Below are 113,519 nucleotides of genomic sequence, written 5' to 3'. Positions count from 1 at the left end.
TTCTCCGCACATCGGCTTTGCACAACGGAGGCAGGCCGCGCATCCTGCCACGCTTCCTCCCAGAGGCGAAACCCGCCGAGAAAAGCATGGGCATTGTCGCCCAAGCGGACGCGTTCAGGCAGGCCCTTCAGTTTTTCGGCATTGCCTCCGCCGAGCACGACGTAGTCGGCTTGTAGCGCATGTCTGAGCGCCGTCACCACACCCTTGACGTCTTGGCGCCATCTCTTCTTGCCGTAGCGCTTGAGCCCGCGCAACCCGACATAGTCCTCATAGGTTCGACCTTTCCGGTATCGCAGATGCGCCAACTCCATCGGTACCAGCACGCCATCGGTGATGAGGGCTGAGCCCAGGCCCGTGCCCAGGCCCAAGAACAGCATACGCCCGCCTTCATAGCTGCCGAGGGCCTGCATGGCTGCGTCATTGATCACCTTGACGGGGCAGCCGAACGCCTTCTCGAAATCGAATGCCACCCATCCCTCCCCCAAGTTCTTGGGTTCGGCAGCCGGCCGGCCTCGCAACACCGCGCCCGGATAGCCCAGCGCGATGACATCATAGGACCAATCGGCGGCGATCTGCCGTACCGCTTCGACCATGGCTGGCGCGGTCATAGTGGGACCGGATGGAATTTTTCGCGGCGTGCGTTTGCCGGTGGCAAGCACTTTCACGTGAGTCCCGCCCACATCAATCACTAGTACCGTGTTGAGTCGGCTGGACCTCTTCTCGTTCTTCATTCGACGCATGATCATTCCTTTCTCTCTCCAGGTGATCCTCGCAACCAGGCGTACCGGCCTGCATCACTATTCACACAGCACATCGAAGAGAGCCGTGACCATCTCGATCCCTGATTGCTCTGACTTCGATTTCATAGGATAGACGTGCCGCAGAGATCCTAAGCGGTTCACTCCACATCCCAGCTTTCCCAGACCTCCACGTTGACGAAGGTGAATTGACTGTCCGGCTTGATGCCCTGATGCAACGTTCCGCCGATGAATCACCGTTGTGCGGCAAGATCGATGTTCACCTCCTGCCATCCCCTCACAAACCCGTCGTCCTGACCTTGTGGAGCGCGGAAAAAACCTTGAGGCAAGCCACCGCCATGGTACATCACTGAGGGTGTCACATCTTCACGCTTACCAGGTCACACAACCTCGAACACCGTCTCAGCACTGTGAGACGAATGACGCCGGTGGCCACGCGAGATCAATCGCTACCCAAGCCGGACACCACATTCGTCTACATGGCGCAGCAAGTCTGCCGGATCGTGATACGTACGATAGGCGCCGGCCCGTTCCAGTTCTTCCCGGCCATATCCCCCTGACAGCAAACCCACGCCCAGCGCGGATGCCCGGCGAGCGGCCAGCAGATCCCACACGCTGTCGCCGACGACAATGCACCTGGCAATCGGGACGTGGAGTTGCTCGGCAGCCGCCAGAAACACATCAGGGTCAGGCTTCGCCCGCTTTACTTGATCACGAGTCACCACGGGAGTACCGGAAGGAAGCTTGAGCAGCTTCAAGGTATGTTGCGCGCTTTGCAGTCGGCCACTCGTAGCAATGGCATAGGGCACCCGGGCTGCCGTCAGAGCATCCACGAGCTCTTGTGCCCCGGGCAGCACCCGGAGTGAAGAAGCTTGTCTGGCAAAGGCTTCAGCATGCACCCGTTGAATATCTTCCGCTTCGTCCTTGGTCACCGGTCGGCCGGTTTCCCGCCAGAGCGCATGAAGCATGAGGCCGCCGCTCATCCCGATTTGCCGGTGAATCCGCCACACCGGCAATTCAATCCCTGCCGCCTGAGTCGCCTCGCGCCAGGCCAGCACATGCTGGTACACACTGTCGACCAACGTGCCGTCCAAGTCGAATAAAAAGGCGAGCGAATCGCCATCAGGCACAACGGTCATGCGTGTCAGTTCTCCAACCTGGCGTCCATCGTGATGGTGGCATTCAGCAAACGGGAAATCGGGCAGCCGGTTTTCGCCGCCGTGGTCGCTTTGTCCCAAGCGGCGGCATCGGCCTTAGGCACTCTTCCCTTCACGGCCAAATGGATGCCGGTGACTGTCCAGCCTGCCTCCAGTTTTTCCATCGTGACGGTTGCGGTGGTCGCCAGGTGCTCAGCGACCAGATTCGCCGCGCCCAACTGACCCGAAAGGGCCATGGTAAAGCAACCGGCATGGGCGGCTGCGATCAATTCTTCCGGGTTCGTGCCCTTTCCATTCTCGAATCTGGTGCTGAATGAATATGGCGTCTCGGCTAACACGCCGCTGTCCGTCGACACCGTCCCTTTACCTGTCTTGAGATCGCCCTGCCATTTTGCCGATGCATTCCGTTTCATGCTACCTCCAAATTTACGAGTTCATCGTCAGTACGGCGCGGAAGCGCGCTTTGCCACCCATCATGTGCTGATAGGCTTCCTGCGCATGGGCCGGGGGAAACCGCTCGATCATCGGCCGCACGCCCGTCAGAGCGGCCATGGCTTCCCCGCCGCCACTACATACTCTGCCCACCCGCCGTCGCATCTGGATCGAACGTGTGTGACAGGAGAGCGGCGCGGCCCATCCTTTTCGGAAAGACCGCCCACGTCCGGTGCTATCGACCTATCATGTCATGCAAGCGCTGGTGACTCGGTCGAAGACCTGCTCACTTCTCCACGTCGAACCCATCGTCCTTCCACCAACGCCAGCCGCCATCCAATTCCATAATGGAATAGCCCTGTGCGGCGAATTGCACGGCAGCGGTCGCGGCAAGATGGCAGACCTGTGAATAGCAGTAGAGCACGTTCAGCTTGTCCTTGCGCAGACCTTTGAGAGAGGCCCACTGATCCTTCGGTAAATTCACCGCACCGGGAATATGCCCCTGGGCGTAATCGTCCGCCGCCCGGACATCAACAACATTCACTTCCTTATTCTTCATCATCCGTTCCAGTTCCACCGGACCGGTGGTAAACGCCATTTTTGCCTCGAAGAACTCTTTCGCTTTTGCCGGGTCATTGATCGCCACTGGTGTCGCCATGGTCTTGCTCCTTATGAATATGTAAACAACGCTCGTTCTTCCTGCTAGGCCGGCCTAGCCCACGCGGGATGCCGATTCCCGTGTTGTGTTCTAACTTGTCACGGTAGAGTGTCTCTCTGGTCTATGCAAGCGCTGATCTACTGCACCTCGACCGTAATAGTATCGGTTGCGGACAAATGGTCGTGATCGTGGGTCGCCGCTTGAACTTTGATCTCATGCTTGCCCTTGCTGAGCCCTTTGAATGTGCCGGGAAACTTCTTCTGCGGTTCGCCGTCGAGATACACATGCCCATGAGCCGCTTTGGAACCCTTCGTGAGTTCGTAGGCCAGCTCGAAGGTGTCTCCCACCTTGGCCCCATCCTTCGGCGAGGTAATTTTGATGTGAGATCCATCATCAACTTCGGCGAACAGAGAACCGGCCGAAAACACCAGCCCCGCCGTGAACAACATGGCACAGAATCCTTTTATGTATCGCATCACACCCTCCTTAGTTAGGTTCTGAGAGTCGTTCATCGACCGCTCAGCGTTCATGGTCAGCACACTTCATTCTTCGGTGGTACCCGACTGCTTGACAGTTCTGTTTCCCATCGGCCGTATCCATGCACATTGAACCGGGTATGAATAGCGCGGGCTAGTGGTCTCCATAGCGATCCATCCATTTCCGGATATGCTCCACGGCTTCAGCCTTCTGTTCCGGCCGAAGCGTCGCATGCCAATCCGTCACTTTTGGCAAAACGCGCTGCATCACGCGCCGTTGTTCGGCTTGATGCCGGTCCATCAGCTGAGTCAGCTTGGCCTGGTCCAGCCGGTCGCTTTGCACCTGGACGATCAGGTCCTCCATAATCGCCTTATGCTCCTGCTGAGACTCCGCGCGAGCCGCCACCATTTCGTCCCTCACGGCCATCAGCTTCGCCTTCTGCTGGTCGTCCAAATCCAAATGTTTGGCGATCTTGTTCGTCATCCAATCCGCGCGCTCCGCCGGCGTGTGGTGACGATGACAACCGGCCCCGACCAGCGCCCCGGCCAGAACCAGCGTCCCGATCGCGACCCGAACCGTCTTGTGCATCTTCATGCTGCCCTCCCTGGTGAAATTGGTGAATGACCTGGTGCGTGTGAGCTCAGTACTCGAAGGCCACGCGATAGAGCGCAGGCGTCATCTCAACACCTAGCTCTCCAAGCTTGATTTTCATGGGCGAAACGCTCTTTTCATAGGCTTTCCAATACAGATCGTCGTTCTGCCAGATTGCCACGTTGATATAGTTGAATTTACGGTCCGACTGGATGCTCTTATGGAATTTTCCACTGATGAATCCCGGTTCCTTGGTGATATGGTCTTTGATATCGGCCCACCATTTTACGAATTCCTCCTCCCTGGCGATCGGGACTGAGAACACAGTAATCAACGTAACCGGCATGGTGCACCTCCTTCAATCTGTTCGGCGCCGCCCGATTTACACATCCGCCGGGCTCTTTCCCCCGCCTTCTGCGGCGTGTCCATAGGGCGCCGCCATCGACAAGCTGAGAACCATTGACCCGAGGAGAACCATTACGCGTCTCATCGCATGACTCCTTAGTTGTGATTGTGAACACCTGTCGTGTTTAAACTCTGCACGATGGCCCTCGTCAGACAGCCTGACGCGTGAATGGTGACCCCTCCGCGATACATCTGAGACAGGAGCGTGGTTCCCGCCTCATCGATGAAGGTCACTTCCCGGAGATCGACATGGCATGGGGCCGGTTCGCCGACGCCGGCCATCAGCCAACATCGCCGGAGCTCCTGAACCCAGGGACCGACCAGGCGCCCGGAGAGGTCGAAGGTGGTTCCCCGGCTTGTATTCGACACCGTAATCTTTAACATGGTCGTGGACCTTTTCGTCCTCGAGTGGGACCGGGCCAGTGCCCGGCCTCACCATGGCCTTCAGAACATGCGCAACGCGAAGCTCGCCTCCCGCGCCTTCGTCACCGGGACGGCCGCCCGCTCGCCGAACCAGCGGGCAATCACCCCATCGAGCGACCACTTGCCCCCGCCGACGACCAGTAACGCCAGGCTCATTCCAATCACGAGCAGGTGATATTCGAACCCTTCACCGGTCTGCTGTCCGAACCAGTTCATGAAGAACCCTTGTGGCAAATGCACGGTCATAATCGCGCCCAACATGATCACGATGAAACTCGCCGCCGTGAACCTGGTGAACAAGCCTGCCAGCAACCCCAAACTGCCGATGGATTCCCCGATGATGACGAGAAACGCCACCAGCCAGGGGAGGCCCATTTTTTGAGTAAAGAATCCCATGGTGCCCTCAAACCCGCCCCCTCCATACCAGCCCAATAATTTCTGGGCTCCATGCGCGAAGATCACGCCCCCCAGCACCACCCGCAGAATCAAACCCGCCCAGGAATCATCTGTTTTGAAAAAGCTGTACATGCCGCACCTCCTTACAATGAATTATCGCCGGTGGCTCCGCACCCGCTGCGGAACCGCAGCCGCCATTCGATCCTTCAACAACAGCCCCATGGTCACGAGAGGAACGCCCGCCAACAGTCCGTACCACCAGAGCCACATCGTCGCCTTCTTCATAGATCACCTTCCATTCTTCAATGCGTTGCTGTTCACCAGTATCAGCAAAGGCTGTTCCTCGCGGCATTCCCCTGGAATAGACTCGTCCAACGCATTCATATTTCAAGAGAATATCCTGCTCATCTCGCACGGCGGCGACATTGCGGATTCCGAGTGACGAACTGCTCGCGACGAAGCCTCGTCAGGTGACGAAACGCATCGTCACCTCGTGGAGCAGGCAGTCGTGAGAGCGAGCTGCTGCTGCGTTAATTGCAGACGCCGCTTGAGTCCCCCGCAGCAACGGCCGGATATCGGGAGGAGGTTTCTTGAAGGTGCAGCGGTGGCGAACGACTCGCGATGAGCAATCGTTACACGAGGCAGGGGTCCAGCGGGGGCAGTCCACTCATTGGAACTGCCGTCGGAATCGCCACATTCCACTCCCGAACAGTATGCCGCCCAACAGGAGCATGGCGCCGACAGGTCTCCACAACAACTCCAAGCCCGCCCCCTTCAACATCACCCCGTAGGTGATGTCGATATAGTAGCGCAATGGAGAGAACGTCATGATGGCCTGTACCCATGCGGGCATCGATTCGTACGGCGACGTGATGCCTGACAACAACAGCATCGGACCCACGACGAAGAGCGTCATCATGGCGACTTGGGCCTGGTTCTTCGCGAGGGTCGCGGCCACCAATCCGAATCCGGCCGTGGTGAAGACATGCAACGCGGTCAGCAGAAAAAAGAGTCCCGCCGACCCCTTCATCGGCACGTGAAACACCGGGTGCAAGACGCCATACAGAGCCAGAGCGGTCGCGAGGAGGATGACTCCAGACATCGCGAGAACCTTTGAAAACATGATCTGGAAGGGAGACAACGGCGACACGAGTAACTGCTCGACCGTGCCCCGTTCCTTTTCACGAACCAATGCGGCAGCCGGCAGCAATACCGCAAAGAGCGTGATCATGCGCAATATGTGCGAAATGGACTGGAACCATCGTTCGTCCTGGGTGGGGTTGAACCAGACACGATGGGCGCTGGACACGACGGGCACGGTCGCCGTCACTCCGGAAAGACCCGCGGAGGCCAGGCCCGTCTCGGCCCCAAACAGGCTGGCAATTCGCACGCTGTACGCGGCGGCCGAGAGCCCCTGAGGAGCATTGGTGGTATCGACAAGCAGTTGGACTGCCGTCCGTGCTCCGCTCATGAGGGCCTCATGAAAACGCGGGGGAATCTCCAATAAGAGCATCGCACGGCCCTGGTCCAGTTGCCGGAGGCCTTGGCGAGGATCGCTGATCGCGCCGGTGAGGGCAAAATACGGAGGCTGGAACCGGTGAATCAGCTCGCGGGACGAAGGACTCTGATCCGCATCATGCACCAGCAACTCCGCGTTGGTGAGCTGCATGGTGATCCCGGCCCCGCTCACTAGCACCGAGAGCGAAAACGAATACACCAAAAATAACAACAGCGGCACATCGCGCGACAGTTGCAAGATTTCCTTCCATGTCAGCGCCGCGAGACGTTGCCCCCACGTGGCTGTCCGCTGCCGAGCCGTCATGCCATGCCCCCTCATGTCTCCGGTCGCTTGGTAAAAAGACGATACGTGACCGCGCTCAGCGCGGCGGCAAAAATCGCCAACGCCAGCAGGTCGATCCACAGCACATCGGCGCCGACCCCTTTCAGAAAGCTGCCGCGCATAATGTCGGTGTAGTACATGGCGGGGAAGAGATGCGCCTGGACCTTCGCGCCGCGCGTTAACGAGGCGACGGGAACGAGAAGGCCGGAAAACAAGATGGTCGGGACCATCGCCACGACCATCGTAATGATCAGGGCTGCCATCTGCGTCTGCACCAGCAGCGAAATCAGCAGCCCGATCCCCGTGGTGCAGAACACGAACAGCACCGACGCGGAAAAAAACAGCAGAAAGTTTCCCTTGAACGGCACCTGAAAAAGCCCGACGGCCATCAGCCATAACACGCAGACGTTCACGAGGGAGATGACGATATAGGGCAACAGCTTCCCGGTGAGGAACTCGGCGCGGCTCACGGTGGAGCTGTAGATGTTGTAGATCGACCCCGTTTCCTTTTCCCGCACGACCCCGAGCGCCGTCAGCAGGGGAGACGCCAGCATCAACGTGAACATGACCAACGCCGGCACCGTGGACCAGGTACTGCGCACTTCCTCGTTGTAGAGATAGCGGACCTCTACGCTCAGCGGACGCACGAGGACGCCGGCTTGCTCCTGGGTCACACCACGGGAGCGGCGGAGGAAGTCGATCAGGCGGTCCTCAGTGAACGCCTGGTTGATGGCGATCACGTAGCCCTTGGCGATATCCGTATGGAGCGGAAACGTTCCGTCGAGCAACGTCTGCACGGAGACCGGCTCGCCTGCGGCCAATTGTTCCTGAAACCGTTCGGGAATGATGATGGCCGCCCGGATCTTCGTTTCGGTCAGCAGCCGATCCAAGGTACGCTCATCGTCGGCATAGCCCCGAAACGAAAAATAGCGCGACTGGATGAACCGCTGGAGGTATTCCCGGCTGAACTCACTCTGATCTCGATCCACGACCGCAAACGGAATGTCCTCCACGTCCAGATTCAACCCATAGCCGAAGACCACAAGCCAGAGAGCCGGCAGAAGGAAGGACAACAGCAGGAACAGACGGTCCCTGGTGGTTTCTTTCCATTCCTTGAGCGCCACGGCACTGATGCGCTGGAGATTCAGGCTTACCCCTCCTTGCGCGCTGCCTGTTCGAGCGCCATGACTCGCGACACAAACACGTCCTCCAAGCTCAGCAGCCGCGGACGCACCGCTGCAACGGCAATGCCGACGCGGGCCAATCCCTCCCGGAGGCGCGTTTCGTCCCGGGAGAAATCACGCGAGAGCACATGGATCTTGGTGCCGAAGAGCGCTGCGCCGGTGAACCCGGCCGCCGTCACATGCGCGAGGGCGGCCCCCGGCTTGTCCACGGTAATTTCCAGCAATTGCCCGACTTCTCGCTCTACCTCTGTCTTGAGATCCGCCGGCGTCCCTCCGGCCACGATTCGTCCGGCATACATGAGGGCCAGCCGGTCGCAATGCTCCGCTTCGCTGAGATAGTGCGTTGTGATGAGGATCGCGACGCCCTCCTCGCGAGCCAACCGCGACAACAACTCCCAGAATCGCCGGCGGCCGATGGGGTCCACGCCGGACGTCGGTTCATCGAGAAATAACACGCGCGGACCGTGGACCAATGCGCAACCCAACGCCAGACGTTGCCGCACCCCCATGGGAAGACGCCCGGTCCGATCATGCTCATAGCCGTTGAGGCCGGCCATCTCGACGATCCACTCCATCCGTTGCTGCGCCTGGCGACGAGCCAACCCATAAATTCCGGCAAAGAGCCGGATATTCTCGATCACGGTCAGGTCCAGATAGAGGGAGAAGGCCTGGGACATGTACCCGATGCGCTCCTTGATCGCGCCGCTCGCCGTCCGCATGTCGGCGCCGGCCACACGTCCTTCTCCGCCCGTCGGCGGCACGATCCCCGTCAGCATCTTGATGACGGTCGTCTTGCCCGCGCCGTTCGCCCCCAAGAGTCCGAAGATTTCGCCTTGCTTCATGTCGAAACTGACTTGGTCCACGGCGCGAAAGGAACCAAAGTCCCGCACGAGCGCCTTGGCCTCAACGGCCGGTCCGTCACACTGCGACAGGCTCCCCGGGCGGATTGCCTGAGTCGATCGTCCCGACAGTCCCGGCTGTCCATCCTGTTCTTTCAGGAGAAGCGCGACGACGACATCTTCCAGCTCCGGCTCGTTCGCATGGAGATTGGTCACCGGGAGATTCCCCAGCGCATCCCGAATCCCCTCGGCCGCAGCATCCGCCTCCCGTTCCGGCGTGAACACGTGCAGTGACGGACCCAACGATTCCACCTGAGCGTACCGGCGTTTCAGGCGAGCAACTGCTTCCAATTGCGGAGTCGATTCGAAGGTGACGACCAGACCAGGGACCAGAGATTGAACGTCTGCCGGCGTGCCGGATGCCAGTACGCGTCCGTGGGAGAAAAATGAGAGCCGGTGAAAGCGGGCCGCCTCATCCATATAAGCGGTCGAGACGAGCGCGGTCATGCCCTTGACCGCCTGCCATTCCGCGAGAATGGCCCAGAAGTCGCGCCGCGAGACCGGATCGACACCGGTCGTCGGCTCGTCGAGAATGGCCAGCTCCGGCTCATGAATCAGCGTGCAGATCAAACCGAGCTTCTGCTTCATGCCGCCCGAGAGCTGTTTCACCAACCGGGCACGGAAGCGATCCAGGCGGGTGATCGCCAGCAACCGCGATTTACGTTCACGAAGGTTGGCCTCGGACACCAACCTGAGCTTGGCGAAAAAGTCGATGTTCTCCTCGACGGAGAGCTCTGGGTAGAGGTTGAGCCCCAAGCCTTGGGGGAGAAACCCGATCCGTCGTTTCACCTGTTCGGCCGCCCGTTCCGAATTCACAACGGTCCCGAACACTTCGACAGACCCGCCTTCGTACTGCAACACTCCGGCAATCGCCTTCATCGCGCTGCTCTTGCCCGCACCATCCGGACCGATGAGGCCGTAAATTTCCCCCCGGTTCACAGTGAAATCCAGGCCGTTGACCGCGAGATGTTTCTGGTACCGCTTGACGAAGCCGGACAGGCGGATGACCGCATCCGGTGCCGATGCAGCCAGGCTCATCATCGAGGGTTCGACCAGGCGACGTCGTCCTTCCAGCGGATCACCGCGTCGGCAGGAAGACCCGGCGTCAACCGATGATTCGGATTGGCCGTGAGATAGAGCCGGACGGCGTAGATCAGCTTGACCCGTTCATCCGGGGTTTGAACTTCTTTTGGGGTGAATTCCGCTTTCGAGGCGATATACCGGACAGTCGCCTCAAAGGGGTCGTCGGGAAAGGCGTCCGTGTAAATGCGGGCCGGCAAATCCAGACGGACTTTGCCGATTTGGAGTTCCGGGACATAGACCTGCAGGTACAGGCGGTCAAGGTCCACCAGTTCGAGCAGGGGCGCGCCGGTCGCCACGACTTCGCCGACGTCCACCATGCGTGTGGTCACCGTGCCGTTCGTGGGAGCCACGATCGTCAGATCGTCGAGCACGCTGCGGGCTTCCGCAAGCGTTGCATCCCCTTGGTCGCGCTGCCGTTCGAGCGCCGCCACCTCCGCTTCTTTTGACCGGATGCGCTCCCGCCCTAATTCGGCCTGTGCGTGTTCCTTGCCGGCTTGGTCGGAGGCGGCCTGCGCCACCGCAATCTCCGTGACAGCGACTTTCCAGCGCGCATCGGCCTGGTCCACATGCTGCTGTGACACGGCCTGCTCGGGAAGCAGGGAGCGCACGCGCTCGGCGTCCCGGCGGGCTTCGAATTCGACAGCTTTCGCCTTCCGGATGAGGGCGCGCGCGCTGTCGACTTTGGCGGCGGCGGCCTCAATGCTCAGGGGCACCTCGAGGTTCAGAACCGCGAGTCCCGTATGGGCCGCCTCCACCTGCGCCATCAAGCTGTCCACCAACCGCGCAGCTTGATCGACTTTCGCCCTCGCTTGAGCATCGTCCAGCCGGATCAGGACGCTGCCTTTGACCACCTCCGCCCCTTCGCGTGCCGTCAGGTCCACGACGCGTCCGGGAAACTTGCTGGACACCGTGACATGGTCGCCTTCGATCCGTCCATTGGCCTGAATCAGCCCATCCGGCAATCCGTTGTGCCACACGAGCCGATCGAGGGTGACGTAGCCGCCTATCAACACCAAGGCGAGAATGACAGCCGTCACTATGGAAGTACGGGTCGGCATGCAATCAGTCGGTCGCGACGCGTGGTGCCATCAGGATCGAAACGCCCGGTCGCGCACGCGCCGACACTGTAGTCGATGGTGAGCCTTTTTGCCAGAGACGACCCTCATCACACATCGGCCCGCCTTCACCTTACGACCTGGCGATCTCCATGCCGGTTCATCCCCTTGCGGATGTGTTCCACGGCGTCAGCCTTCTGTTCCGGCCGGATGGGGGCAGGCCACCACGTCACCTTGGGTACTCGTCATGCGATCGACTACTCCCGAGGACGGGAAAGACCAAGCTTCTTGATTTTCGAGGTGAGGGTGGTGCGCTTAAGGCCCAGCCGTGCCGCTGCACCGTCAGCGCCGCCGATGACCCATCGCGTGTCACGCAAGGTGCGCAGGATCTGGTCGCGCTCGGCATCGTGAAGTGTCCCTGCGGGAGCGGGAGCCGGCTGCGCCTGAAGTTTGAGTTCCGGCAGCGGCACCTGCAAGTGAGAGCCTTGAGTCAGAATCACGGCGCGCTCAACGAGGTTCTCCAACTCGCGGATGTTGCCCGGCCAGTGATAGCCGGACAGGGCGTCCAACGTCGCCGACGGAATCGATTCGATGGGCTTGTTCATGCGAGCGGCATAGTGTTGCGTGAAATAGCGCACCAGCACCGGAATATCTTCTCTCCGCTCGCGCAGTGGCGGCAGGGTGATCGGAAACACATTCAGCCGGTAGTACAGATCGCTTCGGAACTCCTGCTGCTCAACCAGCTTCCCCAGATCTCGATTCGTCGCGGCAACCAGCCGGATATCCACGCGCACGGTCCGAGTACTCCCGAGCCGCTCAAACTCCTGCTCCTGCAGAACACGGAGCAGTTTGGACTGGAGCTCCAGTGGAATTTCCCCCACCTCGTCCAGAAAGATCGTGCCGCCATGAGCCAATTCGAACCGGCCGACTTTCTGCGCGATCGCCCCGGTAAACGCGCCCCGCTCATGGCCGAATAATTCGCTCTCCAACAGGCCGGTAGGGATCGCCGCGCAGTTCAGTTTCACAAAGGTTCGCTGATTCCGGTCACTGAGCCGGTGAATTGCCCTGGCGATGAGTTCCTTGCCCGTGCCGGTTTCGCCCTGGATCAGAACCGTTGCCTGGGTCGGCGCCACGATTTCGACTTGCGCCAGCACCTGCTTCAGCGTCCGGCTGTCACCGATGATGTCGTCGAAGCCATGTTCGAGGCGAATCTCCTCCTCGAGATACTGCTTCTCCTCGGTCAGCCGGTCCTTGAGGTCGGTGATTTCCTGATACGCCAGCGCATTGTCCACGGCGAGCGTAATCTGTCCGGCTACCTGGCTCAAAAACTCGACGTCCTGTTCGCTGAACGCATGCTCCTGACGGCTGGCCAGATTGAGACAGCCGATCACACGATCGCGCGACAACAGCGGCAGTGAGCACATGGAGCGGAAGCCTTTTCGAATGAGAAGCTGCGGTACGGGATGAGAAAACGCACTCAGGCTCAGGAGGTTGTTGGCTACCGCGGGGCGCTTTCGCTCGAACGCGAGGCTGGCCAGAGAACCAGCGACATCCGACATCGTCCCCTCGATCAACGCGCCTTCGTTGTCAGGAAAATCCAGGGCCTCCAGGCGGACACGGTTGGTTGTGCTTTGGTAGAGGATCAGGCTGGCGTATTCCTGCGGGACCATCTCGCGGAGGCACAGACTCACCGCCTTAAACACTTCTCGCAGATCCAGCGTGGAGGCCATCGTGTTCGTCATGCGCAACAACAGACTGAAGCGATCCCGCTGCCGTTCGACGTCCCTCCGGGAGGCTTCCACCGCCTCGCGGTTGAGCACGTTCTCCACCGCCACCGCCACTTGACGCCCAACCTGCTGCATGAATTCCCTATCTGCGACGCCGTACGCCTGCTGTTCCAGGCTCGAAAATTCCAAAGACCCCAGTCGCTGAGCCGCGGAGGTGAGGGGAACCAGACAGCAGGACTGCACGCCGTCTTCCCGCATCAAGCCGATCACCTTCGGCCAGCGATGCTCGGCGGCCAGATCGTTGAGCAACAGCGGCTGCTGGGTCTCCCACACCAGGCCGGCCGGCGTGTCAGCCGGATCGCTTTCGTGACCGCCGACGATTTCCGCCGGGACATTCGCGCGGAGCACATGGAGACGCATGACCTTGCGCTGATGATCGTGCAGCGAAAGCCCGACGAAATTGACCGGCACGACTGACGGCAACAAGCGCGCAAGATCCTGCACCAGAGCGGACAAGTCGGAGTGACTAGCGATCGCCTCCGCCACGCGCAACAACGCACGATAGCGGTCACTGTCTCCTTGAGTCGCCCCCAATTGTGAGTGGATAGTCATGGCCGTGAGTATGCCGGCTGTTAAATCGGTACACAATGACCGCATGGCCAGCCTAACGCGATCTCTCTGCGAAATCACCGGGATAGTTGAGCATCCCCACCGTCATCCCCTTCGACTCGCGCGTGTATCGAATTAGTAGCCGGCGAACTGTTCAGTTCGAATATCGCTGTCGTTGATGCGGGCATCCTTGAGCATGGTCCGTAACGCCACGACCATGCCCGGAGGACCGACCACATAATAGATCGGCTTCTCAATGTTCAGAAGATACTTCGAGAGCAGGGCTGCGTCGAGGTGCCCCGTTTCCTCTGCCCAGGGACGGGATGATTTCGCTGGCTCCGTCATGATGCCCACGAAACGATAGTGTGGATTCTTGTTTTGTAAGGCCTGCAGTTCTTCCAGGAAAGGCGCATCCTCAGGCCTTCGATTCGAAGAGAACAGCACCATGCGTTGCGGCGACTGCTGCATCGCCGCCTGCACCACCATGCTGCGAACGGGTGTGATGCCGATCCCGCCCGCCAGAAAAACAGCCGGGCGGGTCTGGTCGGCATGCAGCACCAATTTCCCAAACGGCCCTTCCATGCGGACAGTTGAGCCGATCGGCATACGTTGCAGTTCGCGCTTGAACGCCGTGTCACGCAGCCGGGTGGCCACCATCAAGGTTGACTCCTGTGGCGCACTCGCAATGGAAAAGGCTCTGGTGTTGCCGGCTGCATCAGTCTCGAAGGGCTCGGGCAGCGTTAAGTCCACAAACTGACCGGGCGTGAACACAAACCCCGCCGGCTTGTCGAAGTGAAACGCCATCGTGCCCTCTGCAACCAGCTGGCGCCCGGTCAGTTTCACGGTACAGGCCTTCGACGCCTCACTCATGTCGTCTCTCGTTCCGCCCTGACGGGTCAGCCAACCACTTGCGCTTCGCCCAGGAGTTAGAGCGACTTATGCGTGCCGTCGCAGAACGGCGGATTCTTCGTGTGCTTACACTGGCACAACGCCACGGTTTTCTTTTCGGTCGTGGTGAATGCCATGGGCGTGAACCCCGTTCCCTTGTGAGACCCGTCACAAAACGGCTGCTTCTTCGAGCGCCCGCACCGACACCAATAGTGGGTGCCCGCTTCCAACTCCAGGACGGCCGGCTGCTTCGCTGCAATGACTGGTTCTTCCATGAATACTCTCCCTCCCTGTTTACAATGATAACGGTTTGATCGGCGAAACGACCGCGTCCGGATTGTTCTTCCAGATCGCCTCGTCCGCATCGACGTAAAGCTCCACCTCAATGCCGTCCGGATCGCGAAGGTAGAGGCTCTGGCTGACGGTATGGTCGCTCATGCCGTCGATCGCGATCCCGGCCTGCTCCAACTCGCGCTTGGCTGTCCGAAGTTCGTCCAGGCTGTCACCGACTTTGATGCCGATGTGATACAGCCCTCGCCTGCGGCCCGGCGGCGGTCCAGGCGCATCACCGACCTGGATCAGCAACAACTCGTGATGCGTGCGGCCGGAGGTCAGCGCGGCAGCGGCGCCGTTGAAGATCCGCCCGACTTCGTGGAAACCCAATAGGTCCCGGTAGAACGCCAACGAACGCTGCAGCTCCTTCACATAAAACACGACGTGCCCCAAATATTGCGCGTTCATGGTCGTGACTCCTTCCTCGGCGTAGCCGTTATTGAAGTAGCCCCCGGACCGCCGCGTGGGCCAGCACCACATCAGGCTCTCGTTGCAAGGCCTCGTAATAGTGCCGACCGAAGCCATTGCCGTCTTCAGAAGGCATCAACAGGGTCCGGACCGAGCCGATCACCGCGGTGATCTCGTTGCGATCCGACGCTTCGTTTTCTTCGGACAACTCATCCAACCGCGCCATCAGTTGGGACAGGGGACGCAACCACGCAAACCAGGCATCCCCGAGAACTAATTGAAAAAATGCGCCATTGGTCGGGATGCGCCCATGCACCCGTTCATAGGACACTCGTTCGCCGTCCAGCAACGCCTTGTGCAGGCGCAACAACGCCCGGGACAGGTTATCCAGATGTGCCGCGGCATGATCCTGACCCGACATGCGTCCGCCTCCTTGCGAATGTCTCTTCATTATCCCGTCGGTTCACTATCGAGTTGATGAGCCTTGCGGCCGCCCCGTGCGAGCGGAGCGGTGGTCACGCGCGCCTCAAGCATGAGCCGCGCCAGGTCCGCCGCGCGGGTGACAAGCGCTTCCGCCCCTTCACGCAACTCCCGGCTGGCCTGCACTTCGCGATTGTTCCGCTCCATGTCTTCCGCACTCCAACCGCGCGAATGAGCGATAAAGGGAAATTGCGGAAACTGACACCCAACCTCGGCGAAGAAGGTCATCAACTGTCCGGCAACTCCCTGCACATTATCCTGCCCGCCCATGATGATGAAGGCGGCAACTTTGTCCCTCAGGAGATGCCGGTTGGCGATCGTCTCCTGATTCTGAATGCAGTTCAGCCGTTCGACCATTTTGTAGTACAGGCTGCTCGCCCCGCCCCATCTGATCGGCGTGGACAGGAGAATCACATCCGCCCAATGTACGATGCCCTCATACACTCGGTCCATTTGATCCGCCGCGTCCATTTGGGTAATCGAACAGGGCCAGGTGCAGGCTTCCGCCGCTTTCGAATAGAACCCTTCACAGGAGCGGAACGAGAGGTCCCGCAACCGGATGAGTTGAGTATCGAGCCGAAGTTGCTCGCGCGCATGCTCCAAGGCGGCTTCCAGCAATGCGTCGGACGCGCTATATCGCGGCTGATCCGCCGTCATCACCGTAGTGGCAATGCCCAGTACGCGGATGGGGCCCTCGGCGCGCACAATCGGACGGGCCAGGGGATGCGGGGCCTTCGCCTGCTTCCGGCGTTTCGTGGCCGAGGTCAGATCCACATAGAGACGGCCGTTCTCGATGATCAGGGGATAGGAGGGGACCTGATCGTCTTCGTACCCCGGCTCTCCGAGACCAGTACGGCGATGAAACTTCCAGTAGTGCCAGGGGCAGACGACATAGTCGCCCTCGAGCCGCCCCTCGCCCAAGGGCCCCCCGATGTGATTACAGATTCCTGAAATCGCCGCGAACTGGCCGTCCTTGTAGCTGAGGGCGAGCGTCGTGCCACCGGATACGACTTCCTGCAGTGGCGTGAGCTTTAGGTCTTCAACTGACCCTACGTCAGTCCACGTTGTATCCGGCACGACAGACCCTTCCTCTATCCGACCAGACTCTCCGCACCTCGGTCACAGCCGCTTCCTGCTCCATGTCTACCGTCCCCGCCGAGCTCTTCCGGGAGAAACCAGCTCGCGCACGAGGCTTGCGAGGATAGGCCTTGACCGGATCTTTCGCAAGCCTGGCCTTCTCGGCATGAGGCGTCCTATCTCGTTGTTCGTCGCCGGGCAGGCGAGGGCTTCCTGAAGGTGACGCCCGCCTTCTGGACTTCCTGATAGGGGAGAAGCCAGACCAACGATTCATCCGACAGATCCCCTACTTGAATGCGGTTTCCCCAGGGGTCGCGGAAATCGCAACGGAAATGCGGCTCCATTTTCAGCTTGTACTGTTTGGTGAGCTTGCGTCGGACTTCTTTGATCTGATCGGCATCACGAACCATCAATCCGAAATGCTTTACGCGATCCGGCTGCAACCTCTCGACTTCGAAAATCGCCATAAACTGATGCTCACCCAGTTTGCACCAGGCGGCGCCTTCCCCTCCGCGCAACATCTGCAAGCCGAACACATCCGAATAGAACTTCACGGCCTTCTTGGCATCGGTGACCTCGATCACGATATGGTTGCATCCGTAGACCTGAACCGCCATGTCCATTTCTCCTCACCCGGTTGACTGCTCGATCGCCGCGAGAAATGTCTCGACCGGCTGCGCACCCGACACCACCGTCTTTCCGTTCAACAGAAAGTAGGGGACGCCTCTGATGCCCAACTGGCGACCGCGTGCTTCTTCCTGTCGAACCGCCTCAATCCCGTCATGGCTCTCCAGGAAACGACCGGCCGCTGCCCCGTCCAAGCCGGCCCGATCGGCAAGGGACACCAACACCCCGGGCTCTCCGATATTCAGCCCCTCGGAAAAGTATCCGTGAAAGAGTGCTTCAGCAGCGGCATCCTGACGGTCCTGCTGCTGGGCGAACCAGATCAACCGATGGGCCTCAAACGTGTTTGGCGTGCGGGCAATACGCTCGAACGCGAACTCAATGCCCGCACTCACGCCAGCCCCCGAAATTCGATTCTGAATCGCCTGCAGTTCCCCGGGCCCGCCAAACTTCGCTTCGAGGTACACGCGCCGATCCATCCCGGCCTTCGGCATGGTCGGATTCAGCTGAAACGGGCGCCAGAACACCAGGGCGGACTCCTGTCTGCCCGTCGACTCCAGCGCCTGCTCCAGCCGTCGCTTCCCGACATAACACCAGGGACAGACCACGTCGGAATAGATGTCGATGGTCAGCACCGGCCCGGTCATGACAAATGTCCCATCTTTCCCGCTTGGTAATCCTGCACGGCCTGAATGATCTCCTCGCGCGTGTTCATCACAAACGGACCGTAGCGGGCAATCGGCTCCGCAATGGGCTCTCCGCTCAGCACAAGCATGGTGGCCTCTTGCTTTGCCTCCAGCACCACCCGCTCACCCTGTTGTCCGAACAGCCCAATTTCCACCTCCTCCACCGCCTGAGACCCGTTCACCACCACCTGCCCGTGGAGCACGAACAGGGATGAATTGAATCCCTCGGGCAAATCGAGTTCCACCCGGTGACCTGCCGCCAGGCGCAAGTCATACAGGTGGACCGGGCTGAAGGTCTTCGCCGGCCCTGTCACTCCGCGAAATTCTCCGGCAATCACGCGCAGCCGGCCAGCTCCTCCGCCGAGTTCCACCGTCGGAATATCGCTGCTATGCAAGGTCTGATACCGCGGCGGCGTCATCTTGAACGCCTTCGGGAGGTTCACCCACAGTTGAACCCCTTCCAAAAGGCCGCCTGTTTTCGCAAACTCTTTCTCATGCAGCTCCTCGTGCACGAGGCCGGATGCGGCCGTCATCCACTGCACATCGCCGGGGCCGATGACGCCTCCGCTGCCCGTCGAGTCACGATGCGCCACTGTTCCGTGATACATGATCGTCACTGTTTCGAACCCCCGATGTGGATGTTCACCCACGCCGAGCCGGCGAGAGGTCGGCGGAAATTCCTCCGGCCCCATATAATCGAGCATCAAAAAGGGAGACAATTGTTCCTCAACCCCGGCGCCCGGAATCATGTTCCGCACCGGAAACCCGTCCCCGACCATATGCTGAGACCCTGCCTGATAGACTCCCACGAGCTCTTTGGTGGTGATGGTCTCGGTTCGCATCTCGGCCTCCTTTCTTACACCATCTCCCGCAAGGCCTCTGCGAGAGAGATCGTTCCCCGCACGAGGGACTCGGGACGCTCATACCCAACGGCGCCCTTGGAAAAAGATGCGTACATCTCTTCAAACAATCCAGCCGCTTCGGTGGAGAACCCGAATGACGTGAATGTCGGGACCACCGCGCTCAGCGGCGCGTCCTGGACGACGACCGCTCGCCCGAGAATCCTGCTCAACGCGCTGGCCGCCTGCTCAGGACTGTACTCTTCCGGACCCGCGAGTTCTACAATCGTATGGCCCCTGCCTGCGGCCATCAAGCGATCCGCCGCCACACGACCGATGTCCTCCGTGGATATCATCGGCATCTTCAGCCGGGACGGAATGAAGGAGGGCAGCAGGCCCTGTTCCTTTGCCAACCCGATGCCAGACGCCCAGTTATCCATAAAGTAACCGGGCCGCAGAATCGTTACATGACGCGCCACCGCGGTCAGTGCTTGCTCGCCATACCGAGCAGCGCGAATCGGCCCCGTTCCTTCCGGAAGCTGTCCGCCGATCGACGATAACAACACCACCTGGGCAATCCCGCTCGCCTTCACGGCTTCCGCGATCCGGTCTATCCGCCGCCGCTGTTCGGCAAGCCACGACGTCGCGCCATAGTTCGGCGGGATCAGCAGATACACGCTCGATGCTCCTTGCAACGCCTTCGTCAGAGCAGCCTGGTCATCCAGCGAGGCAACGGCCACTTCCACTCCCCTGGCTGCCCAGCTCGTCCCTCTCTCAGCCGAGCGCACCACGATCCGCAATGGCTGTTTTCGTTCCAGCACCCTCTCCGCAACGACCGATCCCGTATGTCCTGTGGCGCCCAGTACAACCAACATCGCTGTAGTACCCTTTCTGCCTTAGGCGAGCCGTTCCGCGATGAGCTTATCCGCTGACCCTCGACCGGCTCCCGTCACCAGCAAGGCTGCGGCCAATCCGATCACCAGCAGGTGATACTCGTATCCTTCGCCCTGCTGCTGTCCGGACCAATTCATAAAAAAGCCGACCGGCAGGTGCACCGTCACAATAGCCCCAAGCATGCTCACGATGAAGCTGGCAGCCGTGAATCTCGTCAATAGACCGGCCAATAACCCCAAGCTGCCGAAAAACTCCCCCATGATGACGAGAAACCCGATGATCCAGGGTAGTCCCATTTTTTGAGTAAAATATCCCATGGTGCCATCGAATCCGACCCCGCCGAACATTCCCAGCAACTTTTGAGCGCCATGGGGAAGCATCACCAGCCCCAGGGTCAGCCGCAAAATCGCACCGGCCCAGCTATCATCAGTCGAAAAAAGCGCCTTCATGGAACCCCTCCTGGTTGAAGTCACCAAACGTCCTCGATTTCAACTCGGGGACGCGGCGGCCCCCAGGCTGCCTGCACCCCACTATAATAGTTCTAGTTAGGACAAAGTCAAGAGCAAATATCTCCCTCGCGCATACCTCTCCGGGGTTTGTCCATGGACCAACCTTTACGTTACGCGAGCGCAAGAGAAGCCTCCCCGAAGGAACACCCTGCCAGCAAGAAGGGGCATCTGGCCGAACCAGGGGGCAAGGCCTCTCACGAGATTCAACTCGGCAGGAAGAGACGGCGCACCGGCCAATCAGGAAGTGGGAATCCGCTATTTCCGGCTCTTGATCGCCCGTTCGACTTCGCGGCCAGCCTCACGAGCCTTGATGGACTCGCGGCGATCGTACTGCTTTTTCCCTTTGGCGAGGGCCAGCTCCACCTTCGCGTGGCCGCGTTTGGAAAAGTAGATGCGCAGAGGGACGAGGGTCAGACCCTTGAGCTGGGTTTTCCCGATCAGTTTGTTGATTTCCTTGCGATGCAGCAGGAGCTTCCGCTTTCGGAGCGGATCATGGTTCATCAGGTTGCCGTGCGAGTAGGGGCTAATGTGGCAGTGATTCAGGTACACCTCACCGTCATCGACCGACGCATAACTGTCCTGGAGGTTCACACGGCCCTCGCGCAGCGACTTCACCTCGGTTCCACGGAGGATGACGCCGGCCTCGAACTTCTCCTCGATAAAGTAGTCATGGTAGGCCTTCCGGTTGGTGGCCACCACTTGGTACTGATCGTCTTTATCCTGCGTCTTGGTCATGTTGAAGCGGCGACTGCTGTTTCACCCACCCGCATTTTGATATGATGCCGCCATGCGAGGACACAGCCGGCTTGATTCCTTCGGCACCATTCTAGCAGGTGTCGCCCATCGGTTGGGCCTGGAGAGCAAACTCTTTGAGGCACGCCTGCGACGCCATTGGCCCGACATCGTGGGCGAACCGATCGCGACCCACACGCGCCCCGACCAAATCCGATTCAAAAAACTCCACGTCTATGTCCAGAACTCCGTGTGGCTGCAGCAACTGACTTTTCTTAAGCCGGTGCTGCTGGACAAGGTGAACGGGATGGCCGGGGACACGCTGGTGACTGACATCGTGCTGCGCATTGGGGAGTTTTCTGCGGAGCGGGTAACAAGCCCGCCGGCCGGAGCCCTCGAAGCCACTCCATCCCAGCCGAGCGCCGAATTGGTGCGGGAAGCCACGCTCCACACGCAGGCCATTCAGGATCCGGCCCTCCGGGAACAACTCGCGGCCGTCATGGTGCAGGCGTTGTCTGTGACGCCTGACGCTTCGCGACGGATCCCTTGAACAACTGCCGCGAATACGCTGCGGTGGCCGCGCTGTCTTTGCCTTTCGGAACCGGCCCGATACGGCCTTCCTCCTCCTGCTCGTCCAGCCGGTAGGAGCCACGTACCGATCCCTCAAATCCGTCCCGCACCGCCGGGTCCTCGCCCGTCACATACCTGTGCAGGATTTCCGGTTCCGTCCACCCCTCGTCGGTGAAGATATAAATCGCAATGTGCTGGTAGCGGCCTTTGGGATCGTCCGGAGTCGTCGGCTGGATTTTCATGCTGCCGAAATTCCGGGTTTCCGCCGCAACCTTCCGGAATCGCTCGATCAACGTTTCGATCTCAGTATCGCTGGTCCAGGAGGGTACGTGCACCGCGACGATCGCGCGCTCCTGAGACCCGATGCTGTAAGGAGGAATGGACCGATCCGGCCGGCTGAGAAACATGCCGCCCCAGATCAGGGCAAAAGAGCTGAACAGGACGCCCAGCGCCAATTTCACAACCGTATCCAGCGGACGCTTACCGGAAGGCCTCGCGGGAACCCCGCCCGGCGGCGGATTCTGGTGGTTCATAACCATGGTGAGGGCCGCCTGATTCCCCCGCCGGTCACGGAATCACGACTCGCCCTCTTCGGGCACCCCTTCTTCGCGTTCGACCAACCGCACCACGGCGACCACGCGATCCTCATCACCATCCATATCCAGCAGACGCACCCCTTGCGTGTTGCGCCCGATTTCACGGATGTCGTCCACCTTGCAGCGCAGCACTTTGCCCTGCGCCGCCATCAGCATGATTTCATCTTCGTCCCGAACCTGGAGGAATCCGACGGCCGCGCCGTTCCGCTCCGTGGTCTTGACGCTGATGATGCCTTTGCCACCGCGGCCCTGCACGCGATACTCGTTCACCGGCGTGCGCTTCCCGTAACCGCCTTCGGTGACGGTGAGAATCGCCGTGGTGGAATCGGGTGTGATGGTTTCCATGCCGATGACTTCATCGCCTGGCTCGAGGGTAATCCCGCGCACGCCGTGAGCCGTGCGCCCCATGGCACGCACATCTTCCTCCTTGAAGCGGATGGTGATGCCCTGCTTCGTGCCTAACAGAATCTCGCGCTGGCCGTCGGTGAGATCCACGCCGATCAATTTATCACCCGCATCGAGCGACAGTGCGATGATGCCGCCCTGGCGCGGATTGCTGTAGGCCGATAGTTCCGTCTTCTTGATGACGCCCTGCTTCGTGCCCATGATGACAAACCGATCGGCGCGATACTCTTTCACCGGCAGGGTTGCCGTGACCTTTTCGTCTTTGGAGAGGGCCAACAGATTGACCAGCGCCTTGCCTTTGGCGGCCCGGCTTGCTTCGGGAATTTCGTGCACCTTGAGCCAATAGACCTTGCCCGCGTCGGTAAAGAACAGCAGGGCGTCGTGCGTGGAGGCCGTGAAGAGGGTTTCGACAAAATCCTCTTCCTTGATCCCCATGGCAATCTTGCCTTTGCCGCCCCGCCGTTGCGCGCGATAGAGCGTGACCGCGTTCCGCTTGATGTACCCGGCATGGGAGATCGTCACGACGACTTCCTCTTCGGCAATCAGGTCTTCGAGCGTCAACTCCGCTTCTTCTTTGACAATCTTCGTGCGGCGTTCGTCCTGATACTTCTCTTTGATCTCCGTCAGTTCATCGCGGATGATCTTGCGCACCAACGCTTCACTGCCGAGGACTGAGCGCAGGTATTCAATCGTCTTCAGCACTTCACGATACTCTTCCACCAACTTGTCGCGCTCCAGTTGCGTGAGCCGCTGGAGACGCATGTCGAGAATGGCATTGGCCTGGATTTCAGACAATCGGAACTGCTGCATCAGGCCCGCGCGCGCCACGTCTGGCGATTGCGAACGCCGGATGAGGGCAATGACGGCATCCAGATTGTCCAGGGCGATCTTGAGCCCTTCGAGGATATGGGCGCGTTCCTCTGCCTTGCGCAAATCGTACGCCGTGCGCCGCACGACCACTTCGCGCCGGTGCTCGACAAAAGCCTCCAGAATCCGCTTGAGGTTCAGCACCTCGGGCCGGTTGTTGACGAGCGCCAGCATGTTGACGCCAAAGGTCGTCTGCAGCTGACTGTGTTTATACAAATTGTTCAACACCACGAGCGGAATCTCATTGCGCTTCAGCTCGATGACCACCCGGACTCCTTCGCGATCGGACTCGTCCCGGATATCGGAAATGCCCGTCACGCGGTCTTCCTGCGCCAGGTCGGCAATTTTCTCGATCAGCTTCGACTTGTTCACCTGGTACGGAATTTCGGTAATGATCAACCGCTCGCGATCGGTGCGTTCGTCCGTCTCGATGGCGACCTTGGCCCGGACCGTGAGCAGCCCGCGCCCCGTTTCATAGGCATCCTTAATGCCGGACGTGCCGTAGATGAATCCGGCGGTGGGAAAATCCGGCCCGGGGATTTTTTTCATCAGCTGCGCAATCGTCACGTCGGGATTCTCCAACAGCAAGAGCAATCCTTCGATGACTTCGCCCAGATTATGCGTCGGAATGTTCGTCGCATAGCCGACGGCAATGCCGCCCGCTCCGTTGACCAGCAGATTCGGCACCCGGGAGGGCAAGACCAGCGGCTCGACACGCGACTCGTCGTAGTTGGGACCGAAATCGACCGTTTCCTTTTCAATATCCGCCAGCAACTCTTCGGCCAGCTTGGTCAATCGGGCTTCGGTGTACCGCATGGCCGCCGCCGCGTCGCCGTCCATCGACCCGTAGTTGCCCTGGCCGTCCACCAGCATGTAGCGCATGTTGAAGTTCTGCGCCATGCGCACCAGGGTGTCGTAAATCGCCGAGTCGCCATGGGGATGGTAATTACCCATGATCTCGCCCACGATTTTCGCCGACTTGCGGTAGGGCCGATTGGCGGCCAGCCCCATCTCGTTCATACCGTGCAAAATGCGACGGTGGACCGGCTTCAAGCCGTCCCGCACGTCGGGCAGCGCGCGTCCGACGATCACGCTCATCGCGTAGTCGAGATACGACGAACGCATCTCGTCTTCGATCGCAATTTGACCTAAGCGTTCATCTGGCGGCATCTACCCTCCATGGATGCTGAAAATGTCCCTCGGCTTCGTTCTCGGCTCGAGAAGGTCCTCAACGTACCCCTGAGGGTACGCCTCCGGTCCTCTCTCGCCTGCGGCCTTGCCGAAGCGCCATTTTAAGCATCCTACGAATTCACAGAACCAAGTTGTCGTCTTCGCGATCAGGACCGGCTATACGTCCAGGTTCCTGACTTCCAACGCATGTTGCTGAATGAAATTGCGCCGAGGTTCCACTTCGTCGCCCATCAGAATCGTGAAAATCTCATCCACTCCAGTCATGTCTTCCAGGTTGACTCGCAGCAAGGTCCGCTTCTCGGGGTCCATGGTGGTTTCCCAGAGCTGGCCCGGATTCATTTCGCCGAGACCTTTATACCGTTGAATGTTCAAGCCCTGTTTGCCTTCCTCCAGGATGGCCTGTACCAGCTCGGCTGAACCATTCTTGAGGACCTCGGCCTCCTTGATCCTGATCTTGTACGGAGGTTTACCCAGCCCAATGGCCGACGGGGCCTGTTTTTGCAACTCGCGGAAGTCCGCCGATCCGACCAGCTCGTGCGTCACCTGCAACTCATAGGCGATGCCGCCCGTGGCGACTTTGCACACCAGTTTGCTCGATTGATGTTCTTCGTCCTCAAGAATATCGATCGTCGGCTCCGCCTTCGGGTAGACCAATGCCAGTGTGGCCTTCACCCGATCAACGACCGTCCGCAGCGACGCCGGATCCTTCAAGACTTCTCGCGTCAACGCCGGTTCATCAACAAACGCCCGCAGCATGTTGGCTTCATGGTGCTTCTTGTTGACCTTATGCAAAAGACTTTCGAAGGCGATCAGCTTTTTGAGGATCGGCAGCAATCGGCGACCTGTGACGAATTCCCGGCCATTCTCGAGAGCGACTTCCACCCCCTCGACGGCGAGATCCGCGAGATATTCGTTCATCGCCGGCTCATCCTTGAGATACCGTTCGGTCTTGCCTTTCTTTACTTTAAAGAGGGGAGGCTGCGCGATGTAGATGTAGCCCCGCTCCAACAGCTCCGGCATTTGACGGAAGAAGAAGGTGAGCAGCAGCGTGCGGATGTGACTGCCGTCCACGTCGGCGTCGGTCATGAGCACGATCTTGTGATACCGCGTCCGCGCAATGTCGAACGCGTCCTTGTCCGGTTTGTCGGAGTCTTCTTTCTTTCGGCCGATACCTGTGCCAAGCGCCAGAATCAGGGTGCGGATTTCGTCGCTGCTGAGCATCTTGTCGAAGCGAGCTTTTTCGACATTGAGAATTTTTCCCTTGAGCGGAAGGATGGCCTGGAACTTCCGGTCACGGCCCTGCTTGGCCGAGCCGCCGGCGGAATCTCCCTCGACGATGAATAACTCGCTTAAGGCCGGATCTTTTTCAGAGCAATCGGCCAGCTTGCCTGGCAGGGATCCGCCATCCAGCGCGCTTTTTCGCCGTATGAGGTCTTTCGCTTTCCGCGCGGCTTCGCGGGCGCGCGCGGCATCAATGGCTTTGCCGATGATCTTGCGGGCAACGGGGGGATTCTCTTCGAAGTAGGTGCCGAGCGCATCGTTCACCGCGGCTTCGACGATGCCCTTCACTTCGCTATTGCCGAGTTTCGCCTTGGTCTGTCCCTCGAATTGCGGGTTCCGCACCTTCACGCTGACGACCGCGGTCAATCCTTCCCGCACATCGTCGCCGCTCAGCGATTCCGTATCCTTCTTCAAGAGATCATTGGTGTTGGCGTAACTATTGATCGTGCGCGTCAACGCCGCTTTGAATCCCACCAGATGGGTACCGCCCTCTTTGGTGTTGATGTTGTTCGCGAAGGAAAAGAGGTTCTCGGCGTACCCGTCGTTGTATTGCAACGCAATTTCTAGAATGAGGTCCGCCCGTTCCGTCTGCACGTAAATCGGCTTATGCAGCGGAGTCTTGGCTTCGTTGAGGTGATCGACGAAGGAGACAATGCCGCCCTTGTAATGGAAGACCTGTTCCTTTTCCTTGCGATCGTCCTTGAGGGTGATCGCCAATCCTTTGTTGAGGAAAGCCAGCTCCCGGAGCCGCTGCGCCAGGACATCGAAGCTGAATTCCAGGGTTTCGAATATCTGGCCGTCAGGCTTGAAGCGCACCTTCGTGCCGCGGCGTTTGGTTTTACCCGTGACAGCCAGCGGCGCCTGGGGTTTCCCACGCTCGTAGCGTTGCTCGAACACCTGGCCGTCCTGCCAGATTTCCAGCTCCAGCCATTCCGATAGAGCGTTGACGACCGAGATGCCGACACCATGCAAGCCACCGGACACCGTATAGGCGCCCTGCTCGAATTTCCCGCCCGCATGCAGGACGGTGAGGGCCACTTCCGCAGCGGATTTTTTTTGCGTGGAGTGCATCCCGGTGGGAATACCGCGTCCGTTATCCACGACCGTCACGCTGCCGTCGATGTGGATCGTGACGTCGATCGCTTCCCCGAAGCCGGCCATGTGTTCGTCGACGCTGTTGTCCACGACTTCGTAGACGAGATGGTGCAACCCGTCGACGCCCGTGCTGCCGATGTACATCGCAGGTCGTTTACGGACGGCGTCGAGGCCTTCGAGCACTTTGATTTGGTCCGCGCTGTAACTGTCTGATTTCGGCTTGGCAGAATTGTCCTGCTGGTCGTCCTTGGCCATTCAGCTCCTTGGTCGATGCGTTCAGTCTTCAGCCATCAGCTCACAGCATGGGACGATCTGCCGATCGCGGCACGCTGACTGCTGATCGCTCGTTTCAGATCTTGATCGGCATCACGACGCATTTGAATCCCGGGCTCTCGGCCTCCTGAATCAGGCAGGGGCTCAAGGCCGTGTCCATCTGCAACGAGACCGATTCTCCGTCCATGACGCTGAGGGCGTCCAACAGGTATCGGGCGTTAAAGCCGGTATGAAGCGCCTCACCCTCGTAACGAGCCGCCAATTCCTCCGTGGCTTCCCCATAATCCGGGTTACTGGAGAACAGCGTCATGCCGCCCGGGGCGAATGACACCTTGACCGCGTTGGCCTTGTCCTTGGACAACACCGACACGCGCCGCAAGGCGCTCTCCAACAGGCCTCGATTGACCGCAATGCGCTTGCCGCTTTCCTTCGGCACCACCTGCTGGTAATTGGGATAATTCCCCTCCATGAGGCGGGACGTCAGAAGCAGGCCGCTCTTGCGGAAAATCATAAGATTCTTGGTGAACCCGATCAGCGGCTCTTCGTCGCCGCCTTCTTCGAGGAGGCGCCGCATTTCCTGAGCCGCTTTCTTGGGGATGATCGCCTTGATGTCCTGCGCCAGCGGCTTCGCATTCGGGCTCCCGACTTCCCGCTCCGCCACGGCCAGACGATGACCGTCGGTGCCGACGAGGCGCAACAGCGTCGTCTTCTTTTCGGTGGTCGTCAAACTGACGAGCAGGCCGTTCAGGATATAGCGGGCGTCGTTGTCGCCGGCGGCAAACAGGGTTTTGCGAATCAACTCCAGCAGGCCTGCCCCGGCCAGCGGCGTCAGTCCCTCCCGTTCGATCGAGGGCAGCGCGGGATAATCGCCGCTCGGAAGACCGACCACCTTGAATTGGCTTTTACCGAATTGGATTGTCGTCCAATTGTTGTCTCCTGAAGTGAGCTCAATCTCGCCGCTCGGCAGTTCCTTGATGATCTCGTACAACTTGCGCGCCGAAATGGTCACGCCTCCGGCCTCCAGCACCGTGGCTTTGTACAACCCGCGCATGCCGATCTCGAGATCGGTCGCGACGATCTCGGCCCCGTCGTGCTTCGCTTCCAGCAGAATGTTCGAGAGGATCGGCATGGTGTTCCGTTTTTCCACGACACCCTGCACGCGCTGCAGTCCCGTCAACAATTCCTCTCGTGCGATGCGTACCTTCATGGTCGGTCTCCTCAGAGGGCGCTCACGCCCTCAAGATCTTTTCTTTCAAGCCTTCCAGCGTCGTGTGCAAGGCGCCGTCGGCCTCTCTGGCTTTCGTGATCTGCCGGCAGGCGTGAATGATCGTCGTGTGATCCTTCCCTCCGAACTGGCGGCCGATCTCCGGAAATGAGGCATCGGTGAGTTCCCGGCAGAGATACATGGCGATCTGGCGGGGATGCACCAGCGTTTTACTCCGCCGGCGCGATTTCAAGTCGGCAATTTTCACATGATATTTCGATCCCACTGCCTCCTGGATATCCTCGATGGAGACGATCTTCTTCTTGTCGCCGATGAGATCGCGCAAGACGTTCTTCGCCATCTCCAGCGTGATCGCCTGCCCTGTGAGCGAGGAATAGGCGCCGACTCGCACCAGAGAGCCCTCCAACTCACGGATGTTGTTCTTCATCGTGGTCGCCAGAAAATGGATCACGTCTTCAGGCAGGGTAATCCGCTCATCCTCGGATTTTTTGCGCAAGATGGCGATCCGCGTCTCGACGTCCGGCGGCTGCAGATCGGCGATGAGCCCCCATTCAAACCGCGAACGAAGCCGCTCTTCAATATCCGGCATGTCCTTCGGAAAACGATCACTGGAGAGGACGATCTGTTTATGAGCTTCATAGAGCGTGTTGAAGGTGTGAAAAAATTCTTCCTGCGTCCGTTCCTTGCCCGCCAAAAACTGAATGTCGTCGATCATTAACATATCGACGTTGCGGTACCGCTTCCGCAGGTCGACCATCTTGTCGTACCGGATGGAATTGATGACCTCATTGGTAAACTGTTCCGTCGTCAGGTAGGCGATCCGCAAATCACTGCGTTCGGCCAAATAGTTCCCGATGGCATTCAGGAGGTGGGTTTTCCCCAATCCCACGCCGCCGTACAGAAATAACGGGTTGTAGGCTTTCGCCGGTTGCTCGGCCACGGCCATACAAGCTGCATGGGCAAACTGGTTTCCGGCGCCGACGACAAAACTCTTGAACGTATATTTCGGATTCAGCTGAATGCCGCGCTTCGATCGCGAGGCTACGAACCCGCGCCCGGCTGTATCCGGCGCAGACTGATCGGGCTGTGCCTGGGCGGGGACTTGCTTATGGTTGACCACGAACGAGACATCCATCCGTCCGCCGCCCTGGGCGGCCGACACCGCTTCCGCCAGCAGATCGTGATAATGCTCTCCCAACCAGTCGCCAAAAAACTTGTTTGGAACGGCGAGATAGGCCGTCGTTTCTTCAATCCGATCAAGCACGACCGGAGTGAACCAGGTTTCATACACCTGTTTCGGCACCTTCTCTTGAATATACACCAACGCGTCATTCCACATCTGATTCATCTTAGTAATTCAATCACTTACGAATGTTCACAGGCTTATGCACAGGTGTGGACAAATACATAGTCCCGCGCGATTTTATTGATGCTGCGCTGAGAATGTTTCCGGCATTCCTGTGGACATCCACCCATCGCCACTTTCATCGCGCCGCCTCATGCACAGGTCCCCTCACGTTATCCCTGAAAGCCCCCTGCCTTATACACCATCTCATCAACATGGGCCAGGATCTTCCATCGTCACTACCCGCGCCCCTCCCCACGTTCATCCACAGAACCCACATCTCCTACTCCGACTCCGACGCCTCCTGATCTTCTCTTTACTTGAAAGATATATAAGAGAAGAGCTTCCGGATTACAGCACAATGGTCGAGTGATGCTCGGCAATCAACGCAACAAGTTCCCGATAGGAAATATTTTTTCCGGAACCCTCTTGAATCGGCGCACCGGATTGCTGATGGAGAATATAGACAGGACCGGGAAATGGCGGTGGCGTCGATACAGCAGCTTCCAACAGAACGAGAGAAACCCGATCGGAAAGCTGAGTCTCGGCGGCTGAGGGTAACAGTGACTCGGCCGGGTCCGAAATCGGCCGACGAAGGAGATACAGTGTCTTATGCTCAGGCATACAAACTCACTATTGTTAAAACACTAAGACCCGGTCCGCAGACGCCATGGCCTGTCGGGCGGATTCCAATGTTCCAACGGTAACGGCAAATCCCTTCTGAATGTCAGGCCGCGGTCCTGAAGAGTAGACCAGCATAAATGGAATCTGGAGATGCTCAAACGAGGGGAGATATTTTTCGAGGATTTCCAGATCCACAATCTCATCTGACTCTTCAGCTAAGAGATGAACCGCAGATCCCATCAGAATGACCGTGATCGGATTTTCACCCGCAGCCAATCCCAAGGCAATGCGAAGGGCCTCGACCGGAACAGCGGATGTCAGGGGATCCTCACGAATCATCAGCACGATGGAAGCAGTCGCGGCCACAATTGAATCCTTTGAGGAACTATCAGGTGAAGGCCAGGAATCGGTCGCAGCCGTTGACGATGTTCGAGAGTACGACTAACCCGCAGAGGGAGATCCGTGGATCGAGCTGATCCGTCGACACTCCATGTTGCTGACACCCGTAGGCGCAGACGAACAGCTTCATGCCGCGACCGACGAGTTCGGCATAGCGGGGGTCGCGAAGATTTTTCACCCCGTGATCGATGCAATACAGATAGACATCGGCACCCTGGCTGATCGCTTCGGACGATAACGCGGCCACCGTCACGACGCTGGGATGTGATGGGGGTGTGGATAAGAGGAAACCGACCTTCAAGGCGCCCATAAAGACTTGCCTGTGGAAAAACTTTAGTAGTGCTTAATAATCAATAGTTTATATATTTAAACTTGCAAGCGGAGCGTACGAATTTTGGGAAGGAAAGTCAACTGGAAAAAGGAGTGGAATGACCGTTGAGAAGCCGCTCTCGAAACACGGCAACAAGGTCTGGGATGGAGACATCTTCCTGGGCTTTCGTCTGCATATTGCGCACAGTAGCCGTGCCTTTTGCCACCTCGTCATCGCCGAGGAGAATGGTGTAGCGAGCTCCCAGGCGATCAGCTTGCCTGAGATGAGCCTTGAGTGAAGCGGAGCGAAAATCCATGTCTGCCGACAGACCCGCCCGGCGCAGCTCATCCAGAAGTACGAAGCCGGCATCTGCAGCCTGGGTGCCGAAGGCCGCGACATAGACTCGCGGGATGGCGGGTACGACGAACGTCTCGGGCAACATCAATGCAATCCGTTCAAGGCCGACGGCAAACCCGACCGCCGGCACCGCGGCACCCCCGAGCTGTTCGACAAGACCATCATATCGACCGCCAGCACCAACCGCGTTTTGCGCCCCTAAATGCGAACAGGTGACCTCGAACGCCGTGAGGCAATAATAATCGAGGCCACGGACGAGGCGAGCGTTTACATGAAAGGGAATACCCACGGCCTGGAGGCCAGCCGTCACCCGTTCAAAATGATCGCGCGCCTCCGGTGACAGGGAATCGGCCAGCTGTGGCGCTTCCTCCGTGGCAGCGCGGCATTCGGGTACCTTGCAGTCCAACACCCGCAACGGATTCGCCTCGATCCGGCGTTGGCAGTTCCCGCAGAGACGGCTTTCCACACCCTTCAGAAACGCCACGAGCAACGGTTTATAGCGGGTCCGGTCCTCGGCATACCCGAGGTTATTGATTTCCAGGGTCAACCCCGGCAGCGTGAGGTCTGAAAGAAATCTCCACAGAAGCGACAGGACTTCGACATCGGCCCGCGGATCGGACACCCCGAAGGATTCCACCCCGAACTGATGGAACTGCCGCAGCCGCCCGGCCTGTGGCCGCTCGTGGCGGAACATGGGACCGGCATAACAATATTTTTGCGGCCTGGGATCGGCCGCCCGGTTATGTTCGATGAATGCGCGAACCGTCCCGGCCGTTCCTTCCGGCCGTAAGGTCAGGGAGGAACCGTCCCGATCCGCGAAGGTGTACATTTCTTTTTCGACGATGTCCGTCGTTGCCCCGATGCTGCGCGCAAACAACGTCGTGGTCTCGAAGATCGGGACGCGAATTTCCTGAAATCCGTAATTGAACGCCCAGCGCCGCGCGGTATCCTCAATGAATCGCCAACGAGGGGACTCTTCCGGAAGGAGATCTTTAACGCCTTTGATGGCCTTAATCATGGCTCTGGTAGTGGGCTCGCGGTTATTCGAGCGGGACTATAACGGCGGGCTCGCGGGCAAGTCAACGCGGCCGGCGGCTCAATCGCGTGATGCGTGATGAGTATCGGGCTCAGAAATGGGTCGTCACAGCAATCGGTCATCGATGGCGGAGGCCATTGGTGAATAACCGCTCCTCGTCCGAAAACAGGAACCGTTGTGATGAGAGACGACGCGGTTGCACCGTTTCCGCCGCGGGCGTATAGTGCCCTCCTTGTTTAAAACGGCGGTGCGCCGCCGAGATTTCGCGCGTTCGATTCAGAAGCCGCTCAGTCCGATAGTTCAAGCCTATGACGACTCCAGCCCGCCGCGTCATCGCCCTGGCTCCGATGCCACCGGAGAAGTCCGCCTATGCCCTGGCCCGGTATAGCCGGTCTCCGGACTCAATCGAAGACAGCATCAAGTGGGTGCACGGCCATTCCTCCGAGAAATTCTGGGAACAGTTTTATTTCGATTACGGGCATGGTTCGATTGCGGACCTGGGCCATGTCATTATTTGCTTCGAACAGATTTCCGAACTCGCCGCCATTCGTCTGGAAGACGAACCGGTGTGGGACGGGCAGGCCAAGTCGAGCCGGTATCAGAATTTCGCCTCGACCAGTTGGTATGTCCCTGGCACGATCAGCGGACAGGAGACGGAGGGAAGCTATCTAGGCATTTTGCGAGGGCTTCAGACGGTCTATCGCGCCCTGCACGACCCCTTGAGGCAATTCCTCACCGAACGTGAGCCTCGACCGGAGAGCATGACCCCCGCCGCCTATCAACGGGCCATCACCGCGCGAGCCTTCGATGTCACCCGTTACCTCCTGCCGCTGGCGGCGCAGACGAATGTGGGGCAGGTTGTCAGCATTCGGACGCTCGAAAAGCAGATCACGCGCCTCTTGTCCTCGCAGATACCGGAATTGCGCCAAGTGGGAGAAGAGTTGCAGGACGCCTGTCGAAAGCCGCCGGTGAATCTGTGGGGTGAACTGTGCGGTCAGGCGGCCGGGTTAGGCGAGCCGATGGCTCCCACTCTGGCGCGGTATGCGAAACCGAATGTCTATCAAGCCGAAGTGTACAGTGACCTGGCCCGCTACGCGAAGGAGGTGCTGAAGGGCACAGGGTTGGATCAACCCGCCGCGTATGGAGCCGCGGAGCCAGTGGATTTGATTGAGCCTCACGACCCGCTGGATGAAGTGGTGACGACGCTGCTCTATCGAGCATCCCAGGCCCCGTATCGAAACATTCTCGCCGTCGTCCGGGACTGGACCGAAAAACAAAAGCAGGACACGCTGGAAGTCGCATTTCAGAAACGCGGACCGTACGATGAATTGATCAAGGAATTCCGCAGCGGATATGCCTTTATCTTTGACGTTATGATGGATATCGGCGGGTGGCGCGACATGCACCGGCACCGCCGCTGCCAGCAGGTGCAACAGAATTTCACCACGGTGCATGGATTCGACACGCCGCCTATCCTGGCTGAAGCCGGGCTCGAACAGGAATATCGAGAGGCGATGGGGCATGTGAAATCGGACATCGAAAGGTTGAAGAAGGCCAGCCAGGAAGCCGCGCTCTACGCCATTCCGTTCGGATTCTCCGTACGCTGCCTGTTCAAGATGGACTATGCCGAAGCGGAATACATCGCGAAATTACGATCCGGGGTGAAGGGGCACTGGTCCTATCGCACCATCGCCTGGCTGATGAAAGAAAAAATCGCCGCCCGGTATCCAATCCTCGGCGCACGCATGCAGGCGACTCCGCCGGATGTGCAGGATGCGTTGACGCGCTGACCGGTATCGAGCCATCCCATGAATCAGCCTATCAATCAGATCGAAACGGCCCTCCTTGCGGGCGACTGGGACCGGTTGGGGTATGAAGCCGGGGCCTGGATCCGTGCGATCGAAGCGGCCGACGAAAAAGACCCTCGGCCCTATTTCGCGTTGAATGTGACACACCTGATTCGCGGTGAATTTGCCGACGCCTGGCGGGTCCATGCCCATGCCATGCAGGAAGCGGATGACATCGAACGGGTGGGGGAATGGGTGCACACCCTCCTGAAGCAGCATCCTGACAATGCGTACCTGAACCTGGTGCAGGGGATGTTTCTAGCGCAGTCCGGCCAGTCGGAACAATCAGTCGTGTTCTACAAAGAAGCTGTCCGGCTTGCCCCGCAATCCGCCTATCCCCATTATTTTCTGGCCCAGATCCACGAGCGGGCGGAGCATCTGGAAATGGCGATCAAGGAATATCGGGAGGCGGTGAAACTCGATCCGACCTTCGCCGCGGCCCGGACAAACCTCGGCGTCGCCTATCAGGAACAGGGCCGGCTCGAAATGGCCATCCCTCAATATCGCGAAGTGATTAAGCTGAATCCGAACGATGGCGTGGCCCATGCCAATCTCGGCTGCGCGCTGGCGGAGCAGGGAAAGTTCGAACCGGCGCTCCAGGCCTACAAGGAAGCGCTGCGTCTCAATCCGAACGATGCGGAAATTCACTTCGCGTTGGGAGGGGTCTACGAAACCAAAGGCCGCATGGATCTCGCCGTCAAAGAGTATCGCGCGGCCACGGAAGCGAACCCGGAACTCGCTCCGGCTCACACCGCGCTTGGCTGGTTGTTGATGGAGCAATCCCGCCCCACCGAGGCGATGGATGCCTTCAACCGCGCCGTGAAAGCCAATCCCGAGGAAGCGCAGGCGCTCTACGGCATCGGCAGAATCTATGCTGCCAAGGGGAAACGGGAAAGTGCCGCCGAAAACTTCTCCAAAGCCATCCGCTTCGAAAAAGATCCTGCCAAGAAGAACGCCATCATGAACGCCCTCTTCGCCAGCGGTCAGACGGGGGATTGAGGACCCAGTGGAGAAGTTCCCAGAGAGTTAGCGGTACGCATTGACAAAGACGTCTAGACGTCATATCGTATGCACCTCCCTATGACAATGCTAACCAGGCGACGACCAGGTGAAGTGCGAGACGCGATCTTTTCTGTCCTTTCTGCCTCGCCAGGTGGCGCTTCTGTTCAGACTATCGAGCGCCAGGTCATGGAGCTGATAGGGTCTGCAGCCGGTTCTAGCGTGCGGTCGTATTTGCGTTTGAATACGCCGACCGTTTTCGTTCGCACAGCGCGTGCACATTATGCTCTCAGATCGACTCACGGACATCAAATCTCTCGTGAAGCGCCAGCCCTATACCAAACACATCGCAGTTATACATTCGGTCGATCAAGCGTCGTTCATGCTGACTGTCTAGATTGGCTCAAGCAGCAGCAGCCGAACTCGGTCCATGCCGTGGTTACTGATCCCCCGTATGGCCTGTTCGAATACAGCATTGACCAGCAGAATAAACTAAGGGCTAGAAAGGGGGGGGTGTGGCGTATCCCTCCGTCCTTTGACGGAACTCAGCGTTCCCCTCTCCCCCGTTTTACGGTTCTCTCGACTCACGACCTGCGTAATCTCGAGTCATTTTTCTTTGACTGGGCCAAGGTACTAATACCGGTCCTTGTACCAGGGGCAAATGTGATTGTTGCTTCGAATCCTCTACTATCCTACTTGGTATCGGGGGCTCTGGCGCGGGCTGGTTTGGAACGCCGAGGTGAGATCGTTCGATTAGTGATGACAATGCGCGGAGGGGACAGACCAAAAGCTGCTCACGAGGAGTTTTCAGATATCAGTGTCATGCCGCGATCCATGTGGGAGCCCTGGCTTCTGTTTCGAAAGCCGCTGGAAGGGCGAGTTCAGGATAACCTCAGAAAATGGGGAACAGGAGGATTCCGTCGTCCCTCCCAAGACAAGCCATTTGGAGATGTCATCCCTTCATCGCCTACGAACAAATTAGAGCGAGTGCTGGCTCCCCACCCAAGCTTAAAACCTCAGCAGTTCCTTCGCACCTTGGTTAGAGGAGTCCTGCCTTTGGGTAAAGGCGTCATACTCGACCCTTTCTGTGGTGCGGCGTCCACCATCGCGGCGGCTGAAACGGTGGGATATGAAAGTGTGGGGATCGAGAAGGATCTGCTCTATTTTGAAATGGCCCGCAAGTCTCTACCCAAACTGGTTGCGTTCAAAAATGACGCCAACTATTCCTTGAGTTTGTAGATCCAGTTTTGTCTCAACTTTTCGATTCCGTTTTTATGGAGGGTGGCGGTCCGAGTTCCCAGCTCCCCACGCGAGTTTTTTCTGAAATCGTTTAGAGTAACCTTTCCCAAATATAATTCAGTAAAGGTCATCGGTCTCCTATCCCTCGCAGGCTCGGTCTCACAATCGACCGCATAGACGAACACACACATCCATTGATTGCGCGCACCGTGGGTGTCCACGGCGCCGCCCGATTTGCGGGTGGTCTTTATCTCCACTCCCTCTGTCCCGGCCTTTACCTTGTTCCCCGCATATACCCCATTCACCACCAGATCAGGATGGCCGTTATGAAAGAGATTCACGGTGAGAGTGCGAGAATGTTTCGCGAGAGTGGCGGTCAACATATCCGAGAGAAGACCGGACATAATGGCTGGCCGCAGCATATCGTCCAACCGTAGGAGCCCCCGCTCCACCAAGCCTTGATTAATATCGTAGAAGAAATCATAGATATCCTGCATCGCCAAATCAAAGTCCTTGAGGCGAAGCTCAAATGGAAGCGTTGCGTTACGGTTAAAGAACTCGGGATTGATCTGATTGCGACGTAAAGGCATGGGGGAAGATCTGACGGTGTCGAAAGTCTAACGACAATCCTCTCTAGCGTCAAACTTTACCAGCATGGATATTTTCTGGACTCCCCGATTGCTCAAACAGGTGCCCAGCGAGGCCGCAGGCGAGGAAAACACCGGAGGTGTACCCTCTTGGTACGGTGAGGATTTTTCGAGCCGAGAACGAAGGTGGTCGCCTGTTTCAGCAACCGGTTTAGAGCTCTCGAATCGCGCCCTGCAGGACGGTCATCTGAGTCATGGGGTCGCCGGAGGCTTGGAGTTCCGTGCGGATCTGTTCTTTAAGGTAGTTGGTATAGCCGATCTTGTCGATGAGCAAGTCGAGAAAACGTTCGGAGGACAACAGGCTTTGCGCCTTGAGCTCGTCGAGGGTCTCGTCGCTCACCGGCACATAGCTGGTGCCGATATGGAAAATGATGTTGTAGTGGCGATCGCGCCCGAGCCGTTCAAACCGTAATCCCTTCACGCGCCGTCCTTCCTCTTACAAGCCAACGGGGGCATATTGTAGACAATCACCGGTGAGAAGACAAGGTCGGTCTCGGCCTTTGCGGGCTCACCAGTCGCGGGTTCCCGGTGATCCGGTCAGGGTTTGGCGCTCTTCTTTCCGAAATAGTCACGCCGGCTGACGGACACATCAGACACGAACATGACCCCTGAGTGGCGGTCGAACAACGGGCGTAATCCGGCCAATACCGGTTCCACCTTTTCTTCCGGCACCACCGCCATGATCATCACCAGGCTTTCCTGCTCGCTGAACATGAAGTGCGCTTCGCGGACGCCATGGTGCCCTTTCCCGGAGATGTTGCCGATGATCGTGTACCCGGTCGCCTCGACCTTGTCCAACAATTCCGTCACGAACGGCCGGTGTTCTCCGGACACGATGACGCGGATTTCTTTCATGGGATGCAACGTGAGTGCGGCCATGTCTCGACTCCTTTGATAGTGATCGTCGCTTGCGACATCGAGCGTTTACCCAGCCTGTGAGGTCTCGCTGGGATGCTGGACCCTTCGCCATACGCCGGACGGCATGTAGCGGTACCAGGTGCCGTCCTCAGGGTCCAACGCGGCCAGATGGACCCACTCGTTGTGATAGAAATGTTGCAGGATTTCATGCCGCGCGATAAGTTTTTCGATCCGCGAGCGCGAGGCTTCCACCAGCGTCATCAAGCGCATCGGCTCATGGTAGGGCAGCTCACCGTTCATGACGGTTTGCCAGGCCAGGCCGAGGCGAAGATCGCTCCAGGGGCCGGACATGATCCCGACGCGGCCGACGACGTTGTGATAGATCTTGCTCCCGCTTCCGTACACATCATTATCCACCGCTGAGAAATAATGCTCCATGTTGATCCATTGCGCCACCACTTGCGGGGCGGTGAGGAGCACTTCGAGCCAGCGATCCGTCGGGTCTTCCCGATGGTCGTAGGATTGCAGAAAAATGCGCCCGGAAAGATTCAGCCCCTTCGTCAACTCCCGCCGGCCGATGATGAAGGCGGTGTTGCCGGACAGGCCCCATTCGGGCCGCACCTGACTCCAGTCCGCGCTTCGCGCAGCCACGTGCCCCGACGCCTTGTCGAAGGGCAGGACGGCGCCGACCTCGGGAAATCTTGCACAGCGCTCCTGGCTGGTGAGCTGGGCCGCTTCCCGCAAATCATCATAGAGGCGGGCCACATCTTTACGGTGGGTCGGGGGCGCGTCTTCGAGATCGAACAGCTGCACCTCATCGGTTGTGGTATCGACCTGTCCGGCAAGGAAGTGCGTATCCGGCGGAATGATAATGCCGCGTTTCGCCAGCCGTTCGCGCACCGGGGCGCGATTGGCCATGGCCGCCAGGACCCGCGCATTCGGTTTGCCTTCGTTTCCGCCGCAGGCGCCGCAGTCCAACGCCGACTCGAACGGATTGTTTTCCGTCGTGCTGCCGTGCGCGCAGAAGAGCACGAGCCGGGCAAAATTGCGCACCAAGCCCATCATGCGCAAGGCCGTTTCGAGGGTCAGGACCTGCTCCTCGAGGGTAAACCCGGTGCGGGTGATGCGTTCTTTCTGGCGCGACGCCGCGCGCCGGTTGATCCGGTAGTGCCGACGCAGTTCGTCCAAAAAGGTGGTCAATTGTTCGCTCGACACATCGACCGCCCGGGCGGCTTCGCTGAGGAACGGTTCGACGGGCGCATCCTCGTCGAGGGCCCGCCGCCGCAGCGCTTCGACAAATTCGGCCTCCACTCGCGAGCCATGCAGGCCGAGCCGATCGCGCAGGGCTTTCCAGATCAGCGCGCGTTGTTCGGAGACCACCATTTCTTCGGTTTCAGCCGGCGCCAGCTTGTCGACGGTTAAAATAGTGGCGATCGGCGGGACAAACAGCCGGCGGATCCAGCCGGTCAGGCGTTTGTACAGAGCCGGCAGGAAGGTCTTGCCCATCATGGGAAGGACGTAAAACCAGCCGAGCGATTCGACCATCACATACGGTGTGACGACGTTTTCTTTCAAGTCGTGCAGCAGCGTGTGACCGGCGTGGACCAGTTTGGCCCGGGACTGGTGTTTGGACACGTAATGGTCCAGGTAGCTGCGGGGGATTTCGCGGACTTCGTTCTTGGCGCGCATGATCACCGGAAACTGTTCGGTTTCATGCTCCTTGCCCCATGCGCGATATCGAATGAGGGCGGCGAAAAATCCCGCGAAGCCGTAGGTCTCGTTGGCGCCCGTCGATTCCAAATGACGGCGGAACGGCTCGGATCGCACATCGATGCAAAAGACCGATTGCGAATGGGGGCGGACTGGCGGTTGACCGTCGGGCGCCGCGGGTTGCGGTTTGGTCGGCGCGCGCCGCAGCATGCCGAACAGATGCTCCTGATAGCCCGCCTCAAACGCTTTCAGCCAGACCGGGCCATGCGCCGATTCGGGAAACGCGGCCATCCAGTCCAGAAGCTGGCGAAGGGGGGCCGGTGGCGCGTCCATCAGCAGGGTCGGCACGATCTCAAGCGCTTGGGCGAGCGCGAGCAGGCGTCGGGCCATCGCCCGCTGCGCGGCCCGTTCCCGGCGCGGGCCGAAGTCTATCTGATAGTGGTGGGTCAGTCGCTCCCATGCGCGGGACTGAGTGGCCCTGTTCTGTTGATCAGCCAATTGCGCATGCAGGCGCGCGACCCGGTCGGCATAGGGAGCCGGCAGGCGGCCGGCGACCCATTCCTTCCGCATGAAATACGCGGAAGGCTGCTGGTCCATAAATCGCAACACCGCGCGATAGTTTCCCTCGATGCCCAATTCCTCCCGGCACACTTTCTCGACGAGTTCGCGCACATACCAGAGACGCACGGCGAGAAATTTCACCAGGCCGACGGGGTACGCCTGCTGCCAGGCATAGTCGTTTTCTTCGGCCCTCCATTTGATGAAGCCCGTCCAACCGGGAAGCGCTGCCAGCTGAAGGCCGAGATAGTCCTGCCGGAACTCTGCGGGAATTGCCAAGGCCTCGAGACAATCCAGGACCACGTCTTCCGGATGTTCGGGCAGCGCCGCAATTTTGCGGCGGCTGTCGGCAATGCCGCAGGTCGTCCATTCATTGGCGGCCACCTGCTTCCAGGCTGCATACAACCCCTGGCGTCGTCCCGGCATCGACCAGGTGGCGTGGCCTTCGTCCAGAAAGGCTTCGCACCATTTGATCAGTTCGCTGTTGATCTGATCACCGATCCTGGCGCCCACTGTCCGGTCGCACCAGGTCGATAAGGTGAGGTCCCGTCCTAACGCGGCTACATCGTCGCGAACCGTCGCGGCCATCTGTTCCTGCACGGTTGGCATGGCAAAGGCGACCAGGCGTTCGGCCAGGACGTCCACCTGTTCCTCGTTCGGTTCACGTTCCATGAGCCGGTCAATCGGTTCCTCGGCCGTCCGGGACAGGCCATGGGTCAGGCAGGCACGCATGACCTCACGCCGTGAAATGCGGCAGGAGCCCAGGTCGACTTCTTCATCCTTCGCGAGCAACGCCAACGCGTCATCGATGTGGCGGACCAGAATCCGACCGGTCTTGACGTATCGCCGATACAGGTCGCCGGGAAGATATCCATTCCCTCCCAAGAACTGCTGGCCGCGGCGGACCGTCTCGGTAAACGGCAGATACTCGAGGCTGTGCAGGGGATTGTGGTGCACGAAGGTTCGCATGGGCCAATACTGCGCGATGACTTCGCTGGCGAGCCGAATCATGCCCCGCAATTCCATGCGGCGGGTTTCGAGATCGGTCGAGTCGCCGGGGCGCATCATCGGGTCCATGACGCACCTTTCATGGCGACGGCAGCCGGAGGACTGGCCGCAGGAGACTCGAACAGCCGGGACGGGGCCGTCCCCAGGATCAGGAGCAACAGCAACAGCAGGAGCAGGGAGACAAATTCCGTGTGCCGCAAATCCTCGTGCCGCACGTCCAGGCGCGGCTGGCCGAACACGACCTGTTGAATGAGATCGGTGTAGTACCAGGACGCGGTGAGCCAGACGAGCATGATAACGGCGAACGGTCCGGACGGCGTAAATGCGGGCGTGAGGAACATTCCCAAGAAGCCGGAAAACACGCCGAACGGCGGCATGCCCAGAGCGGCAAGCGCCAGCAGCGCCAGCAAGGTGCTGAAACGGGGCATGGGATAGGCGAGGCCGCCGAGTGCCCGGAAATCGATGTCCCCATACCGCGCGCGGATGGCGTACCAGGCCATCAGGAGTCCGCTGGTGGTGAGTCCCACGGCGCTGAGATAGACCATGGCTTGGACCGGCGCGGTTCCCGTGTCGGCAATGTACCACCAGAGCATACAAAAGAAGGCCAACGCGGCATAGCCGAGTCGAGGCAGCGGATGCGGCTGAATCAAGGCCCGCAGCGAACCATACAGGGCGCCCGCCAGCGCCAGAATGGCCACCGTGTGGAGCGCCGTCGTCGAGAGAGATGGGAGCAGCAGATACAGAGTATGGAATCCGACCGTTGGCAGTAACAGGGCCAGGAATGCGGGAAGATTGCCCGGCAATCCGCTCAGTGCCGCCACGAATCCGCTGTGCAGGGGCAACAGAGGCAGAAGCGTCGCGCAGGTGACCAGCGACGCGATCGTCGAAGCCGGGGTCGGCAGCACGAACGCCATCAGGGTGGAGATGATGCCCAGACCGAACGAGGACAGGCCTCGCCACGTCGCCGGGGCGGAGGCCGGTTGATGACGATAGAGTAAGCCGCAGAGGATACCGAGGAACAGGACAAGCAAGAGGTCGTGCGGGGCCGCGTGACTCGTGAGCATGCCCAGCGCCACACCGAGCAGGATCAGGGTCATGAGCCAGGCTGAACTGTGATCCCGGTGCAGCGGCTGCCCGAGCAGCGTGAGGAACGCTGTGGCCGGAAGCAGACACAGCCAGGACATCGCCGCCGCCGGTTCACTCTGCACGAGAGATGTGCCCATGACGGAGAGCAGGCTCGCTCCCGTCGTCATCAGGGCTGCCGTTTTCATCCGCTGGAGGGAGGCCCTCATCAGCAGGCCGAGGCTCGCGCCCAACACAGGAATGGCCAGAAGGAGCCAGGGTGTCATCCAGGCTGCTGTCACAACCGGACTCCGATGACGGCCGCAGAAACGCGGCGAGAGATGGACTGCCTGAGTTTCGTCACGAGAGCCGTTTCTCCAGGTGATGCGCGACCTGTGTCACGACGCGGCCGATGTTGAGATAGAGCTGATCCAGGTAGAGCCGGTTCATGAACAAGACATACAGGCGCACGAGGAAGGCCTCGATCCACCCGGGAATGGTGATGGTGCGTCCGTGGGCATGGGCATACAAATAGACCCAACTCAGAATCGTCAACAACGTCGTGCCGATGACCAGACTGTCGAACAGCCGTCCCGGCAGCGCGGCGGCCTTGAAGTATGAGGCCACCTCTTCAGGATGCGGGTACAGAAAATGGGTGAAGCTTTCGACTGCGAAGAGATAGGTGAAGACGACGATGACCAGCGTCACCAGCATGGCGGCGGACACCTTCCAGGAGGCCACCGCGCGAATGCGCGTCAACGAGAGGATGGCCTGCGAAGAGGTGACCCAGATGAAGAACAGGAAGATCACCGTGCCTTGTGATTCGAGCAACGGAATGCGCAGCACGCCGTGTGTGACCAATAGAATGACCAAGGGCAGCAGCAAGGTCGTCAAAAACCCGGTGGACCAGGTCAGGTTGGAGAATTCGCGTTCTTCCGTCTCGCGGTCGACCGGCGGGAACGAAGGTTCCTGGCGGGCCTTATGGATCACGTTGCCGCAGTTCAGGAACACCGTCCCCTTGAACAGGCCGTGCGCGATGAGATGGAAGACGGCGAGGGAAAACGCGCCGAGCCCGCACTCCATGATCATGTAGCCCATCTGCCCGATAGTGGAAAACCCCAGGGTCTTCTTGATGTCGTTCTGCGTCAGCATCATGGTGGCGCCGAGGATCGCCGTGAGCATGCCGATGACGAAGACGACATGCAGTGTCGTCGGGCTCAGGCCGTATAACGGGGCGAGCCGGTTCAGCAGGAACCCTCCGGCGTTGATGATCCCGGCATGCAGCAGCGCATGGATCGGGGTCGGCGCGTACAGCGATCGCGGAAGCCAGGTGTGGATCGGGAATTGTGCCGATTTTCCCATTGCGCCGCCGAAAATGAGCAGGGTCACCGCGGTGACGCCGTTCATGTCCCAACCGAGCGCCGGCCAGATCGACAAGGTCACCGGCGTCTCCGCGGCGCGTGTGAACAGCGTCTGAAACTCGAACGTCCCGTACAGCGAATAGGCCAGGACAATGCCCGCGAGGAAGGCGGCATCGCTGAGCCGTAAGGTCGTAAACGTATTGGACGCGCCGGACAGCGTTGCCGCGTGCCCGTGATTGTGCGCCAAGAGAAACAACAGCCAAGAGAGAATCTGCCAGAAAATGAACAGCATCACCAGATTGGCGCTGGAGACCATGCAGAGCAGGATGGTCGTCGTGATGCCAAGCATGCCCAGATACCGGCGATACCCGCGGTCCTGATATAGGTAGCCCATCGAATACCGGTAGATGAGGGTGGTCACACCCGTGATCAGGACCATCATGACGGCGCTGAGCCGGTCGATGTAGACGCCGATCGGGAAGGCGAGATTGGCAATGGCGGCCGGATCATACAATTGGAACATGATCGGGCCTTCCGAAGTCACCATGACCAGAATGATGAGGGAGCCGAGGAAGGACGCCGCGATCGGGAAGAGGCCGGATCGGGCGTTCTGTTCCTGGTCCGCTCGATCGCCGGTCATCACGATGAAGGCCGTGAGTAACGGCAACAGCGGGACGATGGCTAAAAAGGACATGCGAACCCCATGCTGGCCATGAAAAGAAAAAGGCCAGCCGACGGTCCTTGAAACAAGGAACCAACGACTGGCCTGCACTGTCCCCGGCTTTTCCCTGGAAGGAAACACCGGCAAGACCCTACTGCCTGTCTGATGACATCAATGGAGTGGGTCCGGGCCGCGCACGATCACGGCCTGTCGTCGGCACCACCGAAAAACTGGGTAAGATGTATCTGTGGAACCCACGAAATTGCAAGCGAAAAGTCCGGGCGTTCGGGCTGACGAACAAGCGCGCGAAGCTCACTCGCGAACCGGGGTTGCCGGGTTTCGGCACCGGCGTCCTTGGGGGTGGAGTCCTGAGGCGGCCGTGACTATAATCCGGTCGTCCATGTCTGTATCATCAGGGAGCAAGATGACCGTGCCTGTGCCCAGCAAAGGAGAAAAGGAAGCCGCCGTTCGCACGGCGATCATCAAATTCGAACAGGAATTTCTGGGCCGCGGCCCGGACGAGGTCCGCGTGTTCATTGTGCGCGACATGCTGGTGGTGCGACTGAAAGGGGTGCTCACGCCGGCGGAGCGGCAACTGGCCAAAACGGCCGAAGGCATCGATATGGTGAAGCGGCTGCGTCAAAACCTCATCGCCCAGGGCCGCGAACGCCTCTGTGAACAGGTGGCAGATCTGATCGGCGCGAGGATCACGGCGCTGTTCACCGACATTGATACCGTGGTCGGCGAGCGCATTTTCGTCTTCACCCTGGAATCCGATCTGGAAGCCAATTTCCGGTAAGGTGAGGAGAGGCCGGTTGAGCAATCTATGACGCGTCACACGTTGGAAACCCTCACATTTGATAACAGCTACGCGCGCCTGCCGGAGGTGTTCTACGCCAAGGTGAATCCCACGCCGTTTGGCGCCGCGCCGTTTCTGATCAGTGCGAATGACGCGGCGATGGAGCTGCTCGACCTCGACCCTCAAGAGGCGGCGCGACCAGAGTTTGCCGGGGTCTTCGGCGGCAGTCTGCTGGTGCCGGGGATGGAGCCGCTGGCCATGTTGTATTCGGGCCATCAGTTCGGCGTGTACGTCCCCCAGCTCGGAGATGGACGGACGATCCTTCTGGGAGAAATTGTCAACGGGCGCGGAGAGCGTTGGGACCTGCATTTGAAAGGCGCGGGCATGACCCCGTTTTCCCGCGACGGGGACGGACGTTCCGTCCTTCGCTCCGCCATCCGTGAATATCTGTGCTGCGAAGCCATGCACGGACTCGGCATCCCGACGACCCGCGCTCTCTGCCTGGTCGGCAGCGACGACAAGGTCTATCGCGAACAGGTGGAAACCGGCGCCACCATCGTCCGCATGGCGCCCTCGCACGTGCGGTTCGGCAGCTTCGAGATTTTTTACTACCGGAAGCAGCATGAGCACCTGCAGCGACTGGCCGATTACGTGATCGAGTCGCATTTCCCCCACCTGGCGACGGCCGCCGACAGGTATCTCCGGTTCTTTGCCGAGGTGGTCGAGCGCACAGCGGCACTCATTGCGCAGTGGCAAGCGGTGGGGTGGTCCCACGGCGTGTTGAACACCGACAACATGTCGATTCTCGGGTTGACGCTGGACTATGGTCCTTATGGGTTCATGGACGACTACGACCCGGGATTCATCTGCAACCATTCCGACTACAACGGACGCTATGCGTTCAATCAACAGCCCTACATCGGCCTGTGGAACCTGAGTTGTTTAGCGCAAACCCTGTTGCCCCTCGCGCCCAAAGAGGAGCTCAAGGCCGTCTTGGATAGCTATCAAGGCACGATCGATCGATATTACCGGGATCACCTGCGAAGGAAGCTCGGCCTGCGAGAAGATGGCGGCGAGGATGAGGCGCTGCTCCAAGAACTGAAGTCGCTCATGGTCGGCAGCCGGGTCGACTACACGATGTTCTGGCGCAAACTCAGCACCTTTTCATCAGACCCTGCCGCAAAGAACGAAGCATTGCGGGAGCATTTCCTGAATCCTGACCGCTTCGATGTCTGGGCCGGGCAGTATCGCGACCGGCTGCGGAGCGAACAGAGTCGGGATGACGAGCGACGCGCAGGAATGGATCGCATCAATCCCAAATACGTCCTCCGTAACTATCTCGCTCAATCGGCCATCGAGAAAGCGCAGCAGAAAGATTATTCCGAGATCGACCGCCTGCTGAACCTGCTGCGCGATCCCTACACAGACCACCCCGGCATGAATTCCTACGCGGCCGCGCCGCCGAACTGGGGCAAACATCTCAGTGTGAGCTGCTCGTCCTAGCGGTTCACGCTCGCCCGCCGTTATTCGCACCAATCGGTTCTACGTATCCAATCGGATACGGTCTCTGTATCCTCGGCGATACGACAAGGCCCGTATCGGTCTCAGTTCGCGCGTAGAATCCACAAATTTGTCCCGCCGTTCCCCGTGCTACGTAGTTGGCACAGGAGATGCTGCCTTACGTAGAGTCAACGAGACACCTTCAGCCTTGAGCCACTGGAAGCAAAGGATTGCACATGGCTTTCAAGGGAGACGATTCCACCTTATCTTTGGCCACGACGGTCACCCTGGCTCTCGCCGTGGCTGCCATGGTGTTCGTGAAGGAGCCGCTCAAGAGTTCAAGGCCCTCGGGAAGTGGGATCGATCGGAATCGGGCGGCCAGCGAACTGAATGCCCATGCCAGGCTGTGGGAGGATCCATTTGCCGCGGTTCAAAAGGATCTAGCATCCAGAAAACGGGACGGCCTGGTGCTTATTGGGAAGGGTGATGTGACACTTTCCGATGCGGGGTCTTCTACGGCCAGGCAAGTCATGGGGGAGGTCAAGATTCAATCTCGGACGACTGAGGACGAGGGCAACGGGTCGGAGGTCCTGGAGGACACAATCAGCAATTCCGCCAAACGAGGCGAGCAGGTTACGGCGCTGATAGTCATGACCAGGGGAGGCGCCTATGTGGAAGATAGCGAGTCGCGCATCCGCGATCGGTATGCCGTCGAGGCAGCACTGGAAGTCGGGTGTTTCAAAGCGGTGAAGACGCAATATTTGTCGTATTTCATAGGCCATTTCCAATCGGGCCCCGGCGCCCGTGTTGTCGCCATTCCCTATGAATGGTATCGACGTAGCAAGATTGCCGCATGTCGGACGCCGGGCGATGCCGCGGGCGAGGCAAAGGATCAGCAGGTGCTTGTGCTGTGGGTGGCCGCGGATGAGTTGGGGCCATCGATTCTGCAACGGCTAAACGAGCTGTTTTCAAAGTTCAAGAATCACCAGAACGTTACAACAAAAATCATCGGACCTCGCAGCTCATCCGAGTTTCGAGACATGCTCAAGGAAATCCACGAACGAGGCCACACACAAGAGGAAAGAGCCGACACTCACGCGGCATCCTTCTTTTGGCAAAATGAGCAGGGTGGTCATATGGAGATCTATTCGCCCTGGGCTACAGCCATGCCAGGGCTGCTCTCTTACCGGTTAAAGAGTCCTAGGCTGAAGGGAGGGGCTGAATGTCACTCCTACGCGGAGTGCAGCGGCATGTTTTACCAACTGCTCTCTGATGTGGGCCTGGATCTTCGATATCAGATCGACAGCGATCGAGTGCTGTTCGAATCATTGTTTCACGAACTGAACCGCAGGCAGGTGACGGTTGGGGAGGACCCGATCGTACTGATCGGAGAATGGGATTCCTTCTATGCTCGGGCTCTCCCCCTCACGTTTAGCGCGGTGGCCTGTACGTATATTGCTGATACTACCATTCCGAAGGCCCATGTGCCATCAGATGCCGTCAGGAAGCAATTGGAGGGAAAGTGTGCAACGACGGAAGACGGCATCGATCAAATTAAGGCGGGAGTGGTCTCGCCGCGTGCCTTGCGAATCAGGCAATACAGCTATTTGAGCGGGCTGGACGGAGAGGTGTTGGAGAATCGAGCGAGCAAGCCCATGTCTCAGAACGAGAACAAAGAGACGGAGGAGGGCGGTAAGGCAAAGCTTCGCGACATTACGTCCTATGAAAAGCCTGAAGGGCCGTCGCAGCTTGATTATATTCGGAGACTCGTCACCCGCATTAAATCCGAGGACCACGAGAAAAGAGTCAGAGCAATCGGAATTCTAGGGTCAGACACGTATGATGCGCTGCTTATTCTTCAGGCGGTGCGGGAGCAATTTCCGACGGTCTTATTCTTCACGACCGATATGGACGCGCGCTATTTCCATGAAAGCGAGCAGAAGTGGGCTCGCAATGTCCTTGTCGTCTCTCATTTCGGTTTGCAGTTGGCGCCTGAACTCCAACAGAGTATTTCTCCCTTCCGAACGAGTTATCAATCCTCTGTGTTCCTCGCTGTCTTGAGCGCGATCGGCCATATCACCGCCCCTGACGTCCGGGGTATGAAGGAAGGAAAGAAACCTTCCTATACGTTGCGGCTCGGTAATGAAAAAGAAATTGAATACAGTATGGCAATACCGCCTCGCCTGTTCGAGATTGGACGACGTGGAGCCGTTGATCTAAGCGTGGATACGTTTGCCGAGGGCCTAAACAATATCCATCCGGCGCGAATCGATGCGGATGCTCGCACCGGAAGAGTCAGCCTGCCGCCGAGAATCGGATCACTCTGGATCGTCGGCTTGGTCCTAGGTTTCTTGGCTCTGTGGGGGTACGGACGTTACTGGAATTGGCTGACTGCGCGGAATGAACAGGACAGTGACTTGCAAACTTTCCAGCGCGTAGTGCGTTCGGCCTGGGTGCCCCTGGTAATTGTTGGGGCGGTGCTTCTGTGGTACCAGATCCGATATTTCAACTATGCTGAAGATGAGCCCTTTTCCTGGTTTGATGGGGTCAGCATCTGGCCCACCGAGGTGGTACGGCTGTTCACCACCCTCTTATCCATGTTCTTTCTCATCAAAGCTTGGGCGGACTTGGCGGCGAACACCGCAGCGCTCACCTTAAAATTCTTTGCGCCGGGAGATTCCATCCAGATAGAAACCGGGTGGCGGAGAAGTCTGAAAAGTTTCTGGGCCGACCTGGACTGGATGTTTCACGGTTCCACGCGAGACTATCCAGGCGAGGCGAGAACGCTGTGGACCCGCTACTGCCGCGCCCACACGTGCCCCCAACGAGTGGCAAGGATTGTGCTGTGGCTGATCCTGTATCTGCTGATGATCCTTCCCGTGTGGGGATTGATGAACGACGGTGAATGGCGGTTGTATGTTCCCTGTCGGGGAAGGTTCAGTTGCCGCGCCGATGCGATCCTTACCTCTCTGAGCGCGTTTTCGCTGATCATCCTGAATCTCGCCGTCTTGGACGCGGTGATTCTGTGCACCAAGTGGATACAAGAAATGCCCTTAACAGCCGGGCTCAATCCCATGAAGCGGGTTCGCCTCATCATGGAGCGGACGAGAATCGTCAATCGCCGGATCCTCTACCCCTTTTTTTCGCTATTTCTTCTCATCGCCGCGCGCAGTCACTACTTTGACAACTGGGACTTCCCGCCCGCGCTGATTCTGGTCCTTACGGTCAACAGCCTGGTGGCTATTGCCAGTGCCAGCATATTATATCTAGCGGCGGTGCAAGCCAAACGGCGGATTCTTGCGCCGCTTGAAGAACGTCTCGACCGGACCGCTCTATCTTCTACCCGACTGGGTTCCATCGACCGTACCGGGTCGTCGAATGAAGGGCTTCGCCAGATCATCGCCGACATCGAGGCCGTGCAGCAGGGAGCCTTCGTGCCCCTCTACCAACAGCCGGTGGTTCAGGCCACTCTTGTCGCTGCATTGGCCTTCCTGCAATACTGGTATCTTGGCCAATAATCCCATTACACTGGGCGCCATACCTGTCATGTGAAAGGACTTCGTGGGCATTGCCCCCGCGACCAGTGTGACGGAGGAGCTGTAAGCACATGCGTTTTGAAAAACTCGGCGGCCTCACGGTTCGCCTGACCGGCGGGACCGACGGCAAGGGCGGCGGCAATGGTCCGTGGGTGTTGCTGCTCCATGGATTCGGCGCGCCGGGGGACGACCTTGTGCCGCTCAGCGAATATCTGGACGCGCCTGCAGGCACACGGTATCTGTTTCCTGAAGCGCCGATTCAGATCCCCATGGGCTTCGGGGATTCCCGCGCCTGGTGGATGATTGACATGGCCCGCATCCAGGCCGATCGGGCGGCGGGGAAGGCCCGGGATCTGTCCGGCGAAATCCCGCGAGGATTGCTGGAAGCGCGTGAGCGTGTGAAGGCCTTGTTGGGGGATGTGCACAAGATACTCGGGGCTGATCCAGCCCGGACCGTGCTGGGAGGCTTTTCGCAAGGCGCGATGTTGTCCTGTGATGCGTTGCTGCATAGTACGCAGCCGTACGCCGGGCTTGTCCAGCTGTCGAGCACGCTGGTTGCCAGGCAAGAATGGGCGCCGCTGCTGACGAAGCGGAAGGGGTTGCCGCTTTTTCAAAGCCATGGTACGCACGATCCGATCCTGCCGTTCAGCATGGCCGAGCGGTTGCGCGATGAATGTGTTCAAGCCGGCGTGATGGTCGAGTGGCAGCCGTTTCGGGGCGGCCATGAGATTCCGGAACCGGTCTTGCGCAAGCTGGGCAGCTTTCTCGTAAGGACAATACGGTAGACGCATGATAAAGCCCGTTACTCTGACCGGTGCCGACGGCGCAGTCCTTCGAGGCGATCGCCTTGAAGGCAAGGATCGGCAGATGCTGTTCGTCACCGGGTTTCTCTCCAAGCGCTGGGGCAACAAAAGCAAGGCGCTCGTGCAATGGTGCCAGGAGCGAGGATGGGGATTCTGCTGTTTCGATTTTCGGGGGTGGGGCGATTCGGAAGGACAGTGGGGAGACTATCGCCTGCTTCACTGGTTGGAGGACGCGGAAGCCGTCACGAATCTGCTGGCCGATGGTCCGCCGATCACGATCGTGGGCAATTCGTTGGGTGGGTGGCTGGCCTGGCTGGTCGCGCAGGAGCAACCGGCCGTCGAGGAACTGATTCTGATTGCCCCGGCTTTTAATATGATGGATCTGCGCGCGGCGCAAATTTCCGCAGAGCGGCGTGAACAGTGGCAGTCGGCTGGCTCCATGCCCTGGGATGACGAGCCCTTGCATCGGGAGGCGCCGATTCCCTGGCATTGGGTCGAGGACAGCCAGGCGCTTTGGAGACGTCGCCTCACCATGCCGCGTCGCGTGAAGACGACCATTCTACACGGACTGCAAGATACCGTGATCAAACCGGAAGGCAGTTGGGCCTTCGTGCAACATGTGCTGTCGCAGGATCCTGAATTTCCCATCGAACTGCTGCTGAAAACAGGCGACCATCGACTGAGCAGTCCGGAGCATGTGGACACGTTCCGGCGGCTGGTTGTAAAGGAATAACCATGTTGGTCCTCGTCCATAAAGAATGTGGTGGCCCGGCGCTGGAGGAATCTCCGGTCGGGGAAGTGTGCGCGGTTCCGGTCGATCGGTTTCCGTTTCCCTGTTTCACCTGTCTGGAAGAAATTGTGGACGAATCAGAATTACGGCTCACCCAGGACTTGGGTATTTGATGTGGCCGAGAAAGAAGGGGGTTTCGTGTCGTCATCATTAGGAGCACATAACAGCGGCCCGGACTCGGAAGGCCCTGACGTTCCCGAACCGTCTCATGCCGAAAAAGCCAGGACGTTGGTGCATCTGCAGCAGACGGGCGGCCTCTCGACTCTCTCGCGCAAGCAACCAGGCTGGCCCTTCGGGTCGGTGATGCCCTACGGGTTGGACGAGCAGGGACAGCCGAGTTTTCTGATCAGTTCCATGGCGATGCACACGCAGAACCTCCTCGGAGATTCTCGCGCAAGCCTGCTCGTCACGCCGCCGGAGAGTCAGCGTGATCCGCTGGGCGCAGCCAGAGTGACCCTAATGGGGTCGGTGACGAAGGTGCCGAAGGGCGAGGTCGCACCGGTGCGCGAACGGTACCTCGCCCGTCATGCGAACGCGGCCTATTGGGTCGACTTCGACGACTTCGCTTTTTTCCGTATGGCCTTGGCGGATATTTATTTTGTCGGCGGGTTCGGATCAATGGGATGGGTGGCCTCTGCTGACTATATGGCGGCTAGCGTGGATCCATTGGCGGACAGCGCCTCGGAACTTATCCGCGAGATCAATACCGCACAGCAGGAGACGCTGTTGCTGCTCGCCCGTGTCTGCGGCAATCTCGATGCGCAGCAAGCGGGTATCACGACAATGGACCGACTGGGATTTCACCTGCGCGTCAAAACGCCGGACCGCATGCAGGGAGGACGATTCGCCTTTACGGACCCGGTGCACAATGTACAGGAAGCTCGCGCCGGTCTTGCCGATCTGGCAACGAAGGCGAAGGCTGGGGCGCAAGTGCTGCACTCTCTCTAATTGCCGATGGAAATCTCGGGGCTTCGCTTGGTGGGTCGCAATGGGGTCTGCCGGGATTACTTCCCCTCGATTGCCTTCCTAATCTCCGCGCGTAGCACGTCCGAGTGGGGATTCTTCACCTCGCGGCGAATCACGATGTCAGTCGGAGTGACGGCCTTCCCATAGTAGGCGCGGCTCCATTCGTCTCGCGAGATCAGCGCCGCTCCTTCCAGCGACACCCCCGCGAACAGGCCCTTGGCCCGCACGAACGACAAGAGATCCGCGCTGAGGTTGGGTGTGGTCGCGCCGGAAACACCGGCTCCGACTGGCCCGACGGCGACCGAACCATCCGCGCCCAGTTTGAAATTGCCCAGCAGCAGCGAATCGACGCCGCGTTGCGTCAGAACCAGCAATACGACTTCCGACATCTGGGCGCCGAACTGAAAGCCGAAACTGGCGGCACCCATGGTGAAGAACGCCGGTTCGCTCCATTCACCGGCCTTCTCGTCCCTGGCCACAAACACGCCGCTGCCGCCGGCTGCGCCATAGATCAATGCGCCCTTCATGTATTGCGGCACGATGAACAGGCCCTTGGCGTCCTTGAGGTGGTCGCGAAACCAGGACATGTTGGAATCGGCCACAAAGTTGGTCAGGGTCATGCGCGCTTGATCGACCAGATCGCGCTGCTCGCGGTCGTCTGCAAGGGCGGAGGCGGCTCCCGTCCAGGCGAGTAGTGGCAGGAGCAGCGCCAGGATGATGCGGCAGGACGTTCTGTTAATCCATGCGTTTGGAATCATGAGCCGGCCACCCCGCGCGGTTGTGAATCCCACCGCGCTTTGTTATGGTCATCGATTGCACGAACGAACAGACGACTCACACTCTACCGAGGATGGCTATGGCGACGAACGATAAACAAGTTATTTTTTCACTGGTCGGGGTAGGCAAGGTCTATCCACCGAAGAAGCAGGTGCTGCGCGATATCTACCTGGGGTTTTATTACGGCGCCAAGATCGGTGTCTTAGGGTTGAACGGGTCCGGGAAAAGCTCGTTGCTGAAAATCATCGCCGGCGTGGATCCGAACTATGTGGGAGAGATCACACGCTCCAAGGGTTACAGCGTCGGCCTGCTGGAGCAGGAACCGCAGCTTGATCCGAACAAGACCGTGAAGGAGGTCGTGGAGGAAGGCAAAAAGGAACTGGTGGCTTTGCTGCACGAATATGAAGCGGTCAGCAACAGCATGGGCGACGCAAGCCCTGATGAGATGGAAAAACTCATCGACAAGCAGGCGCAGTTGCAGGAGAAGATCGAAGCGGCGAACGGGTGGGAGTTGGAAAGCGAGTTGGAGATCGCCATGGACGCGCTGCGTTGTCCGCCCGCCGATCAGAAGGTGAGCGTGTTGTCAGGAGGCGAAAAACGCCGCGTGGCGCTGTGCCGACTGATGATCCAAGAGCCCGACATTTTGCTGCTCGATGAGCCGACCAACCACCTTGATGCTGAATCCGTGCAATGGTTGGAGCAGCATCTGCAACAGTACAAGGGGACGGTCATTGCTGTCACCCACGACCGGTACTTCCTCGACAACGTGGCGGGCTGGATTCTGGAACTGGATCGCGGGCACGGCATTCCGTTTCAAGGCAACTACACGTCCTGGTTGGAGCAGAAACAGGAGCGGCTGGAGAAGGAAGAGAAGGCCGAATCCAAACGCAAGAAGACGCTGGAACATGAGCTGGAGTGGATCAGGATGTCGCCGAAGGCTCGCCAATCGAAGGGCAAGGCGCGCCTCAATCGCTACGAAGAACTGGTCAATCAGAAGCAGGATCAGCTGGCCGCCGAGCTGGAAATTTATATCCCACCGGGGCCTCGCCTGGGCGACGTCGTTGTGGAGGCCAAAGGGATCAGCAAGGCCTTCGGCGACAATGTGTTGTATGAGAATGTGGAATTCAGCTTGCCGAAAGGCGGAATTGTCGGCGTGATCGGCCCGAACGGCGCGGGGAAGACAACCATGTTCCGGATGATCATCGGCAAGGAAAAGCCGGACAGCGGCACGATCCGGATCGGCGAGACGGTGAAACTCGGCTACGTCGATCAGGACCGTAGCCTCGATCCGAACAAAACCGTCTACGAAATTATTTCAGACGGGCAGGACACGGTGATGCTGGGCAAGGCCGAGGTCAATGCCCGCGGCTACTGTGCCCGCTTCAACTTCGCCGGGACCGATCAGCAGAAAAAGGTGAAGGATCTCTCAGGCGGGGAACGCAATCGCGTGCATCTGGCCCGGATGCTGAAAGAAGGCGCCAACCTCATCATCCTCGACGAGCCGACCAACGACCTCGACGTCAATACGCTTCGTGCTCTGGAGGAGGGATTGGAAGGCTTTGCCGGCTGCGCCGTCATCAGCAGCCACGACCGCTGGTTCCTGGACCGCATTGCGACGCACATCATGGCCTTCGAAGGCGACAGCAAAGTGGTCTGGTACGAAGGCAATTACAGCGAATACGAAGCCGATCGGAAGCGCCGGCTCGGGAAAGAAGCTGATCAGCCGCACCGGATACGGTATCGCAAGCTGACCAGGAATTAGCAGGCTGTTGAAAAAGGGCTGCCGACGGCGTTCTCGCGGCGCGAAAAGGCTCCACGTACCGCAGAGGGTACGCCTCGCCTCTCCGCTGGCTGCGGCCTTGCCGGACAGCCTTTTTGAACAGCCTGCCACGGCCACTGTGTGAGTCTATGAATCTTTGAGAGTCACCTGGTTGAGGTATGCTCGTACATGTCAGCATCCTATTAGCGTCCGCCCCCAAGCCGGAATTCCTTACTAGAGAAACATCCGTTTTTCCGACTCAGCCGTAGATTCACACATGAGCCTATTATGGAGACGTTCCCTCGGCTGTTGGCTCGCGACGCTGCTGCTGACCACCGCTTCATGTGCGACTAGTGATTCTCCCCGGGCCCTCCCTTCTGATCCTCGCCCCGCGCCTACCAGAGCGACCCTGCAATTGGGACAGAAGGAACTCGCGGATGGCCGGTTCGTCGGGCTCGCGTTCTCCGGCGGCGGGAGTCGCGCGGCCGTCTTCGGGGCCGCCGTCATGACGGAGCTGGACCGGGTCGGCCTGCTCTCGCAGGTGGATGTGCTCTCGGCCGTCTCGGGTGGCGCGCTGCCGGCCGCATCCTATGCGCTGGACGGCTACGGAGACATCAATTTTGATCAGGGTTTTGCGGAGCTCATCGGGCGTGATGTGCAGGGCGCGATGGCCGGGCCCTGGTATGCCGTTCCGCATAACCTGCTCCGATATGCGTTCACAAAGACGATACCCGCCGAACCGGTGATCCGCGCCCTGGACGACACCTTGTTTCAAGGTGCGACCTTCGCCGACCTCAACCCCTCGCGACCAATCTTATTGTTGAACTCCACTGATGCGCTCACCGGTGATCCCCTGGTCATTACCGATGAACGCTTCGCGTCGCTGGGCCTTTCATTAGCGCCGTTCAGCATCGCCCGAGCTGTCTATATGTCCGCGGCCTACCCCGGTGTACTGGAGCCTCTAAAGTTGACGGATGGACGCGTCGGCATGAACGGCGCATCTTCCCATCCGATTCTTGCCTATGATGGAGGCGCAGCCGACAACCTGGGCATTCGCACACTGGTGCAGGTGCTGGAGGATACGTCGGCTAACCGTCCGCTGAGCGATCTCTTCCCGCAGGGTTGTCTGGTGATCTCCATCGATGCGACAGGTCGCCAGAAGAATGAGACCCACACCCCGCTGTCTGCTGCAGCGGCCCTGCTGCGGGGCCATCGCCGCAACGTGTTAGAGCTGGCCGGAATACCTGCATCCCAGCAGGATATGGCCCAGTTCGGCACGTTCCGGATCGGCCAGGATGGTGTCGGGGGACTCTGTCAATTCTGGCACGTCGCGCTGCGCCAGTTGCCGGACAGCGATCCGCTGGGCGATCACGTCACGCACATCAGAACGAACCTGGGCTTGTCGAATGAGGATCAGACTGCGTTGATCGCTGCGGCCGCCCGCCTCGTGGCAAAGGGTCGCGAGGAGATGAACGGAACGGCAGGCCGGGCCGCTTTCACGGGGTCCAAGCCGGCGCTACTCTCGCATCCATGACGCGCTCCATCAATAGACAGCGAATCTTTGTGACTGGCGCGACCGGGTACCTGGGAACCCGTCTCATTCCGATGTTGCGTGAACGGGGTCATGACGTGACGGCGTTAGTTCGAGAGTCTTCCGTCAAGAAGGTTCCGGTTGGTTGCCGGGTCGTTATCGGAGATCCGCTGAATGCGGAGACGTTCACGGAATCGGTGCAGGGAAACGATACACTCGTGCAGCTGGTCGGCGTGCCGAAACCATCGCCCTGGAAGGGGGCGCAGTTTCGCGCGATCGACGGGCCCAGCGCGCGGGCGTCGATTGCTGCCGCCAGCACAGCCGCCGTTCGGCATGTCGTGTATGTCAGCGTCGCCCATCCCGCGCCCATCATGCGGGAGTATATCGCCGTGCGCCGTGACTGTGAGGCTGCGATTGCCGCGGCGGGGTTGCTCGCGACGGTCCTCCGGCCCTGGTACATTCTCGGCCCCGGACATTGGTGGCCCTTGGCGTTGCTGCCGGTCTATCGTGTGTTGGAACAGGTACCTGCTACGAAGGAAGCAGCCATGCGCTTGGGATTGGTCACGATTCGAGAGATGCTCACGGCCCTGCTGTGGTCCATCGAACAGCCTCCGGTGAAGACGAGAGTCATCGACGTGCCGCAGATCCGGCGTCTGGGCCGGAGCGAGACATGAAACCGGTCGCACTCATCACCGGCGCCGCCGGCCTGATCGGTGGATATCTCGTCAGGAACGCGTCGCGCTGGGTGCCTGATTGGGATGTGCGTGGCGTGACCAGGGCCGAGGTCGATCTCACCGATCGGGCGCAAGTGCGGCGGGTCTGGGATCGTCACCGACCGGACCTCGTCATCCACTGTGCGGCGTTGAGCCGGACCGGTCACTGTGAACAGGATCCCGCGCTGGCTCGGCTGATCAACGTTGAGGCGACGCGGCTCCTGGCCGACCTCGCGCGGGACGTGCCCTTCGTCTTCCTGTCCAGCGATCAAGTCTTTGATGGCGCGAAGGGGCAGTATGTCGAAACCGATGCCGTTCATCCGCTCAATGTCTATGGGCAGACGAAGGCTGAGGCGGAACAGGTCGTGCTGGGGAATCCGGCCCATGCGGTCGTGCGCATCGCGCTGACGGCGGGAACGTCACCGACGCGGGACCGGAGTTTCGTCGAAGATATGGTGCGGGCGGCGGTGAAGGGCACGAGGCTCACGCTCTTTACCGACGAATTTCGCTGCCCGTTGCCGGCCGGTGCGTTGGTGCGGGCGCTTTGGGAATTCGGTCTGCAGCGCCGGCCGGGTCTGTATCACCTGGGTGGCCATGAACGGCTGTCCCGCTGGGAAATCGGCGAGTTGTTGGCGGCGCGGTTTCCCGAATTGCGATCTTCGATTCAACCGGGATCAGTCGTGGCATATCAAGGTCCGCCCCGGCCGCCGGATCTGTCGATGCGCAGTGACAAGATCCAAGCGCTCCTCTCGTTCCGTCCGCCGGGACTTCGCCAGTGGCTGGGGAAGCATCCGCCGGGTGGTGGTGATCCCTGGGACTATCCTGCTGCTCGCTAGGTCAATGCGGCAGTGTACGAATGTAGGCCAGCACGTGCTGGATGTCGCGGTCGGAGAGAAGTCCTTTCCAGGAGGGCATGTTCGGCTTTCCCTCGTGAATGGTGGCGAGCAGCGCGCCGTCTGATTTCTTTTTGGTCGCAGGCGACGTCAGATTCGCCGGGTCCGGGCCGAGCAACTTGTAGCCGTCTCCTTTTCCCTCAGGACCATGGCATCCGGCGCAATGTCTGGCGAACAGCCGTTTCCCTTTTGCAAGGGGATCGGTCGTTCCTGTCGCGTCACCCCTCGCGTCCGACTGAATCAAGAATACAGCGGCGATCGTCATGATGATCGCCACCGTACCGACATCTCCCCTGTTCATAACGCGTCCTCCGGTGAGTCCTGTCACGCCAACTCGTGATGTGGGCGATCATACGCCTGCTGAGAGGGCAATGCCATGCGATCTGCTCCTCCGTGTGTTGCGGTGGCCGTCGTAGTACAATCAGCCGGCTACGTACCGTGAGTCCTGCGCCATCACGTTTCACGTTCGATCACTGATCGCATGACGGAGACAGATCCACTGTCCCTCCTCCTGACCGCCTGGGCCGCTTCGGCGCTCCTGATGGTGGCGCTCTGGCTGCTGGAGCGCCGCCTGCAGAATCTTTCCCTCGCCGATGTGGGCTGGTGTTACGGGCTGGCCTTGGTCGTGTCGTGGTACGCCACGTCGGCTCCGGGCGAACCGGCCAGGCGCCTGTTGGTGTGTGTGATGGTGGTTCTCTATGCCGTGCGTCTCGGCACGCATGTGTTCGTCGATCGGCTATGGCGAAAACCGGAAGATGGTCGGTATCGCGCCTTGCGTCGGCAATGGGGCGAGCAGGGTCCCCTGCGCCGGTTCTGGTATTTTCAACTGCAGGCTGCGGCCATCGTTTGCTTCTCTCTTCCTCCTCTCGTCGTCATGCAGAATCCCCATCCACCCTTTCATCTCGTGGAATTGTTCGGCTTCTTCCTATGGGGGGTCGCAGTGACAGGGGAGGCGGTGGCCGATTGGCAGTTGGCGGCCTTCCGGCGTCAGCCTTGGACCAAGGATCGCGTGTGCCGAAATGGACTGTGGTACTACTCACGCCATCCCAATTACTTCTTCGAATGGCTGCACTGGTGGAGTTACGTGGTGATGGGGTTGGCGAGTCCACTGGGTAATTGGGGCCTGACGCTGATCGGGCCGCTGACAATGGGATGGGCGCTCCTGAAAGTCACCGGTATTCCCTGGACGGAGTCGCAGACCATGACGAGCCGGGGTGAAGAATACGCCGCCTATCGCCGCACCACGAACGCGTTCTTTCCCTGGTTCCCGCGGCGATCCTAAGGAATCTCTCGTCGAAGTTATGGTGTGGTGGTCAGTGCCGCTAGCCGTTCGCGGGCTGTCTTGGCGGCGGGACTGTCCGGATAATGACGGATGATCTCTTCGTAGAGTTCCTTCGCGTGGGCCTTGTTGGTTTGTCGTTCTTCGAACTGGGCGGTCTCGAGCATGTGCGACGCCTGATCCGGGCCGCAGGCGGAGCCGCTTAGCAACAAGACGAGAATGGCCCACGTCAGCAATCTGTTCATGCGGCGGTCCTTTCGTTGATCGTTCGTGCGGCGCTCTCATAGCAGCGTGTGCCATGCCTGCCTCTGTTTCAAGCGGGTTGACGGACACCAAGCCGCATCATGAGGACGCGGAATCTTCCCGGATGCCATACCGTGGAGAGGTAATGGCTTCACTCCTGCAGCGGGGGCAGCGGCTCGGGCGCGTCAGCCTGGTGCGATCCCGGAAGGTGTACGCGCAATCCTGGCAGTGTGAGGGCTCCAGGAGAAATGTTCGTGACGCATCGCGAGCCAGGGTTTTTACAATGTGGGTCAAATGATCTTCCACCTGGCGCTCAGGCATGCCGAGGAGCTGGGCCAACTGGTGAGATGATAACAGGGTGCCGGTCAGCAGCATCATGATTCGCTGCCTGGGTGTTTGCTGTGGAGTGATCATTCCGGAATGATTGTAGGTGAACCGCCTGCCGATGAAAAGGCAGGAATCAGCGGACGCGATCTTGTTATACTACGCGAAAGTGCCTGTGCATTCGGCGCAGGGAAAGATGCCGCTATGAGTGGATCCCAGTGGGACGAGTTGGCCGGTGTGGCATTGTCTCGTGTGCGTGCGGCCGGGGTTGAGTATGCGGATATCCGTCTGCTCGATACGACCACGCGAACGGTCGCTGGTGAAGACCGGCGCATCGCGCACATCCGCGAGTCCGCCGATCGCGGGTTCGGCATTCGCGTGCTCCATCGCGGCGCCTGGGGCTTTGCCGCCAGTTCCATCATTTCTCCCGAAGAAATCCCTCGTGTTGCCGATCTTGCCGTAGAAATTGCAAAGGGTTCGGCGTCTCTTGCCATCACCAAAGTGCATCTGGCGCCGGAACCGGTCCATCAGGACCGCATCGTCACTCCTTGTCGACTGGATCCCTTCGCCGTGGCGCTGGAAGAACAGACGGAGCTGCTGCTGAACACGATGGATGTGATCCAGCGGCACCCCGGAGTGGTCAGAAGTCACGCCAGCCTGTGGGCACAACGTGATCGCAAACTGTTCGTCTCTACGGAAGGCTCACACCTTGAATTCAATCTGCTGGCGATGCAGGGCGACTGCACAGCGACGGCGGTTCATAACGGGCGATTTGCCAGCCGGTCCTTCAACACGCCGCATCTTCGCATGGGCTACGAACTGGTGCGCGATGCGGATTGGGCCCGCGAAGGGGCGCGCATCGCGGAACAGGCGGTGGAAAAGGTGCGGGCTCCGGCGATCGATGCGGGACGGTATGACCTGGTGCTCGATCCCGAGCATCTCTCGTTGACGATGCATGAGTCCTGCGGGCATCCGAGCGAACTGGATCGCGCACTCGGCTACGAAGCTAACTACGCGGGAACCAGTTTTCTCACACCCGACAAACGCGGCACCTACCGGTATGGGTCGTCACACGTCAATCTGGTGGCCGACAACACCGAACCCGACACGCTGGCGGCGACCGGTTATGACGATGACGGTGTCAGTTGTCAGAAGTGGGACATCGTGCGAGAAGGCATCTTTGTCGGATATTGCACGAATCGCGAAGTAGCGCCAAAAATCAAGGAAGAGCGCTCACGCGGGTCGAACCGTGCCGACAGCTGGGGGTCGGTTCCCATGGTGCGGATTGCCAACATCGGTCTGGAGCCGGGCCGGGCCACGCTGGATGAGTTGCTAAGCGATGTGAAGCGGGGGATTTATATCGAGGGTCACGGGTCCTATAGTATCGACCAGCGGCGGTACAATTTTCAGTTCGGCGGCGATGCTTTTTGGCTGATCGAAAACGGCCGGCGGACGCAGATGGTGCGGGATGTCATCTATCACGGGATCACCCCGGAATTCTGGGGCCGCTGCGACGGCGTCGCCGATGCCAGCCACCGTCGTCGGTACGGGTTCATTACTTGCGGAAAAGGTCAACCTGGCCAATCGGGCTGGATGACCCACGCCGCGTCCCACGCCCGCTTCCGGCGCGTGGATGTCATCAGCGGACAGACGAAGGCCGACGCATGACGTCATCGATCACGTCCTCATGGCCCAAACTGACGAGCCGCCAGGAATTCGAGTTCCTGGCCGATCTCGTGATGAGTCATTCCACCGGCGATCACACTTTTTTTTCGTTACGCGATAGTCACGGCGGCACCACGCGGTTTGCCAACAACCACATCATTCAAAACGTGAATCTGCGTCGAGGCAGTCTGTCGATCACTGTCGCCTTCGGGCGTCGGCACGGCACTGCCAGCACGACGGATTTCACCGCCGGGGCGGTACGGGAAACCCTCAAACAGGCCGAAGCGCTCGCCCGTCTCTCCCCCGACGATCCGGAGTACCTTCCGCCGGTGGGAGCGCAAACCTATCTGTCGTTGCCGACCTCCCGGCCGGAAACGAGCGCCGCAGGCCCGGCACGACGGCTCGACTATGCGCGTGAAGCGATCGGGCAGTGCAAGATGGAAAATCTGAACGCCGCCGGCACGGTGTCGTCCGGTGCGACGACTGTGGGATTGGCTGCAGAGACAGGGTTGCGGGCCTTCGAGGAGCGCACCGAGGCGCGATTCAGTCTGACCGTGCAGGCTGGCGACGCCACCGGGTGGTCGGCTGCCGCCCATCGATCCATCGACCGCCTGCATGTGCAGGAGCGCACCCTGGCTGCCATTATCAAGGCCAAGCGGGGGGCGGATGAGCCGCAAGAGTTACCGCCTGGCCGGTACACGGTCATCCTGGAACCGGCTGCCGTCGCCGGACTCCTCAGTTGGATGATCTGGATGTTGGACGCAAAATCCTTTTATAAAGGGACCAGCCCCTTCAGCGGAAAGCTAGGATCGCGGATCATCGATCGCCGGCTCTCCCTGTTGAATCAACCGGCCCATGCGGATCTTCTGGGAACCGGCTTTACGCATGAGGGGTTGCCCGTGATCGAGTCCGGCTGGATCGAGTCGGGCGTGCTGACTCAGCTCCTGCATGACCGGTTTACCGCCCGTGAACATCAGATCGAGGCACTCGCGACTTTGGAATCGCCCCACTTATCAGGCGAACGTCCCGTCGGTACGCGGGTGGACGACCTGATTCGTACGACGCAACGGGGTATCCTCGTGACGAATTTCTGGTACATCCGCCCCGTCAATCCGTCCGATCTGACGTTGACCGGGATGACGCGGGACGGAACATTTCTGATAGAAAACGGGGAGATCACGTCGGCCGTCCGGAACTTTCGCTTTCACGAGAGTCCGTTGCGCGCGTTTAATCAGGTGGAGGCCTATACCGCGCCGGTGGAGGCGGTGACGTCAGAAACCGGAAAGGCGCTGGTGCCAGCCATGCGGATCCACGATTTTCATTTCTCGAGCGTCACCAGGTTTTAGGCGGGTTTATCGCTCAGACCCTCCCGCAGCCGGGAGCGTTTCAAAAGGTTAGGGGGACAAAAAACCCGCGCCGCCCATTGACTCGGACTATCGGAAAGAGTAATGAAAAGGGTAAGGAATTGAGAGAAGTTCACCGATAAGACGTTAATCCTGCTATGACGCGGAAACAACAGCGTTTGGCTGAAAAGCCTATTCATCTTCTGACGCTCGCCCCTGACAAGGGTGAGAAAGGAGCGGTGAATCCGTTTGCGCCCTCGCCATTACGCGCGGCGATCGGAAAGGTCTTCGTCAAGCTGGAAGATATGACCGAGCGGTTCGAGGATTGGTGCCAGTACGGCAGCTCTGAGGACCCGACGGAGCAGCCTTTGGGACAACGGGTCTCGAAATGGCTGGGCGCTCCTGTCGCGCGTCATATCGAGCATCAGGTGCAGGCGGAACACGGACTGGTTCCCGCTCGTCGGTGGGATGGCGCCGTCGGCGATCTTATTTTCCGATTGCGCGACCGTGCGGGCTTTGTGCAGCGTGCCTTGGCGGCGCAAGCGCGTGAACTGAAAGACTGGGTCATCCAGCATACCCAATCCACTCAGGCGGAACTCCATGATCTGCGCGAGCAGGTGGCCACTCAACAGATGCAGATGGAGGAGCTCTCGACCCAACTTCAAGATCTGCGCGCCCTGGTGACGTCGCAGCAGCAGGTCTTGATGTACATGGGGAAGGACATGGAGCTGGCCCCGCCCGCAGAGCTGGAACTTTCCCTCGTTCCCCCCCGCTCGCTCCCCTATCGCGAACGGGAGAAGAAGTCGTCGAGAGATCGACGGGACGGGTCAACCGAAGCGTCCCAGATTCCCTACCTCAACGCCTGATTCCTGCGGATCGAGCAGGACGCTGAAAACGACCGTCAGCCTTGTTCTCGCATCGTTCAGAGCCTCAACGCACCCCATTTGGGAAAAGCGCCTGTCCCGGCAGGCGCGGGGCGGGGGGTAAGAACGTGACGCCTCGGCCGGGGACACGGCCGGCTCACCGTCTCGCCGGCGTCCACAAGCGTGGCGCTCATGAGGCTTCGCGCCGTGGACCTCGCTGGACGGCCGTTTTGATCGTCCTGCATTCAAGCTCTTCCAACCCAACTTCCTGCTCAACCTGCTTCGACTAGCAACTTCTCGATAAGGCTGCTAATTTGTGCCGGTTCAGTGGGGCGGTGCACGCATTGCCTGTCTCACATCGCATACGAAGAAACGAGCGGGAGCAGGGTGATGATAAAAGGGCCAGGCGTGAGCGTGATGGTGTATGGCTTGATGGTGGCAGGTCTGGCGCTGCCTGGGCCGGCCAGAGTTGCGCGGGCGGACGTGCCGCTGTTCGAGAATCTCGGTGTGCTGCATCATGAGATCACGACCAATTCGGGCCTGGCGCAGAAATATTTCGACCAGGGTCTGAGGCTGGTCTATGCCTTCAATCACGAGGAAGCCATCGCGGCCTTCACTGAAGCGTCCCGTCTCGATCCCGATGCCCCCATGCCCTATTGGGGCGTGGCGCTGAGCCTGGGACCGAATATCAATGCCGCGATGGATCCCAAATCGGAGTCGCGGGCGGTAGAGGCCGTGCAGAAAGCCACGGTACGGCTGGCGCATGCCACTCCCAGGGAGCAGGCCTATGTAGAGGCCCTTGCCGCGCGATATTCGGTCAAGAAATCTGCAAACCGGAAAGCCAAGGATGAGGCCTATGCCAAGGCGATGCGACGGCTGGCCCGCGAGTATCCCGAGGACGCGGATGCGATGACCTTATTCGCCGAGGCCTTGATGGTGCTCCGTCCCTGGGACTACTGGCGGGCCGACGGCCGACCGCAGCCGGGAACCGAGGACATCGTGACGACGTTGGAGGCGGCGCTGCAGCACCATCCCGATCATCCCGGCGCCTGTCATTACTACATTCACGCCGTCGAAGCGTCGCAGGACCCTCAACGAGGACTGCCGTGCGCCAAGCGCTTGCCGTCGCTGATGCCCGGAGCGGGTCATCTCGTGCATATGCCGGCGCACATCTACATGCGGGTGGGACTCTATCGGGAGGCGTCGGAGCGTAATGCGACCGCCGCGACAGTGGATCATGAGTATTTGCTCCGCCACCCCCTTGAGGGCAACTACGCATCGGGATACTATGCGCACAACCTGCACTTTCTGAATGCCTCCTTGACGATGGAGGGGCGAAGCGCGGAAGCGCTGCAGGCGGCGCGAGATCTCTTGAGCAAGATTTCGGTGGACGAGATCGTCAAGGAACCTTCACTGGAATGGTATGCGCCGACGCTGCTGCTCACGATGGCTCGGTTTGGTCAGTGGGGCGAGCTGATCAGGCAGCCTCCGCCTCCCAAGGCGCTGCGGTACACCACCGGCATCTGGCATTATGTGCGCGGGCTGGCTTTTGCGGCGACGACCCGGTTCGGTAGCGCGGAGGGTGAGCTCTCGAATCTCAGAAAGTCATTGAAGGTGATGGCGAGGGCGAAGACGGCCGAGGCCAAGATCAACCACACCCTCCTGAAGATCGCCGAGCGGGTGTTAGCGGGAGAAATAGCCGCGCGCAAGGGTCATTTCGAAGCCGGAATTCAGGCATTGCGTGACGCGCTTCACCTGGAGGCCACCGTGCCTTACAGCGAACCGCCATTCTGGTTTCAACCGGTTCGCCACAACCTGGGAGCGGTGCTGTTGCTGGCCGGGCACGCGAGTGAAGCGGAGTCCGTCTACCGCGAGGATTTGCGGCTCAATCCCGAAAACGGATGGGCCTTACACGGATTAGTCCACAGCCTGGAGGCCCAGCAAAAGAATTGGGCTCAAGAGGCTGCGCGGTTGCATACCGCCTGGGCACAGGCCGACGTCGCACTGACCGGGTCTCGCTTTTAGGATCGCTCCATCTGTCGGCTACGGAGTAGCATCATGTTGTCGAACAAAGGACAAGAGATATTGAAGACGGATTATGTGTTTCAGGCCACCGAGGAGTCTCGCGAATTACAGCGCTTGCAAATGCTGGAACGCATTTTCGATGCCGGCACCCAACGCCGGATGTTGGCAGCCGGCCTCACCACCGGCTGGCATTGCCTAGAGGTAGGGGCGGGGGCCGGCTCCATTGTACGATGGCTGGAGCAGCGCGTCGGGCCATCGGGCAAAGTGGTCTCGCTCGATACCAATCCGCGGTTCCTGCGAGGGAGCGGCAGTTCGACTATTGAAATCGTTCAAGGGGACATTTGCGACACGGATCTTCCGTTGGCCATGTTCGATCTGGTGCATGCGCGGTACGTCATGATCCATATCGCCGACTATCGGAAGGCGTTTGAGCGGATGTTGCGCTGCGTCAAGCCGGGCGGGTGGGTTGTGATCGAAGAGCCGGATTTCGAGGCGGCTCGCGCCGTTACCGTGCCCGATGAGGCCAGGGCCTCCTTCGTGCGCGTCACCGATGCGATCGAACGGATGTTCACGTCGCTTGGAATGGACCATGCGTTGGGCGCGAAGTTGCCCGACCTGTTTCGGCGGCAGGATCTGAGTCAGTTGACGGTGGAGCATGAGGGACATTTGTCGGCGGGCGGCGACACGATCGCGCAGTTGATGAAACTTTCCGCCGAACAATTGCGGGAGAAGTATGTGGCCACCGGCCTGGTGACGGAGGCGGATATCGAGCAGTATTGCCGGCTCGCCGATGATCCGGACGCCTGGGCCATTTATTATGCGACGGTGGCCGTCACTGGTTGGTGGCAGCCGCAGTGTGGCGGGAGAACGCAAGGATAGGGCATGCGATACATTGTCGGGGTCATGGGGCCGGCCAAGGCCAGGAAAAAGGATGTCGATAATGCCCGGGTATTGGGTGAATTGATTGCGAGACGGGAATGGGTGGTCCTCACCGGAGGGCGCGATGTCGGGGTTATGGATGCCGCCTGTCAGGGTGCCAAGAAAGTTCCCGGCAGTTTGACGATCGGTGTGTTGCCGTCGGCGCGCGAGCGCGTGTCAAAATATGTCGATCTGGCGATCATTACGGAGATGGGCAACGCGCGCAACAATGTCAACGTCATGTCCAGCAACGTGGTCGTGGTCTGTGGGCTGATGGGCGCGGGGACGGTATCGGAAGTTGCCTTGGCCTTAAAGGCAGGAAAGCCGGTCATTCTGGTCGGGGCCACACCGGCCGAAGAGAAATTTTTCAAAAAGCTGGGCAGACGCCTGATCGCCTCCGTGGACAGTCCGGAAGAGGCCATCACCCTGATGATGAAACAGTTCGAACAGCAGCAGCCTGATTTGGTCCAGGGCGCGCGCTCCTGGGGCGTCTAGCAGGCGGCTGAAACAGCCTCCCAGCTTCGTTCTCGCATCGCTCTCAGACTCAACGTACCGCAAGGGTACGCCTCGCCTGTTTGCATTGCTGCGGCCTTGCTGGATAGGCAGTTTGAGCCACCTGCATACGCTAGTCGATTAAGAGCGGTTGTAGACCGTCGGCCTCATTTGCGAGCAGCCCCGGCGGGCTTCGGTCTCGAACGCCTCGCGACGGCTTCCATGAAGAATCCGGGCTAACAAGCGGCTGAAACAACCTCCCAGCTTCGTTCTCGCGGGACACTGCCGCCTCACTACCTCGGCGGCGTTCACAAACGTGACGCGCTTTATTCAGCGCGTCGTGAACCTCCCAGGCTCAACGTACCGCACATGGGAAAAGAGCTTGTCTCGGCAAGCTCGGGGCGGGCGGGTCAGAACAATGTGGCCTCGCCTCCTCGCATTGCTGCGGCCTTGCTGAGGAACGCCTTGGACAGCTTGTGAACGTCGGCGATCCTGGAGCCGATTGTCGAGCCTATTGCGCGGTAGGTGATCCGGACAGCGCGCCCTTGTCCAGCAGCACGCCGGAGTTGTCGAAGGGGAGCCGGCCGTTCTTCGTATGCAGCACACCCGTGACATGGTAGGTCAGCGACTGATCGCCGGAAAAAGACAAGAGCTGTCTGACGACCTGCAGGGTGGACGTGCTGGTTTCGACGGATGTCACCGCATCGCTCAAACGCGGCACGACCAGTTCTTTGTTCCCCAACCCGCGTGCGAGCCGGTTTCCGTTCAGATCCAGACGGAAGTCGATGCCTGTCACGGCGAGGTCGAAGTCGTTGGGATTCCGGATACGGAGATCGACCTGAAGCCGCTGTTCGAAGGCGCTGGCTTCCAGCGGGGTGACATTCGTCACCAGCACTTCCGGTGGCTCGCCTTTCAGCATCCAGGAGGCGCAACCGGAAAAGATCAGCGCGGTCAATATTCCAACCAGTATACGTGTTCGTTTCATTCCGCCTATCATACACACACATCCAATCATTTGCGATGCGCGTAGATAATGAAAGAGGGTTGAGGCGGCCCTGATCGCAGCGGTCCGTTTGCTCTGGTAAGATGAGTGGAAGTCGGTTCAAGTGTGAGAGGAGGCATCCAATGAAGTGCATCACTCGCCGGAGGCTTGGTGCTTTGTGGGCGCTGCCGGTGGTGCTGGCAGGATTTATCCTGTCGCACAGTCAGGCGGCTGATCCGGCTGGTGGTGCCAAAGCCTACTTTGCCGGAGGCTGTTTCTGGTGCATGGAGGAAGTGTTCGAGAAGGTTCCCGGGGTCATCGCCGTCGCCAGTGGATACATGGGCGGACGGGTTGAGAATCCCAGCTACGAGCAGGTGTCGGCGGGGGGGACGGGTCATGCCGAATCGGTTGAAGTGGTATATGACCCGGGCAAGGTGAGTTACACCGCGTTGCTTGATGCCTTTTGGCGCAATGTGGACCCGGTGACGCCCAACGCGCAGTTCTGCGACCATGGCAGCCAGTACCGGGCGGTAATTTTCTACCAAGGTGAGGAACAGAAACGTCTGGCCGAAGAGTCGAAGCGGGCGATCGAACAATCCCAGCGGCTCACGCAACCGATCGTCACCGAACTGACCAAGGCCTCGCAATTTTACCCGGCCGAAGAATACCACCAGGATTTTTATAAGAAGAATCCGATCCGGTACAAGTTCTATAAATTCAACTGCGGGCGCGCGCAGCGGCTCGAAGAAGTCTGGGGCGCCCCGTGACGGATCACGCGTCTTCGCAGGAGGGGCTCGCGCGTCTCCTGAACGATTGCCGGACGATTGCCGTGGTGGGATTGTCGTCGAATCCGGCCCGACCGTCATACCGCGTGGCCGCCTACATGCAGCAGCAGGGCAAGGTGGTGATTCCGGTCAATCCGCGAGAGTCGGACGTGTTGGGGGAGCGGGCTTATCCGGCCCTCTCTGCTGTGCCCGGTCCGGTCGATATGGTGAATATTTTTCGACGATCTGAAGAGGCGGGTGCGGTCGTCGATGAAGCCATCCGGATCAAGGTCAAGGCGGTCTGGCTCCAGGAGGGTGTGATCGACGAGGCGGCGGCTGAGCGTGCGCGCAGGGCCGGGGTGCAGGTGGTAATGGATCGTTGCTGGCTGAAGGAGCATATGTGTTGCGTCAGTGGGGACGGCCCGGGTGTCGGGCCGGCGAATGTATGACTGTGGATCGTTCCCTGCTCCGCCTGATCCTGGTCATTGCCTGGCTGAATGGGGTGCATACGCTCGACCATATGATTCGGGGAGACTTCCACTGGCCGCTTGACGGGCAATCGGTTGGTTTTGTGCTCGTCGTTGCCGCCATCTACCTCGTGATTGGAATGGGAGTACGGCTGTCCCGCAGAGGGGTTGTCGGGCCCCTGTTCTGGGCCATCGTTGGATGCGGAGGGTTGATCTTTGGATGGTTGTCCCACTTCAGTCCCTTCACCGACCAGCCGGTGCACGTGATTTACGGGACCTACCACAATGCCACGGGTGGTGCCCTCGCGGTGTTGTGTCTCATGCTGCTGATGGGCGTTGTGCTGACGGCGACGCTCTATTCGTTCTACCTGTGGCATCACCAACGTCACACCGCCGTGTCGCGCCCCGTTTCCCGGTAACCAAGCTCCCAGACCTTCCATCGATTTCCCTCCGAGCCAATTTCCCTCATTTTCTTGAGCATTCCGCCTCTCCATGGAATAGTGACGTGACGGCGCGTCTCAGCCCGTCCTGCGCCGCTCACCACGCCATTCATTTTTGGAGGTTTCAGCCATGATGCGTTTGCTCGCAGATTGTCGCCGTATGATGCTTGTCCTTGCCTTGGTGACCGGTGCGACCGGCTGCGCACAGTCCGCGCTGCAGGGACATTCCCCGCAGGAAGATCTCGGGATGGGGATCGTGTCGGGGACATTGGGCGCGCAAAGCCGGTCCGCCCTTTCCCCCGGTGAGCAGTCCGCCGCATCGCTGGTTGGCCAGGTGCAGGCCGTCGAGGGAGGCGCCTACCTGGTCCGGGATATCCGTGGACAGGAATACCGCATTCCTCATGACGAGAACACCAGAATCGATCGACCGGCCCATGTGGGTGATCGTATTCAATCCTGGTTCGATCGGCATGGCCGCGCCGTGCTCATCCGGAGCCTCGACGAGGATGGCCGCTAGGAGCAGCCGTTCTCGTCCCGGCTATGCAACAGCCTGACTGGAATTCCCGCTGGAATCGAGTGGCCCGTGCGCTCTTCCCGTTAGCGGTCGCGGGGTGCCTGATTGTCCTCATGCCTCCGGCCAGCAGAGTCGCATTGGACCCCGTGGTGAGCGACATCGCGCATCGGCCGTCCTCCGAACCCATTGCCTCGCTCATTGCGACCTACGCGGAGCAATACGCCCTTGACCCTGCTCTCCTGCAGGCGATCATCAAGGTCGAGTCGAATTTCAATTCAGATGCCGTGTCCCCGAAAGGCGCGATTGGCCTCATGCAACTGATGCCGCTGACGGCGGCGGCATTCCATGTGCTGGACCCGTTCGATCCGAAGGATAACATTCGCGCGGGCGCAGCGCTGCTTCGAGGACTACTGGACCGCTTCGGCGGCGACCTGTCGCTGGCTCTGGCGGCCTATCATCTCGGCGAAGCGCGCGTCCGGCAGGCCATCGGCGCGCCGGCTCTTCCCGCGACCCAACTCTACGTCAATCGCGTGCTTGGCCATTATGACCGCTTTCGTGCCGGAACCAACCGGCTTCCTTCGCGGGTGACGGCGCGTCGACAAGAAAGCCCTATGCTCTGGTCGCTGCCGCCGGTCCCGGAATGAACCGAAGTGTTCCGGATCGCGAGGCCCGACGTTTTCCGCCTGATTCAATGACGGGGCCTTCGCCAGTTGCATTTTCCGCCGGAACGGGGTAGGGACATCTGCTTTGCGCCAGGACCCGCGAGGGTGATGAATCAACAGGTGGCATGGACATTGAGGGTGTGATGAAGAAGAGTGATCGTACCGTCCGGTTGGCCCAATCCGATATCCGTGCGATGACCCTCGCGTGCGCGAAGGTCAACGGGATCAATATGTCGCAAGGGGTCTGCGACACTCCTGTCCCTCCGGTGGTGGTGCACGGCGCGCAGCAAGCGATGGCGCAGGGACACAACATCTACGCCCGTTTTGACGGAATTGCGGAACTGCGGCGGGCGATCGCCGGCAAGCTGGCCGCCTTCAATCAAATCACCGCGGATCCGGAGACCAATATTACCGTGAGTGCCGGCGCAACCGGATCGTTCCAAGCCACCTGCATGGCGCTGCTCAATCCCGGCGATGAAGTGATTCTGTTTGAGCCGTTTTATGCCTACCATGTCCAGGCGATCCTCGCGATGGAAGGCGTTCCCCGCTATGTGACACTGCGGCTTCCTGATTGGACCATGGATGTGAAAAGCCTGGACGAGGCCATCACCTCAAAGACCAAGGCGATCGTGGTCAACACTCCGGGCAATCCCTCCGGCAAGGTCTTTACGCGACGTGAATTGGAGCAGATCGCCGAGCTGGCTTGCCGCCACGATCTGCTGGTGATCACCGACGAGATCTATGAATATTTTGTGTTCGACGGGCGGGAACATGTCAGCATGGCGTCGTTACCCGGCATGGCCGACCGGACCATTACCATCGGCGGCTATTCAAAAACCTTCAGCATCACCGGATGGCGCATCGGCTACAGTGTGGCGGAGGCCTCATGGGCGAAGGCCATCGGCGCCATGAGCGATGTGTTATATGTCTGCGCCCCCACGCCGTTGCAGTATGGGGTGGCCGCCGGTATTCATGAACTCGGTCCATCCTTTTACCAGGAGCTTGCCCGCGAGCATCAACAGAAGCGGGATCGCTTCTGCGGGGCCCTGGCGAAAGCAGGGTTGCCCCCGGCCGTGCCGCAGGGCGCCTATTACGTGTTGGCGGATGTATCCCGCCTCCCGGGAAAGACCAGTCGGGAGCGCGCAATGTATTTGCTGGACAAGACCGGCGTAGCGGGAGTACCGGGCGAGGCGTTTTTCGAAGGAACGGACGGAAGTCGCTTTATGCGGTTTTGTATGGCGAAAACGGAGGCAGACCTGGAGCGGGCGAGTCAGGCGATCGAACGATTCACGTCATGAGCGTGGTGAACCAGTCCTCATCCTTATCGTGCCTGCCAGGAGGCGGTTCTCGTCATCGTTCCCCACGTCGCTTTTTTCCCGCATATCCACCGGTACAAGCCGATCAATTTCCACAGTGAGTTCAGCTGGCGGAATCCGAAATTTTCGAGGATGGCGGCCAGCAACAGTTTCAGCACGTCACGCTGATCGGGGTAGACGTGGAACGACATTTCTTCCAGTAAGAGCGCGCTCACCGACAACAACACACCGAGTCCGATCGCTGCGATCAATAGGATTAGCCATGCCTGCATCGAGACGAATCCCATGACCACACTGAAGATCAGGAAGCAGTAGCCGAACACTTCAATCGCCGGTCCGACCCACTCGAAGATGGCCATGAAGGGGAACGCCAGCCAGCCGATCGTGCCGCCTTTCGGGTGGAACAGGAGGTCGAGGTTTTTTGTGAGGCTCTCGCACAACCCGCGCTGCCAGCGAATGCGCTGATTCTTCAGCGTGCGCAGATCTTCCGGCGCCTCGGTCCAGCAGACGGAATCGGGGACGAACGTAATGCGATACGGTTTGTCGCCCAGCCGAAGATGGCGATGCAGGCGCACGACCAGTTCCATGTCTTCCCCGATCGTATCCGATCGATAGCCCCCCACGGTGACGACCGCTTCCTTCCGGAAAATGCCGAATGCGCCGGAAATGATCAGCATGGCGTTCATCGGCGACCAACCCAGGCGTCCGAAAAGAAAGGCGCGGAGATATTCCACGATTTGGAACAGCGCCAGCAGATTTGAGGGCAATCCAATCTTGGTCAGGAAGCCCTCTTCGACGCGGCAGCCGTTCGCGATGCGCACGGTCCCTCCGCTGGCCACCGTGCGATGGTCATCCAGAAACGGTTGCACGGCCCGCCGCAGGCTGTCCGGCTGCAGAATGGAATCCGCATCGATGCAGCAGAACAGGGGATAGAGCGACAGATTGATGCCGGCGTTCAGGGAGTCAGCCTTGCCGCCGTTCTCTTTGTCGATGACGCGTAGGTTGGCGTGGAGGGCAGAGTGATAAATCGCCCTGATTTCCGCCGTCGGTAGTTGCGTATGGCAGGCTTCGGGGAACGGAAACAGATCAAATTCTTTGCGGAGGACATCGATCGTGGCATCCTTTGAGCCATCGTTGATCACGACGATTTCATATTCCGAATAGCTGAGTTGCAGCAGCGACCGAATGGATCCGGCGATGGTGGCGGCCTCGTTATAGGCAGGGACCAGGATGCTGATCTGTGGTTCGAAGCCCGTGTAACTGTGCGGCAGGCTTTCGAGCACACGCTCCTGCAGGTATTGCCGCAAGTGCACGATGGCGATGAGGTCCAGCATCAAGTATCCGGCGGTGAGGCCGAGAAAGTAGAGCAGGAATAGCCACTCGGAAGTTGAAATGAGCGTCTCTACCCACATCGATCAATGCGTCTCCGCCGGCAGGGGGCTTGCCCGAAACAGAATTCCCGGAAAGTCCGTCGGTTCTGTCTGGAAACAGGGCGCAGGCCGGTTTTTCGTCGCGACAGTGTTGCTCGGTGCTGCAGCCGGTTCCATCGTGTGGCTGTCTCTTGCGCAGGCGGACGACATTTCCTTGTCCTCGCCCATCCCCTCCACGGTCCATGAGATCGAGCTCACGTATGTCGGGAAGAGTACCGATCCAACCGTGGCGTTCAGCGGGCCTGCGCCGACTGCTGCTCCTCTTCCTTATCGACCGTTTGTGCCTATTCTTGAACTGGGTCCGGGGTTAGGAGGCGCTCAGGTCTTCGGGTCTTGTCGCGGGGAGGCGGTACGAACCGACTCTCGTCTCGAGTTCAAATGGACTGCCGGGGAAGCAACGCGTTGTGGCCAGCGTATCGAACTGCGTCCGAACGGAAGGCCGGTGGATCTCATGTCCTACCAGATGCTGCGGCTTCGTGGACGAGCAACCGGCCAGGTGGTGGTTGGCGTTGAAGATCTGGCCGGTCATCACCGTGAGCACAATCACCCGCTGGCCACGGTCACCGGGACATTCGACCTGGCTATTCCACTGAAAGAAATCGGTCGCGGGGTGGATCTTCGATATGTGACGGCTCTTGTGGTGTCTACTGAGGGGCAAGGCGGACAGATTCAATTTGACCGGATGGCGGTGACGCACAGTGGACCAGTGAAGAAGCAATCTGTCGGCACAGGGTTCTGGGTGTGGAACTACCGCGCGGCGATACAGGATTCACAGACGCTGTTGGCCGTCTGTCGTGAGCAAGGCTGTTCCAGGCTGCTGATCCAAATGCCGTCGCTGAACGATGAAGAGGCCTTGTGGCAAGAGTATGCGCGGCTGTTGACTCTGGTGCAGGAGGCCGGAATTGATGCGCTGGCCTTGGACGGCTACCCCGAAGCCATTCAGGAACCGTACCTCTTGGCCGATAAGGTAGGGAGACTGCTTCAGCTCGTGCGGCCTGGTGCGTTGTCCGGCATACAGCTCGATATTGAGCCGTATCTTCTGCCCGGGTTTCTTGAGGATGACGCGCAGCTTCGTCGATATCTCCGCGCGATCGAGATCGTGAAGGATGCCATCCAAGGCCGTACCACATTGTCGATGGTGATTCCCTTCTGGCTCGCCACGCCGACCGTTGGCGGCCGGCCCTTGGCCTATGCCGTGATGGATCGGGCCGATGAGGTGGCGGTGATGAGTTACCGCACCGATCTCGATGAGGTGCAGGACATTGCCGAAGACATCCTGAGGTATGGGGATGTGATCGAGAAGCCGGTGTGGTTGGCCGTTGAGACGACCGTGTTACCGCTCGAGCAACATATCGTGTTGCGGCGGGATCCGCGGCCCGACCGCGCCGATGCCTTTCTGGATCGCCGGCACGGACTTCTGCGATGGAAGCCGATCTCTGAGGAGGACAGGGCCACACTCCCCGGAGAATGGTTCCGTATCCATCATCGATTTACGGTCAAGCCTGAAGGGGTGACGTTTGCCGGACGTTCCCGTGTCGAGGTGTCCAAGGCGATCAGGCAGATATTGGACACCACGTCGCATCCCAGTTTTGCCGGGGTGATGATTCACGATCTGGATGGATTCCGAGCCCTCTCCGAATAGGGTCGTACATGTCGGGAGAACAGGGTCGGTCACGGATGAACGATCCCCTCAGATGGATCAATCGACGAACGTCGGCAGCCTGTTTGCTGGCGGGGATTGCACTCGCCGCGGGCTGGTTCTCTGCTCCCGCCACGATGATTGCCGCCATGGCGCCGGATGCCTCCCCGCGTCAGATTCTGCAACAAGCCAAGGCCTTGGAGGAGGAGAAGCGGTATGAGGAGGCTCTCGCGGCCTACCGGCAATACCTCCTGGCCAAACCTGATCATGACGAGGTGCGCGCGTCGGTGGCCAAGCTGCTTTCCTGGCAAGGCGACTGGGACGCCGCGGCTGCCGGCTATCGTGATCTCCTGACCCGTCACCCTCTCGATCACGATATCCGAGTGGGTCTCGCTCAAGTCCTCTCGTGGCAGAAACAGTATGATCAAGCGCGCGAAGAGTACGAGCTGGTTCTCCGGGACGAACCGGAGCATGTCGAGGCCCTCACCGGGCTGGGCAATGTGCTGGTGTGGAGCGGCCACCCGGAACAGGCCATTCCGTACTATGAGCGAGTTGTGGCGGCGACCGGTGATGCGGAAGTTGCGGCGCGCCTGCATGCGTTGAAAGCAGTTTCCAGCTCACCGGCTGTTCCCTTCCTCCCGTCCGGAACATCTTCGCCTCATGGCGACGATCAGGAGACATCTCACGCCGCACAGGCGTTGGAGCGGGGAGGCCGATTGGAAACGATGCGTCAGTATGCCGATGCGGTGGCCGTCTACCGCGAGGCACTGCAGCGCTCACCCGGGAATGACGAGGTTCGCGCCGCGTTAGCGAGAGTTCTCTCCTGGCAAGGCGTCCATGCAGAAGCCGCGACGTTGTATCGAGAGATTCTGGCGCGCCATCCCCAGGATCAGGATATGCGCGTGGCGCTGGGACAGGTGCTCTCCTGGCAGCAGCAGTTCGAGGAGGCCGGCCGCCTGTACCGGGAAGCGCTTCAATCCGATCCGACACAGGTCGAGGCGCGACGGGGCCTCGCGGATCTTGCGTATTGGCAGGGAAATCTCGCAGAGGCGGTCCAGCGCTATGAGGCGTTGCTTGCCGAGACGCATGATCCCGAAATCGAAGCGCAGTTGAAGACCATCCGGTCGGAAGGGCGTGCGACCGCGCCTCTGGTTGCCGAGCAACCTGCTGCTCCAGCTCCCGTCTTACATGAAACGGATGTGCGAGCCATCGGGGCCGCCGTGGAGCAAGCCACGAGATTCGAAGTGGCGAAACAATATCCTGAAGCCGAAGCCGTCTATCGCGACGTTTTGCGCCAGCATCCCGACAACGATGAGATCCGCGCGGCGCTGGCACGTATCGTCTCATGGCAGGGGTCTCATGCGGAAGCGACGAGCCTCTATCGTGAGGTGCTGGCACGCCACCCGGACGATCAGGACATTCGCATCGCGCTGGCGCAAGTCCTGTCGTGGCAGAAACAGTTCGATGAAGCGGGACGATTGTACGCTGAGGTCTTGCAGGCTGAGCCGGCGCAGATCGAGGCCCGGCGCGGTCTCGCCGAGGTTGCGCATTGGCGCGGCGATCGGTCCGAAGCGTTGCAGCGGTACGAGGCCCTGCTGGCCGACACGCACGATCCGGCCATTGAGCAGCAGATTCACGCCGTGAAATCAGAACTCCTTGTGTCGCCGCGGGCCGCGGTCGGGCAAGGGCTGACCGGGCTGCGTCTTCCTTACCGGGACTATGCCAAGATCGGCTACGGCCACTATTCCTATACGAAGAATCAACCGGATGAGCGCGACCTGCTGTTTGAACTCGCCAAACCGTTGGGCAATCAAACCCTGGTGCTGCGGGTTGAACCGATCAATCGTTTCGGATTTCACGACACGCCGATGTCAGCCGAACTCTATAGCCCCTTGTGGTCGCGAGCCTGGGGGTATATCGCGGGGCAAGCTACGGTCAATCCGCATTTTTCGCCGAACTACTCCTTTGTCGGGGAAGTGGCGCAAGGCCTGGGCGGGTTGCACCCCTCACTGGCGCCCTTTGAAGTCTCGTTTGGTTACCGGCGGTTGAATTACAAACAAGACGACATCGATCTGCTGATGCCGGGGCTCACGATTTTTCTACCCTTCAATCTGTGGCTGACGGAGAAGATCTATCTGATCCCGAACACGGGGGCGGTCACACTGGCCTCTCAGCTCACGTGGCGGCCGGCCGATCGGCTGCAGTTCTTCGCCTCCGGCTCGTTCGGCACCTCGGGTGAACGCATCGTGGCCGAACAAGACTTTACTCGCGTCGGGAGTCGCACGATTCAAGGCGGCGTCACGTTCCCGATCAACGAACGATTCTCCGCCGAAGCCGCCGGATACTACGAAGACCGGGGATTTCTCTATGTCCGGCGGGGCGGAAACTTCAACCTCATCTATCATTGGTAGACCTATGCAACGGTCCGCACTCGTGCGCCTATCAGGTATTGCCCTGCTGTTTGTGTCTCTCGTCATCGGCGTCCGGATTCTCGTCAGTACTCCCCCCGTCCAGCAGGTCGAGATTCCGGAAAAGGATTTTCACCGCTTCCCAGGAGTGTCGGGTCCGGACGAAGCGACGATGATGCCTGACCGCGTGCCGGCTGCGTGGACGACTTACGGGCAGGGCTCGGCAAGCCGGTTGGCGATTCTTTTGACCGATCCGGACTCATCATGGCTGGGGTTGGCTCATGGCTTGAAATCCATTGGCGTCCCCTTTCGCATCACTCGTGATGTCAGCGAAGCCCTGTCGCACAAAGTGGTGCTGGTCTACCCCATGATATCGGGGAAGGTGTTGAACCCGGAGGCGCTGCACGCGCTGGCGGAATTTCCGAAGACAGGCGGCACATTGATTGGAGTGCAGGTCCTCGGCGGCGGACTGAATCAGGTCTTCGGGTTTCGTGACGTCGTTGCTTCCCGCCAGCGCTACGACGTGACCTTGGCCCAGGCCGATCCGTTGCTGGCGAACCTGACCGATCCCCGGGAGCAACAGGTGCGGGTCGGCATCCGGGACAAGGGCATCGAAGTGATGGGAACCTACGGCTACACCGAAGTGTCGGCCCCTCTCGCGCGTTTCGATGACGGGACCGCCGCCATCACGCAGGTTGCGCATGGGCGCGGCCGCGCCTATGCCATTGGACTCGATCTCGGGTTCTTGCTGCTGAAGGGATACAACAATCGCGGCGAGGAACTGGTGAAGACATTCGATAATGAGTTCGACCCGACCCTTGATGTCTGGCTGCGGCTCATCAAGTCGATGTATCGCACGGCGCAAGAAGAGTCAGTGACTCTGGGGACCGTGCCCTTCGGGAAGTCGTTGTCCGTCATGATGACGCATGATGTCGATTTTACGCAGTCCATTAGAAACGCGGTGGACTATGCGGAGTATGAGAAAAGTCAGGGAGTGGTCGGGACCTATTTCATCCAGGTGAAATACATTCGCGACTATAACGACGATATCTTTTTTAACGGCGAGGGCGTGCGATATGTGAAGCGGCTGGCCGACCTGGGCATGGAGTTGGGCAGCCACACGATCGCCCATTCCCGCGTGTTCAATCAGTTTCCCATGGGAACCGGACGGGAAGCATATCCATCGTATGCCCCGTTCGTGAAAGATCGGACAACGGCCTATAATGCGAGCATCCTGGGCGAGTTACGCGTGAGTAAGTTTCTGATCGATCACTTTTCAGGGCAGACGATCGTCTCCTTCAGGCCCGGCGAATTGTCCAATCCCTTCGGGCTTCCGCAAGCGTTGCTGGCGACCGGCTATCGGTACAGTTCAACGGCGACGGCAAATAACTCGTTGACCCATTTGCCGTACCAGCTGAATTACGATCGTCTGACTGACAGCGAGGTCGAAATCTTTGAGTTTCCCGTGACCATCGAAGATGAAGCGTTGCCGAAGATGGGGGACCGTCTCCCGCAGGCCCTGGAGGTGGCGAAACGTATCAGCCGGTACGGGGGCTCCGTCGTGGTGCTCATTCATCCGAACATTCTGGATCATAAACTCGCCTTCGAGAAAGGGTTCGTCGAAGGCGTGCGTCCCTACGCATGGTTCGGTTCGGTGGGGGAGTTCGGCCGATGGTGGGCGGCGCGCAATCGGGTGGAGGTCGATGTCGCGCGCGATCCGACTGCCATGCGGGTGACGTTGGAGGTTCCGGCTTCTGTGGCCGGTTTGACGCTCGAGATTCCAGAGGGATGGGAAATTGCCCGGTCCGGCTCCGCGGTGCGGGGAATGGAACAACATGGAGCGGTTGTAACGTTCCCCGAATTGCAGGGCACTCACACCATCCTCTTTACGCCGCGGTCCCCTGTTTCATCGGCCGCTCGCCGGTCGTAACCCTGTCCTCAATCTCTCCGTCAAGCAGGCTCTGCCGGAATGAGGGCGTAGGTATCCGTGAACGCGCTAGGCGATGCGCGCCGGATGGTGAGTCTTCGCGTTCGATTGAGCCATAAAGGGAAGCAAGTGTTCTTGTGACTCGACGGTGGTGAGGGCATTGTGCAGCCGGGTGAGTCGCTCCGAGGTCATCCAGGGGAGATTCGACAGCGCTTCGGCGGCCCGGTAGCGCACCCACCAATGCTCATCATCCAACAGGGCGATGAGCCGTGTTTCATCTTCCTCAACCCCCACCTTGCCCAATGCCGAGGCTGCTTGAAGCCGGACATACCAGGTCCGATGGGAGAGGTGTGTCCGAATCGTGACGACATCTCTGGGATCGCTGCATTCCCCGAACAGGAACAGGCAGGCCGCCAACAGGTCATCCGACGGGGACCCTTTCTGCAGTAATGTCCGTAGTGGCGGCAACGCATGCTGGCTTTGAGTGGCTGCAAGGTGACGAATCAGCCGTGACCCGATTTCAGGGCTGGCGAGACAGGCGGCTTCGGCAATAGCTTTGGCGGCGATGTCCGCGCCCGCCGGTTCGAATATCGCGACGACCTTGAGCGGCGACCAGTCCTTTCGCGTGCTGATTACCGGGATGATCAGCGGCACAGCTGCTGGTGCGTCGATATGCAACAGAGCTTTGGCGGCGACCAATGATAAGAACGCGTTGTCGGCTTGCAGCATCGCGGCCAGCTCGTTCCAGATCGACCGTTCCTGAAGGTGACCGAGCGTCACGATCGCGAGCAATCGGCGTCGGAGCAGGCGGGCGTGGAGGAGTTCCTTGGCGAACCGATCGCTGCCCGTTCGCCGGGCGAGCTCTTTCAAGTTCGCGCGCGCGTCCCCCCGAATAGATTCATAACAATGATTCCAGAGATAGAGCAGGACGAGGTGGTCGCGAGTGGTGAGCGGAGGCAGCGTCTCGGGCACCTCGACGACACATTCGGCGAGTAGTGGCCGCCAGGTCTCCGTGACGGCGCGCCGCCGCCGGTCCTTGTTGAGGCGTATGTACCGAAGCAGGAGAATGCCGAGCAGGAGCAGCAGCACCGCGGAATAGACGGAGATGGCGGCAATGGTACCGATGCGAAGTGTCAGGTCAGACTGGTCGAGGCCCAGCACGCGACTCCTCCCGGCGGTCGCTCAGGCCGCTTGAGCGACGAACCGCTTCAGCCGGCTGGTCAGTTCGCGTGGATTGAACGGCTTAATCATGTAATCGTTGGCGCCGTTCTCCAATGCACGTTTGATGTCATGCTCGCTCCCGTCGGCCGTCAACATGACGATCGGCACCTTGGTCCATCCCTCGCGCTTTCTGATTACGGTGAGCACTTGCAGTCCGCTCAAGAACGGCAACATCACATCCAGCAACACGATGTCAGGAGGAGAAATGGTATTGACGAGTTCCTGCGCCTGCCGGCCGTCTTTGGCATGCACCACCTGATAACTGGCCCGCTCCAGAAGAAATTTTAATAAGCTCGCCGTGTCTTCCTCATCTTCAACCATGAGAACGCGGAGTTTGGGGGTTTCAGGGCTTTCCATACAAGCGCTCCTTGGTATCGAATGAGTGAGGTGCCTGAAGCTTCAGATGGTTCTGACTCGTACAGATCATTCTTTTGTAGCACGAATTCCTACAAACGCACGCATATTTCTTGATTTTCATACCCACAGGATTGACCACCCGTGCTGCAGGCGCAGCGGTGAGTCATCAAGCTGCCGCCGACAGATACGAGAGCCCATTAGACGTTGTTATTCGTAGGTGATCTCAACTCGCGCAAGGTACGATGCCAGCGCGACCAAATCCTGGCGGATCGATGCTTCATCGGCGGCCTTGGCAGCCTGCTCCATTCGACCCGCGATGGTGGTCATGTCGTGAAACCCATAACTGCCGCTCACACCCTTCATGCCGTGGGCCACCTGCCTGATGGTCGCAAAGTCGCTTGTAGCCAGAGCTGCTGTCATCGTCACGAGTTCTTTGTTCCGGTTGGCCATGAATTTTGGAATCAGCGGCTCGAACGCGGAGTCGACGAGGACCACAACCGGTCCGGCGCCGCAGTCCGACGTGGCGGGGGTCCCATCGTTCATGAGGCCGACTCCTCGCCTGAAGGGGTGATCGCATAGCGTTGTATCGCCTCCAGCAGCGTGGTCTTTTTGAGCGGTTTGGTCACATGGGCGGTAAACCCCGCGGCCCGGGCCTTCTCGATGTCTTCGGCATGGGTGTTGCCGGTCAGGGCAATAATTGGAGTCTGGCCGCGTTGTTGCTCCTGCTCCCATCGCCTCATGACGCGGATCGCCTCGTAGCCGTCCATGATCGGCATCTGAATGTCCATGAAGACTAGGTCGTACTGTCCGGATTGAAACTTTTCGACTCCTGCGGCACCGTGTTCAGCCAGGTCCAGCTTGTACGGCGGGGCTTTCAGGAAGACGGACACCAGGACTCGATTGTCTTCCATATCCTCGACCAGCAGGATCTTCAGGGGGGAAGGCCGGGAGGGCTGAGCGTGATCCGGCGCCGGCTTGAGGGGCGGCCGGGCAGCCGGCTCGGCTTGATTCGTCCGCATCTGGCACACCTGAGCTGGCGATTGTACACGATCATCAAACGGAGCTTCAGGATCGGTATCGGAAATCTTGTACCGTCTCAAGGGCTCGACACGGTCTTGTTCGTGCTCCGGGTCTGGTGCCATCACCTGGTCTCCAGAAAGTTATATGTGGCAGCCCTGCCGGATTGCCCGAGGAGCCACCCCTGCTGGGCGCAAGGCCATGGGTTGCCGGAAAATCAGCGCGGCACAGATCGTTCCCGCCAATTCCTTATCGGTTGAGGGCGCCTGACCTTGAGGTGAACGGGGTATCGGAGAGTGCTCAACGACCTACGGCCGGAGTCCGTTATGCGGCTGATACACTGTCTTCTCGTGATTAATCAGAGGCGATTGGTGAATATGAGCAAAACTGATTGCGGCCTTGAGCGTATCGAGTGTGCATGGTATGAAAGAGATTGCCCTGAAACATGGAGGGGAGAGGAACACCCAGGATGTACCGAATGAAACAAAATCGATGGCTTTCTTTTGCGATAGGTCTAAGCCTGTTGAGTATCCAGGCTTGCAGTCACGCGCCGCGGCCTCAAGAGACCACCTGGTCCGACCTGGTGACGGGAGAAATATCCATGCATCGCGGGGAGCATGCCGTTCTCGCGGGTGAATGGGAATACGAGGAAGGTGGAATGGTGGTACCGCTGAGGCTCGATCGATTCGGGGACGGGTCGTACGATTTTAAAGATGGACGATTCCGAACCGATCTGGTGACCGACCATCGATGGATCGGGGCCTGGGCTCAACGGGAGAATGATCGAGAAGGAGGGTTTGAGATTACCCTGTCTCCCGACTATTCAGAAGGTGAAGGGCGCTGGTGGTATACGCGTATTGAAGGCGACCATGCTCCGGCCAAGGCCGGCGGACGGTTCCATGTGATGAAGGTGCAGTCGATCGTGGACAATCAGCCATGGCCTGCCGCGCACTGACCGTCACGATTGCCGTGACGCAAGAGGATCGATCCGTTCATAGATCGCCGAGTAGTCCACCTCTCCCAGGCCCGTGGCTATCGTCTCGATGAGTAAAGATCGTACTCCCTGAAGCCCGGTCGGCGAAAGGTGGGACGCCTCTGCGGCGCCGAGAGCAAGCTCCACATCCTTGAGCAGATGCCGGGTAGAAAAGTTCGGCTGCGCGTAGTTCCGTTTCACCAACCGGGGCAGTTTTTTTTCGAACATCGGCGCGTAGAGCGCGCTCCTGCGCACTACTTCCATAAAATCTTCCACATCAACACCGCCTCGTCGGACCAGTCCCAGACTCAGCGAGAAAGCCGCCATTTCGGCGGCGATCAGCTGGTTGAGCGCGAGCTTCATCACCGCCGCTTTTCCGACGGGCCCGACCAGGCGCACGTCTTCTCCCAGGCTGCGCAATAGCGGCGCCCATTCGTCATAGCGCTCCCGAGTCGCGCCTACCATGACCAGGAGCGTGCCTGCTTTGGCTTCCGCAATGCTGCCGAGCACCGGCGCTTCAAGATAGCGGCCGCCCAGACGTGTGACCTCTTGCTCGATTGAACAACTCTCGGCCGGTCCGATCGTACCCATCTGGATGATCGTACGCCCGCCAATCGCGGGACTGGTCAGCGGGTGAAACAGCACTGCGCGGATGGCTGCGGCATCAGACAGCAGCAGGAGCGCGACTTCTGCTGCCGACATGGCCTCTGCGGCGGTTGAAGCGATGTGGATGCCCTGCTGCCGGAGCGCAAGGGTCTTTTCGGCGGAACGGTTATAGGCTGCCAGGGTGTGGCCGGTGGCATGAAGCCGTTCCGCCACCCCCTGGCCTAACAATCCTGTGCCCAACAAGGCCACGTTCATGGAGACACCTCCCGGGTTGAGACGATGCGGACTATCGTACAGAGAAGGGGGGGCTATGAAAAGGGTTACGACGGAGTGGAATGACCTGCGGCGGCTGCGATGCTCTGTTGGATCAGGTGAGTGCGCGCCGGTATGGGCAGGTCCGAACCGATGGCGAGCGTCCCCGGCAATCGTGGGTCGGCGCGGTTGAAGGTGACGGGATGACCGGCGGCGCTGGTGGCGCGTCCTCCGCTTTCTTCGACCAACAGCACTCCGGCGGCAATGTCCCATTCATTGCCGCCGGTCAGGGTGATCACCGCATCCGCTTGACCGGCGGCCACCAGGGCAAGCGCATAAGCGATGGATCCGATCGGGCGGCAGTGGAGGTGGGCCTGAAGGCCTTCAAGCCGGCCCACCCGCAGTTCCCAGGGATTGACGAGCGCAACCGGACGTTCGGAGGAGGTGAAGGGTGGATGATCAGAATCTGACCGGCGCTCGACACGGAGGCCACGCCCGCGAATGGCTGAAAAAAACTCGCCGGTCGCCGGATTGAAGATCGCTGCCACGGCTGGCAATCCATTCTCAACCAGCGCCACCGAAAGGCAGAATTCTGGCAGACCCCGCACGAACGACCGTGTCCCATCAATCGGATCGACGATCCAGACCCGTTTTCTGCTCAAACGCTCTTCATTGTCCGCGGTTTCTTCGGACAGCCACCCGTCCTCGGGAAAGCGTGTCGCCAACCTGTCGTGGAGAATCTGATTCACGGCCAGGTCCGCAGAGGTGACCGGGGAGTGATCCGATTTTGTAAAGGTTTCAAACCCTGCGGCTGCTAACCGAAGCACTTCACGGCCTGCTTCGTTCATGGCTTGTGACAGGATAGTGAGTTCGTAATCCATTGTCCTCGGCTCCCAAGGGAGAGGGAGGTCATTCCCCCTCGCTTCAACCTACCAGGTCTTCAAGCGGGAACAAAGCCCGGAGTCGCTTTGTGCAGGCGTTTCGGCTCTTGACCCTCTGACCGGTTCCGCGTACAAGCTGATAGTACGATGAAATTGAAACACAAACGATCCCGCAAAGCAGGCCTGCCGCCCGGAACACTGGTCCATATCGGCGAAAAGAAATCGGAGACGGTCACCATTTCCGTCTACGAATACGGCGAGGGTCAATACCAGGAACGCACGGTGGCGAAGCCGGACGAGGTGGTTGCGACGGGGGAGCCGACGGTTCGCTGGGTGGATGTCGGTGGCATCCATAAAATGGATGTGCTGGAGGCGTTCGGAAAAATGTTCGGCCTTCATCCCTTGCTGCTCGAGGATATCGCCAACACCAACCAACGTCCGAAGCTGGACGATTATGGTACGTACGGCTATCTGGTGTTGAAGATGCTGTACGAAGGCAAAAGCGAAGGCGACATCAATGTTGAACAGGTCAGCCTGGTGTTCGGGGAAAATTTTGTGCTCTCATTCCAGGAAAATGGCGGGGATGTCTTTCAGGGTGTGAAGGAGCGGTTGCGTAACGGGAAGGGCCGCCTGCGCCATGCCGGCGCGGATTACCTGCTCTATGCCCTGATGGACTCGATTGTGGATCGGTACTTTGTCATTCTGGAGACGCTGGGGGAAAAGATTGAAGCGCTCCAGGATTTGTGCGTCACCAATCCAGGGCCGGAAACGCTGCGGGACATCCATGCCCTCAAGGGGCAACTGCTCTATTTCCGCCGCTCCGTCTGGCCCCTCCGGGACGTGATGAACAACCTGTCGCGGTCGGATGGGCAGTTTCTACAAGGGTCCACCAAGGTCTTCTTCCGCGACGTGTATGACCACATCATTCAGATCGGCGACACCATCGAAACCCTGCGGGAAATGGTGTCGTCGATGATGGAAGTCTATTTGTCCAGCGTCAGTTACCGGCTGAACGGCGTCATGAAAGTGCTGACGATCATCACGACGATTTTCATGCCGCTCAGTTTTATTGCCAGCATTTATGGGATGAATTTCGAGCACATGCCGGAATTGAAATCGCCCTGGGGGTACCCGGCGGTGCTGGGCGTCATGACTGCGACCGGGCTGGCCATGCTGTACTTCTTCAAACAGAAAAAGTGGCTATGACACAGGGGTCAGTCTAAGACCTCGACGCGATCCACAAAGTACGGCGTTTCGCCGAAACAGGTGGTGGGAATATAGCGATACTCCTTGTAGTGGATGACGACCCGCTTGCCCATCTGCCCATCGAGTTGCTTGGCCACGCTCTCGTCCCACACCGTGAAGTCCCAGAGGATCGGGGCCACGCCGGGCACGGTCGTCATTGCCAGCTCGCCTTCCTGAGTCTTGCAAAGCCATCCCTTCCGGGAGAGCTTCTGCAGGTACCCGGCGCGATCTCCGTCAGAGTAGCTCCAATTAAAGACGATCAGCAGATAGGCTGCGCCGCCGAAGAACAGCAACGTGAAAAGCAGTTTTGGTCTCCAGAGCCAGGCCACAGGAAACAGAATGGTTTCCCACCACGTCATAGGACTCCTTTTCTGACGGTTACCTCACGTCTTGAAACAGCCAGGGGGCCTGTGTGCGGCGGCGTTGTTCGTATTCGCCGATTTGCGCCGCGTGCTGGAGTGTCAGGCCGATCGCGTCCAATCCGCGATATAAGCAATCTTTCCGGAAGGGGTCGATCTCGAAGTGATAGGCCGCGCCCTCAGGCGTCGTCACTTGCTGGGCCGCCAGGTCGATCGTGAGCCGATAGCCCTCGCGAGCCGCGACACGCTCAAACAATGCCTGGATGTCCGAGCCTTTCAGCACCACCGGGAGAATGCCGTTCTGAAAGCAATTATTGTAGAAAATATCCGCAAAGCTAGGAGCCAGGACGCAGCGAAATCCCTGATCCAGGAGCGCCCAGGGGGCATGTTCGCGTGACGACCCGCAGCCGAAGTTGTCACGGGCCAGGAGCACCGTAGCCTGCTGATAGCGCGGCTGGTTCAGGAAAAACTCGGGATCTTGCGATCCATCCTTTCGCCGCCGCCAATCGTAGAACAATCCTTCCCGCAGGCCCGTTCGCTTGATCGTTTTCAAAAACTGCTTCGGTATGATCTGATCCGTATCGACGTTGAGCCGGTCCAGTGGCGCGACCAGGCCGGTGAGAGTGGTGAATGCTTCCATGACGTATCCTCTTCTACGTTCTATCCAGCGGACGCTGGTCGCACGGCGGTCGTGACCAGATCCGGATGTGCCCGTTCTATGACCACTGACGAATGTCGACGAAATGTCCCTCGATCGCGGCGGCCACCGCCATAGCCGGCGACACGAGATGTGTTCGTCCCCCGGCCCCCTGACGGCCCTCGAAGTTTCTGTTGCTGGTCGAAGCGCAGCGTTCGCCCGGTTGCAGAACATCGGCATTCATCGCCAGACACATGCTGCATCCTGCCTCCCGCCATTCGAATCCAGATTCCTTGAAGATGCGATCCAGGCCCTCTTGTTCCGCCTGCTGCTTCACCAGGCCTGATCCCGGGACGACCATGGCGTGCACGCTGCCGGCGACCTTCTTGCCTTTGGCGAAGGAGGCGGCCAGGCGCAAGTCTTCGATTCGCGAATTGGTGCAAGACCCGATGAAGACCTTATCGATCCGGATGTCGCGGATCGGCATGCCGGGCGTCAGGGCCATATACTCGATGGCTCGCTCAGTGGCCTGGCGGAGTTTGTCATCCCGCATGGTGCTGGGGTCCGGCACAGTGCCATCCACGCCGGTCACCATGCCGGGGCTGGTTCCCCAGGTCACTTGCGGCGCAATCGTTTCAGCGCGTAATTCGACGACGGCATCGTACTTCGCGCCGGCATCGGTGCTGAGGTGCCGCCAGGCTGCCACGGCCTGATCCCAGAGTGCCCCCTTCGGCGCCATCGGACGGCCTTTGATGTAGGCGAAGGTGGTCTCGTCCGGGGCGACCATGCCGGCGCGGGCGCCGCCCTCGATCGACATATTGCAGAGCGTCATGCGGCCTTCCATGCTGAGGGCGCGAATGGCGGAGCCTGTATATTCGATGACGTAGCCTGTTCCGCCTGCTGTCCCGATCTTGCCGATGATGGCGAGGATCACGTCCTTGGCGGAGCAGCGCGGGGAGAGTTGGCCGTCTACCCGGACTTCCATGGTCTTGGGGCGCTTCTGCACGAGACATTGCGTCGCCAGCACATGTTCGACTTCGCTGGTGCCGATCCCGAAGGCGAGTGCGCCGAAGGCGCCGTGCGTGGACGTATGGGAGTCTCCGCAGACGATCGTCATGCCAGGGAGCGTGAATCCTTGCTCAGGGCCGATGACATGGACAACGCCTTGCCGGATGTCGTTCATGCCGAATAGGGTGATGCCGAAGGTCCGGCAGTTATCATCCAGCGTTTGAATTTGTTTGGCGCTGATCGGATCGGCAATGGCGATGCGGCGGTCGGTCGTCGGGACATTGTGGTCGGGGACCGCGAGTGCGGCGGCCGGTCGGCGCGGGGTGCGACCCGCGACCGTCAGCCCTTCGAAGGCCTGCGGCGAGGTGACTTCGTGCACCAGATGGCGGTCGATATAGAGCAACGTGGTTCCATCCGGTTCCGCCCGAACCACGTGGTCGTTCCAAATTTTTTCGAACAGTGTCTGTGCAGCCATGGCCATGCTCCTTATAAACCCGCGCCCCTGCGAGAGATTGAGGGCGCGGTGCTCATCGAGGAGCTATTATATATGCGACCAGGCCCATCGCATCAAGGGCAAAGGGGCTCCGGAAAAAAATGCCTCTTCAGATTTCAAAACCGCGCACCGATAAGGTGTCCATGGAACAGGAATCTATCAACGCGGACCACATCAGCATCCCTCGCTGGACGATCAAGCGCGATCCCCGGGCACTGGGGTGCTCCATCTGCGGTTCGGCGATCGTGAAGATTACCGCTGAATGGCGACAGGTCTCGTTCTGCACCTGCAGACTGATCGAGTATCGCGTCCTGCCGCGAGCTCCCAAGGCCTTACCTGCTCCCTCTCCCGCGGCAGATTCACGCAAAGATCCTTAATCCCGTCTGAGATGGAGATGCACATGGCGCGATGGCAGTGGGCGCTTCTGACGGCGTGCTGCTCGGTCATGCTGGCGTCGGGATCGGCCCTGGCGAGTGATCGCGCCCATGCAAAGTCACTGACGCGATCCGGGCTGACCGTTCCGGCCTCGTCGCTGCGATCCTGTTCCGGTGAGGATCTGCTCGGTACCTGGAGCCTGGTGGCATTCGATTCTGCCTATCGCTTCAAAGATCCGCAGGCCCCCTATCTGTTTCCCTATCAAGTCTTCCAGTACTCGCGCGAGCAGGGAGCCAAGTCAGCTCACTCGCGTACCCCGATGCTCGACAGCCCGGACCGGATACTCGAGGGCGTCCCGCTGGATCTGACCTATCAGGTCGGCCAGGGAGGCTATGTGGTCCTCAAAACGAAGGGACAGGACGCGGCAGTGGAAGTGTGGTCTTGCTCGGTCGTCGGGCATGACTCACGGGCAAAGAATGACGGCACTGCGCTCCGCCGCGGCGATGTGGTCATGACACTCCTCGGTAGCCACGGACAAGCCTTGTTCGTGCGGCATCTGCGAAAACCCCCCGCTTAACAGATCTTGGCAGGCAGTACGCCGTCGTGCTACTACCCACGGCATGCGAAGGAGGGCCGGCTTGCGCCCATTCCCTCCCGCCGAGGGGCCGTGGACGATTCAATTCAAGTATGGCGGCGACCGGAAATTGTCGAGTGGTCTCAGTGGATGCTCGACAGCTATCGCCATTGTGTCGGTCGAGAGTTGATGGAGCGGGTGGATGGGGCTGAAGCTCAGGCTCAGGCGCTGTTCACTGCCCCGATCGTGGTGGTCTCACATGGGATGCAAGACGATCCGATCCTGAATTACGGATCGCAACTCGCGCTCACGCTCTGGGAGATGACCTGGGAGCAGCTGGTGCATACCCCATCCCGTCTGACGGCGGAACCGGTGAACCGTACGGAGCGTGAATCGATGCTTGAACGCGCCCGCACCCAGGGATATATCGACAATTACCGGGGAATCAGAATATCGAGCAGCGGGCGGCGGTTTCTGATCGAGCAGGCTCTCGTGTGGAATGTGGCCGATCGGGCTGGTCATCGCCGGGGGCAGGCGGCGACGTTCTCACGCTGGACCTTCCTCTAAGCGCCGGAATCTGGGCACGACCTCGCCGCCGATGGAGACCGATTCCGAAAACATGGTCATCGGTCTGATCCACAAGCCGCCTGCTCCATAGAGTTGACGATAGACGACGTATTCCTCCTCGGTTTCTGAATGCCGGGCCACCCCGAGCACTTCATAGTCGTTCCCTTTATAGTGACGATAGCGACCGGGTTTGATCATGGTGTATCCTTGCGGTTTCGAACCTGCGAGCGAGTCTATCGAATCAGGCATGCCATCACAACTCTCTCAGAAGAACGAGCGTCGGCACGATGTCGTGGTCATCGGCGGCGGGTCGGCGGGTTATGCCGCTGCGCGGACGGCGTGCGAAGCCGGAGCCGATGTGGCGATCGTCGATCAGGGGCCGTTGGGAGGCTTGTGTATTTTGCGTGGCTGCATGCCCACAAAGACCATTCTCCGGTCAGCCGAAATCATGGCGCTGATGAAGCGCGCGCGGGAGTTCGGGTTGGCGCCTGTCACCGCCCGGGCTGACCTCTCGGCCATCGTCGACCGGAAGAACCGGCTGGTGCAGGAGTTTGCCGATTATCGCATCGCCGCGTTGCGCGATCCGCGGTTCACGCTGTACGAATCGCACGCCGAATTCGTCTCCCCGCATGAGATTTGTGCCGGAGGGTTGCGCATTCGAGGTGACGCGTTTGTGATCGCCACCGGATCCAGTGTGGCGAAGGTGGCCATCCCCGGATTGTCTGAGGCGGGGTACGTGACAAGCGACGAAATGCTCGATGTGCGTCAGACACCGGCCTCGCTTGTGGTATTGGGCGGCGGCCTGGTGGCGGTCGAGTTCGCGCAATTTTTTTCCCGGATCGGCACGAAGGTCACCATGCTTCAGCGTGGTGCGACGCTGTTGTCCGATATGGACCAGGATGTCGGTCAGGCGTTGGCCTCTGCCTTTCAGGGCGAGGGTATCGAGGTGATCACCGGAGTGTCGTTCACGCGGGTGGCCTCGTCGCCAACCGGCAAGACCGTGCACTTCCTGTGGAATGGGGTCTCGCACACCCGTTCGGCCGACGTTATTCTTCACGCTCTCGGTCGTCGTCCCAACCTGAAGGGGCTCAATGTGGAAGCGGCCGGGGTGGATGTCTTCGATGGTCGTCTGGCAGTCGGGGCTGATATGCGGACCTCGCAACCGCATATTTTTGCCGTTGGCGATGTGAACGATCTCACGCCGATCGTCCATTTGGCGATCCAGCAAGGAGAAACGGCTGCCTTCAACGCGACTCATCCGGATGTGCCAGCGCGGGTCATCGACCATCGGTTAGATAGCGAAATGGTGTTTACGGATCCGCAAGTGGCTATTGCCGGCCTCAGTGGGCGCCAGTGCCGTGAACAGGCGATTCCCTATCTGACGGCTTCGTACCCGTTTGCCGACCATGGGAAGGCGATGTGTCTCGGAGCTCTCGCAGGATTCGTGAAATTGTTGTGTCGCCCGGACAATGGCGAACTGATCGGCGCGCAGATCGTGGGGCCTGAAGCGGCGGAACTCATTCACGAACTCATCGCGGTCATGTATTTTCACGGGACGGCGCAGGACTTGTTGCGCATCCCGCACTATCATCCGACGCTGGCAGAGATTGTGACCTATCCAGCTGAATCCATCCTCGAGCAGATGGGGCGGATATGAGGCGGCCTGCTCTCGTCGGTTTGTGCGCGCTCTTGCTGTTCATGGCCTGGTCTTGTGGGCAACAGACGTGGGAGGCGGCCATGCAGGCCGGTGAAGTGGCCGTGCAGCGAGGACAATTGGGAGAAGCCGAACAGATTTATGCTGCAGCGTTGAAGAAAGCGGAGGAGTTCGGTCCCCATGACCGGCGCGTCGCCGTGACCTTGGCGCATCTGGCTCAGGTGTATAGCACGCAAGGGAAATTTGTAGAGGCCGAACCCGTCTATTTGGAAGCGCTCAAGATTTACCAGGAGGTCCACGGCGAGAACCACCTCGATGTCGCGGCCATGTTGAACAATCTCGGGGTACTGCATCGCAAGCACGGACAATTCGCGGACGCACAGCGGCTGTTGACCCGGGCACTCGCGATCAAAGAGAAACTTCTCGGTCCGGATCATCTCGAGGTGGCCTTGGCAGTGAACAATTTAGCCGCCATGTACGCCGCTCAAGGCGATACAGCACAGGCGGCGGCGCTCTTCGCGAGGGCGTTGGCGATCAGGGAAAAACAATTAGGGCCTGACCATCCGGATGTGGCCAAGAGTGTGATCGATTATGCGGGAGCGTTACGAAAGATCGGTCGCACTCCTGAAGCAGACGCGCTCGAGGGGCGAGCCGCTGCGATTCGCTCGAAAACGAAGTCGTAGATGAAGGGAAGAGTTGAACCGACCTGATGTGCCGGTGTAGCGTAACGGGTTGGTGAGAAACGAGGCGAACGATGTCTGATTTGCGGACCAATGCATTGATTGCGCGCGGAATGGGCATAGTCTTCATTGCCGGAGGCTTCATGCTTGGCATCTACGGGTTGGAGTTTCCCAACACCATGTGGCTGCAAACCGCATTGGGCTTGCTGGTCACCGGGATGATGGCTCAAGGGTATGCGATGTATTGTTCGATTCGCTGGGTGCGGGAACAACGTGACTCGGAACGATAACCGCTTAAGTTACGTGAGCAATCGCCTGCTGCCGTTGTCGGTTCGATGGAGCAGCTTAGGCATGCTGTTGTGCCTGGTGATGTTGTCAGGCTGCGGCGGACCCTGGCGGGACACCTACCTGAATAAGGGTGTGCACAAGCTCACCCAGGCCGATATCGAAGACAAGTTCGGCCCACCGAGCACGGCCAAGACGCCGGTACTAGGCGGCGATACCGTTTGGACCTACCGCGTGCCGATGGGAGACCGGGAAGTTCATCCCTGGGATCCCAGTAGCCTGGCCGCCGGCAAAAAAACCAAAGCCCCGCCTTCGCCGTCGCCCTTTGGAAAAAGTTTGGCCGGTAACGATGAACCCTATCGGGAGCCGCTGTATTGCTACCGCTATACCTTGTCATTTGACGAGCAAAAACGCCTGAAAGATTGGAAAAGAGAAGAATGCGTGCCACGCACGAGTGAGGATGGTACCGTAGTGCAGTGACAATGACGGAAAAAACCATGCAAGATATGCTGCCGGTGATCGGCTCCAGTGTCTTCTTCGATCTGCTCAAGTCCATTCTTCTCCTCCTTATCCTCCTCATTGCGCGAACGGTTCTCGTTCGATGGATTAAAAATAACCAAGCGCTAACCATCGACGCGCGGCGCCGGTGGATCGTGACCACCCGCAATAGCATGGTGCTGTGCCTCTTTGTGGGGCTCGTGGTCATTTGGGCGCACGAGTTGGAAGCCTTCGCGGTCTCGCTCGTCGCATTGGCGGCTACCTTAGTTCTGGCAACAAAGGAGCTGATTCTCTGTTGGAGCGGCGCGGCATTACGCGTCGGCGGCGGGGTCTATGGAGTCGGAGACCGGATTCAACTCGGTACGTACCGTGGCGTCGTCCTCGAATATGATGTATTTGCCACGAAGCTTCTGGAGATCGGCCCTGGTCAGACCTCACACTTGTACACGGGGCGAACCGTCGTCTTTCCCAACAGCCTGCTTTTCGGCAATCCGCTCATTAAGGAGAGTCCGTCGCAAGAGTATGGTTTGTATGTCTTGTCGGTTCCGCTCTTAAGCACTGACAATTGGCAGGCCGCCGAACAAGCCCTACTTGGCGCGGCAAAGGTAGAGTGCGCCCCTTTTATGGATCAAATGGGCCGGCAAATGAAGTTGCTGGAACAACGAAATTTATTGGAAGCCCCTTCGCCTGAGCCACGCATCACGATCCAGCTTCCCGAGGCGGGGCGGATTCATCTGGTCCTGCGATTTCCTGCACCGGACCGCGGCCGATCGCGGGTGGAGCAGGCCATTCTCCGGCGGTACCTCACGACAATTCGTCAGTAAGGCTGCTTGCAGTTCGAGTGATCCGTCTCTTTTGCGGACGGCCGTTCTCTCGACAGTAAGCGACCCTCCTCCTTGCCGTAAAAAACGGCAAAAAAATTGGCAAACGAAACTCTTCGGGGTATTGATGGATGCTGCAGGCCCGTCGGATTGCCCGGGATGCCTGACACCATATTTCAACCAAGAGGGGGGTTGTTGATGAGAAGGTCAATCGCTGTGATGGTCGCTGCCGCATTTGTGGGCATGAGCTCATTCGCCGCTGCCGACGATCTGGGCATGGGAAAAATGTCCGAAGGGATGAAGCAGGATATGGGCACCTTTTCCGACGAGATGAATGCCCACAAAGAAGAACTGAAGAGCGATCTGAAGGCCAAGAAAGAGTCTGCAAAGAGCGAACTGAAGGCGAAGCGGGACGAAGCAAAAGCCAAAAAGAAACAGGCCAAAGCCGATGCGAAGGCCAAGAAAGAACACGTCAAAGCGAAAGTGAAAGCGAAGAAAGATGCGGCCCGGGCGAAAGCGGCCGACATGAAAAGTGCTGCGGATGATACCGTTCAAGAGATGGGCGGCATGAAGAACGACCTGAAGGAAGCGACCCGCTATTAACGGGTAGACGGAAAACGGCGCGTTTTCTCGCCTGCGGCCTGTGATCGGAACCTCCCGATCACAGGCCGTAGTATTTTGCAGACCTCGGTTGTTGCGCGTGGTGGGCTCTGGTAGAATTCGCGCCCACGATGAAAGTCGCCACCTTCAACGTCAACTCACTGCGGAAACGTCTTCCGATCGTCTTGCAGTGGCTGGAGCGCCATCAGCCTGATGTGCTCTGCCTGCAGGAAACCAAAGTGCAAGACAGCGAATTTCCTCTTGCCGCGCTCGCGACGTCGGGATATGAGATCACGTTCCGGGGTATGAAGGCCTACAATGGCGTCGCCGTACTGAGTCGGACGAAGCCTGAATCTGTCTGTTACGGATTTGACGATGGCGGAGAAGCGGAGGATGCCAGGCTGCTGCGGGTCGTCATTCAGGGGATTCCAATCATCAACACCTATGTGCCGCAGGGGTTTGAGATCGATTCCCCGAAATATCAATATAAACTGGGTTGGTACGACCGCTTACTGAAGCACTTTGATATGCATCTCTCCCCGAAGGAGCCGGCGATCTGGTGTGGAGACATGAATGTGGCCCCAAGACCCATTGATGTCCACAGCCCGGAGAAACATCTGAAACATGTCTGCTACCACGAAGACGCGCGCAAAGCCTATGGGAAGACGATTGCGTGGGGCTTCGAAGATGTGTTCTGCAAACTGTATCCAGATCGCCAGCAGTTCACGTTTTTTGACTACCGTGCGCCGAGTGCCTTAGCTGCCAATAAAGGGTGGCGGATCGACCATATTCTTGCCACGGCGCCGTTGGCTCAGAAATGTCAGCGCGTCGATGTTGATTTAGAGCCTCGCCGTGCCACCGATGCTTCCGATCACACCGTGCTTTGGGCCGACTTCGAGATTTAATGCCACCGTACTCTATCTCGCGTGCTACAGGACAGGAGCACCCCGTGCCCCTGCCCTGAGGGTTCGATCTACTGCAATACCTCGACCGGTTCCAACAATAATTGCTCGGCCATCCGAGTACGTCGATTCTGTTCGATCAACGGATCCACGATCGATCCGCAATTAATACACCGCCAGACAAACGTTTCCGGCGAAAAATCAGGTCGCCATTCATCCACCATCAATCCTTTGCATCGTCCGCATGTCATGGTGTCCACCTCCTTAGGATGTGCCTCCAACGCGTGAAGGCCGTGCCCATGTGAGTGAGAGAGTAGCAATTGGAGATTAAAGCGGTGTTAGTGCGACGTTAAAATGAATTAATCAGAATTTCGTCGCAATATCATGGCGTTTACGCCGGAGGCTTGGACAAATGTAGAACGAGAGAGGAGCATTCTGTCTAAAATCTGATCTGCGATGAGAGTCGATCCGGCGCGGTGAGGCGCGTCCGGTAGGAATTCGAGTTCAGCTGTCGCTCAGGACTAGACCTCACAGGATCATTCCTCGTCGACCGCCCGGAACCGTTGAGTTTCTTGACAGAACTGCCCCCATCCTTTATCGATGAACTGGCGACTGCCTTGCCTTTGCCGGAAGATTGTATTGCGGACAGGATCTGTACGGGACTGTGGGATCACGCGTGCGCAAGAGATCTGTGGATAGTCGTCCGATCATTTCCCATAGTTTGTCCTTGTGAAGGAGAGCGGCCTGAGAGGCGCCGATCATTGAATATGGCACAACCGTTGACTTGCCCGCAGTGCGGTCAAGATAAGGTCTTTCGCTCTCGCTGTTCGACTCTGTTGGAGCGCCTGCAGTCGTTCGCCTGCATGTCACCCTTTCATTGCCAGGCGTGCAGCTTTCGGTTCTCGGCCTCGCGCTTGGGATATCGGTTCCCGGCTCGAATGATCGATCGTCGCGAGCACCTGCGTATTCCTGTCCGACTCTTTCTCTCGTTTTCCGGCGGAAAGGTGCGGGGGGAGGGGACAGTGCGCGATATTTCAATGGGCGGATGCATTATTGAGAGCCAGGCGTCGGTGCATGTAGACGATATCTTTTACCTGCAGATTGTACTGGAAAATGAACAGGCTCCCATCGAGGTCGCGGCAATGGTCCGATCCGTGAGCTCCCGCGGCATCGCCTTCAAATTTCTACGGTCGGCCCAAGAAAATACACGATTGTTAGGGTTCGTGCAGGCCAAGACGGAATCGTCCGGAACTCGTTTCCCCGCCTAACTGACTTTATCTGCGCAGCATCGCATCGCCACACCCGCTCGGCTTCAAAAGCCACACAGCGGCCATCCAGCCGATAGTCTGTTAGAGTGGGGTTTCCCAGGCAGAGGTCTGGGGGTAGTCTGTCGTGAGACGCTCGTGTTCCGCGTGGTCGAAATCTTCGATGGTCAAATCGGCGAGGTGCAAGCGTTCAGGGCATGCAGGAGAGGAAAGAAAATCGATATAGTTTTGCGCTTTGGCTTCAGTGGTGAAGCGGCAGAGGCCATACTCAGGCATGTGGGAAGAAGGGTGCCAGAAGGCCAGTCCGATCGAACTGCCTTGAAAGATTCCCAAGGAGCGGTGTCGCACCTGAAATCCTCCCGGGAGATCGTTGGATCGATCGAGAGCCATAGAGATCGCTTTAAACGCGCACCGCCTCCAGACTATGAAGTATAACAAGGTTGCGAGCGAAGCGAAATCTTGAGTGACAGGCAGGAGGCCGGATGATTGACTTCGTCGATGAACGCCTTACGTCATGAAGAAGCGCTGTCGCACAACCCGCGCGGAGGAGGAACGATGATGTCTGGTTCACGAGTAATGGGCGCGAATGTGGTAGTCGCCATTCTGCTGACCCTGTCCGGTTGCGGCTACAATGATTTGCAAGGGCTGGATGAGGACTCGAAAGCCGCCTGGAGCGAGGTCATCAATCAGTATCAACGGCGGGCCGATCTCATTCCGAATTTGGTGAACACGGTCAAGGGATATGCGACGCATGAAAAGGAAACATTGGAAGGCGTGGTGCAAGCACGCGCCAAGGCGACCAGTGTTCAAATCACACCGGAGTTACTGAAGGACGAGGCCGCGTTCAGGAAATTTCAGGAGGCGCAGCAAGGTCTATCAAGCGCCTTAGGCCGATTACTTGCCTTAGCCGAAAATTATCCCAATCTCAAGGCCGATCAGGGGTTCCGGGATCTTCAAAGCCAGCTGGAAGGGACCGAGAACCGTATTGCCGTCGCGCGGAAACGCTATATCGAGAAGGTGGCGGAGTTTAACAAGATGGTGCGCTACTTTCCCACAAACCTGACGGCCAAGTTTGTCCTCCATTTAGACGAGAAGGCGAACTTCACTGTCGCGGACGAAAAGGCAGTCGCGAAGCCGCCGGAAGTGAAGTTCTAACGTCGGCCTCTGTGGTCGGGAGCGATTGTGATGCGGCTCGTGGGCCGAGTAGGACAGATGTTTCTTCTCGGATGCGTCTGGCTTGTGTTGGGGCAGAGTTTTCCGGCTTGGGCCCTGGAGGTGCCGCCGCTGAGCGGCCGCGTGGTCGATTTCGCACATGTCCTGCCGCCAGCCACCACGGCTCACCTATCTGACGTACTTCAGGCGCATGAAACGAAGACCTCTAATCAGGTCGCTGTGCTGATAGTGCCTTCGCTAGAAGGCGAGCCGCTATTTGATTATTCCCACCGTGTCGCGACGGCCTGGAAACTGGGCGCGACGGCCACCGACAATGGCGTATTACTTCTCGTCGCGATTAAAGAACGAAAAATTCGTCTGGAAGTCGGGTATGGCCTGGAAGGGGTGCTGACGGACGCGCGTTCAGCGCAGATCATTCGAAACGAAATGGCGCCGAAATTTCGCGCCGGCGATGTGCCGGCTGGCGTCACGGCAGGGGTGCTGGCTGTTCTCCAGACGATCGAGGGAACCTACAACGCGCCGGAACACCCGACGATGTCCGGTTCCGACGGGGAGGTGTTGAGCCGTACCCTGTTTGCGGTCCTTTTGGGCGTGGTGATCGGCGTTTTTTTCTCTCGCGCGCACCGCGTACTGGGTTCCATGGTAGGCGGCGGTCTTTCGTTTCTCGTCGCACCCTGGGTGATTCCCGCTCTCGTCGCAGGAGCGGTCAGCTTGGTGCTGGTCAGTCTGGTGAGTGGGGTTGGGCAGGCGACAGGGGGAAGACGGCGAGGCAATGGCAGCCTGATCGATGACACCTGGTTCAGTACACGACATGGGGGGTGGGGGACGGGCGGGCTTGGCGAATCTTTCGGCGGATCAGGCGGTTTCTCTGGCGGTGGCGGCGAGTTCGGAGGAGGAGGCGCCAGTGGCGACTGGTAGCAAGCCGGCACTTTCGGAAGAAGGGCGAGCGCGAGTTGAGGCAGCCGTGCAGATGGCTGAACGCCATACCAGCGCAGAGATTGTGCCTATGATTGTCGGACGCTCCGGTGTCTATCGAGAAGCGCATCATCGCGCGGGCCTGTTGTGCGCCATGCTCGCCCTGACGACATTGTTGACGATCGAAGCGGCATGGCTGCCGTGGGGATGGCACGCTTCGAACGCCGTATGGCTGCTGGGCGTGACGGTGCTGGCCTACTCCGTTGGCGTCTGGATCGGAACCTGCCCACCGGTCTTGCGTCTGTTTACGTCCCGGCAACGCATGCGCCAGAAAGTGCGCATGCGGGCAGAACGGGCCTTCTCCCGGCAGGGCCTTGCACAGACCCGTGAACGGACCGGGTTGCTGCTGATGGTCTCATTGCTCGAGCGGCAGGTCTATGTGTTGCCGGATCACGCGCTACAGGCGCGTCTTTCAGATGAACAGTGGCAAGAGATTGTGTCGATCGTTGTCGAACGCATGAAGGCCGGCGATCTCGCCGGTGGGTTGTGTCGCGGGATTGAGGCCATCGGTCTTCATCTCGCGCAGGTCTCTCCCTCGCATGACGGCGACAATCCCAATGAGTTGCCGAATGCGGTGATCCAGGATTTGTGACAGCCGGATCTTGTCGGACAATGGACGGCCTCGCTCCGTTCCGCTACAATCCCCGCAATGTCCGAGCCCGCCGCGCCTGTTGAATCATCTCGACCAGCTGTGGATGAAACCCATTCCGTCGTCAAGGCGGCGGGTCTCATCGGCATCGCCACGTTTTCCAGCCGCCTTCTCGGGTTTGTTCGGGACATGGTGCTGGCCAAGCTCTTCGGCGCGACCCCGGCCGCCGATGCGTTTTTCGTGGCCTACCGCGTGCCGAACTTGCTTCGGGAATTATTCGCGGAAGGTTCCATGTCCGCGGCGTTCATCCCAGTCTTCACCGAGTATCACACCCTGAAAGCCAAGCGTGATGCGTGGGAGCTGGCCAGCGCAGCCTTCACGACGCTGCTGACCCTCGTCACAGCCGTGACGCTGATCGGGATTCTGGCGGCGCCCGGAATCGTCTGGCTCCTTGCGCCGGGGTTTCGCGAGAGTGTCGATCAGTTGGCGCTGACGACGCTGCTGACCCAGCTGATGTTTCCCTACCTGATCTTCATCAGTCTGGCGGCTCTGGCGATGGGGATTCTGAATTCGTTGCGTGACTTTGCGGCGCCGGCCTTCTCCCCGGTCTTCTTTAATATTTTCACGATTGCCTGCATGCTGTTCCTGTCGCCCTGGTTATCCGAGCCGATCATTGCGGTGGCGATCGGTATTGTCGTCGGCGGGTTGGCGCAGTTCGCGATGCAGCTTCCGGGGTTAAAGAGGCGCGGCATGTTGTTCGGGCTGCGGTTCAATCCCGGCCATCCCGGTGTGAAACGCATCGGACTCTTGATGGTGCCCTCACTTCTGGGATTGTCGGTGACGCAAATCAATATCACGGTGAGCACAATACTCGCGTCGTATTTCCCCGGCGGACCCACCTATTTGTTTTACAGCATGCGGTTGATCCAGTTTCCGCTGGGTATTTTCGGAGTAGCACTGGCTACCGCGATCCTTCCCACGCTCTCGGCCCAGGCCGCGCGCGGAGCGCTCGATGACCTGCGAACGACGATCGGGTTCGGTCTCAGAATGATATTTTTCATCATCCTCCCGGCGATGGCGGGCCTCATCCTCCTGCGCTATCCGATCGTCCATCTGGTGTTTGAACACGGATCGTTCACCAAAGCCGACGCCCTGGCCACCGCGACCGCGCTCCTCTGTTACGCTGTCGGACTGTGGGCGTTTGCAGGAGTGCGAATCATTGTGTCCGCGTTTTACTCGCTCCAGGATACGCGGACTCCAGCGGTGACGGCTGGGGTTGCGGTTGGAGCGAATATTATTCTGTCATTGTGGTTGATGACGATATTGGATGCCGCCGGGTTGGCATTGGCGACGGCACTGGCCTCGATGCTCAATGGCAGTATTCTCGTGGCCGTGTTGCACCGGCGGCTAGGCCGTGTGGACTGGGGTGCGATCGTGCGATCGGGTGGACGGGTGCTGGCTGCCTGCATGCCAATGGTTTTCATCTGCCAGTGGGTGGCGAGCGCGTCCCTGTGGGCGGAACCTGATCAATGGATCATGAAGTCCGTCATGCTGTTTGGTGGGATCGCGGTCAGCATCAGCGCGTATCTTGGCATGCACCTCATGCTTGGGTCAGACGAACTGGAGGTGGTCATGGGACTGGCGAAACGCAAACTCGGCCGGGTCGCGCGCAAATTCGGGGCAGGATGACATGACGCAGGCGAGCACATTCAAAACGCCTTGGGGTTGGATGACCGTCACGGCTTCCACGAAGGGAGTGACGTCAATTGATCTCTCGCCGTCGGCCCGCGTTGCGTCTGACGGCCCGCTGGGAGGCGATGCGAGTGCCTCCATTGTGAAAGAGGCGCAAGCCCAACTCTTGTCCTATATTGACGGAGCGCGTCGCGATTTTGCTCTTCCCATTGATTGGTCGACCGGCACCCCGTTTCAGCGAAAGGTGTGGAAGGCGATCGCGCGGATTCCCTACGGCCGCGTGCGGTCCTATCAGTGGGTTGCCATGCGCGTGGGAGGGAAGCAGTATGCCAGGGCCGTGGGAATGGCGCTGGGAGCGAATCCGGTTCCCATCGTCGTGCCCTGTCATCGCATCATAGCGCATGACGGCTCCTTAGGCGGGTTTTCAGGCGGAGTGCCGATGAAGCGGCGTTTGTTGAGCCTGGAAGGCACCCTGACTCAATTACGCAATGCCCGCTAGCCTGGTAATCGGTGGCGAATCACACATGAAGGCGGTCATTCAGCGCGTCACACGGGCCTCTGTCGAGGTGGAGGGGCAAGTCGTCGGTCGCATTGGCGCCGGGCTTCTCGTCTTATTGGGCGTGGCGAAGGGAGATGAGGAGCGCGACCTTTCCTATATTGTTGAGAAAGTGCACACCTTACGGATTTTCGGTGATGATCAGGGCAAGATGAACCGGTCGTTGCTTGATGTCGGTGGAGCGCTGTTGCTCGTCTCGCAATTTACGCTTCTCGGTGAGACCGGGAAGGGACGACGGCCGGGGTTCGAGCGCGCGGCTCCCCCGGAGTCCGCGCGTGCATGGTATGAGGAGGCGGTGAGCCGGCTACGGGCTGTCGGCCTCACCGTGGAAACCGGAGTATTTGGGGCTCACATGCAGGTGGAACTGCGTAATGACGGGCCGGTGACCTTCCTGTTGGACAGCCGGCGAGAATCCTAAGGTGGCTGTCTCGATCTCGCGTCCTCGATCCGTTCGCATCGGGCGTGAGAACCAATAGGCCGGTCAATGCCTGTTAAGTATTGCGCGTGGGTGCCGATAAGGAGTCAGGGAGAAAACCCGTTTGGTTTGAGCAGGGTTTGTTATACTACCTGCAAAGGGGCAAGGATTGCCCGGGAGGTGGAGATGGGAAGTCCCGTTTCTCGCAGCCATCCGCTACGGCAACTCTTCGGCGCGTTGACGGAGAAAAGTTTCACCGAACACCTCGGGTGGCCCGATCTGAACGTCACCGAATACGTCTCTAACCTGCTCGTCGAATTCGCTCACACCGATCAACTCTACAAAATTCAGAATACCCAGGGCCGTACGATCGACTCGGTCGTCGAGATGCTCTTTGAGTCCGAAGTCTTATTGGAGGCACACTCGTTCGAGCGGGAGCGCGAAGTGCACCGGCACATCGGGGACTTTACGCTCTTTATGACCGGGCTGTTTCCGGAATATCTCCGTCGTCTGAAGAGCGTGGGCCGGATCTACCATAAGGATTTTCTGGTGGATTACGTCAAGACCGGGAAGCGTTCCTATGGTCTGGTGGCAGAATTCGGTCATTACGATCCCGAGCAGGACACCCCGTTATTCCGCAAGCTATCGGAGAACTTTGAGCTGTGTGTGACCGGATTGGGCTTTGTCCGGTCGGATTTGGACCGCATGCAAGATCCTGCCTGCCGCCGCGTGAAAGACCTGCTGCTCAATTGAAACGACGACGACCGGTTCTCCTCATTCACGGGGGCGCGGGACGCCGCGCCATGACCGTCGCCCAAGCGACGTGCGTGGAAGGCGCGTTAGCCGAAGGCCACCGTCTGTTGATGGCCGGTGTTCCGGCGTTGTCGGTCGTCGAGGAGGCGATTCGACTGTTGGAAGAGTCCGGCCTGTTCAATGCGGGGCGCGGTTCCAATCACCAACTCGATGGTGTGCGGCGAATGGACGCCTCGATCATGGAGGGCCGAGAGCTTCGGGCCGGTGCCGTGGCTTCCATTGAGGGCATCCTTCATCCCGTCACCGCCGCACGGCTCGTCATGGAAAAAACCGCGCATGTGCTCCTCGTCGGGAAGTCCGCCACCCGCTTTGCCGACTATTTTGGATTGGCGCGCGTTCCGCGTCCGAAGCGAACTATGGCGGCTCAACCCAAGCAATTGAGACCGTCAGCGGGGGTGAGCCAGACGTTGCGGCTGCATCGCGCCATAGTGACCAGCGGCCGCCTCCGGGCAAGGAGCCTGGGGAAGGAAACGGTGGGGGCGGTGGCCTTGGATCTGACCGGAACGGTGGCGGCAGGCGCATCCACCGGCGGTGTTGATGTGATGTTGCCCGGTCGAGTTGGCGATACACCGCTCATTGGCTGTGGCGTCTATGCCGACAACGAGGCCGGGGCTGTTTCCATGACCGGATTGGGAGAGAGCATCATTCGGGTCGCCGTCGCCAAGGAAATTACGGATGGCTTGGCGAGCGGTCTGAGCCCGGTCGCGGCGGCCAACCGCGTGCTGCGAAAAGTCGTGGAACGGGTTCAGGGCGCCGCCGGCGTCTTAGTGCTCTCGCCTGACGGCCGGTGTACGATTCGACACTGCACTCCGCATATGATCGCCGGTGTCATCGGTCCTGATGGACGAGTGATCGTGCGTGACCGGTTTGCCTAGCGCTGCCAGCGGCTGATACAGTGACACGAGGTCTCGGCCTATGTCGGCGCTCTTTCATCTTGCCTTTCCCATCCATGACGTGGCGGCTGCCAAGCAGTTCTACGTCGATGGTCTCGGCTGCGTCCTGGGCCGGGAATCCCCCACGGCCGTCACCTTCGGACTCGCTGGCCATCAACTCGTCGCCCATCTCTCCAGGGACGAGATGCATCGGCAGAAGAGTATTTATCCCCGCCATTTCGGGCTGGTATTGACGCGGGAGGAGGAATGGCAGGCGCTGGCCGATCGCGCGCAGGCCAAGCGCCTCACGTTTTATCAGCAACCACGTCGCCGGTTTCCCGGGACACGGATTGAGCATCGCACATTTTTCCTGGAAGACCCATCAGGAAATCTGCTCGAATTCAAATATTACGCGCACGAGTCGGCGATTTTCGGAGAGCGGGACTACAGCTCAGTCGGCGAATCCACGTAGCGCGGAGTTGCGTGTGGCGGGGTGGGCGCTACTCCACAGTCACTTCTTCGAGGGGCTCAGGGGAGATCCGGTTGATGGAGCCTGATTTCCGGCCATTCCCCCGCTCCAGCCAGCGAACGATGTGGCGTTGTCGCCGGTTGAGATAAGCGGTGTGCCGGATAGGGTCATAGCGGCGCGGGGAAGGAAGAATCGCCGCCAGCAGGGCGGCCTCCTCAATGGTCAGGTCCTCCGCCGACTTCCCGAAATGGTGCCGGGCCGCAGCCTCCGCTCCGAACACGCCCTGCCCCCATTCGGCGACATTCAAGTAGAGCTCCAGAATCTGTTTCTTTGTCAAATGGTGCTCCAGAGATCGGGTGATTAAGGCTTCTCGGGCTTTTCGCAACAGGGACCGTTCAGAAGAGAGATAAAGATTTTTCGCCAGTTGTTGGGTGATGGTACTGCCCCCGCGTTTGAATTCGCCGACCTCCAGGTTATAGAGCGCAGCATCTTTAATGCCTTCCCAATCGAAACCCTCGTGCGCAAAGAAGGAGGCGTCTTCAGCGGCGACGACAGCGCGCTGAAGGGCGGGCGCAATTCGAGCCAGGGGGACCCAGGCGAACTTGATGCGCAGCGGATGGCCTTGTTCCTTGGCCTGAGCCCGTCGCGCTTCCATGACCGCCGTTTCTGTCGGATGATGTTTGGCGAGGCGTGACACGTCGGGCAGCGTCGCCAGCCAATACAACGCCAAGGCGGCTGCGGGCAAACCGATGAGCACGGTCGCCCAAAACAGTATCCGGCCGAACAGACTGCCTGTTGACTTGCTCATTCCCTACACTCTATTTATGAACGTACGGGATGGCTCACCCGATTGCCGTGCATGGCTGAAGGTGGCGCGCATCCCGCATTGTCATGCCCCGCGAACAAGATGAAACTACTCAGCGCCGAGTTTATCAAAAGTTCCGTGTCCCCAGAACAGTTTCCTGCCGACCGCTTGCCAGAAATCGCGTTCGTGGGACGTTCCAACGTCGGCAAGTCGTCGCTGATCAATTCGCTGCTGCATCGGAAGAAATTGGCCAAGGTCAGCAAGACGCCGGGGAAAACGCGCGCGGTCAATTTTTTCACCGTTCGCACCTCGGACCCGAACCTGCCGCTGTTGTCCCTGGTCGATCTGCCGGGATACGGGTATGCCAAGGTTTCCAAAACAATGCGCGCGCAGTGGGGGCCGATGATCGAACAATATCTCGAACAGCGGCAATCGCTCGGCGCGGTGATTTTGCTGATCGAGTCGCGCGTATGGATGCCGCAAGATGTCATGACGATTCAGTGGGTGCAGTCCCTCGGGTGCGGCCTCATCATTGTGCTGACGAAAGCCGACAAGTTGCGGCAGAGCGAGCGGGCGCCGACTCTGTCCGAAGTGCGCACCGCCTGCGGATTGCCCTCGGAAGTGCCGGTCCTTCTGTATTCGGCTGAAACGCATGAAGGGCGAGACGCGTTATGGGGCGAGATTCGCGCGCAGTTCAATGGACTGCGGAAACACGAGTGCGGCACGAGAGAACTTTGATAGCACGCAGATGTGATATCGCAAAAGAACACTACCGCAGGGTGCTCAAAAAGACCGTACAGCAAGGCCGCAGCGAGTGAAGGGCCGAAGCGTACCCTCGGGCGTACGTTGAGGGTCTGAACGAGGCGAGAACGCTGCTGGCGGACGTTTTCAGCATCCTGTTAAAACTTGATCTCGATGTAGGCTTTGTTTTTCAAATCGGCCATCCAGATCTGATATTGATCCTCGGTTTTCTGCTGAAACACAAGGGACTGGATTTCAGCCTTCACCTGTTCGAAGGGGCGAAACTGGCGCGGCTTTTTGTCGTCCACGCGCACGATATGCAGTCCTTCTGCCGTCTCCACGATTCCCGTCATCTCCCCCACGGGCACGGATATCAGTGCCTGCTCCAGCGCCGGAATCAGTTCCCCTTGCCGGACCAGCCCCAAGCGTCCTCCGCGTGACGAGCCCGCTCCATCAGAAAAACGCAGCGCCAGATCCTCGAAGGGCTCGCCTTGCTTTAGGGTCGCCAGGAGGGCTTCGGCCCGTCCCTGCGCGATGGAGAGGCCGTCCGGCGACTTCGGTTTGATCAGAATTTGGCTCAGCTGGTATTCCTCGGGGTAGGCGAAACGATCCTGGTGCTCCTCGTAGTACCGCTTCATTTCCGAATCGGCCACCATAATCAGGCCGCGGACCTCCCGGTCGACGACACGCATCAATGTCAGCTGCTCCCGAATGCTTCTGGTGGTGTTGGGGTCGGCGCTGTTGAGGCTTTCGCCCTGCTTCTTCATTTCCTGCACGGCCTGCGAGACTTCCTGGTCGGACACATCCACGCCCTTGTTCTTCGCGGCCTGGAGCTGCAGCTTGCGTTCAATCATTTTGGTGACGGCCATCGCCTCCGCGGTCTCGAGGCGGCGTTCGAGATCCTCGCCGGCGTAGAGCTTCCGAAGGCGTTCCTGATCGGGCAGTAAATCGCGCTTCAGCTCGGAAAGCATGATCAGGTCGGAATTCACGACCGCGACGATGCGGTCTTCCAACTTCGCGGCGTCGACGGGATAAGCAAGCAGAACGCCCATGCAGATACAGAGGTAGGCGATGTCCATGGCCCGGCGGCCGGGCAATCGCATGGAGAAGAGTCTACCGGCACGGACACAATGAGAAGCGAAAGACAATCGTTTGTTCATCACGGTAAGAGGATTGTACACAATCGAGACTTCAGAAAGGGAGCGGTCTTGCGATGAAAAGGACGGAAGCGTGAAGCCGGGAAACGGGCAGGATTCCGGTGGGCAGGGGGTTAGAGGCGCCCTGGTTCATCGGTGACATAGCGGGCCGCATCGGCCATACGGATCGTGGCGCCGGTGCGGAGTTCGGCGAAGACATCATCGAGCCGTTTTCGTCGCTTCTCGGCCAGGAGTTCCTGTCGGAGCCGTTCGCGGGTGGCCTGGTCCGCCTGCAGAATTTCCGGCTCGAGAGGGCTGACTTTCATCAGATAGTAGCCCTTGTCGGTCTTGATCGGGTCACTGACCGCACCGGGGTGCAGAGAGGGAATCAGCGCTTCCAGCTCCGGCTCCAGCAGGCCTTTACGATACGGACCCAGGTCGCCGCCTTTGGCGCGACTGCGTTCGTCGACCGAATAGCGCAGGGCAAAGCGGGTGAAGTTCCCACCCCCTTCCACCTGGCGTTTGAGATCCTTGGCGGCATAGATGTTCGGCAACAACATGACCGAGACCTGTACCTTGGGATTGGCCAGGAGCTGGTTGGCGTGTTTTCCCAGATAGGCGTCCAGTTCGTCCTTCGTCACTTCGACCTTGGTCTTGATCCGGTCTTTGAGGAGTTCATCCAGGATCAGCTGCTCGCGGTACCGCAGGGTCTTCTCCCGGATCTCATCCAATTGATCCAGGCCCTGTCTGCGCGCTTCCTGCATCAGCAGCTCGCGCATGATCAATTCGTCGAGGAAGCGCCGTTTCCCGCCTTCTTTTTCATAGCGGGCGCGGGTGGCCTGGGAGAGCTCTTCCCACCGGATGTCGAACTCGGCTTGGGTAATCGAGCGGCCATTAATCATGGCGATCACCGGTTCCTCCTGCGGAGGATCGGCACAGCCGGCCAGCGAGGCCAGCGCGAAAAATCCTAGCGCGGCGCCGCTCAGCCATGATCGCCAGCGGAAGATGTCTGGTGTGTGCGGTGACGTCATGCGGTCGAGGCGGAGCATCCTCTGCGAAGATTCAGGTAGAGCCGGTTTATGACTCTTGATTGTTGGTACCACAGACGTGGAGGGTTTGCAAGGTTGCGTTGAGTTCTGGAAAGACTAAACTCCAGTCGTCATGCGGCATCTGGAGTTCGAAAGACAGCGGCGACAGAAACCGCAACCGTTTTTTATACTTGTCCATGAGCGCCTGCACAGCGGTTTCCGAAACGGTCGCTTTGGGATCGAAGGTGATCACGACCGCATGCGTCTGCTCGACCACCGAGCTGAGCCGGAGTTGTTTGGCTAGTAGACGGATCTGCATGAGTTCGAACAGTCGTTCGACTGGATCCGGCGGAGGACCATACCGGTCTTCAATTTCACCATGCATGAGCGCGAGGTCGCCGAGTTGCCCGCAGGAAGATAGCCGTTTGTAGAGCGACAGGCGTTGATGACTGTCAGCCACATAGTCTTCTGGAATATAGGCCGAAACGCTGAGACGCAGCGTCGGGTCCGGCTCTTCCTCCACTACCTGGCCTTTCAACCGTTGAACGGCTTGTTCCACCATTTGTAGATAGAGATCGAGCCCGACGGCGGCGATATGCCCCGATTGTTGTTTGCCCAGCAGATTGCCTGCCCCGCGAATTTCTAAATCCGCCGCCGCGATCCGGAACCCGGAGCCTAATTCGGTAAATTGCTGAATGGCGGTCAGCCGCTTTTGGGCGTCGTCCGAGAGGTTGCCTTCATCCGGCACCAGAAAATAGGCGTACGCCTGCTCGCCGCCACGGCCCACCCGGCCGCGTAACTGGTAGAGCTGGGCCAGCCCGAATGTGTCGGCGCGATTGACGATGATCGTGTTGGCGGTCGGCACATCGATGCCGGATTGAATAATGGCGGACGCGATCAGGATATCGGCTTCCCGGTGAAAAAATTTCAGCATCACGGCTTCCAAGGGTTTGGAATCCATCTGGCCGTGCGCCATCACAATGCGCGCTTCAGGCACCAATTCCTGGAGCCAGGCGCCCATCCGTTCCATGGTTTCCACGCGATTGTGGACGAAGTAGGTTTGTCCGCCCCGGCCGAGCTCGCGCAGGATCGCCTCCCGAATCGCTTTTTCGCTGAAGCGAAGCACCTGCGTGCGGATCGCAAGGCGTCCGGACGGAGGCGTGTCGATAATGGACAGGTCGCGTACACTGGCCATGGTCATTTGCAAGGTGCGCGGAATCGGCGTGGCGGTGAGGGTCAGGACATCGACCTGAGTGCGCAGCTGTTTCAAGCGCTCCTTATGTTTGACGCCAAACCATTGTTCCTCATCGATGATGACGAGGCCGAGGTTGCGAAACTGCACATCCTTCTGCAAGAGCCGGTGGGTGCCGATGAGCACATCGACCAGACCGGCCGCCGTATCTTTGATGATCGCTTTGGTGTCTTTGGGAGACTGAAAACGGGACAACAGCGCCACGCGGGTCGGGAAGGGCGCAAACCGTTCGGCGAAGTTGTCGTAATGCTGATGGGCAAGCAGCGTAGTCGGGACCAGCACGGCCACCTGTCGATTCTCCTCGACGGCCTTGAAGGCGGCTCGCATCGCCACCTCCGTTTTGCCGTAGCCCACGTCGCCGCAGACCAGGCGGTCCATCGGCTTGGTAGAGGCCAGGTCATTGGCGATGTCTTCGATGGCCTTGCGTTGATCCGGCGTTTCCTCATATTCGAAGGCCGCCTCGAATTCATGGTAGAGCATGCTGTCTTTGCCGTACGACGTGCGATGGACCAGCTCGCGATTCGCGTAGAGGTCGACGAGCTCATGCGCCATTTCTTCGATGTCCTTTTTGACCCGCGCCGTCGTTTTTGCCCAACTTGTGCCGCCGAGGCGGTCGAGGCGTGGCACATGGGCATCGGCGCCTGCGTATCGCTGCACCTGGCTCAGCCGGTCGAGCGGCACATAGAGTTTGTCGGTCCCGGCGAACTCAAGCACCAGAAAGTCGCTGTCGAAGTCCTGGACCGACAGGCGACGCAGTCCCTGATACTTCGCGATGCCGTACTGCATGTGAACGACGAAATCGCCGATGTTCAGATCTTCGAGCGAAGAGAGAAAGGTGGCCGCTTTGCTCTTGTGCTGCGGTTTGTGCCGGGCGCCCTTGGCGAACAGTTCTTCTTCGGTTAGGACGACGAGCCGCAAGTCCGGGGAGAGGAATCCGGCCGAGACCTCGCCGTTCAACACCGAGAACGGGGCCTTCTGCGCGCCGCCGGCGGAGAGTGCCGAGGGTTTCCATTCCATGGCCGGGCGATCATGCTCGCCGAACAGGGCGAGCAATCGGCCGACTTGGCCCTGGCTGCGGGCAACCAGCACGACGGGGCCGCCTTCGCGCAAGCGGTCGAGGACTTCCAACGTCTGGCTGAACGCTGTGCCGCGCTGGCCGAGGCCTATGCTGGCCGGTGTTTGGGCCGGGCAGGTCAGGACCGGATCCCAGCTCGCGTCCGGCGCGGTGACCGGCTCCAGGGCGAGGGTCGCATAGCCTTGAGTAGCGGTGACGATCTGGTCCCATGTGAGGAATAGCTGATCCGGAGTCGGATAGGGATTCGGATCTGTGCGGTCTTCGTGTCGCAGATACCCTTCTTCAATGGCCTGCCAACATTCCTCGGTGTGAGCCTTGAGGGCACTAGGTTGATCTAGCACCAGAACGGGCGGTTGAGGAAAATAGTCCAGGAGACTGTCCATCGATCCATACACGGACGGGGCATGCCATTCTGCGTCTGCCGCCAGCGGCGCGAGGGCGTCAGGCGCGTCGTCGGGGCGAATCAGTTCACGTGCCGGCAAGACCCAGGCCTGCTTGATCTTGTCGGTTGACTTTTGCGTGGCAGGATCGAAAAAGCGGATCGATTCAATCGTGTCGCCCAGAAACTCCACTCGCAGCGGGTCTGGATAGGCCGTCGAATAAATATCCACGATGCCGCCGCGAATACTGAACTCGCCCGGAATCTCTACCACGGACCCTTTTCGATACCCGAGCCGCAGGAGGCTTGAAACCAGGACTTCCCGCTCCAGGTCGCTGTTCGGTTGAAACTGCAGAACGGCCTCGGTGAAGACCAGGGCTGGAAGCACACGTTGCGTCAGCGCCGGCACGGACGTAAAGAGCACCGTGCGAGCTGTGGTGCAGAGTCGATTGAGCGTCTGCATGCGGCGGGCGACGAGATCGATATGGGGCACCGTCGATTCATAGGGCAGCGTTTCCCATTTCGGGAACAGGGCCAGGTCATCGCCTGATTGTCCGCACAGGGTTCTGAAAAAGAGCGTGTCGCGATACAGGCGCTCCGCCTCGTCATCCGTCTTGGCGACGATCAGCCAGGAGCGATCGGCCAGTGGTTCAGTCGGCGTGCTCTGTGTGAGCAGAGCTAAACCGAAGCCTGCCGTCGACCCGTGCAGTCCCATGAGGCAGGGTTTGCCGGACCCCGTGCGAAGGGCTTCTCGCACAGGCGTGAGCCAGTTCGTCAGATGCGATGGGACTACAGGTGGCACGAAATCCTTATGCCGTGGTGGAGCGAATGCGTTGTACCAGGGTTGTGGTCGAGACGCCGGGGACCAGGGGAATGGTGTGGACCCGCCCGCCGCGCGCCTCGACTGTTTCCCGGCCGATGATCCGGTCGAGCGGCCAGTCACCTCCCTTGACCAGAATATCCGGCTGGAGAGCTGTGATAAGGGCTCCGGGATCCGGCTCCGGGAAAATGACCACATAATCCACGCAGGTCAACGCCGCGAGGACCTCGGCCCGTTGGGCATCCGGCACGATGGGGCGATCAGCGCCCTTGTGCAGGGCGCGTACGGAGCCGTCGGAATTCACGCCGACCACGAGTAGGTCACCCAGGTTACGGGCAGCCTGCAGGTACCGGATATGGCCGATGTGCATGAGGTCGAAGCAGCCGTTCGTAAACACGACGCGTTGTTGCCGCCGGCGGTGCTCGGCCAGCAGTGGAACCAATTCATCTCTTGTGGTCACTTTTGTGGGCATCACGTTCGGCATCAATCCAATCATGCATCTTAGCAGGATGAAGAAAAAGTCCGCCACCACGAATCCGTGCCGAATGTCCCGCGCTCGTGAAATCAGTCGGGTGTGGGTCGTCTTCGTTTCTTCTTCCCTTCCTCATCCAGAGGAAGGGCGCCCAGGCGGACCACGCTGCTGCCATGTCGCTCGATCAGTTTATCCAGGGCAGCCACCGCATCGCGCTGTCGTCGGTCGAACAGCGGTTCGGGAGCCGGCGCCAGATCCGACAGGCCCAGACCCACAAGGCGATATCGTGATCGCGGCTGTAGCAAGTTTCTCAAGGCCAGACGAATGTCCGGCCACATATCCGGGTCATAGTTCAACGGCGTGGCAAACTTCCGTTGCCGCGTGGTGATGTGAAACAGCGAATCCTTCAGCTTCACGGTGAACGAACCGGCAGCCAGTCCTTCCAGCCGCAGATCATGCGCCAGGGTTTCGAGAAACCCATGGAGAATCGGCTCCAGTACGGCCGGATCGTTCGTATCTTCATCGAACGTC

Annotated in this window: 117 protein-coding genes (2 of these 117 only partly in view); 53 read left to right on the top strand and 64 right to left on the bottom strand. The window is 59.4% G+C overall.

Going from position 1 to position 113,519, the window contains the following annotated elements; genetic code table 11:
- From GDA65_03645 to smpB, 25 genes are all read right to left on the bottom strand, one after another.
- Positions 1-740, bottom strand: the 5' portion of a protein-coding gene (locus GDA65_03645) for an ROK family protein (protein MBA5861795.1). 16 nt of this gene lie to the left of the window's left edge; the window shows 740 of its 756 coding nt (coding positions 1-740); it begins with the start codon at positions 738-740; its stop codon lies off the left edge, out of view.
- Positions 741-1,207: 467 nt separating this feature from the next.
- Positions 1,208-1,888: an HAD-IA family hydrolase gene (locus tag GDA65_03640; GenBank protein MBA5861794.1), complete on the bottom strand. Its 681-nt coding sequence runs from the start codon at positions 1,886-1,888 to the stop codon at positions 1,208-1,210.
- A 14-nt stretch (positions 1,889-1,902) separates the two neighbouring features.
- Positions 1,903-2,328 carry an OsmC family peroxiredoxin gene (locus tag GDA65_03635; protein ID MBA5861793.1) on the bottom strand — a complete coding sequence of 142 codons (426 nt, stop codon included), beginning with the start codon at positions 2,326-2,328 and terminating at the stop codon, positions 1,903-1,905.
- A gap of 305 nt (positions 2,329-2,633) precedes the next feature.
- Complete coding sequence (locus GDA65_03630) at positions 2,634-3,005, bottom strand: rhodanese-like domain-containing protein (GenBank protein MBA5861792.1); 372 nt, start codon at positions 3,003-3,005, stop codon at positions 2,634-2,636.
- Between the two features lie 137 nt (positions 3,006-3,142).
- Positions 3,143-3,481 (bottom strand): hypothetical protein, encoded by a 339-nt coding sequence (locus GDA65_03625; protein ID MBA5861791.1) that lies wholly within the window; start codon positions 3,479-3,481, stop codon positions 3,143-3,145.
- A 154-nt stretch (positions 3,482-3,635) separates the two neighbouring features.
- Positions 3,636-4,076 (bottom strand): periplasmic heavy metal sensor, encoded by a 441-nt coding sequence (locus tag GDA65_03620; protein MBA5861790.1) that lies wholly within the window; start codon positions 4,074-4,076, stop codon positions 3,636-3,638.
- A gap of 46 nt (positions 4,077-4,122) precedes the next feature.
- On the bottom strand, positions 4,123-4,419 hold the full coding sequence (locus GDA65_03615) for an antibiotic biosynthesis monooxygenase (protein MBA5861789.1): 297 nt from the start codon (positions 4,417-4,419) through the stop codon (positions 4,123-4,125).
- Positions 4,420-4,574: 155 nt separating this feature from the next.
- Positions 4,575-4,862, bottom strand: coding sequence for a hypothetical protein (locus GDA65_03610; protein ID MBA5861788.1), 288 nt, complete (start codon positions 4,860-4,862; stop codon positions 4,575-4,577).
- Between the two features lie 60 nt (positions 4,863-4,922).
- Positions 4,923-5,429 carry a DoxX family membrane protein gene (locus tag GDA65_03605; GenBank protein MBA5861787.1) on the bottom strand — a complete coding sequence of 169 codons (507 nt, stop codon included), beginning with the start codon at positions 5,427-5,429 and terminating at the stop codon, positions 4,923-4,925.
- Between the two features lie 535 nt (positions 5,430-5,964).
- Positions 5,965-7,119 (bottom strand): ABC transporter permease subunit, encoded by a 1,155-nt coding sequence (locus GDA65_03600; protein ID MBA5861786.1) that lies wholly within the window; start codon positions 7,117-7,119, stop codon positions 5,965-5,967.
- Positions 7,120-7,130: 11 nt separating this feature from the next.
- A complete protein-coding gene (locus GDA65_03595) occupies positions 7,131-8,261 on the bottom strand; it encodes an ABC transporter permease subunit (GenBank protein MBA5861785.1) in 1,131 nt (376 codons plus the stop codon).
- Between the two features lie 26 nt (positions 8,262-8,287).
- Positions 8,288-10,261 carry an ATP-binding cassette domain-containing protein gene (locus GDA65_03590; GenBank protein MBA5861784.1) on the bottom strand — a complete coding sequence of 658 codons (1,974 nt, stop codon included), beginning with the start codon at positions 10,259-10,261 and terminating at the stop codon, positions 8,288-8,290.
- Positions 10,258-11,361 (bottom strand): HlyD family efflux transporter periplasmic adaptor subunit, encoded by a 1,104-nt coding sequence (locus GDA65_03585; GenBank protein ID MBA5861783.1) that lies wholly within the window; start codon positions 11,359-11,361, stop codon positions 10,258-10,260. The genes GDA65_03590 and GDA65_03585 overlap by 4 nt, the downstream gene beginning before the upstream one ends.
- 254 nt (positions 11,362-11,615) lie before the next feature.
- A complete protein-coding gene (locus GDA65_03580) occupies positions 11,616-13,697 on the bottom strand; it encodes a GAF domain-containing protein (GenBank protein MBA5861782.1) in 2,082 nt (693 codons plus the stop codon).
- A 132-nt stretch (positions 13,698-13,829) separates the two neighbouring features.
- Positions 13,830-14,564, bottom strand: a complete 735-nt coding sequence (locus GDA65_03575) for an oxidoreductase (protein MBA5861781.1) — start codon at positions 14,562-14,564, stop codon at positions 13,830-13,832.
- A gap of 56 nt (positions 14,565-14,620) precedes the next feature.
- On the bottom strand, positions 14,621-14,857 hold the full coding sequence (locus GDA65_03570; GenBank protein ID MBA5861780.1) for a CDGSH iron-sulfur domain-containing protein: 237 nt from the start codon (positions 14,855-14,857) through the stop codon (positions 14,621-14,623).
- Between the two features lie 19 nt (positions 14,858-14,876).
- Positions 14,877-15,323, bottom strand: a complete 447-nt coding sequence (locus GDA65_03565) for a VOC family protein (protein MBA5861779.1) — start codon at positions 15,321-15,323, stop codon at positions 14,877-14,879.
- 28 nt (positions 15,324-15,351) lie between these two features.
- Positions 15,352-15,774: a hypothetical protein gene (locus GDA65_03560; protein ID MBA5861778.1), complete on the bottom strand. Its 423-nt coding sequence runs from the start codon at positions 15,772-15,774 to the stop codon at positions 15,352-15,354.
- Positions 15,774-16,880 carry a Rieske 2Fe-2S domain-containing protein gene (locus GDA65_03555; GenBank protein ID MBA5861777.1) on the bottom strand — a complete coding sequence of 369 codons (1,107 nt, stop codon included), beginning with the start codon at positions 16,878-16,880 and terminating at the stop codon, positions 15,774-15,776. Before GDA65_03555 ends, GDA65_03560 begins: the two co-directional genes overlap by 1 nt.
- Before the next feature lie 176 nt (positions 16,881-17,056).
- The gene (locus tag GDA65_03550) at positions 17,057-17,497 is read right to left on the bottom strand and encodes a VOC family protein (GenBank protein ID MBA5861776.1); all 441 of its coding nucleotides are present in this window, start codon (positions 17,495-17,497) and stop codon (positions 17,057-17,059) included.
- Positions 17,498-17,509: 12 nt separating this feature from the next.
- Entirely contained in the window at positions 17,510-18,151 is a 642-nt protein-coding gene (locus GDA65_03545) for a disulfide bond formation protein DsbA (GenBank protein MBA5861775.1), read from the bottom strand.
- Complete coding sequence (locus GDA65_03540) at positions 18,148-19,032, bottom strand: pirin family protein (protein ID MBA5861774.1); 885 nt, start codon at positions 19,030-19,032, stop codon at positions 18,148-18,150. The genes GDA65_03545 and GDA65_03540 overlap by 4 nt, the downstream gene beginning before the upstream one ends.
- Before the next feature lie 14 nt (positions 19,033-19,046).
- Positions 19,047-19,904, bottom strand: a complete 858-nt coding sequence (locus GDA65_03535; GenBank protein MBA5861773.1) for an NAD(P)H-binding protein — start codon at positions 19,902-19,904, stop codon at positions 19,047-19,049.
- Positions 19,905-19,925: 21 nt separating this feature from the next.
- On the bottom strand, positions 19,926-20,372 hold the full coding sequence (locus GDA65_03530) for a DoxX family membrane protein (protein MBA5861772.1): 447 nt from the start codon (positions 20,370-20,372) through the stop codon (positions 19,926-19,928).
- Positions 20,373-20,687: 315 nt separating this feature from the next.
- On the bottom strand, positions 20,688-21,167 hold the full coding sequence (gene smpB, locus GDA65_03525; protein MBA5861771.1) for an SsrA-binding protein SmpB: 480 nt from the start codon (positions 21,165-21,167) through the stop codon (positions 20,688-20,690).
- 52 nt (positions 21,168-21,219) lie between these two features.
- On the opposite strand from smpB, the gene GDA65_03520 reads away from it, so the two are divergent.
- Positions 21,220-21,714: a DUF721 domain-containing protein gene (locus tag GDA65_03520; protein ID MBA5861770.1), complete on the top strand. Its 495-nt coding sequence runs from the start codon at positions 21,220-21,222 to the stop codon at positions 21,712-21,714.
- Here GDA65_03520 and GDA65_03515 read toward each other — a convergent pair.
- From GDA65_03515 to GDA65_03475, 9 genes are all read right to left on the bottom strand, one after another.
- Positions 21,662-22,273 carry a hypothetical protein gene (locus GDA65_03515; protein MBA5861769.1) on the bottom strand — a complete coding sequence of 204 codons (612 nt, stop codon included), beginning with the start codon at positions 22,271-22,273 and terminating at the stop codon, positions 21,662-21,664. The genes GDA65_03520 and GDA65_03515 overlap by 53 nt on opposite strands.
- Before the next feature lie 36 nt (positions 22,274-22,309).
- On the bottom strand, positions 22,310-24,772 hold the full coding sequence (gyrA, locus tag GDA65_03510) for a DNA gyrase subunit A (protein MBA5861768.1): 2,463 nt from the start codon (positions 24,770-24,772) through the stop codon (positions 22,310-22,312).
- A 177-nt stretch (positions 24,773-24,949) separates the two neighbouring features.
- On the bottom strand, positions 24,950-27,424 hold the full coding sequence (gene gyrB / locus GDA65_03505) for a DNA topoisomerase (ATP-hydrolyzing) subunit B (protein ID MBA5861767.1): 2,475 nt from the start codon (positions 27,422-27,424) through the stop codon (positions 24,950-24,952).
- Between the two features lie 94 nt (positions 27,425-27,518).
- On the bottom strand, positions 27,519-28,649 hold the full coding sequence (gene dnaN, locus GDA65_03500) for a DNA polymerase III subunit beta (protein ID MBA5861766.1): 1,131 nt from the start codon (positions 28,647-28,649) through the stop codon (positions 27,519-27,521).
- A gap of 22 nt (positions 28,650-28,671) precedes the next feature.
- Positions 28,672-30,006 carry a chromosomal replication initiator protein DnaA gene (gene dnaA, locus GDA65_03495; protein MBA5861765.1) on the bottom strand — a complete coding sequence of 445 codons (1,335 nt, stop codon included), beginning with the start codon at positions 30,004-30,006 and terminating at the stop codon, positions 28,672-28,674.
- A 357-nt stretch (positions 30,007-30,363) separates the two neighbouring features.
- Positions 30,364-30,636: a hypothetical protein gene (locus tag GDA65_03490; protein ID MBA5861764.1), complete on the bottom strand. Its 273-nt coding sequence runs from the start codon at positions 30,634-30,636 to the stop codon at positions 30,364-30,366.
- A 15-nt stretch (positions 30,637-30,651) separates the two neighbouring features.
- Complete coding sequence (locus GDA65_03485) at positions 30,652-31,002, bottom strand: hypothetical protein (GenBank protein ID MBA5861763.1); 351 nt, start codon at positions 31,000-31,002, stop codon at positions 30,652-30,654.
- 22 nt (positions 31,003-31,024) lie between these two features.
- Positions 31,025-31,345: a hypothetical protein gene (locus tag GDA65_03480; GenBank protein MBA5861762.1), complete on the bottom strand. Its 321-nt coding sequence runs from the start codon at positions 31,343-31,345 to the stop codon at positions 31,025-31,027.
- Positions 31,346-31,442: 97 nt separating this feature from the next.
- Positions 31,443-32,720, bottom strand: a complete 1,278-nt coding sequence (locus tag GDA65_03475; GenBank protein ID MBA5861761.1) for a histidine--tRNA ligase — start codon at positions 32,718-32,720, stop codon at positions 31,443-31,445.
- Between the two features lie 326 nt (positions 32,721-33,046).
- On the opposite strand from GDA65_03475, the gene GDA65_03470 reads away from it, so the two are divergent.
- From GDA65_03470 to GDA65_03460, 3 genes are all read left to right on the top strand, one after another.
- A complete protein-coding gene (locus GDA65_03470; GenBank protein ID MBA5861760.1) occupies positions 33,047-34,528 on the top strand; it encodes an alternative thymidylate synthase-like protein in 1,482 nt (493 codons plus the stop codon).
- An 18-nt stretch (positions 34,529-34,546) separates the two neighbouring features.
- Positions 34,547-35,584 (top strand): tetratricopeptide repeat protein, encoded by a 1,038-nt coding sequence (locus tag GDA65_03465; GenBank protein ID MBA5861759.1) that lies wholly within the window; start codon positions 34,547-34,549, stop codon positions 35,582-35,584.
- 87 nt (positions 35,585-35,671) lie between these two features.
- Positions 35,672-36,823, top strand: coding sequence for a site-specific DNA-methyltransferase (locus GDA65_03460; GenBank protein ID MBA5861758.1), 1,152 nt, complete (start codon positions 35,672-35,674; stop codon positions 36,821-36,823).
- Here the strand turns inward: GDA65_03460 and GDA65_03455 are convergent.
- The 6 genes from GDA65_03455 to GDA65_03430 form a co-directional block, all read right to left on the bottom strand.
- A complete protein-coding gene (locus GDA65_03455; GenBank protein MBA5861757.1) occupies positions 36,805-37,413 on the bottom strand; it encodes a hypothetical protein in 609 nt (202 codons plus the stop codon). The genes GDA65_03460 and GDA65_03455 overlap by 19 nt on opposite strands.
- Positions 37,414-37,621: 208 nt before the next feature.
- Positions 37,622-37,891 carry a hypothetical protein gene (locus tag GDA65_03450; GenBank protein ID MBA5861756.1) on the bottom strand — a complete coding sequence of 90 codons (270 nt, stop codon included), beginning with the start codon at positions 37,889-37,891 and terminating at the stop codon, positions 37,622-37,624.
- Between the two features lie 116 nt (positions 37,892-38,007).
- A complete protein-coding gene (locus tag GDA65_03445; GenBank protein ID MBA5861755.1) occupies positions 38,008-38,349 on the bottom strand; it encodes a P-II family nitrogen regulator in 342 nt (113 codons plus the stop codon).
- A 45-nt stretch (positions 38,350-38,394) separates the two neighbouring features.
- The gene (locus GDA65_03440; GenBank protein ID MBA5861754.1) at positions 38,395-41,673 is read right to left on the bottom strand and encodes a DUF2309 family protein; all 3,279 of its coding nucleotides are present in this window, start codon (positions 41,671-41,673) and stop codon (positions 38,395-38,397) included.
- Positions 41,661-42,953, bottom strand: a complete 1,293-nt coding sequence (locus GDA65_03435) for a hypothetical protein (GenBank protein ID MBA5861753.1) — start codon at positions 42,951-42,953, stop codon at positions 41,661-41,663. Before GDA65_03435 ends, GDA65_03440 begins: the two co-directional genes overlap by 13 nt.
- A 73-nt stretch (positions 42,954-43,026) precedes the next feature.
- Positions 43,027-44,721, bottom strand: a complete 1,695-nt coding sequence (locus GDA65_03430; protein ID MBA5861752.1) for an NADH-quinone oxidoreductase subunit L — start codon at positions 44,719-44,721, stop codon at positions 43,027-43,029.
- A gap of 391 nt (positions 44,722-45,112) precedes the next feature.
- Here GDA65_03430 and GDA65_03425 point away from each other — a divergent pair, with 391 nt between their 5' ends.
- The 6 genes from GDA65_03425 (at position 45,113) to GDA65_03400 (ending at position 53,064) form a co-directional block, all read left to right on the top strand.
- On the top strand, positions 45,113-45,487 hold the full coding sequence (locus GDA65_03425; protein MBA5861751.1) for a DUF2294 family protein: 375 nt from the start codon (positions 45,113-45,115) through the stop codon (positions 45,485-45,487).
- 27 nt (positions 45,488-45,514) lie between these two features.
- Positions 45,515-46,990 carry a YdiU family protein gene (locus tag GDA65_03420; GenBank protein MBA5861750.1) on the top strand — a complete coding sequence of 492 codons (1,476 nt, stop codon included), beginning with the start codon at positions 45,515-45,517 and terminating at the stop codon, positions 46,988-46,990.
- 233 nt (positions 46,991-47,223) lie between these two features.
- Entirely contained in the window at positions 47,224-50,505 is a 3,282-nt protein-coding gene (locus GDA65_03415) for a hypothetical protein (protein ID MBA5861749.1), read from the top strand.
- 89 nt (positions 50,506-50,594) lie between these two features.
- Complete coding sequence (locus GDA65_03410) at positions 50,595-51,308, top strand: esterase (GenBank protein MBA5861748.1); 714 nt, start codon at positions 50,595-50,597, stop codon at positions 51,306-51,308.
- Positions 51,309-51,312: 4 nt separating this feature from the next.
- Positions 51,313-52,059, top strand: a complete 747-nt coding sequence (locus GDA65_03405; protein ID MBA5861747.1) for an alpha/beta fold hydrolase — start codon at positions 51,313-51,315, stop codon at positions 52,057-52,059.
- 195 nt (positions 52,060-52,254) lie between these two features.
- Positions 52,255-53,064 (top strand): DUF2470 domain-containing protein, encoded by an 810-nt coding sequence (locus tag GDA65_03400; GenBank protein MBA5861746.1) that lies wholly within the window; start codon positions 52,255-52,257, stop codon positions 53,062-53,064.
- Between the two features lie 56 nt (positions 53,065-53,120).
- Here the strand turns inward: GDA65_03400 and GDA65_03395 are convergent, their stop codons facing one another.
- Positions 53,121-53,783, bottom strand: a complete 663-nt coding sequence (locus GDA65_03395) for a hypothetical protein (protein ID MBA5861745.1) — start codon at positions 53,781-53,783, stop codon at positions 53,121-53,123.
- A gap of 155 nt (positions 53,784-53,938) precedes the next feature.
- Here GDA65_03395 and ettA point away from each other — a divergent pair, with 155 nt between their 5' ends.
- The 4 genes from ettA (at position 53,939) to GDA65_03375 (ending at position 58,698) form a co-directional block, all read left to right on the top strand.
- A complete protein-coding gene (gene ettA / locus GDA65_03390; GenBank protein MBA5861744.1) occupies positions 53,939-55,621 on the top strand; it encodes an energy-dependent translational throttle protein EttA in 1,683 nt (560 codons plus the stop codon).
- Between the two features lie 274 nt (positions 55,622-55,895).
- A complete protein-coding gene (locus GDA65_03385) occupies positions 55,896-57,152 on the top strand; it encodes a hypothetical protein (GenBank protein MBA5861743.1) in 1,257 nt (418 codons plus the stop codon).
- Complete coding sequence (locus GDA65_03380; protein ID MBA5861742.1) at positions 57,149-57,823, top strand: NAD(P)H-binding protein; 675 nt, start codon at positions 57,149-57,151, stop codon at positions 57,821-57,823. Before GDA65_03385 ends, GDA65_03380 begins: the two co-directional genes overlap by 4 nt.
- Complete coding sequence (locus tag GDA65_03375; GenBank protein ID MBA5861741.1) at positions 57,820-58,698, top strand: sugar nucleotide-binding protein; 879 nt, start codon at positions 57,820-57,822, stop codon at positions 58,696-58,698. Before GDA65_03380 ends, GDA65_03375 begins: the two co-directional genes overlap by 4 nt.
- Before the next feature lies 1 nt (position 58,699).
- On the opposite strand, the gene GDA65_03370 is transcribed toward GDA65_03375, so the two are convergent.
- A complete protein-coding gene (locus tag GDA65_03370) occupies positions 58,700-59,056 on the bottom strand; it encodes a c-type cytochrome (GenBank protein MBA5861740.1) in 357 nt (118 codons plus the stop codon).
- Between the two features lie 180 nt (positions 59,057-59,236).
- Between GDA65_03370 and GDA65_03365 the strand changes: the two genes are divergently transcribed.
- Positions 59,237-60,037 (top strand): DUF1295 domain-containing protein, encoded by an 801-nt coding sequence (locus GDA65_03365; protein ID MBA5861739.1) that lies wholly within the window; start codon positions 59,237-59,239, stop codon positions 60,035-60,037.
- A gap of 17 nt (positions 60,038-60,054) precedes the next feature.
- Here the strand turns inward: GDA65_03365 and GDA65_03360 are convergent, their stop codons facing one another.
- Positions 60,055-60,279, bottom strand: a complete 225-nt coding sequence (locus GDA65_03360; GenBank protein MBA5861738.1) for a hypothetical protein — start codon at positions 60,277-60,279, stop codon at positions 60,055-60,057.
- A 97-nt stretch (positions 60,280-60,376) separates the two neighbouring features.
- Positions 60,377-60,655: a transcriptional regulator gene (locus GDA65_03355; GenBank protein MBA5861737.1), complete on the bottom strand. Its 279-nt coding sequence runs from the start codon at positions 60,653-60,655 to the stop codon at positions 60,377-60,379.
- 42 nt (positions 60,656-60,697) lie between these two features.
- Here GDA65_03355 and GDA65_03350 point away from each other — a divergent pair, with 42 nt between their 5' ends.
- From GDA65_03350 to GDA65_03325, 6 genes are all read left to right on the top strand, one after another.
- A complete protein-coding gene (locus GDA65_03350) occupies positions 60,698-62,269 on the top strand; it encodes a TldD/PmbA family protein (protein MBA5861736.1) in 1,572 nt (523 codons plus the stop codon).
- Positions 62,266-63,612, top strand: coding sequence for a hypothetical protein (locus GDA65_03345; protein MBA5861735.1), 1,347 nt, complete (start codon positions 62,266-62,268; stop codon positions 63,610-63,612). Before GDA65_03350 ends, GDA65_03345 begins: the two co-directional genes overlap by 4 nt.
- 155 nt (positions 63,613-63,767) lie before the next feature.
- Positions 63,768-64,475, top strand: coding sequence for a hypothetical protein (locus GDA65_03340; protein MBA5861734.1), 708 nt, complete (start codon positions 63,768-63,770; stop codon positions 64,473-64,475).
- A gap of 387 nt (positions 64,476-64,862) precedes the next feature.
- Complete coding sequence (locus tag GDA65_03335; GenBank protein ID MBA5861733.1) at positions 64,863-66,497, top strand: hypothetical protein; 1,635 nt, start codon at positions 64,863-64,865, stop codon at positions 66,495-66,497.
- 57 nt (positions 66,498-66,554) lie between these two features.
- On the top strand, positions 66,555-67,376 hold the full coding sequence (locus GDA65_03330; protein MBA5861732.1) for a methyltransferase domain-containing protein: 822 nt from the start codon (positions 66,555-66,557) through the stop codon (positions 67,374-67,376).
- A 3-nt stretch (positions 67,377-67,379) separates the two neighbouring features.
- Positions 67,380-67,910, top strand: a complete 531-nt coding sequence (locus tag GDA65_03325) for a cytochrome (GenBank protein ID MBA5861731.1) — start codon at positions 67,380-67,382, stop codon at positions 67,908-67,910.
- A gap of 508 nt (positions 67,911-68,418) precedes the next feature.
- Here GDA65_03325 and GDA65_03320 read toward each other — a convergent pair.
- Entirely contained in the window at positions 68,419-68,922 is a 504-nt protein-coding gene (locus GDA65_03320) for a hypothetical protein (GenBank protein MBA5861730.1), read from the bottom strand.
- 110 nt (positions 68,923-69,032) lie between these two features.
- Between GDA65_03320 and msrA the strand changes: the two genes are divergently transcribed.
- The 6 genes from msrA to GDA65_03290 all read left to right on the top strand — a co-directional run bounded on the left by msrA (position 69,033) and on the right by GDA65_03290 (position 73,034).
- Positions 69,033-69,656: a peptide-methionine (S)-S-oxide reductase MsrA gene (gene msrA, locus GDA65_03315; protein MBA5861729.1), complete on the top strand. Its 624-nt coding sequence runs from the start codon at positions 69,033-69,035 to the stop codon at positions 69,654-69,656.
- Entirely contained in the window at positions 69,653-70,102 is a 450-nt protein-coding gene (locus GDA65_03310; GenBank protein ID MBA5861728.1) for a CoA-binding protein, read from the top strand. Before msrA ends, GDA65_03310 begins: the two co-directional genes overlap by 4 nt.
- A complete protein-coding gene (locus GDA65_03305; GenBank protein MBA5861727.1) occupies positions 70,099-70,539 on the top strand; it encodes a hypothetical protein in 441 nt (146 codons plus the stop codon). Before GDA65_03310 ends, GDA65_03305 begins: the two co-directional genes overlap by 4 nt.
- Before the next feature lie 151 nt (positions 70,540-70,690).
- Positions 70,691-71,077, top strand: a complete 387-nt coding sequence (locus GDA65_03300; protein MBA5861726.1) for a hypothetical protein — start codon at positions 70,691-70,693, stop codon at positions 71,075-71,077.
- A gap of 23 nt (positions 71,078-71,100) precedes the next feature.
- A complete protein-coding gene (locus GDA65_03295; GenBank protein ID MBA5861725.1) occupies positions 71,101-71,718 on the top strand; it encodes a transglycosylase SLT domain-containing protein in 618 nt (205 codons plus the stop codon).
- A 161-nt stretch (positions 71,719-71,879) separates the two neighbouring features.
- Positions 71,880-73,034: an aminotransferase class I/II-fold pyridoxal phosphate-dependent enzyme gene (locus GDA65_03290; protein MBA5861724.1), complete on the top strand. Its 1,155-nt coding sequence runs from the start codon at positions 71,880-71,882 to the stop codon at positions 73,032-73,034.
- A gap of 23 nt (positions 73,035-73,057) precedes the next feature.
- Here the strand turns inward: GDA65_03290 and GDA65_03285 are convergent, their stop codons facing one another.
- Positions 73,058-74,464 carry a glycosyltransferase gene (locus tag GDA65_03285; protein ID MBA5861723.1) on the bottom strand — a complete coding sequence of 469 codons (1,407 nt, stop codon included), beginning with the start codon at positions 74,462-74,464 and terminating at the stop codon, positions 73,058-73,060.
- Here GDA65_03285 and GDA65_03280 point away from each other — a divergent pair.
- Genes GDA65_03280 through GDA65_03270 form a run of 3 tightly spaced genes read left to right on the top strand, consistent with a single transcriptional unit; the run spans position 74,445 to position 80,459 of the window.
- Positions 74,445-76,124 carry a hypothetical protein gene (locus GDA65_03280; protein MBA5861722.1) on the top strand — a complete coding sequence of 560 codons (1,680 nt, stop codon included), beginning with the start codon at positions 74,445-74,447 and terminating at the stop codon, positions 76,122-76,124. The genes GDA65_03285 and GDA65_03280 overlap by 20 nt on opposite strands.
- A gap of 8 nt (positions 76,125-76,132) precedes the next feature.
- Positions 76,133-78,532: a tetratricopeptide repeat protein gene (locus tag GDA65_03275; GenBank protein ID MBA5861721.1), complete on the top strand. Its 2,400-nt coding sequence runs from the start codon at positions 76,133-76,135 to the stop codon at positions 78,530-78,532.
- 4 nt (positions 78,533-78,536) lie between these two features.
- A complete protein-coding gene (locus GDA65_03270; GenBank protein ID MBA5861720.1) occupies positions 78,537-80,459 on the top strand; it encodes a hypothetical protein in 1,923 nt (640 codons plus the stop codon).
- A 66-nt stretch (positions 80,460-80,525) separates the two neighbouring features.
- Here GDA65_03270 and GDA65_03265 read toward each other — a convergent pair whose 3' ends face one another.
- The 4 genes from GDA65_03265 to GDA65_03250 all read right to left on the bottom strand — a co-directional run bounded on the left by GDA65_03265 (position 80,526) and on the right by GDA65_03250 (position 83,053).
- Positions 80,526-81,617 (bottom strand): hypothetical protein, encoded by a 1,092-nt coding sequence (locus GDA65_03265; GenBank protein ID MBA5861719.1) that lies wholly within the window; start codon positions 81,615-81,617, stop codon positions 80,526-80,528.
- A 21-nt stretch (positions 81,618-81,638) separates the two neighbouring features.
- Positions 81,639-82,034 (bottom strand): response regulator, encoded by a 396-nt coding sequence (locus GDA65_03260; protein ID MBA5861718.1) that lies wholly within the window; start codon positions 82,032-82,034, stop codon positions 81,639-81,641.
- A gap of 207 nt (positions 82,035-82,241) precedes the next feature.
- A complete protein-coding gene (locus GDA65_03255; GenBank protein ID MBA5861717.1) occupies positions 82,242-82,577 on the bottom strand; it encodes a hypothetical protein in 336 nt (111 codons plus the stop codon).
- Positions 82,574-83,053: a response regulator gene (locus tag GDA65_03250; protein ID MBA5861716.1), complete on the bottom strand. Its 480-nt coding sequence runs from the start codon at positions 83,051-83,053 to the stop codon at positions 82,574-82,576. The genes GDA65_03255 and GDA65_03250 overlap by 4 nt, the downstream gene beginning before the upstream one ends.
- A 476-nt stretch (positions 83,054-83,529) precedes the next feature.
- On the opposite strand from GDA65_03250, the gene GDA65_03245 reads away from it, so the two are divergent.
- Positions 83,530-84,006 carry a hypothetical protein gene (locus GDA65_03245; GenBank protein ID MBA5861715.1) on the top strand — a complete coding sequence of 159 codons (477 nt, stop codon included), beginning with the start codon at positions 83,530-83,532 and terminating at the stop codon, positions 84,004-84,006.
- Between the two features lie 3 nt (positions 84,007-84,009).
- Here GDA65_03245 and GDA65_03240 read toward each other — a convergent pair whose 3' ends face one another.
- Complete coding sequence (locus tag GDA65_03240) at positions 84,010-84,885, bottom strand: NAD-binding protein (GenBank protein ID MBA5861714.1); 876 nt, start codon at positions 84,883-84,885, stop codon at positions 84,010-84,012.
- A gap of 65 nt (positions 84,886-84,950) precedes the next feature.
- A complete protein-coding gene (locus tag GDA65_03235; GenBank protein ID MBA5861713.1) occupies positions 84,951-85,763 on the bottom strand; it encodes a 3'(2'),5'-bisphosphate nucleotidase CysQ in 813 nt (270 codons plus the stop codon).
- Positions 85,764-85,910: 147 nt separating this feature from the next.
- Between GDA65_03235 and corA the strand changes: the two genes are divergently transcribed.
- Complete coding sequence (corA, locus tag GDA65_03230; GenBank protein MBA5861712.1) at positions 85,911-86,969, top strand: magnesium/cobalt transporter CorA; 1,059 nt, start codon at positions 85,911-85,913, stop codon at positions 86,967-86,969.
- Between the two features lie 8 nt (positions 86,970-86,977).
- Here the strand turns inward: corA and GDA65_03225 are convergent, their stop codons facing one another.
- The 3 genes from GDA65_03225 to leuC form a co-directional block, all read right to left on the bottom strand.
- Complete coding sequence (locus GDA65_03225) at positions 86,978-87,313, bottom strand: hypothetical protein (protein ID MBA5861711.1); 336 nt, start codon at positions 87,311-87,313, stop codon at positions 86,978-86,980.
- Between the two features lie 73 nt (positions 87,314-87,386).
- Positions 87,387-88,007 carry a 3-isopropylmalate dehydratase small subunit gene (gene leuD / locus GDA65_03220; protein ID MBA5861710.1) on the bottom strand — a complete coding sequence of 207 codons (621 nt, stop codon included), beginning with the start codon at positions 88,005-88,007 and terminating at the stop codon, positions 87,387-87,389.
- A gap of 76 nt (positions 88,008-88,083) precedes the next feature.
- Positions 88,084-89,487 carry a 3-isopropylmalate dehydratase large subunit gene (gene leuC, locus GDA65_03215; GenBank protein MBA5861709.1) on the bottom strand — a complete coding sequence of 468 codons (1,404 nt, stop codon included), beginning with the start codon at positions 89,485-89,487 and terminating at the stop codon, positions 88,084-88,086.
- 161 nt (positions 89,488-89,648) lie between these two features.
- Between leuC and GDA65_03210 the strand changes: the two genes are divergently transcribed.
- The 3 genes from GDA65_03210 to GDA65_03200 all read left to right on the top strand — a co-directional run bounded on the left by GDA65_03210 (position 89,649) and on the right by GDA65_03200 (position 91,021).
- Positions 89,649-89,882, top strand: coding sequence for a hypothetical protein (locus GDA65_03210; GenBank protein MBA5861708.1), 234 nt, complete (start codon positions 89,649-89,651; stop codon positions 89,880-89,882).
- 23 nt (positions 89,883-89,905) lie between these two features.
- On the top strand, positions 89,906-90,457 hold the full coding sequence (locus tag GDA65_03205; GenBank protein MBA5861707.1) for a hypothetical protein: 552 nt from the start codon (positions 89,906-89,908) through the stop codon (positions 90,455-90,457).
- Positions 90,458-90,604: 147 nt separating this feature from the next.
- Complete coding sequence (locus tag GDA65_03200) at positions 90,605-91,021, top strand: MEKHLA domain-containing protein (protein ID MBA5861706.1); 417 nt, start codon at positions 90,605-90,607, stop codon at positions 91,019-91,021.
- Here GDA65_03200 and GDA65_03195 read toward each other — a convergent pair.
- Positions 91,001-91,219 carry a DUF1653 domain-containing protein gene (locus GDA65_03195; protein MBA5861705.1) on the bottom strand — a complete coding sequence of 73 codons (219 nt, stop codon included), beginning with the start codon at positions 91,217-91,219 and terminating at the stop codon, positions 91,001-91,003. The two genes, GDA65_03200 and GDA65_03195, sit on opposite strands and share 21 nt — an antisense overlap.
- A 49-nt stretch (positions 91,220-91,268) precedes the next feature.
- Here GDA65_03195 and GDA65_03190 point away from each other — a divergent pair, with 49 nt between their 5' ends.
- The 7 genes from GDA65_03190 (at position 91,269) to xth (ending at position 96,464) form a co-directional block, all read left to right on the top strand.
- Positions 91,269-92,678 (top strand): FAD-dependent oxidoreductase, encoded by a 1,410-nt coding sequence (locus GDA65_03190; protein ID MBA5861704.1) that lies wholly within the window; start codon positions 91,269-91,271, stop codon positions 92,676-92,678.
- Positions 92,675-93,358, top strand: a complete 684-nt coding sequence (locus tag GDA65_03185; protein ID MBA5861703.1) for a tetratricopeptide repeat protein — start codon at positions 92,675-92,677, stop codon at positions 93,356-93,358. The genes GDA65_03190 and GDA65_03185 overlap by 4 nt, the downstream gene beginning before the upstream one ends.
- 71 nt (positions 93,359-93,429) lie before the next feature.
- On the top strand, positions 93,430-93,645 hold the full coding sequence (locus GDA65_03180; GenBank protein ID MBA5861702.1) for a hypothetical protein: 216 nt from the start codon (positions 93,430-93,432) through the stop codon (positions 93,643-93,645).
- Positions 93,629-94,120 carry a hypothetical protein gene (locus GDA65_03175; protein ID MBA5861701.1) on the top strand — a complete coding sequence of 164 codons (492 nt, stop codon included), beginning with the start codon at positions 93,629-93,631 and terminating at the stop codon, positions 94,118-94,120. The genes GDA65_03180 and GDA65_03175 overlap by 17 nt, the downstream gene beginning before the upstream one ends.
- 17 nt (positions 94,121-94,137) lie before the next feature.
- A complete protein-coding gene (locus GDA65_03170; protein ID MBA5861700.1) occupies positions 94,138-94,962 on the top strand; it encodes a hypothetical protein in 825 nt (274 codons plus the stop codon).
- A 195-nt stretch (positions 94,963-95,157) separates the two neighbouring features.
- A complete protein-coding gene (locus GDA65_03165) occupies positions 95,158-95,562 on the top strand; it encodes a hypothetical protein (protein MBA5861699.1) in 405 nt (134 codons plus the stop codon).
- Between the two features lie 128 nt (positions 95,563-95,690).
- Complete coding sequence (xth, locus tag GDA65_03160; protein MBA5861698.1) at positions 95,691-96,464, top strand: exodeoxyribonuclease III; 774 nt, start codon at positions 95,691-95,693, stop codon at positions 96,462-96,464.
- A gap of 68 nt (positions 96,465-96,532) precedes the next feature.
- Here xth and GDA65_03155 read toward each other — a convergent pair whose 3' ends face one another.
- Complete coding sequence (locus GDA65_03155) at positions 96,533-96,712, bottom strand: hypothetical protein (protein MBA5861697.1); 180 nt, start codon at positions 96,710-96,712, stop codon at positions 96,533-96,535.
- Between the two features lie 516 nt (positions 96,713-97,228).
- On the opposite strand from GDA65_03155, the gene GDA65_03150 reads away from it, so the two are divergent.
- Positions 97,229-97,729, top strand: coding sequence for a hypothetical protein (locus GDA65_03150; GenBank protein ID MBA5861696.1), 501 nt, complete (start codon positions 97,229-97,231; stop codon positions 97,727-97,729).
- An 81-nt stretch (positions 97,730-97,810) separates the two neighbouring features.
- Here the strand turns inward: GDA65_03150 and GDA65_03145 are convergent, their stop codons facing one another.
- Positions 97,811-98,116 carry a hypothetical protein gene (locus GDA65_03145; GenBank protein MBA5861695.1) on the bottom strand — a complete coding sequence of 102 codons (306 nt, stop codon included), beginning with the start codon at positions 98,114-98,116 and terminating at the stop codon, positions 97,811-97,813.
- 168 nt (positions 98,117-98,284) lie between these two features.
- Between GDA65_03145 and GDA65_03140 the strand changes: the two genes are divergently transcribed.
- From GDA65_03140 to GDA65_03100, 9 genes are all read left to right on the top strand, one after another.
- Positions 98,285-98,881, top strand: coding sequence for a LemA family protein (locus GDA65_03140; GenBank protein ID MBA5861694.1), 597 nt, complete (start codon positions 98,285-98,287; stop codon positions 98,879-98,881).
- A gap of 30 nt (positions 98,882-98,911) precedes the next feature.
- Complete coding sequence (locus GDA65_03135; protein MBA5861693.1) at positions 98,912-99,817, top strand: hypothetical protein; 906 nt, start codon at positions 98,912-98,914, stop codon at positions 99,815-99,817.
- On the top strand, positions 99,711-100,466 hold the full coding sequence (locus tag GDA65_03130) for a hypothetical protein (GenBank protein ID MBA5861692.1): 756 nt from the start codon (positions 99,711-99,713) through the stop codon (positions 100,464-100,466). The genes GDA65_03135 and GDA65_03130 overlap by 107 nt, the downstream gene beginning before the upstream one ends.
- Before the next feature lie 57 nt (positions 100,467-100,523).
- Complete coding sequence (murJ, locus tag GDA65_03125) at positions 100,524-102,152, top strand: murein biosynthesis integral membrane protein MurJ (protein ID MBA5861691.1); 1,629 nt, start codon at positions 100,524-100,526, stop codon at positions 102,150-102,152.
- Position 102,153: 1 nt separating this feature from the next.
- A complete protein-coding gene (locus GDA65_03120) occupies positions 102,154-102,654 on the top strand; it encodes a methylated-DNA--[protein]-cysteine S-methyltransferase (GenBank protein ID MBA5861690.1) in 501 nt (166 codons plus the stop codon).
- Positions 102,655-102,679: 25 nt separating this feature from the next.
- Positions 102,680-103,129 carry a D-tyrosyl-tRNA(Tyr) deacylase gene (locus GDA65_03115; GenBank protein MBA5861689.1) on the top strand — a complete coding sequence of 150 codons (450 nt, stop codon included), beginning with the start codon at positions 102,680-102,682 and terminating at the stop codon, positions 103,127-103,129.
- 183 nt (positions 103,130-103,312) lie between these two features.
- Positions 103,313-103,879, top strand: a complete 567-nt coding sequence (locus GDA65_03110; protein MBA5861688.1) for a hypothetical protein — start codon at positions 103,313-103,315, stop codon at positions 103,877-103,879.
- Positions 103,880-103,929: 50 nt separating this feature from the next.
- On the top strand, positions 103,930-104,814 hold the full coding sequence (locus GDA65_03105) for a hypothetical protein (protein ID MBA5861687.1): 885 nt from the start codon (positions 103,930-103,932) through the stop codon (positions 104,812-104,814).
- 40 nt (positions 104,815-104,854) lie between these two features.
- Positions 104,855-105,283, top strand: a complete 429-nt coding sequence (locus tag GDA65_03100) for a glyoxalase (GenBank protein MBA5861686.1) — start codon at positions 104,855-104,857, stop codon at positions 105,281-105,283.
- A gap of 28 nt (positions 105,284-105,311) precedes the next feature.
- Here the strand turns inward: GDA65_03100 and mtgA are convergent, their stop codons facing one another.
- Positions 105,312-106,088, bottom strand: coding sequence for a monofunctional biosynthetic peptidoglycan transglycosylase (mtgA, locus tag GDA65_03095; protein MBA5861685.1), 777 nt, complete (start codon positions 106,086-106,088; stop codon positions 105,312-105,314).
- Between the two features lie 99 nt (positions 106,089-106,187).
- Here mtgA and GDA65_03090 point away from each other — a divergent pair, with 99 nt between their 5' ends.
- Positions 106,188-106,823 (top strand): YihA family ribosome biogenesis GTP-binding protein, encoded by a 636-nt coding sequence (locus GDA65_03090; protein MBA5861684.1) that lies wholly within the window; start codon positions 106,188-106,190, stop codon positions 106,821-106,823.
- A 161-nt stretch (positions 106,824-106,984) separates the two neighbouring features.
- Here GDA65_03090 and GDA65_03085 read toward each other — a convergent pair whose 3' ends face one another.
- The 5 genes from GDA65_03085 to GDA65_03065 form a co-directional block, all read right to left on the bottom strand.
- Positions 106,985-108,007 carry a hypothetical protein gene (locus GDA65_03085; GenBank protein MBA5861683.1) on the bottom strand — a complete coding sequence of 341 codons (1,023 nt, stop codon included), beginning with the start codon at positions 108,005-108,007 and terminating at the stop codon, positions 106,985-106,987.
- Between the two features lie 89 nt (positions 108,008-108,096).
- A complete protein-coding gene (locus tag GDA65_03080; GenBank protein MBA5861682.1) occupies positions 108,097-109,011 on the bottom strand; it encodes a hypothetical protein in 915 nt (304 codons plus the stop codon).
- Between the two features lie 28 nt (positions 109,012-109,039).
- A complete protein-coding gene (gene mfd, locus GDA65_03075) occupies positions 109,040-112,498 on the bottom strand; it encodes a transcription-repair coupling factor (GenBank protein ID MBA5861681.1) in 3,459 nt (1,152 codons plus the stop codon).
- A 7-nt stretch (positions 112,499-112,505) separates the two neighbouring features.
- Positions 112,506-112,988, bottom strand: a complete 483-nt coding sequence (gene rfaE2, locus GDA65_03070; GenBank protein ID MBA5861680.1) for a D-glycero-beta-D-manno-heptose 1-phosphate adenylyltransferase — start codon at positions 112,986-112,988, stop codon at positions 112,506-112,508.
- A 92-nt stretch (positions 112,989-113,080) separates the two neighbouring features.
- Positions 113,081-113,519 carry the end of a DNA polymerase IV gene (locus tag GDA65_03065; GenBank protein MBA5861679.1) on the bottom strand. Its footprint extends 755 nt past the window's final position, so 439 of the gene's 1,194 nt are visible here — the last part of the coding sequence; its start codon lies off the right edge, out of view; it ends in the stop codon at positions 113,081-113,083.

This window comes from Nitrospira sp. CR1.1 (assembly GCA_014055465.1).
Taxonomy (GTDB): domain Bacteria; phylum Nitrospirota; class Nitrospiria; order Nitrospirales; family Nitrospiraceae; genus Nitrospira_A.
This window is presented reverse-complemented; position numbering and strand designations above follow the sequence as displayed.

Excerpts from the sequence above, each read along its gene's own strand:
- GDA65_03305 (MBA5861727.1), top strand. The coding sequence starts at position 70,099 with ATGACTGTGGATCGTTCCCTGCTCCGCCTGATCCTGGTCATTGCCTGG.
- GDA65_03590 (MBA5861784.1), bottom strand. The coding sequence starts at position 10,261 with ATGATGAGCCTGGCTGCATCGGCACCGGATGCGGTCATCCGCCTGTCC.
- GDA65_03370 (MBA5861740.1), bottom strand. The coding sequence starts at position 59,056 with ATGAACAGGGGAGATGTCGGTACGGTGGCGATCATCATGACGATCGCC.
- corA (MBA5861712.1), top strand. The coding sequence starts at position 85,911 with ATGAAATTGAAACACAAACGATCCCGCAAAGCAGGCCTGCCGCCCGGA.
- GDA65_03325 (MBA5861731.1), top strand. The coding sequence starts at position 67,380 with ATGCGATACATTGTCGGGGTCATGGGGCCGGCCAAGGCCAGGAAAAAG.
- GDA65_03155 (MBA5861697.1), bottom strand. The coding sequence starts at position 96,712 with ATGACATGCGGACGATGCAAAGGATTGATGGTGGATGAATGGCGACCT.
- GDA65_03105 (MBA5861687.1), top strand. The coding sequence starts at position 103,930 with ATGACCGTCGCCCAAGCGACGTGCGTGGAAGGCGCGTTAGCCGAAGGC.
- GDA65_03385 (MBA5861743.1), top strand. The coding sequence starts at position 55,896 with ATGAGCCTATTATGGAGACGTTCCCTCGGCTGTTGGCTCGCGACGCTG.
- GDA65_03295 (MBA5861725.1), top strand. The coding sequence starts at position 71,101 with ATGCAACAGCCTGACTGGAATTCCCGCTGGAATCGAGTGGCCCGTGCG.
- GDA65_03430 (MBA5861752.1), bottom strand. The coding sequence starts at position 44,721 with ATGTCCTTTTTAGCCATCGTCCCGCTGTTGCCGTTACTCACGGCCTTC.
- GDA65_03290 (MBA5861724.1), top strand. The coding sequence starts at position 71,880 with ATGAAGAAGAGTGATCGTACCGTCCGGTTGGCCCAATCCGATATCCGT.
- GDA65_03185 (MBA5861703.1), top strand. The coding sequence starts at position 92,675 with ATGAGGCGGCCTGCTCTCGTCGGTTTGTGCGCGCTCTTGCTGTTCATG.
- GDA65_03170 (MBA5861700.1), top strand. The coding sequence starts at position 94,138 with ATGCAAGATATGCTGCCGGTGATCGGCTCCAGTGTCTTCTTCGATCTG.
- GDA65_03620 (MBA5861790.1), bottom strand. The coding sequence starts at position 4,076 with ATGAAGATGCACAAGACGGTTCGGGTCGCGATCGGGACGCTGGTTCTG.
- GDA65_03480 (MBA5861762.1), bottom strand. The coding sequence starts at position 31,345 with ATGGGCGCCTTGAAGGTCGGTTTCCTCTTATCCACACCCCCATCACAT.
- GDA65_03180 (MBA5861702.1), top strand. The coding sequence starts at position 93,430 with ATGTCTGATTTGCGGACCAATGCATTGATTGCGCGCGGAATGGGCATA.
- GDA65_03285 (MBA5861723.1), bottom strand. The coding sequence starts at position 74,464 with ATGTGGGTAGAGACGCTCATTTCAACTTCCGAGTGGCTATTCCTGCTC.
- ettA (MBA5861744.1), top strand. The coding sequence starts at position 53,939 with ATGGCGACGAACGATAAACAAGTTATTTTTTCACTGGTCGGGGTAGGC.
- GDA65_03415 (MBA5861749.1), top strand. The coding sequence starts at position 47,224 with ATGGCTTTCAAGGGAGACGATTCCACCTTATCTTTGGCCACGACGGTC.
- GDA65_03200 (MBA5861706.1), top strand. The coding sequence starts at position 90,605 with ATGCTCGACAGCTATCGCCATTGTGTCGGTCGAGAGTTGATGGAGCGG.
- GDA65_03530 (MBA5861772.1), bottom strand. The coding sequence starts at position 20,372 with ATGAAGGCGCTTTTTTCGACTGATGATAGCTGGGCCGGTGCGATTTTG.
- GDA65_03165 (MBA5861699.1), top strand. The coding sequence starts at position 95,158 with ATGAGAAGGTCAATCGCTGTGATGGTCGCTGCCGCATTTGTGGGCATG.
- GDA65_03600 (MBA5861786.1), bottom strand. The coding sequence starts at position 7,119 with ATGACGGCTCGGCAGCGGACAGCCACGTGGGGGCAACGTCTCGCGGCG.
- GDA65_03540 (MBA5861774.1), bottom strand. The coding sequence starts at position 19,032 with ATGCGAACCGAGACCATCACCACCAAAGAGCTCGTGGGAGTCTATCAG.
- GDA65_03195 (MBA5861705.1), bottom strand. The coding sequence starts at position 91,219 with ATGATCAAACCCGGTCGCTATCGTCACTATAAAGGGAACGACTATGAA.
- GDA65_03360 (MBA5861738.1), bottom strand. The coding sequence starts at position 60,279 with ATGAACAGATTGCTGACGTGGGCCATTCTCGTCTTGTTGCTAAGCGGC.
- GDA65_03275 (MBA5861721.1), top strand. The coding sequence starts at position 76,133 with ATGTCGGGAGAACAGGGTCGGTCACGGATGAACGATCCCCTCAGATGG.
- murJ (MBA5861691.1), top strand. The coding sequence starts at position 100,524 with ATGTCCGAGCCCGCCGCGCCTGTTGAATCATCTCGACCAGCTGTGGAT.
- GDA65_03145 (MBA5861695.1), bottom strand. The coding sequence starts at position 98,116 with ATGGCTCTCGATCGATCCAACGATCTCCCGGGAGGATTTCAGGTGCGA.
- leuD (MBA5861710.1), bottom strand. The coding sequence starts at position 88,007 with ATGGAAGCATTCACCACTCTCACCGGCCTGGTCGCGCCACTGGACCGG.
- GDA65_03545 (MBA5861775.1), bottom strand. The coding sequence starts at position 18,151 with ATGACCGGGCCGGTGCTGACCATCGACATCTATTCCGACGTGGTCTGT.
- GDA65_03345 (MBA5861735.1), top strand. The coding sequence starts at position 62,266 with ATGACGTCATCGATCACGTCCTCATGGCCCAAACTGACGAGCCGCCAG.
- xth (MBA5861698.1), top strand. The coding sequence starts at position 95,691 with ATGAAAGTCGCCACCTTCAACGTCAACTCACTGCGGAAACGTCTTCCG.
- GDA65_03210 (MBA5861708.1), top strand. The coding sequence starts at position 89,649 with ATGGAACAGGAATCTATCAACGCGGACCACATCAGCATCCCTCGCTGG.
- GDA65_03140 (MBA5861694.1), top strand. The coding sequence starts at position 98,285 with ATGTCTGGTTCACGAGTAATGGGCGCGAATGTGGTAGTCGCCATTCTG.
- GDA65_03550 (MBA5861776.1), bottom strand. The coding sequence starts at position 17,497 with ATGGCGGTTCAGGTCTACGGATGCAACCATATCGTGATCGAGGTCACC.
- GDA65_03560 (MBA5861778.1), bottom strand. The coding sequence starts at position 15,774 with ATGAAGAGACATTCGCAAGGAGGCGGACGCATGTCGGGTCAGGATCAT.
- GDA65_03110 (MBA5861688.1), top strand. The coding sequence starts at position 103,313 with ATGGGAAGTCCCGTTTCTCGCAGCCATCCGCTACGGCAACTCTTCGGC.
- GDA65_03610 (MBA5861788.1), bottom strand. The coding sequence starts at position 4,862 with ATGTTAAAGATTACGGTGTCGAATACAAGCCGGGGAACCACCTTCGAC.
- GDA65_03445 (MBA5861755.1), bottom strand. The coding sequence starts at position 38,349 with ATGGCCGCACTCACGTTGCATCCCATGAAAGAAATCCGCGTCATCGTG.
- GDA65_03470 (MBA5861760.1), top strand. The coding sequence starts at position 33,047 with ATGACGACTCCAGCCCGCCGCGTCATCGCCCTGGCTCCGATGCCACCG.
- GDA65_03235 (MBA5861713.1), bottom strand. The coding sequence starts at position 85,763 with ATGGATTACGAACTCACTATCCTGTCACAAGCCATGAACGAAGCAGGC.
- GDA65_03255 (MBA5861717.1), bottom strand. The coding sequence starts at position 82,577 with ATGAACGATGGGACCCCCGCCACGTCGGACTGCGGCGCCGGACCGGTT.
- GDA65_03425 (MBA5861751.1), top strand. The coding sequence starts at position 45,113 with ATGACCGTGCCTGTGCCCAGCAAAGGAGAAAAGGAAGCCGCCGTTCGC.
- GDA65_03440 (MBA5861754.1), bottom strand. The coding sequence starts at position 41,673 with ATGGACCCGATGATGCGCCCCGGCGACTCGACCGATCTCGAAACCCGC.
- GDA65_03585 (MBA5861783.1), bottom strand. The coding sequence starts at position 11,361 with ATGCCGACCCGTACTTCCATAGTGACGGCTGTCATTCTCGCCTTGGTG.
- GDA65_03410 (MBA5861748.1), top strand. The coding sequence starts at position 50,595 with ATGCGTTTTGAAAAACTCGGCGGCCTCACGGTTCGCCTGACCGGCGGG.
- gyrB (MBA5861767.1), bottom strand. The coding sequence starts at position 27,424 with ATGGCCAAGGACGACCAGCAGGACAATTCTGCCAAGCCGAAATCAGAC.
- GDA65_03515 (MBA5861769.1), bottom strand. The coding sequence starts at position 22,273 with ATGGTTATGAACCACCAGAATCCGCCGCCGGGCGGGGTTCCCGCGAGG.
- GDA65_03520 (MBA5861770.1), top strand. The coding sequence starts at position 21,220 with ATGCGAGGACACAGCCGGCTTGATTCCTTCGGCACCATTCTAGCAGGT.
- mtgA (MBA5861685.1), bottom strand. The coding sequence starts at position 106,088 with ATGAGCAAGTCAACAGGCAGTCTGTTCGGCCGGATACTGTTTTGGGCG.
- GDA65_03080 (MBA5861682.1), bottom strand. The coding sequence starts at position 109,011 with ATGCTCCGCCTCGACCGCATGACGTCACCGCACACACCAGACATCTTC.
- GDA65_03420 (MBA5861750.1), top strand. The coding sequence starts at position 45,515 with ATGACGCGTCACACGTTGGAAACCCTCACATTTGATAACAGCTACGCG.
- GDA65_03100 (MBA5861686.1), top strand. The coding sequence starts at position 104,855 with ATGTCGGCGCTCTTTCATCTTGCCTTTCCCATCCATGACGTGGCGGCT.
- GDA65_03320 (MBA5861730.1), bottom strand. The coding sequence starts at position 68,922 with ATGATTGGATGTGTGTGTATGATAGGCGGAATGAAACGAACACGTATA.
- GDA65_03150 (MBA5861696.1), top strand. The coding sequence starts at position 97,229 with ATGGCACAACCGTTGACTTGCCCGCAGTGCGGTCAAGATAAGGTCTTT.
- GDA65_03635 (MBA5861793.1), bottom strand. The coding sequence starts at position 2,328 with ATGAAACGGAATGCATCGGCAAAATGGCAGGGCGATCTCAAGACAGGT.
- GDA65_03365 (MBA5861739.1), top strand. The coding sequence starts at position 59,237 with ATGACGGAGACAGATCCACTGTCCCTCCTCCTGACCGCCTGGGCCGCT.
- gyrA (MBA5861768.1), bottom strand. The coding sequence starts at position 24,772 with ATGCCGCCAGATGAACGCTTAGGTCAAATTGCGATCGAAGACGAGATG.
- GDA65_03300 (MBA5861726.1), top strand. The coding sequence starts at position 70,691 with ATGATGCGTTTGCTCGCAGATTGTCGCCGTATGATGCTTGTCCTTGCC.
- GDA65_03270 (MBA5861720.1), top strand. The coding sequence starts at position 78,537 with ATGCAACGGTCCGCACTCGTGCGCCTATCAGGTATTGCCCTGCTGTTT.
- rfaE2 (MBA5861680.1), bottom strand. The coding sequence starts at position 112,988 with ATGCCCACAAAAGTGACCACAAGAGATGAATTGGTTCCACTGCTGGCC.
- GDA65_03250 (MBA5861716.1), bottom strand. The coding sequence starts at position 83,053 with ATGCGGACGAATCAAGCCGAGCCGGCTGCCCGGCCGCCCCTCAAGCCG.
- GDA65_03465 (MBA5861759.1), top strand. The coding sequence starts at position 34,547 with ATGAATCAGCCTATCAATCAGATCGAAACGGCCCTCCTTGCGGGCGAC.
- GDA65_03260 (MBA5861718.1), bottom strand. The coding sequence starts at position 82,034 with ATGGAAAGCCCTGAAACCCCCAAACTCCGCGTTCTCATGGTTGAAGAT.
- GDA65_03490 (MBA5861764.1), bottom strand. The coding sequence starts at position 30,636 with ATGCCTGAGCATAAGACACTGTATCTCCTTCGTCGGCCGATTTCGGAC.
- dnaN (MBA5861766.1), bottom strand. The coding sequence starts at position 28,649 with ATGAAGGTACGCATCGCACGAGAGGAATTGTTGACGGGACTGCAGCGC.
- GDA65_03205 (MBA5861707.1), top strand. The coding sequence starts at position 89,906 with ATGGCGCGATGGCAGTGGGCGCTTCTGACGGCGTGCTGCTCGGTCATG.
- GDA65_03190 (MBA5861704.1), top strand. The coding sequence starts at position 91,269 with ATGCCATCACAACTCTCTCAGAAGAACGAGCGTCGGCACGATGTCGTG.
- GDA65_03115 (MBA5861689.1), top strand. The coding sequence starts at position 102,680 with ATGAAGGCGGTCATTCAGCGCGTCACACGGGCCTCTGTCGAGGTGGAG.
- GDA65_03350 (MBA5861736.1), top strand. The coding sequence starts at position 60,698 with ATGATTGTAGGTGAACCGCCTGCCGATGAAAAGGCAGGAATCAGCGGA.
- GDA65_03475 (MBA5861761.1), bottom strand. The coding sequence starts at position 32,720 with ATGATTAAGGCCATCAAAGGCGTTAAAGATCTCCTTCCGGAAGAGTCC.
- GDA65_03335 (MBA5861733.1), top strand. The coding sequence starts at position 64,863 with ATGATAAAAGGGCCAGGCGTGAGCGTGATGGTGTATGGCTTGATGGTG.
- dnaA (MBA5861765.1), bottom strand. The coding sequence starts at position 30,006 with ATGTGGAATGACGCGTTGGTGTATATTCAAGAGAAGGTGCCGAAACAG.
- msrA (MBA5861729.1), top strand. The coding sequence starts at position 69,033 with ATGAAGTGCATCACTCGCCGGAGGCTTGGTGCTTTGTGGGCGCTGCCG.
- GDA65_03090 (MBA5861684.1), top strand. The coding sequence starts at position 106,188 with ATGAAACTACTCAGCGCCGAGTTTATCAAAAGTTCCGTGTCCCCAGAA.
- GDA65_03455 (MBA5861757.1), bottom strand. The coding sequence starts at position 37,413 with ATGCCTTTACGTCGCAATCAGATCAATCCCGAGTTCTTTAACCGTAAC.
- GDA65_03575 (MBA5861781.1), bottom strand. The coding sequence starts at position 14,564 with ATGAGTGAGGCGTCGAAGGCCTGTACCGTGAAACTGACCGGGCGCCAG.
- GDA65_03605 (MBA5861787.1), bottom strand. The coding sequence starts at position 5,429 with ATGTACAGCTTTTTCAAAACAGATGATTCCTGGGCGGGTTTGATTCTG.
- GDA65_03630 (MBA5861792.1), bottom strand. The coding sequence starts at position 3,005 with ATGGCGACACCAGTGGCGATCAATGACCCGGCAAAAGCGAAAGAGTTC.
- GDA65_03340 (MBA5861734.1), top strand. The coding sequence starts at position 63,768 with ATGACGCGGAAACAACAGCGTTTGGCTGAAAAGCCTATTCATCTTCTG.
- GDA65_03535 (MBA5861773.1), bottom strand. The coding sequence starts at position 19,904 with ATGTTGGTTGTACTGGGCGCCACAGGACATACGGGATCGGTCGTTGCG.
- smpB (MBA5861771.1), bottom strand. The coding sequence starts at position 21,167 with ATGACCAAGACGCAGGATAAAGACGATCAGTACCAAGTGGTGGCCACC.
- GDA65_03435 (MBA5861753.1), bottom strand. The coding sequence starts at position 42,953 with ATGACACCCTGGCTCCTTCTGGCCATTCCTGTGTTGGGCGCGAGCCTC.
- GDA65_03565 (MBA5861779.1), bottom strand. The coding sequence starts at position 15,323 with ATGAACGCGCAATATTTGGGGCACGTCGTGTTTTATGTGAAGGAGCTG.
- GDA65_03355 (MBA5861737.1), bottom strand. The coding sequence starts at position 60,655 with ATGATGCTGCTGACCGGCACCCTGTTATCATCTCACCAGTTGGCCCAG.
- GDA65_03245 (MBA5861715.1), top strand. The coding sequence starts at position 83,530 with ATGAAACAAAATCGATGGCTTTCTTTTGCGATAGGTCTAAGCCTGTTG.
- GDA65_03615 (MBA5861789.1), bottom strand. The coding sequence starts at position 4,419 with ATGCCGGTTACGTTGATTACTGTGTTCTCAGTCCCGATCGCCAGGGAG.
- GDA65_03280 (MBA5861722.1), top strand. The coding sequence starts at position 74,445 with ATGAGCGTCTCTACCCACATCGATCAATGCGTCTCCGCCGGCAGGGGG.
- GDA65_03405 (MBA5861747.1), top strand. The coding sequence starts at position 51,313 with ATGATAAAGCCCGTTACTCTGACCGGTGCCGACGGCGCAGTCCTTCGA.
- leuC (MBA5861709.1), bottom strand. The coding sequence starts at position 89,487 with ATGGCTGCACAGACACTGTTCGAAAAAATTTGGAACGACCACGTGGTT.
- GDA65_03625 (MBA5861791.1), bottom strand. The coding sequence starts at position 3,481 with ATGCGATACATAAAAGGATTCTGTGCCATGTTGTTCACGGCGGGGCTG.
- GDA65_03380 (MBA5861742.1), top strand. The coding sequence starts at position 57,149 with ATGACGCGCTCCATCAATAGACAGCGAATCTTTGTGACTGGCGCGACC.
- GDA65_03130 (MBA5861692.1), top strand. The coding sequence starts at position 99,711 with ATGGGGGGTGGGGGACGGGCGGGCTTGGCGAATCTTTCGGCGGATCAG.
- GDA65_03570 (MBA5861780.1), bottom strand. The coding sequence starts at position 14,857 with ATGGAAGAACCAGTCATTGCAGCGAAGCAGCCGGCCGTCCTGGAGTTG.
- GDA65_03240 (MBA5861714.1), bottom strand. The coding sequence starts at position 84,885 with ATGAACGTGGCCTTGTTGGGCACAGGATTGTTAGGCCAGGGGGTGGCG.
- GDA65_03460 (MBA5861758.1), top strand. The coding sequence starts at position 35,672 with ATGCTAACCAGGCGACGACCAGGTGAAGTGCGAGACGCGATCTTTTCT.
- GDA65_03120 (MBA5861690.1), top strand. The coding sequence starts at position 102,154 with ATGACGCAGGCGAGCACATTCAAAACGCCTTGGGGTTGGATGACCGTC.
- GDA65_03375 (MBA5861741.1), top strand. The coding sequence starts at position 57,820 with ATGAAACCGGTCGCACTCATCACCGGCGCCGCCGGCCTGATCGGTGGA.
- GDA65_03580 (MBA5861782.1), bottom strand. The coding sequence starts at position 13,697 with ATGACTATCCACTCACAATTGGGGGCGACTCAAGGAGACAGTGACCGC.
- GDA65_03135 (MBA5861693.1), top strand. The coding sequence starts at position 98,912 with ATGCGGCTCGTGGGCCGAGTAGGACAGATGTTTCTTCTCGGATGCGTC.